The 114,967-nt window shown below is 70.5% G+C and carries 97 protein-coding genes, 1 tRNA gene and 2 pseudogenes (1 of these 100 cut by a window edge); 64 read left to right on the top strand and 36 right to left on the bottom strand.

Annotation, left to right across the window (positions count from 1 at the left end; genetic code table 11):
- The 6 genes from iolD to AC07DI_RS12185 form a co-directional block, all read left to right on the top strand.
- Positions 1-1,527, top strand: the 3' portion of a protein-coding gene (gene iolD, locus AC07DI_RS12210) for a 3D-(3,5/4)-trihydroxycyclohexane-1,2-dione acylhydrolase (decyclizing) (protein ID WP_478904111.1). Its footprint begins 363 nt before the window's first position; 1,527 of the gene's 1,890 nt are visible here — the last part of the coding sequence; the start codon falls outside the window, past its left edge; it ends in the stop codon at positions 1,525-1,527.
- 17 nt (positions 1,528-1,544) lie between these two features.
- Positions 1,545-3,056: a CoA-acylating methylmalonate-semialdehyde dehydrogenase gene (gene mmsA / locus AC07DI_RS12205; protein WP_478904109.1), complete on the top strand. Its 1,512-nt coding sequence runs from the start codon at positions 1,545-1,547 to the stop codon at positions 3,054-3,056.
- 117 nt (positions 3,057-3,173) lie between these two features.
- Positions 3,174-3,518, top strand: a complete 345-nt coding sequence (locus AC07DI_RS12200) for a 5-carboxymethyl-2-hydroxymuconate Delta-isomerase (protein WP_478904452.1) — start codon at positions 3,174-3,176, stop codon at positions 3,516-3,518.
- Positions 3,519-3,904: 386 nt separating this feature from the next.
- Positions 3,905-5,332, top strand: coding sequence for an APC family permease (locus AC07DI_RS12195; protein WP_478904108.1), 1,428 nt, complete (start codon positions 3,905-3,907; stop codon positions 5,330-5,332).
- Between the two features lie 144 nt (positions 5,333-5,476).
- Positions 5,477-8,134, top strand: coding sequence for an alpha/beta fold hydrolase (locus tag AC07DI_RS12190; protein ID WP_478904106.1), 2,658 nt, complete (start codon positions 5,477-5,479; stop codon positions 8,132-8,134).
- Entirely contained in the window at positions 8,131-8,997 is an 867-nt protein-coding gene (locus tag AC07DI_RS12185; protein ID WP_478904105.1) for an ABC transporter permease, read from the top strand. Before AC07DI_RS12190 ends, AC07DI_RS12185 begins: the two co-directional genes overlap by 4 nt.
- Before the next feature lie 15 nt (positions 8,998-9,012).
- On the opposite strand, the gene AC07DI_RS12180 is transcribed toward AC07DI_RS12185, so the two are convergent.
- The gene (locus AC07DI_RS12180) at positions 9,013-9,903 is read right to left on the bottom strand and encodes an NAD(P)-dependent oxidoreductase (RefSeq protein ID WP_478904104.1); all 891 of its coding nucleotides are present in this window, start codon (positions 9,901-9,903) and stop codon (positions 9,013-9,015) included.
- Positions 9,904-9,979: 76 nt separating this feature from the next.
- Between AC07DI_RS12180 and AC07DI_RS12175 the strand changes: the two genes are divergently transcribed.
- The gene (locus AC07DI_RS12175; RefSeq protein ID WP_384259299.1) at positions 9,980-10,327 is read left to right on the top strand and encodes a winged helix-turn-helix transcriptional regulator; all 348 of its coding nucleotides are present in this window, start codon (positions 9,980-9,982) and stop codon (positions 10,325-10,327) included.
- A 223-nt stretch (positions 10,328-10,550) separates the two neighbouring features.
- Here the strand turns inward: AC07DI_RS12175 and lacZ are convergent, their stop codons facing one another.
- From lacZ to AC07DI_RS12155, 4 genes are all read right to left on the bottom strand, one after another.
- Positions 10,551-13,769 carry a beta-galactosidase, LacZ type gene (gene lacZ, locus AC07DI_RS12170; protein WP_478904102.1) on the bottom strand — a complete coding sequence of 1,073 codons (3,219 nt, stop codon included), beginning with the start codon at positions 13,767-13,769 and terminating at the stop codon, positions 10,551-10,553.
- 109 nt (positions 13,770-13,878) lie between these two features.
- A complete protein-coding gene (locus tag AC07DI_RS12165) occupies positions 13,879-15,750 on the bottom strand; it encodes an arabinofuranosyltransferase AftB family protein (RefSeq protein ID WP_478904101.1) in 1,872 nt (623 codons plus the stop codon).
- A gap of 91 nt (positions 15,751-15,841) precedes the next feature.
- Positions 15,842-17,068, bottom strand: coding sequence for an acyl-CoA dehydrogenase family protein (locus AC07DI_RS12160; protein ID WP_478904099.1), 1,227 nt, complete (start codon positions 17,066-17,068; stop codon positions 15,842-15,844).
- Between the two features lie 10 nt (positions 17,069-17,078).
- Positions 17,079-17,549: an SCP2 sterol-binding domain-containing protein gene (locus AC07DI_RS12155; protein WP_478904098.1), complete on the bottom strand. Its 471-nt coding sequence runs from the start codon at positions 17,547-17,549 to the stop codon at positions 17,079-17,081.
- 117 nt (positions 17,550-17,666) lie between these two features.
- Between AC07DI_RS12155 and AC07DI_RS12150 the strand changes: the two genes are divergently transcribed.
- From AC07DI_RS12150 to AC07DI_RS12130, 5 genes are all read left to right on the top strand, one after another.
- Entirely contained in the window at positions 17,667-18,386 is a 720-nt protein-coding gene (locus AC07DI_RS12150; RefSeq protein WP_478904451.1) for a TetR/AcrR family transcriptional regulator, read from the top strand.
- Positions 18,387-18,481: 95 nt separating this feature from the next.
- A complete protein-coding gene (locus AC07DI_RS12145) occupies positions 18,482-20,404 on the top strand; it encodes an AMP-dependent synthetase/ligase (RefSeq protein ID WP_478904097.1) in 1,923 nt (640 codons plus the stop codon).
- A 337-nt stretch (positions 20,405-20,741) separates the two neighbouring features.
- Positions 20,742-21,182 carry a VOC family protein gene (locus tag AC07DI_RS12140; RefSeq protein ID WP_478904096.1) on the top strand — a complete coding sequence of 147 codons (441 nt, stop codon included), beginning with the start codon at positions 20,742-20,744 and terminating at the stop codon, positions 21,180-21,182.
- 56 nt (positions 21,183-21,238) lie between these two features.
- The gene (locus tag AC07DI_RS12135) at positions 21,239-22,018 is read left to right on the top strand and encodes an alpha/beta fold hydrolase (RefSeq protein WP_478904094.1); all 780 of its coding nucleotides are present in this window, start codon (positions 21,239-21,241) and stop codon (positions 22,016-22,018) included.
- 140 nt (positions 22,019-22,158) lie between these two features.
- Positions 22,159-22,719: a carboxymuconolactone decarboxylase family protein gene (locus AC07DI_RS12130; protein WP_478904092.1), complete on the top strand. Its 561-nt coding sequence runs from the start codon at positions 22,159-22,161 to the stop codon at positions 22,717-22,719.
- Between the two features lie 122 nt (positions 22,720-22,841).
- On the opposite strand, the pseudogene AC07DI_RS12125 reads toward AC07DI_RS12130, so the two are convergent.
- From AC07DI_RS12125 to AC07DI_RS12110, 4 genes and pseudogenes are all read right to left on the bottom strand, one after another.
- Positions 22,842-24,317 (bottom strand): annotated as a pseudogene (locus AC07DI_RS12125) (TerD family protein); the annotation flags it as partial.
- Positions 24,318-24,363: 46 nt separating this feature from the next.
- Positions 24,364-24,822: a PIN domain-containing protein gene (locus tag AC07DI_RS12120; protein ID WP_478904090.1), complete on the bottom strand. Its 459-nt coding sequence runs from the start codon at positions 24,820-24,822 to the stop codon at positions 24,364-24,366.
- Positions 24,812-25,081: a type II toxin-antitoxin system Phd/YefM family antitoxin gene (locus tag AC07DI_RS12115; protein ID WP_384259273.1), complete on the bottom strand. Its 270-nt coding sequence runs from the start codon at positions 25,079-25,081 to the stop codon at positions 24,812-24,814. The genes AC07DI_RS12120 and AC07DI_RS12115 overlap by 11 nt, the downstream gene beginning before the upstream one ends.
- Before the next feature lie 835 nt (positions 25,082-25,916).
- Positions 25,917-26,180: a hypothetical protein gene (locus tag AC07DI_RS12110; protein WP_478904089.1), complete on the bottom strand. Its 264-nt coding sequence runs from the start codon at positions 26,178-26,180 to the stop codon at positions 25,917-25,919.
- A gap of 188 nt (positions 26,181-26,368) precedes the next feature.
- Between AC07DI_RS12110 and AC07DI_RS12105 the strand changes: the two genes are divergently transcribed.
- Together AC07DI_RS12105 and AC07DI_RS12100 are read left to right on the top strand one after the other, a co-directional pair.
- Entirely contained in the window at positions 26,369-27,322 is a 954-nt protein-coding gene (locus tag AC07DI_RS12105; RefSeq protein WP_478904088.1) for a ParB/RepB/Spo0J family partition protein, read from the top strand.
- Entirely contained in the window at positions 27,319-27,921 is a 603-nt protein-coding gene (locus tag AC07DI_RS12100) for a hypothetical protein (RefSeq protein ID WP_478904086.1), read from the top strand. The genes AC07DI_RS12105 and AC07DI_RS12100 overlap by 4 nt, the downstream gene beginning before the upstream one ends.
- Before the next feature lie 92 nt (positions 27,922-28,013).
- Here AC07DI_RS12100 and AC07DI_RS12095 read toward each other — a convergent pair whose 3' ends face one another.
- Positions 28,014-29,237 (bottom strand): restriction endonuclease, encoded by a 1,224-nt coding sequence (locus tag AC07DI_RS12095; RefSeq protein WP_478904084.1) that lies wholly within the window; start codon positions 29,235-29,237, stop codon positions 28,014-28,016.
- Between the two features lie 118 nt (positions 29,238-29,355).
- Here AC07DI_RS12095 and AC07DI_RS12090 point away from each other — a divergent pair, with 118 nt between their 5' ends.
- The 5 genes from AC07DI_RS12090 to AC07DI_RS12070 all read left to right on the top strand — a co-directional run bounded on the left by AC07DI_RS12090 (position 29,356) and on the right by AC07DI_RS12070 (position 35,034).
- On the top strand, positions 29,356-30,588 hold the full coding sequence (locus tag AC07DI_RS12090; RefSeq protein WP_478904082.1) for a DNA cytosine methyltransferase: 1,233 nt from the start codon (positions 29,356-29,358) through the stop codon (positions 30,586-30,588).
- A 421-nt stretch (positions 30,589-31,009) separates the two neighbouring features.
- Positions 31,010-32,347 carry an AAA family ATPase gene (locus AC07DI_RS12085; RefSeq protein WP_478904080.1) on the top strand — a complete coding sequence of 446 codons (1,338 nt, stop codon included), beginning with the start codon at positions 31,010-31,012 and terminating at the stop codon, positions 32,345-32,347.
- Positions 32,344-33,264: a DUF4435 domain-containing protein gene (locus tag AC07DI_RS12080; protein ID WP_478904078.1), complete on the top strand. Its 921-nt coding sequence runs from the start codon at positions 32,344-32,346 to the stop codon at positions 33,262-33,264. The genes AC07DI_RS12085 and AC07DI_RS12080 overlap by 4 nt, the downstream gene beginning before the upstream one ends.
- 363 nt (positions 33,265-33,627) lie before the next feature.
- Positions 33,628-33,912: a flavoprotein gene (locus tag AC07DI_RS12075; RefSeq protein ID WP_478904077.1), complete on the top strand. Its 285-nt coding sequence runs from the start codon at positions 33,628-33,630 to the stop codon at positions 33,910-33,912.
- 297 nt (positions 33,913-34,209) lie between these two features.
- Entirely contained in the window at positions 34,210-35,034 is an 825-nt protein-coding gene (locus tag AC07DI_RS12070; protein WP_478904076.1) for an NUDIX domain-containing protein, read from the top strand.
- Here the strand turns inward: AC07DI_RS12070 and AC07DI_RS12065 are convergent.
- Entirely contained in the window at positions 34,987-35,994 is a 1,008-nt protein-coding gene (locus AC07DI_RS12065) for an XRE family transcriptional regulator (RefSeq protein ID WP_478904449.1), read from the bottom strand. The genes AC07DI_RS12070 and AC07DI_RS12065 overlap by 48 nt on opposite strands.
- Positions 35,995-36,760: 766 nt before the next feature.
- Here AC07DI_RS12065 and AC07DI_RS12060 point away from each other — a divergent pair.
- The 20 genes from AC07DI_RS12060 to AC07DI_RS11965 all read left to right on the top strand — a co-directional run bounded on the left by AC07DI_RS12060 (position 36,761) and on the right by AC07DI_RS11965 (position 50,582).
- On the top strand, positions 36,761-36,970 hold the full coding sequence (locus AC07DI_RS12060) for a hypothetical protein (RefSeq protein WP_478904074.1): 210 nt from the start codon (positions 36,761-36,763) through the stop codon (positions 36,968-36,970).
- A gap of 5 nt (positions 36,971-36,975) precedes the next feature.
- Positions 36,976-37,380 carry a hypothetical protein gene (locus AC07DI_RS12055; protein ID WP_478904073.1) on the top strand — a complete coding sequence of 135 codons (405 nt, stop codon included), beginning with the start codon at positions 36,976-36,978 and terminating at the stop codon, positions 37,378-37,380.
- Positions 37,381-37,537: 157 nt separating this feature from the next.
- The gene (locus AC07DI_RS12050) at positions 37,538-37,864 is read left to right on the top strand and encodes a hypothetical protein (protein WP_478904071.1); all 327 of its coding nucleotides are present in this window, start codon (positions 37,538-37,540) and stop codon (positions 37,862-37,864) included.
- A complete protein-coding gene (locus AC07DI_RS12045; protein ID WP_478904069.1) occupies positions 37,864-38,151 on the top strand; it encodes a DUF6303 family protein in 288 nt (95 codons plus the stop codon). Before AC07DI_RS12050 ends, AC07DI_RS12045 begins: the two co-directional genes overlap by 1 nt.
- The gene (locus tag AC07DI_RS12040; RefSeq protein ID WP_478904067.1) at positions 38,148-39,155 is read left to right on the top strand and encodes a DUF2637 domain-containing protein; all 1,008 of its coding nucleotides are present in this window, start codon (positions 38,148-38,150) and stop codon (positions 39,153-39,155) included. The genes AC07DI_RS12045 and AC07DI_RS12040 overlap by 4 nt, the downstream gene beginning before the upstream one ends.
- Positions 39,155-39,538 carry an RRQRL motif-containing zinc-binding protein gene (locus tag AC07DI_RS12035; protein ID WP_478904065.1) on the top strand — a complete coding sequence of 128 codons (384 nt, stop codon included), beginning with the start codon at positions 39,155-39,157 and terminating at the stop codon, positions 39,536-39,538. The genes AC07DI_RS12040 and AC07DI_RS12035 overlap by 1 nt, the downstream gene beginning before the upstream one ends.
- Before the next feature lie 21 nt (positions 39,539-39,559).
- On the top strand, positions 39,560-39,814 hold the full coding sequence (locus AC07DI_RS12030) for a hypothetical protein (RefSeq protein ID WP_478904064.1): 255 nt from the start codon (positions 39,560-39,562) through the stop codon (positions 39,812-39,814).
- Positions 39,815-39,857: 43 nt separating this feature from the next.
- Positions 39,858-40,370, top strand: a complete 513-nt coding sequence (locus AC07DI_RS12025; protein ID WP_478904062.1) for a hypothetical protein — start codon at positions 39,858-39,860, stop codon at positions 40,368-40,370.
- 18 nt (positions 40,371-40,388) lie between these two features.
- A complete protein-coding gene (traA, locus tag AC07DI_RS12020) occupies positions 40,389-40,931 on the top strand; it encodes a plasmid transfer protein TraA (protein ID WP_478904060.1) in 543 nt (180 codons plus the stop codon).
- Between the two features lie 58 nt (positions 40,932-40,989).
- Positions 40,990-42,954: a plasmid transfer protein TraB gene (traB, locus tag AC07DI_RS12015; RefSeq protein ID WP_478904447.1), complete on the top strand. Its 1,965-nt coding sequence runs from the start codon at positions 40,990-40,992 to the stop codon at positions 42,952-42,954.
- A 181-nt stretch (positions 42,955-43,135) separates the two neighbouring features.
- Positions 43,136-43,582 carry a hypothetical protein gene (locus AC07DI_RS12010; protein ID WP_478904058.1) on the top strand — a complete coding sequence of 149 codons (447 nt, stop codon included), beginning with the start codon at positions 43,136-43,138 and terminating at the stop codon, positions 43,580-43,582.
- A 23-nt stretch (positions 43,583-43,605) separates the two neighbouring features.
- Entirely contained in the window at positions 43,606-43,812 is a 207-nt protein-coding gene (locus AC07DI_RS12005; RefSeq protein WP_478904056.1) for a hypothetical protein, read from the top strand.
- Positions 43,809-44,186 carry a MazG-like family protein gene (locus AC07DI_RS12000; RefSeq protein ID WP_478904054.1) on the top strand — a complete coding sequence of 126 codons (378 nt, stop codon included), beginning with the start codon at positions 43,809-43,811 and terminating at the stop codon, positions 44,184-44,186. Before AC07DI_RS12005 ends, AC07DI_RS12000 begins: the two co-directional genes overlap by 4 nt.
- Positions 44,183-44,473, top strand: coding sequence for a hypothetical protein (locus AC07DI_RS11995; protein WP_478904052.1), 291 nt, complete (start codon positions 44,183-44,185; stop codon positions 44,471-44,473). The genes AC07DI_RS12000 and AC07DI_RS11995 overlap by 4 nt, the downstream gene beginning before the upstream one ends.
- A gap of 11 nt (positions 44,474-44,484) precedes the next feature.
- The gene (gene ssb, locus AC07DI_RS11990; protein WP_478904051.1) at positions 44,485-44,934 is read left to right on the top strand and encodes a single-stranded DNA-binding protein; all 450 of its coding nucleotides are present in this window, start codon (positions 44,485-44,487) and stop codon (positions 44,932-44,934) included.
- Between the two features lie 190 nt (positions 44,935-45,124).
- Complete coding sequence (locus AC07DI_RS11985; protein ID WP_478904049.1) at positions 45,125-46,306, top strand: DNA cytosine methyltransferase; 1,182 nt, start codon at positions 45,125-45,127, stop codon at positions 46,304-46,306.
- Positions 46,303-47,196 (top strand): bifunctional DNA primase/polymerase, encoded by an 894-nt coding sequence (locus tag AC07DI_RS11980; RefSeq protein ID WP_478904048.1) that lies wholly within the window; start codon positions 46,303-46,305, stop codon positions 47,194-47,196. Before AC07DI_RS11985 ends, AC07DI_RS11980 begins: the two co-directional genes overlap by 4 nt.
- A 367-nt stretch (positions 47,197-47,563) precedes the next feature.
- Positions 47,564-48,829: a DUF3631 domain-containing protein gene (locus AC07DI_RS11975; RefSeq protein ID WP_478904047.1), complete on the top strand. Its 1,266-nt coding sequence runs from the start codon at positions 47,564-47,566 to the stop codon at positions 48,827-48,829.
- Positions 48,830-49,002: 173 nt separating this feature from the next.
- Positions 49,003-49,188, top strand: coding sequence for a helix-turn-helix transcriptional regulator (locus AC07DI_RS11970; RefSeq protein ID WP_478904045.1), 186 nt, complete (start codon positions 49,003-49,005; stop codon positions 49,186-49,188).
- Positions 49,189-49,199: 11 nt separating this feature from the next.
- Entirely contained in the window at positions 49,200-50,582 is a 1,383-nt protein-coding gene (locus AC07DI_RS11965) for a tyrosine-type recombinase/integrase (protein WP_478904043.1), read from the top strand.
- Positions 50,583-50,787: 205 nt separating this feature from the next.
- Here AC07DI_RS11965 and AC07DI_RS11960 read toward each other — a convergent pair.
- Positions 50,788-50,860 (bottom strand) — tRNA-Arg (locus AC07DI_RS11960).
- Between the two features lie 308 nt (positions 50,861-51,168).
- Here AC07DI_RS11960 and AC07DI_RS11955 point away from each other — a divergent pair.
- The 8 genes from AC07DI_RS11955 to AC07DI_RS11920 all read left to right on the top strand — a co-directional run bounded on the left by AC07DI_RS11955 (position 51,169) and on the right by AC07DI_RS11920 (position 60,302).
- Positions 51,169-52,818, top strand: a complete 1,650-nt coding sequence (locus AC07DI_RS11955) for a dynamin family protein (RefSeq protein ID WP_478904041.1) — start codon at positions 51,169-51,171, stop codon at positions 52,816-52,818.
- Between the two features lie 5 nt (positions 52,819-52,823).
- Complete coding sequence (locus AC07DI_RS11950) at positions 52,824-54,662, top strand: YfjP family GTPase (protein ID WP_478904039.1); 1,839 nt, start codon at positions 52,824-52,826, stop codon at positions 54,660-54,662.
- Between the two features lie 201 nt (positions 54,663-54,863).
- Complete coding sequence (locus AC07DI_RS11945; RefSeq protein ID WP_384259266.1) at positions 54,864-55,307, top strand: single-stranded DNA-binding protein; 444 nt, start codon at positions 54,864-54,866, stop codon at positions 55,305-55,307.
- A gap of 360 nt (positions 55,308-55,667) precedes the next feature.
- On the top strand, positions 55,668-57,020 hold the full coding sequence (locus tag AC07DI_RS11940) for a Cys-Gln thioester bond-forming surface protein (protein WP_478904445.1): 1,353 nt from the start codon (positions 55,668-55,670) through the stop codon (positions 57,018-57,020).
- Positions 57,021-57,066: 46 nt separating this feature from the next.
- Positions 57,067-57,363 (top strand): hypothetical protein, encoded by a 297-nt coding sequence (locus AC07DI_RS11935; RefSeq protein WP_478904037.1) that lies wholly within the window; start codon positions 57,067-57,069, stop codon positions 57,361-57,363.
- A 134-nt stretch (positions 57,364-57,497) separates the two neighbouring features.
- Positions 57,498-59,162: an energy-dependent translational throttle protein EttA gene (gene ettA / locus AC07DI_RS11930; protein ID WP_478904035.1), complete on the top strand. Its 1,665-nt coding sequence runs from the start codon at positions 57,498-57,500 to the stop codon at positions 59,160-59,162.
- A gap of 7 nt (positions 59,163-59,169) precedes the next feature.
- Positions 59,170-59,619: an acyl-CoA thioesterase gene (locus AC07DI_RS11925; protein ID WP_384259259.1), complete on the top strand. Its 450-nt coding sequence runs from the start codon at positions 59,170-59,172 to the stop codon at positions 59,617-59,619.
- A complete protein-coding gene (locus AC07DI_RS11920; RefSeq protein WP_478904033.1) occupies positions 59,616-60,302 on the top strand; it encodes a DUF8185 domain-containing protein in 687 nt (228 codons plus the stop codon). Before AC07DI_RS11925 ends, AC07DI_RS11920 begins: the two co-directional genes overlap by 4 nt.
- 96 nt (positions 60,303-60,398) lie before the next feature.
- On the opposite strand, the gene AC07DI_RS11915 is transcribed toward AC07DI_RS11920, so the two are convergent.
- Positions 60,399-60,812 carry a globin gene (locus tag AC07DI_RS11915; protein ID WP_384259254.1) on the bottom strand — a complete coding sequence of 138 codons (414 nt, stop codon included), beginning with the start codon at positions 60,810-60,812 and terminating at the stop codon, positions 60,399-60,401.
- 114 nt (positions 60,813-60,926) lie between these two features.
- Here AC07DI_RS11915 and AC07DI_RS11910 point away from each other — a divergent pair, with 114 nt between their 5' ends.
- On the top strand, positions 60,927-61,913 hold the full coding sequence (locus AC07DI_RS11910) for a methyltransferase domain-containing protein (protein ID WP_478904031.1): 987 nt from the start codon (positions 60,927-60,929) through the stop codon (positions 61,911-61,913).
- Positions 61,914-61,934: 21 nt separating this feature from the next.
- Here the strand turns inward: AC07DI_RS11910 and AC07DI_RS11905 are convergent, their stop codons facing one another.
- From AC07DI_RS11905 to AC07DI_RS11840, 14 genes are all read right to left on the bottom strand, one after another.
- A complete protein-coding gene (locus AC07DI_RS11905; RefSeq protein WP_478904029.1) occupies positions 61,935-63,419 on the bottom strand; it encodes an FHA domain-containing protein in 1,485 nt (494 codons plus the stop codon).
- A gap of 92 nt (positions 63,420-63,511) precedes the next feature.
- Positions 63,512-64,858, bottom strand: a complete 1,347-nt coding sequence (locus AC07DI_RS11900; RefSeq protein WP_384259247.1) for a vWA domain-containing protein — start codon at positions 64,856-64,858, stop codon at positions 63,512-63,514.
- A 120-nt stretch (positions 64,859-64,978) separates the two neighbouring features.
- Complete coding sequence (locus AC07DI_RS11895) at positions 64,979-66,328, bottom strand: PP2C family protein-serine/threonine phosphatase (protein WP_478904027.1); 1,350 nt, start codon at positions 66,326-66,328, stop codon at positions 64,979-64,981.
- Positions 66,329-66,330: 2 nt separating this feature from the next.
- Entirely contained in the window at positions 66,331-68,931 is a 2,601-nt protein-coding gene (locus tag AC07DI_RS11890) for a serine/threonine-protein kinase (RefSeq protein ID WP_478904443.1), read from the bottom strand.
- A complete protein-coding gene (locus AC07DI_RS11885) occupies positions 68,925-70,247 on the bottom strand; it encodes a coiled-coil domain-containing protein (RefSeq protein WP_384259243.1) in 1,323 nt (440 codons plus the stop codon). Before AC07DI_RS11885 ends, AC07DI_RS11890 begins: the two co-directional genes overlap by 7 nt.
- A gap of 107 nt (positions 70,248-70,354) precedes the next feature.
- Entirely contained in the window at positions 70,355-71,353 is a 999-nt protein-coding gene (locus AC07DI_RS11880) for a glutamate ABC transporter substrate-binding protein (protein ID WP_478904026.1), read from the bottom strand.
- 32 nt (positions 71,354-71,385) lie between these two features.
- Positions 71,386-72,918 (bottom strand): hypothetical protein, encoded by a 1,533-nt coding sequence (locus AC07DI_RS11875; RefSeq protein ID WP_478904024.1) that lies wholly within the window; start codon positions 72,916-72,918, stop codon positions 71,386-71,388.
- A gap of 209 nt (positions 72,919-73,127) precedes the next feature.
- Positions 73,128-74,132, bottom strand: a complete 1,005-nt coding sequence (locus AC07DI_RS11870) for an N-acetylglucosamine kinase (RefSeq protein ID WP_478904022.1) — start codon at positions 74,130-74,132, stop codon at positions 73,128-73,130.
- A complete protein-coding gene (locus tag AC07DI_RS11865) occupies positions 74,123-75,388 on the bottom strand; it encodes a 6-phospho-beta-glucosidase (RefSeq protein ID WP_478904020.1) in 1,266 nt (421 codons plus the stop codon). Before AC07DI_RS11865 ends, AC07DI_RS11870 begins: the two co-directional genes overlap by 10 nt.
- Before the next feature lie 8 nt (positions 75,389-75,396).
- Positions 75,397-76,305, bottom strand: a complete 909-nt coding sequence (locus AC07DI_RS11860; protein ID WP_478904018.1) for a carbohydrate ABC transporter permease — start codon at positions 76,303-76,305, stop codon at positions 75,397-75,399.
- A gap of 6 nt (positions 76,306-76,311) precedes the next feature.
- On the bottom strand, positions 76,312-77,247 hold the full coding sequence (locus tag AC07DI_RS11855; protein ID WP_384259230.1) for a carbohydrate ABC transporter permease: 936 nt from the start codon (positions 77,245-77,247) through the stop codon (positions 76,312-76,314).
- 26 nt (positions 77,248-77,273) lie between these two features.
- Positions 77,274-78,614, bottom strand: a complete 1,341-nt coding sequence (locus AC07DI_RS11850; RefSeq protein WP_478904016.1) for an ABC transporter substrate-binding protein — start codon at positions 78,612-78,614, stop codon at positions 77,274-77,276.
- A gap of 74 nt (positions 78,615-78,688) precedes the next feature.
- A complete protein-coding gene (locus AC07DI_RS11845) occupies positions 78,689-79,870 on the bottom strand; it encodes an ROK family transcriptional regulator (RefSeq protein ID WP_384259226.1) in 1,182 nt (393 codons plus the stop codon).
- A 1,639-nt stretch (positions 79,871-81,509) separates the two neighbouring features.
- Positions 81,510-82,607 (bottom strand): mechanosensitive ion channel family protein, encoded by a 1,098-nt coding sequence (locus AC07DI_RS11840; RefSeq protein WP_478904015.1) that lies wholly within the window; start codon positions 82,605-82,607, stop codon positions 81,510-81,512.
- A 310-nt stretch (positions 82,608-82,917) separates the two neighbouring features.
- On the opposite strand from AC07DI_RS11840, the gene AC07DI_RS11835 reads away from it, so the two are divergent.
- The 4 genes from AC07DI_RS11835 (at position 82,918) to AC07DI_RS11820 (ending at position 86,378) form a co-directional block, all read left to right on the top strand.
- A complete protein-coding gene (locus tag AC07DI_RS11835) occupies positions 82,918-83,454 on the top strand; it encodes an HNH endonuclease (RefSeq protein WP_150184145.1) in 537 nt (178 codons plus the stop codon).
- 232 nt (positions 83,455-83,686) lie between these two features.
- Positions 83,687-83,923 carry a hypothetical protein gene (locus AC07DI_RS11830; RefSeq protein WP_384257392.1) on the top strand — a complete coding sequence of 79 codons (237 nt, stop codon included), beginning with the start codon at positions 83,687-83,689 and terminating at the stop codon, positions 83,921-83,923.
- Positions 83,923-86,118 carry a 4-alpha-glucanotransferase gene (malQ, locus tag AC07DI_RS11825; RefSeq protein WP_478904013.1) on the top strand — a complete coding sequence of 732 codons (2,196 nt, stop codon included), beginning with the start codon at positions 83,923-83,925 and terminating at the stop codon, positions 86,116-86,118. Before AC07DI_RS11830 ends, malQ begins: the two co-directional genes overlap by 1 nt.
- Positions 86,119-86,138: 20 nt before the next feature.
- Entirely contained in the window at positions 86,139-86,378 is a 240-nt protein-coding gene (locus tag AC07DI_RS11820; protein ID WP_384257397.1) for a hypothetical protein, read from the top strand.
- Positions 86,379-86,534: 156 nt separating this feature from the next.
- Here the strand turns inward: AC07DI_RS11820 and AC07DI_RS11815 are convergent, their stop codons facing one another.
- Complete coding sequence (locus AC07DI_RS11815) at positions 86,535-87,113, bottom strand: TetR/AcrR family transcriptional regulator (RefSeq protein WP_478904011.1); 579 nt, start codon at positions 87,111-87,113, stop codon at positions 86,535-86,537.
- A gap of 141 nt (positions 87,114-87,254) precedes the next feature.
- Here AC07DI_RS11815 and AC07DI_RS11810 point away from each other — a divergent pair, with 141 nt between their 5' ends.
- The 4 genes and pseudogenes from AC07DI_RS11810 to AC07DI_RS11795 all read left to right on the top strand — a co-directional run.
- Positions 87,255-88,739, top strand: coding sequence for an FAD-dependent monooxygenase (locus tag AC07DI_RS11810; protein WP_478904441.1), 1,485 nt, complete (start codon positions 87,255-87,257; stop codon positions 88,737-88,739).
- 150 nt (positions 88,740-88,889) lie between these two features.
- On the top strand, positions 88,890-89,816 hold the full coding sequence (locus AC07DI_RS11805) for a DMT family transporter (protein WP_478904010.1): 927 nt from the start codon (positions 88,890-88,892) through the stop codon (positions 89,814-89,816).
- A gap of 51 nt (positions 89,817-89,867) precedes the next feature.
- Complete coding sequence (locus AC07DI_RS11800) at positions 89,868-90,782, top strand: LysR family transcriptional regulator (RefSeq protein WP_384257404.1); 915 nt, start codon at positions 89,868-89,870, stop codon at positions 90,780-90,782.
- A 52-nt stretch (positions 90,783-90,834) separates the two neighbouring features.
- A pseudogene (locus AC07DI_RS11795) lies at positions 90,835-91,404 on the top strand (helix-turn-helix domain-containing protein); the annotation flags it as partial.
- Between the two features lie 63 nt (positions 91,405-91,467).
- On the opposite strand, the gene AC07DI_RS11790 reads toward AC07DI_RS11795, so the two are convergent.
- On the bottom strand, positions 91,468-92,070 hold the full coding sequence (locus AC07DI_RS11790; RefSeq protein WP_384257409.1) for a hypothetical protein: 603 nt from the start codon (positions 92,068-92,070) through the stop codon (positions 91,468-91,470).
- A 145-nt stretch (positions 92,071-92,215) separates the two neighbouring features.
- On the opposite strand from AC07DI_RS11790, the gene AC07DI_RS11785 reads away from it, so the two are divergent.
- Entirely contained in the window at positions 92,216-93,085 is an 870-nt protein-coding gene (locus tag AC07DI_RS11785) for a class I SAM-dependent methyltransferase (protein ID WP_478904008.1), read from the top strand.
- 95 nt (positions 93,086-93,180) lie between these two features.
- On the opposite strand, the gene pepN (AC07DI_RS11780) is transcribed toward AC07DI_RS11785, so the two are convergent.
- On the bottom strand, positions 93,181-95,748 hold the full coding sequence (gene pepN / locus AC07DI_RS11780) for an aminopeptidase N (protein WP_478904007.1): 2,568 nt from the start codon (positions 95,746-95,748) through the stop codon (positions 93,181-93,183).
- Between the two features lie 279 nt (positions 95,749-96,027).
- Between pepN (AC07DI_RS11780) and AC07DI_RS11775 the strand changes: the two genes are divergently transcribed.
- Positions 96,028-97,305, top strand: coding sequence for a flavin-dependent oxidoreductase (locus AC07DI_RS11775; protein ID WP_384257417.1), 1,278 nt, complete (start codon positions 96,028-96,030; stop codon positions 97,303-97,305).
- A gap of 95 nt (positions 97,306-97,400) precedes the next feature.
- Positions 97,401-97,958: a DUF1203 domain-containing protein gene (locus AC07DI_RS11770; RefSeq protein ID WP_478904005.1), complete on the top strand. Its 558-nt coding sequence runs from the start codon at positions 97,401-97,403 to the stop codon at positions 97,956-97,958.
- A 24-nt stretch (positions 97,959-97,982) separates the two neighbouring features.
- On the opposite strand, the gene AC07DI_RS11765 is transcribed toward AC07DI_RS11770, so the two are convergent.
- Positions 97,983-98,864 carry a LysR family transcriptional regulator gene (locus AC07DI_RS11765; RefSeq protein WP_384257422.1) on the bottom strand — a complete coding sequence of 294 codons (882 nt, stop codon included), beginning with the start codon at positions 98,862-98,864 and terminating at the stop codon, positions 97,983-97,985.
- Between the two features lie 119 nt (positions 98,865-98,983).
- Here AC07DI_RS11765 and AC07DI_RS11760 point away from each other — a divergent pair, with 119 nt between their 5' ends.
- Positions 98,984-100,183 carry an MFS transporter gene (locus tag AC07DI_RS11760; RefSeq protein WP_478904003.1) on the top strand — a complete coding sequence of 400 codons (1,200 nt, stop codon included), beginning with the start codon at positions 98,984-98,986 and terminating at the stop codon, positions 100,181-100,183.
- A gap of 57 nt (positions 100,184-100,240) precedes the next feature.
- On the opposite strand, the gene AC07DI_RS11755 is transcribed toward AC07DI_RS11760, so the two are convergent.
- Together AC07DI_RS11755 and AC07DI_RS11750 are read right to left on the bottom strand one after the other, a co-directional pair.
- Positions 100,241-101,257, bottom strand: a complete 1,017-nt coding sequence (locus AC07DI_RS11755; protein ID WP_384257428.1) for an aspartate-semialdehyde dehydrogenase — start codon at positions 101,255-101,257, stop codon at positions 100,241-100,243.
- Between the two features lie 247 nt (positions 101,258-101,504).
- The gene (locus AC07DI_RS11750; RefSeq protein ID WP_478904000.1) at positions 101,505-104,810 is read right to left on the bottom strand and encodes a S8 family serine peptidase; all 3,306 of its coding nucleotides are present in this window, start codon (positions 104,808-104,810) and stop codon (positions 101,505-101,507) included.
- A 304-nt stretch (positions 104,811-105,114) separates the two neighbouring features.
- Here AC07DI_RS11750 and AC07DI_RS11745 point away from each other — a divergent pair, with 304 nt between their 5' ends.
- The 3 genes from AC07DI_RS11745 to AC07DI_RS11735 all read left to right on the top strand — a co-directional run bounded on the left by AC07DI_RS11745 (position 105,115) and on the right by AC07DI_RS11735 (position 109,100).
- Positions 105,115-105,573, top strand: a complete 459-nt coding sequence (locus AC07DI_RS11745; protein ID WP_478903999.1) for an NUDIX hydrolase — start codon at positions 105,115-105,117, stop codon at positions 105,571-105,573.
- A gap of 257 nt (positions 105,574-105,830) precedes the next feature.
- The gene (locus AC07DI_RS11740; RefSeq protein WP_478903998.1) at positions 105,831-107,618 is read left to right on the top strand and encodes a TIGR03767 family metallophosphoesterase; all 1,788 of its coding nucleotides are present in this window, start codon (positions 105,831-105,833) and stop codon (positions 107,616-107,618) included.
- A gap of 315 nt (positions 107,619-107,933) precedes the next feature.
- Entirely contained in the window at positions 107,934-109,100 is a 1,167-nt protein-coding gene (locus AC07DI_RS11735; protein WP_478903996.1) for a serine hydrolase domain-containing protein, read from the top strand.
- 85 nt (positions 109,101-109,185) lie between these two features.
- Here the strand turns inward: AC07DI_RS11735 and AC07DI_RS11730 are convergent, their stop codons facing one another.
- A complete protein-coding gene (locus tag AC07DI_RS11730; RefSeq protein WP_478903994.1) occupies positions 109,186-110,229 on the bottom strand; it encodes a hypothetical protein in 1,044 nt (347 codons plus the stop codon).
- Positions 110,230-110,404: 175 nt separating this feature from the next.
- Positions 110,405-112,984, bottom strand: coding sequence for an aminopeptidase N (gene pepN, locus AC07DI_RS11725; RefSeq protein WP_384257445.1), 2,580 nt, complete (start codon positions 112,982-112,984; stop codon positions 110,405-110,407).
- Between the two features lie 245 nt (positions 112,985-113,229).
- Here pepN (AC07DI_RS11725) and AC07DI_RS11720 point away from each other — a divergent pair, with 245 nt between their 5' ends.
- Positions 113,230-113,871 (top strand): mycothiol-dependent nitroreductase Rv2466c family protein, encoded by a 642-nt coding sequence (locus tag AC07DI_RS11720; protein ID WP_478903992.1) that lies wholly within the window; start codon positions 113,230-113,232, stop codon positions 113,869-113,871.
- Between the two features lie 200 nt (positions 113,872-114,071).
- Here the strand turns inward: AC07DI_RS11720 and AC07DI_RS11715 are convergent, their stop codons facing one another.
- Positions 114,072-114,722: a superoxide dismutase gene (locus tag AC07DI_RS11715; RefSeq protein WP_365132273.1), complete on the bottom strand. Its 651-nt coding sequence runs from the start codon at positions 114,720-114,722 to the stop codon at positions 114,072-114,074.
- Positions 114,723-114,967 lie beyond the last annotated feature (245 nt).

Below are 114,967 nucleotides of genomic sequence, written 5' to 3'. Positions count from 1 at the left end.
GGCGACACCTTCGCGGCCCGGCCCGCCGACCCGGTCCTCCAGCAGCTCGAAGTCCCCTACGCCGGTGACGTGTCGGTCAACGACTGCCTGCGTCCCGTGTCGCGGTACTTCGACCGCGTGACCCGCCCCGAGGCGCTGATCCCCGCCGCGCTCGCGGCGATGCGCGTGCTCACCGACCCCGCGGAGACCGGCGCCGTCACCCTCGCGCTGCCGCAGGACGTGCAGGCCGAGGCGTACGACTGGCCTCGGGCGTTCTTCGCCGAGCGGGTGTGGGCCGTACGCAGGCCGGCCCCCGACCCGTGCGAGGTCGCCGCCGCCGCGGCCGCCGTGCGCGAGGCCAGGCGCCCCCTGATCGTCGCGGGCGGCGGCGTCCACCACAGCGCCGCGGAGGAGGCCCTGCGCGAGTTCGCCGAGGCCACCCGCATCCCCGTCGCGTCCACCCAGTCGGGCAAGGGCGCCCTGCGCCACGACCACCCCGCGGACGTCGGCGGCGTCGGCCACACCGGCACCGCCACCGCCGACGAACTGGCCCGCACCGCCGACCTGGTGATCGGCGTCGGCACCCGCTACAGCGACTTCACCACCGCGTCCGGCACCCTCTTCGAAGCGGCCGGGGTGCGCTTCCTCAACCTCAACATCGCGCCCTTCGACGGCCACAAGATGGCGGGCACCACCCTGATCGCCGACGCCCGCGCCGGTCTGGAGGCCCTCGCGCAGGCGCTGCGCGGCCACCGCGTCGAGCCCGCCTACACCGTCGAGTACGCGGACGACAAGGAGCGCTGGGAGCAGCGCGTGGACGCCGCGTTCCAGGCGGACGAGCCGGACGTGCGCCCCACCCAGACCCAAGTGCTCGGCCTGCTCGACGAGTTGGTGACCGACGAGGACATCGTCATCAACGCCGCCGGGTCGCTCCCCGGCGACCTGCACAAGCTGTGGCGGGCCCGCTCGCCCCGGCAGTACCACGTCGAGTACGGGTACTCCTGCATGGGATACGAGATTCCCGCCGCCATCGGCGTCGCCCTCGCCGCGCCCGAGCGGCCCGTGTGGGCGCTGGTCGGCGACGGCACGTACCTGATGAACCCCACGGAGATCGTCACGGCCGTCCAGGAGAACGTGCCCATCAAGGTCGTGATCCTGCAGAACCACGGATACGCCTCCATCGGTGGCCTCTCGGAGTCGGTGGGCGGCGAGCGGTTCGGCACCGCGTACCGCTTCCGGGCGCAGGACGGGACGTACACCGAGGGTCCGCTGCCCGTCGATCTCGCCGCGAACGCGGCCTCGCTCGGCATGCGGGTGCTTCGCGCCAAGACCGTGCGCGACCTGCGCGCGGCGCTGCGCGAGGCGCGCGGCGCAGACCGTCCCACATGTGTCTATGTGGAGACGGAAACGGCAGACACAGTGTCGGGCCCGCCCCCGGCACAGGCGTGGTGGGATGTGCCCGTGGCCGAGACGGCGACCCGGGTGTCCGCGGTCAAGGCCAGGGAAGAGTACGACCGGCACGTCGCTGCCCGACGCCGCCACCTGTGAGAGTAGGGATGCTTGTCATGACGAAGACCGTGAACCACTGGATCGGTGGGAAGGCCGTCGAGGGCGCGTCCGGAACCTACGGCCCGGTCACCGACCCGGCGACCGGCGCCGTCACGACGCAGGTCGCGTTCGCGTCGGTGGACGAGGTGGACGCCGCCGTCGCCGCCGCCCGCGAGGCCTTCGCGTCCTGGGGCACGTCCTCGCTCGCCAAGCGCACCGCGATCCTCTTCAAGTTCCGCGCGCTGCTCGACGCCAACCGCGACGCGATCGCCGAACTGATCGTCGCCGAGCACGGCAAGGTGCACTCCGACGCGCTCGGCGAGGTCGCCCGCGGCCTGGAGATCGTCGACCTGGCCTGCGGCATCACGGTCCAGCTGAAGGGCGAGCTGTCGACGGAGGTCGCCTCGCGCGTGGACGTGTCGTCCATCCGCCAGCCGCTGGGTGTCGTCGCGGGCATCACGCCGTTCAACTTCCCCGCCATGGTGCCGATGTGGATGTTCCCGCTGGCCATCGCGTGCGGCAACACCTTCGTGCTCAAGCCGAGCGAGAAGGACCCGTCCGCGTCGATGAAGATCGCCGAGCTGCTCGGCGAGGCCGGCCTGCCCGACGGCGTCTTCAATGTGGTGCACGGGGACAAGGTGGCCGTCGACCGCCTCCTTGAGCACCCGGACGTCGCGGCCGTCTCCTTCGTCGGCTCCACGCCCATCGCCCGGCACATCCACGCCACCGCCTCGGCCAACGGCAAGCGCGTGCAGGCGCTCGGCGGCGCCAAGAACCACATGCTGGTCCTGCCCGACGCGGACCTGGACGCCGCCGCCGACGCCGCCGTCTCCGCCGCCTACGGCTCCGCGGGCGAGCGCTGCATGGCGATCTCCGCCGTCGTCGCGGTCGGCGCCATCGGTGACGAGCTGGTCGCGAAGATCAAGGAGCGCGCCGAGAAGATCAAGATCGGCCCCGGCAGTGACCCGGCGTCCGAGATGGGCCCGCTCATCACCGCCGCCCACCGCGACAAGGTCGCCTCGTACGTCACGGGCGCCGCGGCCGAGGGCTGCGAGGTCGTCCTCGACGGCACCGGTTACACGGTGGAGGGACACCCCGAGTGCGCTGACGGCCACTGGATCGGCCTCTCCCTGCTCGACCGCGTCCCGACGACCGCCAAGGCCTACCGGGACGAGATCTTCGGCCCGGTCCTGTGCGTGCTGCGCGTCGACACGTACGACGAGGGCGTGGCGCTCATGAACGCCTCGCCGTTCGGCAACGGCACCGCGATCTTCACCCGGGACGGCGGCGCGGCCCGCCGCTTCCAGCTGGAGATCGAGGCGGGCATGGTCGGCGTGAACGTGCCGATCCCGGTGCCGGTGGGCTACCACTCCTTCGGTGGCTGGAAGGACTCGCTCTTCGGCGACCACCACATCTACGGCAACGACGGCACGCACTTCTACACCCGCGGCAAGGTCGTCACGACCCGCTGGCCGGACCCCTCGGACGCGCCGTCCGGCGTGGACCTCGGGTTCCCGCGCAACCACTGAGCCGCCCTTGCTCGGCTCCCGAAGCCCCCGGCCCGCCCTGGCCGGGGGCTTCGCCGTTGGTTCACCGTTCTACGAACCGTTCTACGATGTGTGTGCACTACATGAAAGGCCGTGAGCATGCCGCACATCGACATCGACTACGCCGACACCCTGTCCGGCGTACTGGATCTGCCCGCCCTGGTGGCGGAGCTGCACCCTCTGGTCGTGGAGCGGGTGGACTCGGTCGGGGTCGGCAAGACGTTCTGCCGCCCCTCGGCCGCCTTCGTGGACGGCAGGCCGGGCGCCCCCTTCGTGCACGTCGGCGTGGGGCTGCTGGCGGGGCGCGGGAGCGCCGTGAGGGCCGGGCTCTCCGACGACGTCCTCGCGCTGCTCGGCAAGCACCTCTCGGGGATCGAGGGGGCGACGTACTCGGTGGAGGTCCGCGACCTCGACCCCTCCTACCGGCTCCATCCGACGCACTGAGCGGAGCCGTCGCGTCACCGGTTGTGGAGCGGGGCCGTCCGGATTCCGGACGGCCTCGATTCTTTTTTGGCGCCGCTCTTGCGGTTCCCGTGCGCAGGGTGCAATTCGGGCAACGAATGCGCCTTCGTTCATACGCCTGCAATATCAAGGTCATATTCGACACAGGCATGTTCATTGCGGCCCCATGGAGCAAACTCTTGGGAAAGTGAGGCGACTTGGGGATCTTCGCGGCTGCGGATTCCGTAGGTAAATGACCGTTGACGTTCCGGTTGCCGCCGGGGTTCGATGACGCGCCGGGAGCCACCGAAACACCAGTTCAACAGCCTTCGGAGGCGATAGCGCTCCCGCCGTACTCCTGCCGCACGAGTCGATCGGAACCGCGCTCCATGACGGATACGCTTCGCCCGCTCAAGACCGCCGCCACCGAGGTGCCCCCGGCGCCGGTGGCCGTCCCGGGGGACCCCCAGAAGCTCAAGCGCTCCATCGGCGTCGTCGGCGGCACCCTCCTCACGCTGTCGTGCGTGACGCCCGCCTCCACGCTCTTCGTCGTCGTCCCCGACCTCTTCTCCTCGCTCGGCACGGCGACCGCCCTCACCATCGCCATCGGCTCACTGATCTGCGTCGGCGTCGCCTTCTGCTACTCGGAGCTCGGCACCCTCATCCCGAGCGCGGGCGGTGAGTACGCGATGGTCTCGACGATGGCGGGGCGCCTGGCCGGCTGGCTCGTCTTCGTCCTGTCCCTGCTCGTCGTGATGATCGTGCCGCCCGTGATCGCCATGGGCACAGCCGACTACCTGGCCCCGGTCATCCACCTCGACCCGTCCTACGCGGGCGCGGGCGTCATGATTCTCGCCACCCTCGCGGGCCTGCTCGACCTGCGCGCCAACGCGTGGATCACCGGCGTCTTCCTCGTCCTTGAGGTCATCGCGGCAGGAGTGGTGGCCGTCCTCGGCTTCACGCACGCCGAGCGGGGCGCGGGCAGCCTCACCGACCTCTCGGTGGCGGGCAGCGGACCGGGCGGCGTCGACACGGTCACCGCCATGCTGATCGTCTCCGGCCTCGCCATCGCCCTCTTCGTCACCCAGGGCTTCTCCACGGCCGTCTACCTCTCCGAGGAGCTGGAGAACCCGCGCCGCAACGTCGCCCGCACGGTCCTCGCCACGCTCGCCATCTCCACCGTGATCATCCTGGTCCCCGTCGTCGCGATCACCATGGGCGCCGACAGCCTCACCGCCCTCAGCGAGGGCGACATCAGCGCCATGGTGACGGGCTGGTCCAACTCGGCGGTCGGCACGTTCGTCAGCCTCTGCGTCGCCCTCGCGATCATCAACGCGGGCATCGTCATGGTCATCCAGAACTCCCGCGTCCTGTTCGCCTCGGCCCGCGACAAGGCGTGGCCCTCGCCGGTGAACAAGGGCCTGTCGAAGCTCGGCGCGTCCGGCGCGCCCTGGGTGGCCACGCTCCTCGTCGGCGTCCCCGGCGCGCTCCTGTGCTTCGTCAACCTGGACACGCTGTACGGCGTGACCGGCGTCTCCGTGACCAGCATGTACCTCCTCGTGGCGGTCGCCGCGCTGCTCGGGCGACGCGGCTCGCACGGGCACGGGTCGGCATGGCGGATGCCGCTGTGGCCCGCGGTGCCGGTGGTGCTGATCGCGGTCCTCGCGTACGTGCTGAGCCGGCAGGAGCCGACGTACCTGGTGTGGACCGGCGGCATCGTGGTGGCGGCGACGCTGTACTGGGCGTTCTACCTGCGCCCGCGGCGGGCGACGCGGTGGCTGGTGACCGTGCCGTCCGAGGGGGCGGACGGGGCCTGAGCCGCACCCGCGCACGCGGCCCGGCCGGCCGCCCGCGTACCACCGGCGCGGTACGCGGGCCGCGGAGTCTACTCCCCGGGGAGGCGGGCGGGTTCAGACCGGCGGCTGCCCCGGTTGCCGGAGCGCGCCCGTACCTTTGACGGCATGGATCTACGACTGCCCAGGCCAAGGTTTCCCGTGCCGCGCGGTCCGCGCAGGCTGACCGCCGCCGCGGCCGCCGTCGTGGTGCTCGCCGGCGTGGGCACCTGGTCGGCGGCGGCCTCGGACGACGCCCCGGCCGTGCACCGCGCGGACCGTGTGATCGACACCGGCGGCGCCCGCATCGACACCTCGTACTTCACGGCGGGCGACCGGAACACCAAGCGCCCCGCCGTCCTCATAGGCCACGGCTTCGGCGGCAGCAAGGACGACGTGCGCGAGCAGGCGGAGGACCTGGCCAAGGACGGGTACGCCGTACTGACCTGGTCCGCCCGCAGCTTCGGCAGGTCCACCGGCAAGATCGGGCTCAACGACCCCAAGGGCGAGGTCGCCGACGTCCGCAAGCTGATCGACTGGCTCGCCGCCCGCCCAGAAGTGCGGCTCGACAAGAAGGGCGACCCGCGCGTGGGCATGACCGGCGCCTCGTACGCGGGCGCGGTGTCGCTGCTCACCGCCGGGTACGACCGGCGGGTGGACGCGATCGCCCCGCAGATCACCTACTGGAACCTCGCGGACGCGCTGTTCCCCGACGGCGTCTTCAAGAAGTTGTGGGCCGGCCTCTTCGTCAACACCGGTGGCGGCTGCGACCGGTTCGAGAAGAAACTGTGCGAAATGTACGAGCGGGTCGCCGAGGCCGGGAAGCCGGACGCGGCGGCGCGCAGGATGCTCACCGAGCGCAGCCCCGTCGCCGTCGCCGACCGCATCAAGGTGCCGACGTACCTCGCCCAGGGCCAGACCGACTCGCTCTTCCCACTCACCCAGGGCGACGCCATCGCCAAGGGCATCCGCGCGAACCACGCGCCCGTCTCCGTCGACTGGATCGCGGGCGGCCACGACGGCGGCGACCGGGAGAAGAGCCGCGTGGAAGGGCGCGTCAACGACTGGTTCGACCGCTACCTCAAGGACGACAAGAACGCCGACACCGGCCCGGCGTTCCGGATCACCCGTACCGGCGGCCTCGACTCCACCGACGGCGCGGCCCGCAAGCGCGGCGCGAGCGGTGACGTGTACCCGGGTCTGGAGAGCGATCCGCGCACGGTGCGGCTGCGCGGGCGCGAGCAGAGCTTCGACAACCCGGCGGGCGCCAACCCGCCCGCCATCTCCGGGCTCCCCGGCGTCGGCGGCGGGCGCCTCTCCCAGTTCGCCTCGCTCGGCGTCGGCGTCTCCGTGGACTTCCCCGGCCAGCACGCGAAATTCGACTCGGCGCCGCTCGGCAAGGACCTGCGGATCACCGGATCCCCGACGGTCCGCGCGCACGTGAGGTCCACCACAGGCGAAGCGGTGCTGTTCGCCAAGGTGTACGACGTCGGTCCCGGCGGCAAGCAGCAGGTGCTGCCCTCGCAACTGGTCTCTCCCGTACGGGTGACGGGCGCGAAGCAGGGCAAGGACGTCGAACTGCGGATGCCCGCCGTCGACCACAAGGTCCAGAAGGGCCACAGCCTGCGCCTGGCCGTCGCCTCCACCGACCTCGGCTACGCGTCACCGGCCGCGCCCGCCAAGTACACCGTCTCCCTCAGGGGCGATCTGAAGGTGCCGACGGCGCCCGGTGTGGAGACCGCCGCCGCGCCGCTGCCCTCCTGGGTGTGGTGGCTGCCGGCCGCCGGCGCCGCGCTCGCCCTCGGCCTGCTCGTCACCGCGCGCCGCCGCACCACGGCGCCCGCGCCCGACCCGGACCTCGCCGAAGTGCCGCTCCGCATCACGGACTTGACCAAGCGGTACGCCAAGTCCGCCGACCGGTACGCCGTCCGCGACGTCTCCTTCACCGTCGAGAAGGGCCAGGTCCTCGGACTCCTGGGGCCGAACGGCGCGGGCAAGACGACCACCCTGCGCATGCTCATGGGCCTGATCAGGCCGGACGCGGGCGAGATCCGCGTCTTCGGCCGGGCGATCCGTCCCGGCGCTCCGGTCCTCTCCCGGGTCGGCGCGTTCGTCGAGGGCGCGGGCTTCCTGCCGCACCTCTCCGGCCGCGAGAACCTGGAGCTGTACTGGAAGGCGACCGGCCGCCCCGCCGAGGACGCCCACCTGGAGGAGGCCCTTGAGATCGCCGGGCTCGGCGACGCGCTGGCCCGCGCCGTACGGACGTACTCGCAGGGCATGCGGCAGCGCCTCGCCATCGCCCAGGCCATGCTCGGCCTGCCGGACCTGCTGATCCTCGACGAGCCGACCAACGGCCTCGACCCGCCGCAGATCCGCGAGATGCGTGAGGTGATGATCCGTTACGCGCGCGGCGGCCGCACCGTCATCGTCTCCAGCCACCTCCTCGCCGAGGTCGAGCAGTCCTGCACGCACCTGGTCGTCATGGACCGCGGCAGGCTCGTCCAGGCGGGCCCGGTGGCCGAGATCGTCGGCTCCGGAGACACCCTCCTCGTCGGCCTGGCGTCCGACATCCCGGACCCTCTCGTGGAGAAGATCGCCGCGCTGCCCGGCGTCGCGTCGGCGGTCCGCGCGGACGACGGCCTGCTGGTCCGCCTGGACGGCACGGAGCAGGCGAGCGCCGTACGCCTGCTGCCCGAACTGGTACGGCTCGACGTGCCGGTGGAGTCCATGGGGCCGCACCGCCGCCTCGAAGACGCGTTCCTGACCCTGATCGGAGGCACCGCATGAGCGCCCCCACCCTGGAGCGCCCGACCGCGCCCGGCTACCGCGCGGGGCGCACCCTGCCCCTGCGCGTCGAGGCGGTCCGCCAGCTGAAGCGGCGCCGCACGCTGGTGATGGGCGCCATCATGGCGCTCCTGCCGGTCGTCCTCGTCATCGCGTTCGCCGTCGCGGGCGGCTCGCCGGGCTCCCGCAACGGCAACGTGACGCTGATGGACACGGCCACGGCGTCCGGCGCGAACTACGCCGCGACCTGCCTGTTCGTCTCGGCGGGCTTCCTGCTCGTCATCCCCGTCGCACTCTTCTTCGGGGATACCGTCGCCTCGGAGGCGAGCTGGTCCTCGCTGCGCTACCTGCTCGCGGCGCCCGTGCCGAGGGCCCGGCTGCTCTGGTCCAAGCTGGCCGTCGCCCTCGGCCTGAGCGCCGCGGCGATGGTCCTGCTGCCGCTGGTCGCCCTCGTCATCGGCACGGTGGCGTACGGCTGGGGTCCCCTGGAGATCCCGACCGGCGGCGAGCTCCCGCCGGCCACGGCGGCCCAGCGCCTGCTGATCGTCGTCGCGTTCATCTTCGTTTCCCAACTGGTCACCGGTGGCCTGGCGTTCTGGCTCTCCACGAAGACGGACGCGCCACTCGGCGCGGTCGGCGGCGCGGTGGGCCTGACGATCGTCGGCAACGTCCTCGACGCGGTGACGGCGCTGGGTCACTGGCGCGACTTCCTCCCCGCGCACTGGCAGTTCGCCTGGGCCGACGCGATCCAGCCCCAACTGGAGTGGAACGGCATGATCCAGGGCTCGGCGGTCTCGGTGACGTACGCGATGGTGCTGTTCGCGCTGGCGTTCAGGGGGTTCGCCCGGAAGGACGTGGTGAGTTGAGGATGGTGCCGGTGGTCACTCGCTGCTGAGCAGGCCGACGGTGCCCGCCAGGCCCTCGTCGCCGTGGCCCTGGGCAACCCTGCGGCGCATCAGCTCCATATAGGGGGTGAGAAGCCGAGGATCGACCGACTGGTCCTGCGCCGTGGCCAGGAGTGTGTCGTTGGCCGCCGCCATCATGGCGAGGTTGGAAGTGACACCCTCGGTGTAGTCGCCGCTTTCCAGCTGGGCGGCCATGCCGTGGGCGGCTCCGGACATGGCGCCGAGCCATTGCGCGAGCAGTGTGGCGAACCGGATCCGGTCGAGTTCCTTCTCTGGGCCCACCAAGGCGAAGGCGTGGGTGATGCCTGCGAACATGCCGGTCATCGCGCTGAGCAAGGCGATGTCATGCAGCGCCGCGTGGCCGGGGTCCTCGCCGACGAACTTCACACCGGCGGGAGCCGACAGTGCCTCGCGGTGGCGTTCGAACAGCGCGTGGTCGCCGCTGTAGAAGATGTAGCCGCCGGTCTCCGGCCGGCCGATCATCGGAGGGATGGCCATGATCCCGCCGTCCAGGAAACGAGCGCCGCGCTCCTCGGCCCAGCGGGCGCGCTCCTGGGCCTGGGCGGGGGTGTTCGTGGTCAAGTTGACCACGTCCTTGCCGTTCAGGTCGGTGCCGTCCAGAACCTCGCCCACGGAGGCGTCGTCCAGCAGGCAGAGGACGACGGGACCGGTTGCCGAAGCGACCGCCTCGGCCGGGGTGGCCACCGTCCGGGCACCCTCTCCTGCCAGTGGTTCGGCCCTTTCCGGGGTGCGGTTCCAGACGGTCAGCGGGTGTCCCGCGGCCAGCCAGGCGCGGGCGAGCGCGGTGCCCATGTCGCCGAGGCCGAGGAGTGTGATGGGAGTCTTGGAAGTGCTGTGCGTGTCCATGCAGATCAGGCTCGTGCACGCCCAGACCATGATCAAGTACGCACTCTTTTGTGGGTGGTTACCTTAAGGTGAGTGGATGACCAGGCGGGACGCTTACGTGTGCGGCATCGACGCGGCGATCGACGTGGTCGGCGGCAAGTGGAAGGTGCTCATCCTGTGGGCGCTGGGGGAAGGGCCCTGCCGGTTCGGTGAGCTCAGGCGTGGCGTCCCCGGCGTCACCGAGAAGGTTCTCGCCTCGCACCTGCGGGAGTTGGAGGCCGATCGCATCATCCGCCGGGAGGAGGCGTTCGAGGGGGCGGTACGCCGCGTCACGTACGCCCTGACGCCGCTCGGCGTCTCCCTGAATGAGGCCTTGGGCCCCCTGGGCGCCTGGGGCAGGGAACACCTCCTCGGCGATCGGAGCGCGCACCACGAAGCGCTGTGACGGCGGCGTCCGCCCGCAGTTCGAGGCCGCCCACGCACTCGCCTCAGGTGCGGGACTTCATGCTGCGTATGAGGGCGGCGAGCTGTGCGGCCCGTATCGGGGTGGGGGACGGCGACCCCGGACCGCCGGAACCGCCCGCCGCGACGGCGCCCGCCCAGGGTCCAGGACCGGACGCATACGTATGGTGCGAGCTGACCGCCGCGTAACCGCACAAACGAACGCCCTACTGCGCCGCCCGCAGCCGATACGCGTACGTATACGTACGCCCCGCGTGCAACAGGTACCGCTCCAGTGGCGGCGCACCCCACGAGTCGTTGCCGCCCACGCCCATCTGGCGGTGATTGACCCCGAGGATCGTCTCCTCGCGCCGCTTCACCTCGTGCGGGTGGCGCGGTCCGTCCAGGTCGAACGGGGTGTGGTGCAGGGCGCTGACCTCAAGGAACGGCTCGTCGTCCGCGGGGTCGGCCAGTACCGACAGGCCGTCGCCGGACCGGGCGGCCAGCGTGACGCGGCGGACGTCGGTCATGTTGCCGGTCTGCTGCGGCCGTACGTACGGGGCGACCTGCTCGTCCACGGTGGAGCGGTAGCGCCCCACGAACGCGGCGGACTTGCGGTCCTGGTAGTTCTCGTGCGGCCCGCGCCCGTACCAGTCGAGCCGCTCGAAACCGGCGGGCACGGTCAGCAGCGCGCCCACCAGCGGGATGTCGGGGAGCCCGGCAGCCGCCTTCAGGGTGTGCCGGACCCGTATCCCGCCGTCGCCGCGCACCGTGAACACGGTGTTCCAGTCGGAGGACTTCGGTGCGGTCGGCAGCGTGGCGCTCACCTCGATGGTGACCTCACCCGGCGAGGGCTGAGCGGCCTCGATGCCGGTGATGTGCGCCTTGGCGCCCGCGTCCCGCCAGGTCGCGGCCTGCTCGTGGTACTTGCGGCCGATGTCGTTGTCCGTGGGCCCGCGCCAGAAGTTGGGCACGGGGCCCCCGGCGAGCAGCAGCCGCCCCTTCACCTTGTACGAGGAGAGCGTCCCGGTCGCCTTGGACAGGACGACCTCGACATCCCGGCCCGTGACCCGCACTTCCTTCTGGTTCTCCGTCAGTTCGAGGCGGGGGAGCGAGCCGGGTGAGGGGTCGGCCGGTGCCGGGGTGGGCCAGTCGAGTGCGAGCTGTTCGGCCGCGACGGTGTGCCCGGCCCCGGCCCAGTCGTTCTTCTCGCGGAGGACGAAGGCCAGGTTCAGCCAGTACTCGGCGCCGGGCGCGAGGCGCGCGGGCTTCTCGTACGGGATGCGTACGGTGCCCGATGCGCCGGGCGCCACGTCCGGCGCCGCCAGCGTCCCGTGCTGGATCTCCTCGCCGTCCCGGGTGACGCTCCACCGCAGCTCGTACGCGTCCAGACCGCTGAACAGCTGCTTGTTCCGCAGGCGCACGGAGCCCGAGCCGGATCCGAGGTCGTCCGGCGTGCAGGACACCGGCTGGTAGACCTTCTTGATCTCCATCAGCCCCGGGTGGACTTCGCGCGTCGACGCGACGAGGCCGTTGCAGCTGAAGTTGGAGTCCGTGGGGTATCCGGGCACCCAGTCGCCGCCGTACGACAGGTAGGAGTGGCGCCGGTCGCCGGGGATGGGCCGCCGGATGTTCTGGTCGACCCAGTCCCAGACGAAGCCGCCGTGCAGGTTCGGGTACTTCTCGAAGATCTCCCAGTACTCGGAGAGGTTGCCGTTGCTGTTGCCCATCGCGTGCGTGTACTCGCACAGCATGAACGGCTTGGGATCGCCCGATCTGCCGTACCTCTCGACGTCGGCCGGCTTCGTGTACATCTCGCTGTGCAGGTCGGCGACGGCGTTCATGCCCTCGTAGTGCACGGGCCGCGAGTCGTCGCGGGCGTGCACCCAGTCCGCCATGGCCTTGAAGTTGTCGCCCTGCCCCGCCTCGTTGCCGAGCGACCAGACGACGACGCACGGGTGGTTCTTGTCGCGCTCGACCATGGTCCGGATCCGGTCCACGCAGGCGTCGGTCCACTCGGGCAGCGACGCGGGCAGCCGGTCGCGCACGCCGTGCGTCTCCAGGTTCGTCTCGTCGATGACGTACAGGCCGTACTCGTCGCAGAGTTCGAGCCAGCGCGGATGGTTCGGGTAGTGCGAGGTGCGTACGGCATTGATGTTGTGCCGCTTCATCAGCAGGACGTCCTGGAGCATCACCGGCTCCGGGACGGCCTGCCCGTGGTCGGGGTGGGACTCGTGGCGGTTGGTGCCGCGGAACATCACGGACTTGCCGTTGACGGTGAACTTGCCTGAGCCGTACTCCACTTGACGGAAGCCGACCCGCGTCCGGTGGACGTCCACCGTCTTCCCCGAGCCGTCCCGCAGGGTGACCACGAGGGTGTAGAGGCTGGGCTGCTCGGCGGACCAGAGGGCGGGGCTCTTGACGGTGGTCCTGAGGGTGAGCGGCTCGCCGGGTTCGGGCTCACCGGTCAGCTTCGCGCTGGGCACCGGCCGCCCCTTCGCGTCGTGCAGCACGGCCTCGATCCGGAGCCGCCCCGACCCGCCCTTGCCGCCCCGGTCGCCGCCTCGGTCACCGCCCCGGTCGCGTACGACCGTCGTCACGGACAGGACCGCGTCCCGGTACGCCCCGTCGAGGTCGGTCCGTACCCCGAGGTCATGGATGTGCACCTCGGGCACCGAGTACACGTACACGTCGCGGAAGATCCCGGACAGGTCGATCATGTCCTGGTCCTCCAGCCAGCTGCCGTCGGACCACCGGTAGACCTCCACGGCGAGGGTGTTCCCGCCCGGCCGGAGGCGATCGGTGATGTCGAACTCCGCCGGCGTGTAGCTGTCCTCGCTGTAGCCGACCTTCTCGCCGTTGACCCAGACGAAAAAGGCCGACTTCACGCCCTGGAAGGAGATCAGCGTGCGGCGCCCGCGCCAGCCGCGCGGCACGGTGAAGGTGCGGCGGTAGGACCCGACGGGGTTGAAGTCCTTGGGGACATCGGGGAAGTCGGGCTTCTCGTACCCCTCCCACGGATACCTGATGTTGAGGTATATCGGCTCCGGATACCCCTCGATCTCCCAGTTGGAGGGCACGGGTATCCGGTCCCAGCCGCTCACGTCGTACGCGTCGGCCTCGAATCCGACCGGCCGCCGCTCCGGGTTGCGGGCCCAGTGGAAGGCCCAACGCCCGTTCAGCGAGCGGTAGTAGGGCGACTTGGTGAAGTCGCCGCGCAGGGCGTCGGCGGCGGAGGCGTACGGGACGAGCCGGGTGCGGGCCGGTTCTCTGTTGACCTGGAAGACGCTGGGGTCGGCGTTCCACTCGGGGGTCTTCGCCCCGCGGCGGCCGCCGCCACTCGCTGCGAAGGCCTGCTTCTGGGCGGCGAAGGCGGCCCACCCCGCAAGCGCGGTGCCGGTGACGAGGAAGGACCGGCGGCTCGGACGGCGGCTCGGACGACTCATGCGGCAACTCCGAACGTAAGGCAACAAGAACCGTCAGCATCCAACTCGACCGCTCAGGGCGCAAGAGCCCCGTACGCGCCGGGAACCGGTCCCCTCCGCAGCCGTCCCCTCACCCCCGCGGCCCGCACAACTTCCTCTCCGCCAGCACCGGATCGTTGGGAAAGCGGAACGACGTGCGCTCCACGGCCCCCGTCAGATTCCGCCAGAAACGCCCCGCCGTCATCGGCGCGTGCGTGGCCGCCCGCAGCTCCGCGAGCGGACCGCAACGCAGCGCCCGGCGCGCGGCCCCGACCCGGGCGGGGTCGAGCCCCCGGTCCACGGCGCCCCGACGCGTACCACGGTCGGCCACGATCCACTCGTCGGGCAACCGCTTGTCGTGGCCGACCCGCCCCCGGAAGGGCTCGGAGTGGGCGGCCAGCGGATAGGCGAGGCCGATCGGGTCGAGCGCGGCACCGTCCAGCGGGACGGCGGTGCCGTTGAGGCCGAGGGTGTTGTAGACGCCGGTGACGGACGGGGAGTTGGCGCGGATCGGTGCCCAGGCGATCAGGAGGGTGGGCTCGCCGGAGCGGGCGGCCTCGCGCACCGCGCGCAGGTAGTTGGCGTTGCCGGGGGAGCCTGCGAAGCGGTGGTGGAGGGGGTGCGGGGCGGCGTTCTGGCGTACGTACACGCCTCGTTCGTCCGCGACCCCGGCAGGACCGATCCTCCCCTCGTACGGAATACGCAGCGCGCTCGCGCACACCACGGCCCACACGCCGACCCCGACGGCGACGATGCCCCACACGCGGGTGAGGGGCACGAGGAAGACGGGCAGCAGCATCAGGAGCAGCCCCGGCAGGAACATCCGCCCGTGCATGAAGTCGCCGCCCACCTTGATGACGTACACCCAGCACAACAGCCCCGCGAGCACGGGAGCGAGCGCGGCGGGGAGCGTGGGAGCGCGCGGGGGAGCGGGTGGCGGAACGTTCATTCCGGTCCGGTCGGCGGCGGAGGCCGGGGCGGGGACTTGGGCGGGGGCCAGGACGGGGGCCAGTCCGCGGGCCACGGCACAGACGGCGATCGCAAGGAGCGGCAGCCACAGCGCGTACGGCTCCGTGAAGTCCCCGAGGTAGTCGAACCCCCGTTCCCACAGGCTCCGCGACGCCTCCTTGGTGACGCCGGGCAGCGGCACCAGATGCCCGTAGTAGCCCATGCGGAAGATCTCGTACGCGACGGGCAGCGCACCCGCGACCCCGGCCCCCGCGAGCACCCGGCGCCACGAAGGGCGGGCCGTCGCCCACTGCGCGGCGAGGAAGACCACCGACACCAGCGCGAGGTCGGGCCGGACGAGCGGACCGAGGCCGAGCAGCGCGCAGGTCGGCAGGGAGCGCGGGCGTGCCAGCAGCGCGAGCCAGGCCCCGGCGATCCAGCAGGTCGCGAGCCCCGTCTCCAGGCCGGACGTCGCGAAGTCCCAGACGGGCGGCAGCGCGAGCAGCACGAGCGCCCCGCACGGCGCGACGAAACCGCCCTCGCACGGCGCCACGGAACCGCCTCGGCTCGGCACTGCGAAACCGCCCCGGTACGGCGCCACGAAACCGCCCCCGCCCCACACCCGCAGGGCCCCCGCCCCGGCGAGCGCGAACCCGGCGGCGGTCAGCAGCAGCCCCCCGTACATCGCCACCGTCGCCACATCGAACCCCGGCGCCCCACCCACCACGAGCAGCCACTGCCACAGCGTGCCGGTGGACGACTCGGCGCGTTCCCCGGGGTTGAAGACGGGCCCGTTCCCCGCGAGGACCTGGCGGACGGTGCGTACGTAGATGTACCCGTCGTCGGACATCCACCGCCGCTGGAACCCGGCGAAGGCGATGACGAGAGCGGGCAGCAGACAGGCGGCGAGGCGCGCGTGCGCCCGCCATCGGCCGAATCTTCCGTCGGCCGCTCCCGGAGAGGCCCCGGCGACGGCTTCGGTACCACGGACGGATGAGTACGCAGAGGTCGTCATTACCCCTACATCGGCGCAGGTCAATGAGGCCTTGAGAGCCTTGGGTCAAAAGGGGAGCAGTCCCCGGTGCGAGGGGCACCGGCCCCCGCGGCTAGCGGATGTGCCGCCCCGAGATCGCCCGCGCGATCACGAGCCGCTGGATCTCGCTGGTCCCCTCGAAGATCGTGTAGATCTTCGCGTCCCGGTACATCCGCTCCACCGGATGCTCCCGGCTGTACCCCGCGCCGCCGAGCACCTGTACCGCCTTCTCACTCGCCGCCACCGCCAGTTCACCGGCGCGCAGCTTGGACATCGAGCCCTGGGCCGCGTCGAAGACCTTGTCGGTGCGAGCCATCCACGCGGCCTGCCAGATCAGCAGCCGCACCGCCTCGATCTCGGTCCGCAGGTCGGCGAGGGCGAACGCGATGGACTGGTTCTCGATGACGGGCCGCCCGAAGGCGACGCGCTCGCCCGCGTACTCCAGGGCGTACTCGTACGCGGCCCGTGCGATCCCGAGTGCCTGCGCGCCCACCGTGGGCCTGCTGACCTCGAACGTGGCCATGGCGGCCTGCCCCCGCCCCTGCCCCTCTCGGCCGTGACCACCCTCCCGCGCTCGCGCCAGCCGCGCGTCGAGCCGCTCCTTGCCGCCCAGCAGGCAGTGCCCCGGCACCCGCACGTCGTCCAGGAACACATCCGCGGTGTGCGAGGCGCGAAGCCCCAGCTTCCGGATCTTGCGGCCCCCTTCGAGTCCGCGCGTCCCCGGCGGCACGACGAACGCCGCCTGGCCCCGCACGCCGAGCGAGGAGTCGACGGACGCCACGACGACGTGGACGTTCGCGATGCCGCCGTTGGTGATCCACGCCTTCTGGCCGGTCAGCGTCCACTCGTCGCGCGCCGCGTCGTACGTCGCGCGCGTTCGCAGGGCGGACACGTCGGAACCGGCCTGGGGCTCGGAGACGCAGAACGCCGCGACCTCGGGCGCGTCCGCGTCCCCGAAGCACTGCGGCACCCACTCGGCCAGCTGGTCCGGCGTGCCCGCGGAGAAGATCCCGGCGACCGCGAGCGACGTGCCGAAGAGCGCCATCCCGATCCCCGCGTCACCCCAGAACAGCTCCTCGTTGGCGATCTGGAGGGAGAGCCCGGAGGGGTCCCCGAAGAGATCGGCCAGCGACTCGAAGCCGTAGAGCCCGATCCTCGCCGCCTCCTGGATGACGGGCCACGGGGTCTCCTCGCGCTCGTCCCACTCGGCGGCGGCGGGCCGCACCACTCCGGCCGCGAAGCCGTGCACCCACGCGCGCAGGTCCCGCTGTTCCTCGGTCGGTTCGAGGGAGAAGGCCATGGCGGGCTCCTCAGGCCTTGGGAATGTCGAAGTACCGGGTGAGCCCGGCCGCGAGGGCCACATCGCCCGCGATCCTGACCTTGCGCAGCATGAAGAGCGTAACGGGGCTGGCGTTCCCGGAGACGAGCTTGAGGAACTCGGGGTCGGCCATGATGAGCGTGACCCGCGGCTCGGCGTCCGAGCGGCCCTCGCGCACGACGCAGGTGCCGTCGGCGATCTCCGTCTCGTACACCGCGTCCTCGTTGCCACCGCTGCCCGTGATCTTCCAGCGGATGAGGGCCTTCAGCGAGCCCGCCGCGTCCGGCTTGAACTGCCGCTCCATACGCCCGAAGACCTCGTCGAGGACGCGGGTGCGCAGCGCGCCGTCGCGGGCGATCTCCGCGATCTCCTTGCCGGAGAGCCCCTTCACGAGCCGGGCGAACTCCTCGGGCGTGACACTGGCGAAGTCGAGGTCGGCGATCCTGCTGATGTCGTCCGCCACGGCAAGCTCCTTACTCTACGGTAAACTTACTAAAGAGTAAGGTAAGTCGGAGCCGGGAGGCTGACAAGGGTGGGTGGCAACTCGGAGGGGGCGCCCGAGCCGTCGGGGGCGCCGGAGATGCCGGGAGCGCCGGGGGCGCCCGGGGCGCAGGGGGTTCCGGCACCGCGCAGGCGCCGGGTGCCGCGCCGCGAGCGCGAGCGGCAGATCGTCGACGTGGCGGTGCGCGTCTTCGCCAAGCGTGGCTACCACGGCGCCTCGGTGGACGAGATCGCCGAACTCGCCGGAATCTCCAAGCCGATGGTCTACCTCTACCTCGAATCCAAGGAGGGCCTCTTCCTCGCCTGCCTGCGCCGCGAGGCGGACCGTTTGGTCGGCGCGTTCCAGGGCGCGGCGACGACGAGCGGCGCGGCGCCCGAACTCCGCCTGCACGACGGGCTTCTGGCGTTCTTCACCTTCGTCGCCGAGCACCGCGACAGCTGGGTGGTGCTGCACCGCCAGGCCTCGGAGCTGAGCGAGACGATCGCGGCGGCGGTCGCCGGAGCGCGGCGCGCGGTGATGGCGGAGGTGGCGGGGCTGGTGCGGGCGGGCATCGCGGAGAGCGGCCCCGACGCCAAACTCCGTGACGATGACGCGGACTTCGTGGCGCACGCTCTGGTGGGTGCGGCGGATTCGCTGACGGACTGGATGGCGGGCCACCCCGGCCAGTCTCCGGAGGGCGTGACCCTGCGCCTCATGAACATGGTGTGGGTGGGCATGGGCCGGGTCCTGGAGGGCGAGGCCTGGAGGCACGCGCCGGGCGGCGGCGAGGATGCCGACTCTTCCTGTCCGCCCCATTGAATTTTCCTTACGTGTCGGTAAGTTGACCCCCGAGTAAGTACGCGCCGATCGCCTGCACATCAGCTGGGAACGGGAAGCGAAGCCGGGGAGCCGTCATGGGCGTACGCAAGGATCTGAGAAGGGCGCGACGCCGCGGCGGCCTCGCCGACCGCGCCGAGACCGAACTCATCAGGGACGAACACGGCACCGTGCGCGAGGTCCGCACCGCCCCGCTCGTCCCCCGGGCCACCACCGGAAGCACCGCCGACATCCCCTTCACCAACGCCGCCGAAGCCCCCGACGCCGTCGTGCTGCGCCGCAAAGAGGGCGGCCGGTGGCTGCCCGTCACCGCCGCCGCCTTCGCGCGCGAGGTCACCGAGATCGCCAAGGGCCTCATCGCGGACGGCCTCGAACCCGGCGGCCGGGTCGCGCTGATGTCACGCACCCGCTACGAGTGGGCGGTCCTCGACTTCGCGATCTGGGCGGCGGGCGGCCAGACCGTGCCCGTCTACGCCACCTCGTCGGCCGAGCAGATCGAGTGGATCGTCCGGGACTCCGGCGCCCGCCTGCTCATCGCGGAGACCGCCGAGAACGCGGCGACGGCGGAGGAAGCCGTGGCCGGCCACGCCGACCCGCCGCGCGTACGCCACCTCGACGGAGGCGCCATGGCCGAACTGGCGGCGTTGGGAAGCGAGTTGTCCGAAGAGGAAGTGACCAAACGCAGGGCCGCGCTCTCCCCGAACTCACTCGCTACCATCTGCTACACCTCCGGCACCACGGGCCGCCCCAAAGGCTGCGTCCTCACCCACGGCAACCTCCACGCGGAGGCCGCCAACACCGTCGAACTCCTGCACCCCATCTTCAAGGAGATCACCGGGCAGACCGCCGGCACGCTCCTCTTCCTGCCGCTCGCCCACATCATGGGCCGCACCATCCAGATCGCCTGCATGCTCGCCCGCATAGAACTCGGCCACTGCCCGAGCATCAAGCCCGACGAACTCCGGCCGGAACTGCGCGCGTTCAGGCCGACGTTCGTCGTCGGCGTCCCGTACCTCTTCGAGAAGATCCACGACACCGGCCGGGCGACCGCGGAGAAGATCGGCCGCGGCGCCTCCTTCGACCGCGCGGAACGCGTAGCGGTGCGCTTCGGGGAGGCCTACCTCAACAAGTTCCTGGACAGCAGAGGCCCGGGCCCCTCCCTCGGCCTACGTGCCGGCTGGGCGCTGTACGAACTGCTCGTCTACCGCCGCATCCGCAAGGAGGTCGGCGGCCGCATGCGCTACGCGATCAGCGGCGGCTCGCCCCTGGACCGCGACCTCAACCTCTTCTTCTACGCCGCCGGAATCATCATCTACGAGGGGTACGGCCTGACGGAGACCTCGGCCGCCGCCACCATCATCCCGCCGCTCCGGCCGCGCCCCGGCACCGTCGGACTGCCCATACCCGGCACGGCCGTGCGCATCGCGGACGACGGGGAGGTACTGATCAAGGGCGGCATCGTCTTCAACTCGTACTGGAACAACCCGGCCGCGACGGACGCCGCCCTCACCGACGACTGGTTCGCCACCGGTGATCTCGGCGCGCTCGACGCCGACGGCTACCTCACCATCACCGGCCGCAAGAAGGACATCATCGTCACGTCCGGCGGCAAGAACGTCTCGCCCGCCGTCCTGGAGGACCGGCTGCGCAGCCGGGCGCCGGTCGGCCAGTGCATCGTCGTGGGGGACAACCGTTCGTACGTCGCCGCGCTGGTCACCCTCGACCCCGAGGCCGTCGACCACTGGCTCGCCGTACGCGGACGCCCCAAGGACACGCCGCTCGCGGACCTCGCCCGCGACCCGGAAATGACGGCAGCGGTCCAGAAGGCCGTGGACCACGCCAACTCGGCGGTGTCCAGGGCCGAGTCGATCCGCAGGTTCGCGATCGTCGGCGGCGAGTTCACCGAGGACAACGGCCTGCTCACCCCGTCCCTGAAGATCAAACGGCATGCGGTGAACGCCGCTTACGCGGCCGAGATCGAGGCGCTTTACGGGGAGTGAGGGTGAGGGGTGGGGCTGGTAGGAGGGGGCGGGCGGGGTGGGCGGTGGTGAAGCCGGTGGCGCCACCGGCTTCACCTGGTCAACTACCGGGCGGGACGCGAAGTTCCCGGCCGGGGCGAGGCGAGGCGCACTCTGCCGGGCCCGTCAGGCGACCGGAGCCCTCTGCCCCTGCCCCTCCCCTGCCCGAACCGCTATACGAGGTTCGGCATCCCGCGGATGTCGAGAACGCCACACTGGCTCCGTCCCAGGGGCAACAGCGGCCAAGATCGGCCGCGCAAGCAGGCGCAAAAGGGTGCAAAACTGCGCGAAAACGCGCCAGGAAGAAGGAGAAGCCATCATGGCGATTCAGCGGATGGACAACGTCGGCATCGTCGTCGAGGACCTGGACGCCGCCGTCGCGTTCTTCGTGGAACTCGGTATGGAGCTGGAGGGCAGGACGCAGGTCGAGGGCCTCGTGGCCGACCAGTGCACGGGACTCGACGGCGTCCGCTGCGACATCGCGATGGTCCGGACCCCGGACGGCCACAGCAGGCTCGAACTGGCGAAGTACCGCAGCCCCCGGGCGACCGGCGCAGGCCCGCGCAACCAGCCGCACAACATCCTGGGCACGCACCGCGTCATGTTCGCCGTCGACGACATCAAGGCCACCGTCACCCGCCTGATCCCGCACGGCGCCGAACTCCTCGGCGAGATCGCCCGCTTCGAGGACAGCTACCTGCTCTGCTACGTCCGCGGCCCGGAGGGCATCATCATCGGCCTGGCCGAGCAACTGCACTGAGAAGATACGGTGGCACTCTCGTCCCCCTCGTCGATCCGGAGTGCAGGGAGCAGACTGTGCGCAACGCCGCCGTGACGCCCGAGGGCGGCCAGATCCGCTGGGTCGAGCTGCCGGGACAGGAGCCGTCCCGCGTCTACGTCCACGGGCTGGGCGCCACGTCGCCGGCCTACTTCGCGGAGGTTGCGGTTCATCCTCTGCTCGGCGGACGCCGTTCGCTGCTGATCGACTTGCTCGGTCACGGCATCAGCGACCGGCCGACGGACTTCGACTACACCCTGGAGTCCCACGCCGACGCCCTCGCTGCGGCCCTGACCGGCGCGGGTGTCACGGGCGCCGAGCTGATCGCGCACAGCATGGGTGGCTCGGTGGCCATCGTCCTGGCAGCCCGGCACCCGGGGCTGGTCTCCCGCCTGGTCCTGGTCGACGCCAACCTCGACCCGATCCCGCCCGTACCCGGCGCCGTGGGCAGCAGCGGCATCGCCGCGTACTCCGAGGAGGAGTTCTTGGCGGGCGGCTGGGAAGAGGTGCGAGACCGGGCCGGTTCCCACTGGTGGTCCACGATGCGCCTGGCGGGCCGGGAAGCCCTGCATCGCAGCGCGGTGCACCTCACCCGCGGCACCGCCCCCACCATGCGTGAGCTTCTGCTGAACCTGAAGGTCCCCCGCACCTACTTGCTGCCCGAGGCCGACGGCCCGCTCCCGGGCGCCGATGCGCTCAGCGAAGCCGGGGTGGCCGTGGTCCCGGTCCCGGACTGCGGCCACAACATCATGCTGGACAACCCGGAAGGCTTCGCCCGCGCCGCCGCGGCGGCACTCTCGGACCCCAGCCTGCGATAGCGCTGGGGCGGCCCGTTGGGTGAGGTGGTAGCCCTCCGCCTGCAGGGCGAGCAGGCGGCGCTCCGGCTTCCGCGCCCACCCCTTGTGCTTCGGTATTCGAAGCGTCACACTGATTCGGAAACCGAAGCAGGAGGTGCCGCATGCCGCGCATCGAACCGCTCAATCCGCCCTATCCCGCCTCCATCGACCAGGCGCTTCGCCGGTGGATGCCCCCTGACGTGCCGTACGAGCCACTCGCACTGTTCCGAGTACTCCACCGCAACCCGGAACTAGCCTCACGAATGTTCTCCCTGGGCGCCGGACTGCTGGGCCATGGACTCCTCCCCGCCATCGACCGCGAGATCGTCATCGCCCGCGTGACCGCGCGTGCCGACTGTGCCTACGAATGGGGCGTGCACGCCGCGACTCTCGCCCAGCAGGCCGGACTTGGCCCGGAACAGTTACGGGCGACCACCGAAACCGATACGTCAGCCAGTGCCGCATGGCCGCCGCACCATGCGGCACTGATCGACGCAGTCGACGAACTGCACGACACGACCCAGCTCTCACAGACCGCCTGGGACGCCCTGAGCGTTCACTACGCGGACGCTCAGCTCATCGAACTCCTCGTACTGATCGGCTGGTACCGAACCATCAGCTACCTGGCCAACGGGCTCCTCCTGGAGGAGGAAACCTGGGCCACCCGATTCCCGAAGGCATGACCGAGCACCAAGTTGCCCGTGCCCATCAGGACCGCTTCGCCCGCCGGGGCAGGGCCGACGTACTCCGTGCGGAACTCCTCGCGCAGGCAACGGAGATCGTATTGAGCGAGTCACCGGACTGGTCAGTCGTCGATATCGACGCCGTACATTCGTGCGAGTTCACCGAGCCCGTGGTCGTAGCCCTGTCCGACGGCGCGGAAGCGCCAGACCGAGCCGCGGCGGTAGATCTCGGCGAGGAGCAGGGTGCGTTCGCTGGTGGCCGCGTCCATGGTGGCCTGTGCCAGTGCTGCGGCACTGCCGTCCGGCGCGGCAGCCACCTGGACCGCACCGACGTCGCCGAAGGTCGCGTCCCCGTCGATGGCGGCCGCGATGACGACTTTGCGTGAGGCGGGCGGGAGCGAAGCGAGGTCGATGGTGATGGCCTGTTCGGCGGGGCCGTCGGTGAGGAGTCGCACCGTGCCCGCGGGGTTCTCCGGGGCGCCGTAGAACACGAAGTCCTCGTCGAAGGTGACCTGATCGTCCCCGTCGAGCGCGAACGCGACGATGTCGATCTCGGAGAGGCCCTGTGGGGCCCAGCTCGCGGTGATGTGCCATGGGGACGCGGGAGCTCCGGACGGCGGTGCGGGCATGTCGATGACACCGCCGCGCGGCAGTACGTGCGGAGCGGGCGGCCTCGCCGTGGTCGGCGCCTTGCCGCCTGTTGCCCCATTTGGCCTACCCGTATCGGCAGTTGGGTCGCTGAGCCAGTGCTCGTCGTGCAGGGGGAGTCCCAGGTCCGCGATCCTGCGCCGCCGGCGGTCGTACTCGCCTCCGGCCAGGACGACGACGTCGGTGACGCTGCACGAGAGGTTGACGGCGGCGGAGCCGCCAAGATCGACGACGCGGGTACGGGCTGCGACCGCGTCGGCGTGCGTACCGCCCAGGACGAGCACCCGCTGCCCGGCCAGCGGCTTGTCCGCCGACTTGGGTGCTTCGGGCTCCGGCGGGCGGGGGGCCGGAACAACCGCCTCCGGCGCGGGAACAGCCTCCTCCGGCGCCGGGGCGGCGGCCTCCGGTGCGGGCGTCTGGTGGAGCGCCCCGGCCTGTACGTCGCCGAGCAACTGGAGGAAGGCGGGCTCGTCGATGACCGGCACGCCCTCGGCGGTGGCCCGCCGGGCCTTGGCCGACCCGGACGAGGAGTCGTTGGTGACCAGCGCGCTGGTGTGCCGACTGACCGAGGACACCATGTTCAGCCCGGCCGCGACCGACCGCGCCACCAGCTCCGCGCGCGAGGTCTCGGTCTCCCCGGTGATGGCTATCTTCATGCCCTGGAGGAGCGGGCCGCCGGGCCGCAGTCGTCCCGGATTGCGGTACGCGCAGGGCGTCTTCGGCGGCTTGGGCGAGAACTGCGAGTCCTGCCGCGGCGGGCAGGCCACCAATGGCAGCGGCAGGTCGAGCAGGGCCGCCTCCCGCAGCGTGGCGCGGAAGATCCCGGCAAGCACCCGGGTGTCGTCCAGCGCGTCGTGCGCCTGGGTCTGCGGTACGCCGTAGTGCGTGGCCAGCGTGCCCAGTTTCATGTCTTCAACCGGCAGGTCCACCTGCCGGTTGAGCGCGAGGGTGAACTGTTCGGCTCATCACGGGCCGAGCGGTCACTCATGTTCGGTGCTACCGGTCGTGCAGGATCTCGGGCCTGGTTACGGGCACGATGGTGATCAAGTCGTCGAGGCCCTTGAAGTCGTCGGGGTTGGTGGTGAAGAGGGGGAGCTCCTCGGCGGCTGCGGTGGCGGCGATCATCAGGTCGGCCACACGGCGACGGGGCTTGCGGCCTGCGGAGACGACGGCGGCGCAGATCCTGCCGTAGATTCGGGCCGCCTCCACGTCGAAGGGGATTGGATCGAATTCGTTCTCGGCGCGCTGCAGGACGTCCGTGCGGCGCGCCCGCTCGGCATGTTCGTCGTAGGCACTCTGCTCGTCGCTGCCGCGTACCTGATGGGGGCCCGCTGAGAGTTCCGCGAGGGTGATGGCACTGATGGCCATCTCGGCGGGCAACTCGTCGGTGTCGATCCACTTGCGCAGGATCATGATGTTGGTATCGAGCAGCCCCTGCTCGTGCTCAACGGGCATATGGGTCGTCCAACTCCTGCTCGACGAGGGCGTCCTGGTCGTCGCGGAAGGCGTCCGTGGAAATGTCAGGGGCGGTGCGTGACATGGCCGCGAACTCGGCACGGGGAACGAAGCGGCGACGGCGGCGGAGCGGGATCAGCTCGCCGAGAAGGTGTCCGTCGCGCGTGACGGTGAACGCCTGTCCTCCCTGGACGGCATCCATGATCTCTTTGGAGCGGGTGCGCAGATCGCGCTGAGTGATCTCCGGCTGCGCTGTCATGCTGTCCACGATAACGGAGGTGTGCTACCCGGTGCTACATCGTGTTTCGACCGTGGTCCGCCGACGAGGGACGTTGTCGCCATGGCGCGGGGTTTGTCGGCGCGAGCTTGGTCGGTCCCGCGATCGCGGCCAGGCGAAGGCGCTTGCTGTCGGAGCGATGTGCATCCGGACATGAAAGAGCCCCTCACGCGTTTCTGCAGGTGAGGGGCTGTTTGCGCCCCCGGCAGGACTCGAACCTGCGGCCAAGCGCTTAGAAGAGGCTGCTCTTCTTTCGGGCCATCAGAGCTATGACGTGCGGTTGAGCGGCGCACGGGGCGTCTCTATCTGACACATCACCGTGTATTCACCGGAAGAGTTCCTTCCACGACCCTGTCCTGCCTGAGGCAAACGAGGACGCTGGGGTTCAAGTTCACGGGCGCACTGGTGCGCGACACGAAACGAGCGGTGCCGCGTGTTCCCTGGGCGACCTCTAGGGGCTTACGGGTGTGCACGCTTTCTGCCGATTCGCGTGTGCGGAATGTTGCGCCGGACGAACCCGCCCGGAGAGCACTGCCCCCGGCGACTCGACACTTATCGACGCTTACAAGTGCGCCCCCGGGACGGTCTCATGAGTGCGGCTAGGCCTGTGACCTGGGAATACTAAATTTTGCAAAAGTCTCGTCCGGCGCTTACTCAGTCCCTATCGTCGTACGTATGACAGTTACGGCCCCTGCAGAGGCACACCTCACGATCGGCGACGCCATCAACGAGCGACTGAGCGCCGGCGTCTCCATGGTCGGCCGTGGCGGCCCAGCTGGGGATCACTCGTGTCTGGGCCTCCAAGCTCGCGTGGCTGTCACGAGCGATCACGCCGGCTGATCGAAAAGAGATCGGGGCCGAGATGCTTGGCCACCTCCGGATCACGCATCTGGAAGCCGTCGCAGGGCAGCAGGAACACCTTCGCGTTCCCTTGCTGATAGCGGCGGCAGAGGAGCGGCTGTCCGTACGGAGGCTCAGAGAGCGGGCAGCAGGGCTTCGGGGCAGCCGCCGTGTGGGCGAGCGGACCGGGAGTGAAGTAGATCGGTGCGGCGGTCCGGACGTGATGCAGCGAGCGGAACATGCCTTGGTGCGGTATGCCGGGATGCCGAAAGACCAACTGCTGCGGATTTACACCGGCAGCTCAGGACCGTACATCGCCGGTGTTATTCGGGCGTCCCAGCTGCTTGCGGAACGCATCACTCAAGAGGGTGGCGAGAACCTCACGCCGCCCAGCTGAGGAAATCCCAATCCATTTTGGAGAGTTTCATCATGGCTCTAGAAGCGATCGAGACCGGTCGACATGTCCCGCTCGGAGATATCGAGGAATCCCCCCAGAAGGTTCGTCGGGAAACAGTAGAGCAGCGCCTGGATGATCTGGCGAAGAGCATTAAGGAGCACGGACAGATTCATGCCGTGTCCCTTCTTCAGGACGATGATTCCCCCTCGGGGAAGCTCGAACTCATCAACGGGCACCGTCGCTATCAGGCAGCGCGGCGCGGAGGCCTGAAAACACTGCGGGCAAACATCTACCGTATCCCTTCCGGCCAGAAAAAGAACAAAGATCTGCTAATTCAGCAGCATCTGTACGCGGCGAATATGGCTGAGCCACTCATTCCTGTAGAGCGAGCGCGGATGTTCGAAGCCCTGATTCAGCAGTATGACATGACCGTCGAGCAGGTTGCAGCTTGCTTCGAAGGGGAAACAGCGCAGTCGGTGGCGGAAGCGATGAAGTACCTTGCCATCGATCAAGTAGTACTCGACGTGATCTCAGCCCACCCGGAAAAATTTTCCGAGGGGCACATCCGAGTTCTCGCGGAGTTCTCGTCGCCTGAGAAGCGTGCTTGGCGTATGAAGCCGGAGGAGCAACTTCGGGTGGCCCGGGAAGTGGCCGAGCAGGAGAACAAGCTCATCGTCGCAGACCCGCGGGAACTCGAAGCGCACGTCAAGAGCGTCGTAAAGTTGCGGCGCGACCAGGAGCGTGTCCGGAACGAAAAAATCAAGAAGGCTCAGGCCGATCCAGTCAAAGGTCTGTTCAGGTCCGTTGAAGCTGTAGAAAGTGCCGTGCGCAGTCTCCGTGAGGTCGACTTGCAGTCGATTAGTGAGATCGATGCCGGGGACAAGGGTGACGTCATTAAGCGCCTTTACGACGCTGTGCAGTCACTCGATGACTTCGCCAATGACCGGCTGCCTGCCCTTCCCACTTCTCGGAAGAAGAGCCAGTGAGTGAGACGCAAGGGGAGGTCGTCGCGAGCACTCCAAGACGTCGCCTGCAAGTTAACCCAGATGCTCTTCGTCTCGTTCCGGCGGAAAAGCGCGATTTCTGGGAAAAGCTTGCGGAAGATGTAGAGATCAACACTGCAAGCCAGTTCCGCAAGCGATGGACTGTGCTCGCCACACTCACAGTAATTCTCGCTATGCCGGAAGAAACGTATGAGGAGGTCGCACGCGCTCTTAACCGCTCGCCTGGGGCTGTCCGCTATCGACGTCAAGCTATGATCCACTTGTTGCGCGACGAGCATTCCGCAATAGACCGTGTCGAGGCTTATAGGAGTGACCCAAAAAAGTACCACAAGTACAGCGACTATGCCCAAGTTGCTGACGCACTTGAAAAACTAGGGTATTTCGAACTGCCCGTCCGTGAACAATTTTCTCTCGCTGTTCCCTTGGGGCAGCCAAATAGCAGCTGGCGTGGCGATGGCTCTTCTGCGGCACTCACCCAGCGACGAAAAAGGGACGGGCTGCTTAAAGAAGAGGTGCACCGATTGCTCGATGAGGCCCGGTCGCACGCACCCGTCTCCGGGAGGCTGCCAGGGGAGAAATAGTCTTTGAGCTGTAGAGGAAATGCCTATGGGCTGCAGATTGGTGGCGTCTTGGTGGGGTTCGTTAAATTCAAACCTTCGGGAAACTTGCGCCGCTAAATTTGACCATTTCCATTGGGGAAATTCTGGTCCAGCCAACCCTGAACGGAATTGGTGGTTGTGTGGCCGTGCTGCCGCAGCACGTCCACGATGTCCCTGCCGCTGATGAGAGCGATTGGGTGGCCGTCTTCGTGCACCTCTTCCTGGACCTGCTTGTGGAAGTAGGAAGTGGTCACGAGAACGCCGAAGTTGCGGTGCCGGATGCGGGAGATGAGGCGGGAGACCTCCCTGACTCCTACGGACGTGGTCGCCGCATAGCACTTGGCTTCGAGGGCGAAGTCGATGCTGATGGTGTTGGCGGCCGGGCCGAGGATGTACTGGCCCACAGCGTCGCGGCCGCCGTCGCGGCTAGGACGGGTGACGTCACAGGCTCCGGTCCGCGGTGCGACCAGGCGCCAGATGGCGACCGCGCAGGCCTCGAAGTCGCTTTCCCGGCCGCGGAAGTGCTCCCGGATGGCTTCCAGGATGGCCTGGCCGTCACGGGTGTCCGGCAGCTGATTGTCCTTCGAGCGAATGACGGTCGTCGCGGGCGCGAGCAGAGGCGTGTAGGCGCGGCCCTTAACCCACCGGCTCCAGGATGGCGGGCAGTTGCCGTGCAGGGGGTTACCACCGTCGAGGATGTGCTGGATCCAGCTGCGGCTGATGCGGGCGTGGTCGAGCACGGTGAAGCGGGCCCGGTAATTCTGGAAGCGCTCGCCGGATGTGGAGCGCCAGATGGCGGCTAGTTCGTCATCCGGGGACAGCGCGGGCCCGCCGGGGGCGAGCAGGCCGCGGAACCGCACCGAACGCCCGGAGCCGCCTGCCTTCTCGAAGAGCAGGAAGGGCGGAACGCCGTTGCGTCGGTCTGTCTCACTGCCGTGTGAGGCTTCGAAGGCGTCGCGCAGCAGGACGTTGCCCCCGCGAGAGGTGCCGTGCAGATCCTGGCCGGGCCGCTTGTTGTCCCCGTAGTAGGTGAACGTGCCGGTCTCCATGTCCAGATGATCAGGCCAGTCCACGTCCGCCCCGGTGGTGTAGAGCACTGCCAGGCGGACGCTCTTCTTAGCGGGGGAGCCCCTGTAGCGGAAGCCGCCTTGGTTGCCTACGCCCTTGATCAGTCGGGCGATGGGGTCATCGCCGGAGTTGCCGTTGGCCCCGCCGGCGTACAGGGCGTCCACGACCAGGTCAGCGGTGGTCAGGTCGGCAAAGGCGATGTGTGGTTCGGGGGCGGCAGGCAGAGTCATGCCAGTACGTCTAGCACGCCGCACTGACACGACGGCCTGCACGCCCGGGGGGCGGATGCCTGAGCAACATCCCTGCTGCACAGGACCGTTGTCAGTGCTGCTCCTTATGATCCAGCGTATGACGCTTGGCGACCACGCATCCCAGTCCGGACCGGCACCGTTCACGGTGATGGACCTGTTCGCAGGCTGCGGGGGCTTCACCGAAGGCTTCCGCTCGTGTACGGACGGACTGGACCCCAGGCTGCCCCGATTCCGGTCCGTCGCAGCCGTCGAGCACGACAAGGCCCCAGCAGCCACCTACAGGGTCAACCACAACCCGGACTCCCTTTTCATCGGTGACATCACCAAGTTTGACCCCGGAGAGTTCATAGGCCGTGTGGACGTGATCGCAGGTGGCCCTCCTTGCCAGGGCTTCTCCGCGCTGGGCCACGGAGGCCGTGATGACGAGCGCAACACGATGTGGGAGCAGTACCTGCGGATCGTGCAGGCCGTCAGGCCCAGGGTGTTCATCATGGAAAACGTCGACCGGTTTTCCAACAGCCCGGAGCACGCGCTCATGCAAGCTGAGATCCGGCCTGATGGGCTGCTGAGCGACTACGAGCTCTGCACCGGTGTCCTCAACGCAGCGGACTATGGAGTGCCCCAGCGGCGCAGGCGCACCATCGTCATCGGTACGCGCACGGACTTGGGGGAGCCCATCAAGCACCCGCAGCCCACGCACGCCCAAAAGCCGAACATGCTCAAGGAAATGGTCCTGTTCGGAGGCGAGCCCGTTCTCGGCTCCTGGGTCACCGTGGAAGAGATCTTCTACAGATCAGCGAAACTGCCGATTGCGGGCACGCAGCTTCCCGACGACCGGGGCATCAGTGTCAGTGGCGAGACAGTTCCAGGCCCGTACCTCACTCCTGAGCTGCACATTGGGCGCAAGCCGGAGCCCCTGTCGCTCGCCCGGTACAGAGCCATCCCGCCCGGTGGTAACCGCCGAGACCTTACCGGCAAGTACGCCGACTACGACCCGCGCTTGTATTTGGGCACTGAGAGCTGGGACAGGCACACGAGGGGCAGCGGGGACGTGATGGGACGTCTCCATATCGACCGGCCCTCGGTCACCATCCGGACGGAGTTCTACAAGCCCGAGAAGGGCCGCTACCTCCACCCCACCGAGCACCGCCCCATCACGCACTACGAAGCTGCCCTCATCCAGGGCTTCCCTGACAGCTACCGCTGGTGCGGATCGAAGATCGAAATAGCTCGCCAGATTGGCAACGCCGTACCCGTCGGACTTGGGCGAGCCCTGGCCGGCGCAATCCACCAGCGCCTCACGGCCGAGACGTACAGCGCGGCAGCGTAGACGAGGTTCATGACTTCAGGCCGGAGGAGCCCCCTCTCCGAACGGTGCGCAGGCCGGAGACGGGGCTCCTACATGCAGAGACGCCAGCATCCGAAGGCCGAATCGGCAGATTTACAGTCCCGACATCCATTTGCCGCTTCTGTGCTGCTGACCTGCGTCGATACCCAGCGACTGTCTCCGCAGACAGTTCGCCGTCCACGTCTCGTCCACATCAGGCGCACCGCGGGACTTGCCCGGCGCTGTCAGCCCCAGGCGTTAAGCACCGCGCCAGCACCGCCCGAAACGATGCCGTGCACAGCTCCCATGAACGAAGGCTCTGCTCCATACTGAGCGCCGAGGCGTAGTGACAAAGAGTAGCTTGACCAACAACAACCGCCCGGCTCAAGTGGAGCCGCACACAACAGTGGGGCAGGAATAGACCATGCAGGAGTCGCGTCGTCTTGATGGCGCACAGAAAAATATCGCCATCACGAAAGTGTCAGTCGAAGGACTCTTCGGTCGATACGACTACGAGCTGGATTTTGATTCCAGCCTCGCAATCCTTTACGGAGACAACGGCACGGGCAAGACCACCATCCTGCAAATGATCCATAATCTACTGTCTCCTGAACCTGGACGGGGACACAAGACAGTTGTGGCTAGGACGAGTTTCAAAAATTTCCGCATTGATTTTTCCAATGGATTCACTGTCCAAGCGAAGCGCAAGGCGGCGAGCGCTGGAAGCTACGAGCTCTTTCTTGCACTCCCAGACGAGACGTCTCATCGAGCGGCATTCATCGTGAACGATAAGGGTGCCGTTCCTCACCGCGGTACAGCCAAAACTGACGCCCAGGAAAAACTGGTCAGAATGATCGCGCACGCGATCCCCCTCAGGTCGTACTATCTGTCAGACGACAGGACCCTTAATAGTGATTTCGTCCAAGAAGACGAGGAGAGCGAGAAAGAGGCGACACTTTCTCGCTATCGATACCTTGCCGAAGTGGAACTCGCCAGAGAAGGGCGCGATAATCCTACGAGGTATCCACAACTGAAACCTGCCATGGCGCGCGTCTCCCATTGGGCTCGCCAGCAGGCCCTCCAAGGGGCTAGCGAAGGCTCGGCTAGCGCGAATAGCATCTACGCCGAGGTGGTGAAGCATCTGGCCTTCACGCCCCGTACATCAACTCCCGATGACGACGGATCGACGTCTCGACAGCAACTGCTGCACATGATCGAAATTAATGGACGGAGAAGCGCGGACCAATCTCGATTTGGCCTACATCCCGCTGTTGACACTGAAGCCTTGCTACGTGATCTCCCGGAAGTGCGTGACGCAGACTTCCCGTTGGTGTCGGGAATTCTAAAGCCCTATCTCGATGGCACGGCTGCACGCTTGGACGCCCTCGAACCGACACACCGCGTCCTTTCCTTCTTCGTCAACACCCTAAACCAATTCTTCAGGGAGAAGTTCGTTAAGTTCGACATAAAGAGCGGGCTCACCATTTTCACAGACGATGAGCAGTCGCTGGCTCCAGAAGCTCTCTCCTCGGGAGAGAGCCAGCTACTGACCCTGTTCTGCAACATCATCTCAGCCCGCGAAAGTCCGACCATCTTCGTCATCGACGAACCAGAAATCTCGCTAAACGTTAAATGGCAACGCTCGCTGGTGGACTCCCTGCTAGGGTGCGCGAAAGATAGCGAAATTCAGCTGATCCTCGCTAGTCACTCGATTGAACTACTGGCAGCTCATCGCGAGCAAGTTGTCAAACTCAAGGGATGAACGAGGAATTAATGACAGATTCCATCCCCCGTCGCCGCATTCATGAGTTCGCGGCGCTGTACGAGTTCGAGCCCCAATTAGTCGACTTCTTCGTTGAAGGTAGGACCGACCGGGTTCTTATCGAGCACGTTCTCGACGGCAGCGAGGAGCACGTGCGAGTTTGGGAGGTCGGGGACGTCGACATTCCGTCTTCCCTAGTCTCGCAAGTTGGTGAATTGGTCGGCGCAAGAGGGAGGGTTGTAGCGCTCGCGAATGAACTTGAAAGGATACTCGACAATACGGACATGCAGCATTCCGTCCTCTGTATTATTGACGCCGACTTTGATCACCTTTTGGGCCGCGTGACACGGCCCTCTCGATTTCTTGCCAAAACAGATTTCTCTTGTCTTGAATCCTACTGCTGGAACTTGAAAGTCCTTCGCAAGTATCTGCGGCTCTCTCTGCACAATGCGATTCCACTTAGAGTCGAAGACTTTATGTCTAAGGTAGAGTCGGCAATGCGAGAGGTCTACCTGATCCGGCTCGCCGCCACTTCACTCTCATTGAGCCTTTCCTACATCGATCCAGCGAACTGCTGCGGCGACCCGAAAAAGGGCGGCAATTTCGATCGTGAAAAGTACCTCGACAAGCTATTGAACAAGAATTCCGCAGCAGGGGACAGAAGAGAGATCGAGGAGAGCGTGGAGTTTTTTCGCGAATCCCTCCCTGAAGATGCCCGCCACTTTGTGCACGGGCATGACCTTTGCAAGCTGATATCGTGGATCATTAAACCGTACATCCGGGATCGCAACCTCGTGGCCGAGGAGGTAATTTCGCGATCGTTAGCATGCTGCATCGAACGGGGCGACTTAACCGACTACCCCCTATTCACCCGAATCGGTAAACTGGCTGCTAATTCCACACAGAACTCGCCCTAAAGGTTTCGCGCCCTTAAAAGTTTAAGGCTTGGAGTTGAGGGGCGTGGCGCCTTACACGCCTGTCCGCTCCCACAGTGGGCGCCGTCAACTCACGCTTTCGCATCCTTCTTCTGGGTTTACATCCGTGGATTACTGTCCTCCGAATCGATCCGCACAGGGCTTGTCGAACCGGCGATGGACCGTGGGGTGGCAGACGGCTGTGACGCTGACGCCCATGGCGGGAACCTGGCTACGGCTGAATGGCGAGGCCGAGCGGCTAGAGAAGCTGACCGGTCTCCCTGTCCGCGACGAACCGCGTCTCCTTGCGAGGCTCGACCGTACCCGGCCGTTGATTGCTACGTCGTGGCTCCAGCGTCAGCCAACATGGTCGCGAAGCTCGCGAGCGGCCTCATGGACAATCAAGCCCTAACGCAGGTGGGCGAGGCCATCGGGACCATCGGGCTACCGGTCGTTGTCTTCCCGCGCGTGAACGCGGCGCATGCGCGCCACCCCGCGTGGCGCCGCCACATCGAAGCCTTGCGCCAAGCCGGTGTGCAACTCGTCTACGGACCTGACGTATGGCCGCTGTACGAGCCGCGAGAAGCGCCATCGGGGCGAGAGCTCCCGTGGGATGCGGTGCTGGACTCCGTGGACGAGGCCACGCGGTGACAAGCCGTCGACGCCCTTGACGTGCAAGGTAAGAGGACCGGACAGTCCACACAAGATCGACCGTCGACGCCCTTGACGTGCAAGGTAAGAGGACCGGACAGTCCACACAAGATCGACCGTCGGCGCCCGGCGTGACCAGGTACTTTGCCGACCGCGGACGGAGGGGTACCAACCCCAGCCCATATGTCGTCCTGATCTTGAACTCTCCGGGGTCCCATCCCGTCTACGACTGGAGGCACCGTGCCCCTCTCCCAGTACGCTGGTGTGCACCACCTGAGAACGGAGAGTGCTCCACGGATGGGACCGAAGTCGACGAAGGCTTACAAGAAGATCCTTGCTCGGATCGCCTCTGGCGAGTATCCCGCCGGCGAGAAGATCCCCTCGGAACGGAAGCTCGAAGAAGACGAAGAGCTGGACATCCGCCGTACCGCCCTTCGCCAAGTGCTGGCCCGACTCGTGTCCGAGGGCGCGTTGGAGGTCTATGGCCGGAGTTCCTATCGGGTGCCGGGGGGTGTGAGCGTCAAGGCGCCTGAGGGCTTGGAGCCGTGGCGCATCCACGGTGAGCGGGACCTCTACGACAACCGTTGGGTCAAGCTCCAACTCTGGGACGTGGAGCCGCCCGGCCTGAAGCGCTTCGAGCATCACGTGGTGAAGTTGCATCACGTGGCCGTCACCGCGGTTCTGGACGACCAGGACCGCGTCTTGATGATGTGGCGGTATCGCTTCGTCCCGCAGCAGTGGGGCTGGGAGCTGCCGGGCGGCATCGTGGACGACGGAGAGGACCCTGAGGCCACGGCACTTCGGGAAGTCGAAGAAGAGACCGGCTGGCGACCGGAGAAAGTGGAGCACGTCGTCACCTATCAGCCCATGGTGGGCATGGTCGATTCGCCCCACGAGATTTTCATAGGCCGCAACCCAGAACAGGTCGGCTCCCCGACGGACCTGGAAGAGGCCGGACACATCGAGTGGGTTCCGCTCGCGGACATTCCAGGCCTGATGGCCCGTGGCGAACTAATGGGATCCGGCACCCTCGTTGCCCTGCTCCACATCCTGTCGAACCGCGGTCGGCCGGGGCTACAGCCGAGCGCTGAGGAGGTCGACGCGGCGACGCTGCCTCACTGAGCCTGTGCGGCTGGCCAGCAGTCGCGCTTGCCTCAGGTGGGTATTGGCGTCGTCGTACTCCGCTCGCACCAAGTGAGCCTGCGCGAGATCGGTGTGGAGCCCGCCTTTCGCGCGGACGAAGGTTGGGTCCACGGCCTCCAAGGCGTCGTACAGGCTGGTCACTGCCTCACTGTCGCCCAGTAGGGCAAGGACATTGCCTCGCCATCGAGTGAGGTGCGCGCCATTCAGGAAGATGCTCAGCATGTCCGGGTCTCGGTCCCCGGATCCGGACGGAATGCTGGCCCCGGCCGCATCGAGCGCTCGTCGGCAGTCATCAGACAACCCGGCGTGGGCGCACATCTCGGCTTCAGCCGCGTACAGCCATGCTCTGAGACGGGGGGACCCGTCCCGGGCAAGGGTCCGTTGAGCTTCGCGGACCAACTCGACCCCGAGGGACGGCCGGCCAGCCTCGCACAGTACGTACGCCTGCTCCGCCATCGCGTGAGCGAGGTACATCGGAGCCTCAGCGTCGCGCGCAGCCCGTTTTGCGAGCTCGTAATGACGCCAGGCGCGTTCGACTGCCCCGGAGTCAATCGCCTGCCATGCCGCCAGAGTTGACGCCCCCGCGAGCGCGAGCGCCACGGGACGACGCGCGCTGGGGAGCACAGTGAAATTCAACGCGTCTTCCAGGGCGGAGAGGTGCCCCGCCATCTGATCTACGAGACCAGACGCGCCCATCTGGCGATCCATGGTCCGCAGTAACTCCGTCTGGTCGTTGAACGCCTTCACCATGGATTCGCTGACGCCGCCTGCCGAGTCGATCCGGCTCAGAAGGTCGTCGTACCCGTCGACGGATGGTGCCACTACCGCAAGCGGGGCGCCCCGCAACTCCGCATCCGTGGCGCCGAGAAGTTGCCGGAGGATCACTGCATAGCGGTCCGAGATGGTGCGCTTCCCGTTCTCCCACTCGGACACGTACACGCGCAAACTCGCGGTCGACGCAACGTCGGTGACGCGCTGCCGGGCGTACTGCTCGATCTCGCGAACCAACCGCTCCTGAGACCAGCCCTGCGCCGTTCGCGCGCTCCGAAGTCCTGTGCTCACAGGCCACCGTCCGGCAATAGGTCCATGCACTGACCTTCCCAGGATGCCTTACATCGCCGCAGGTCAACAGGGGTTAACAGGACGGAAGTTAAGGCCTGTTGGCTACCGGACTCCCCACCTCGAACGGTCTTCTAGAGATGCACCGGGGAGGCCAAGCGCGGCACCAACCAACGCTAGCCCTTGACTCTGGTGCGCACCAGATGCTTCTCTACTGGTGCGCACCAGATGGCGGCTTCACTTCCGCTCCACGGTGCGCAAGGCAGAGGGCGGGGACGCTGCAATCCCGCTAAAGGCCAGAAATCAGGGCTTAGGCCTGACTGGCGAGGTGGCCCGGTGACCGCGAGCAACGGCCGGAGAGTGGGGACTTGATCCCCCTTGCAGTGCGTATCCCCTGTTCAGCCGTCTGAAGGAGTGGAAGTGAATCGACGAAAGCGATGGGCGCAGCCGTGATTTGACCGGCATGGCGGCGCCGTTCCATCCCCGGTCCGCAAGCCCGAGGGCTGCGGCCAACCGGTCGCCTTCTACCGACGCGCGGCGGATAGCGCCGCGCCGGTTGCTCGCCCCGCCCGTCCGGACGCTTTGCGGAGCGGCCCGTACGAACGGGGTTGAGAGGAACCGGATCCGAGATCGTTGGGAGTTCACCATGCTTGAGATGCCCTACCCGCAACAGCGCATCCTCGTACGCGCTGCTCAGCGCGAGGACCACAAGGTGTCGACGAAGAACGCCGACGCGCTGATGAGCCTGTACGCGTCTGACCTGGTCGACCGGCAGACACTCACCGCCTCAGGGCTCGCGCTTGCGCGGTCCCTGACGAAGGCGGAGCCCACCCGTCGCAGCGTGCGGGAGGGCTGAACCGCATGGCCGCACATGCCGGCATGCGGCGTTGGACTGGCCGCATGCGGACCTCGGTACTTCGCACTGGTCTGGTCCGGCCCGCGGAATTCTCTTCGTGGGCCGATGCACGCCGCTACCACGAGCGGCACGGGCGGGACCGCCGGACGCTGGCAGAGCTTCGGGCCTCCATCCCCGAGCAGGGAATCTTGAAACCGCTGCTCCTGGGTGTCCGTGAGCGGGACGGCTTCGTATTCGTCTTCGAGGGACACCACCGGGCCGTCATCGCCCTGGAAGTGCGCGCGCCCAGCTTCCCGTTCCAGTGGTTCCGCGACCCGGACATTCACACCGTGAAGTGCGAACCCTTCCCGTTCCACCGCCTGGGATTCCAGCCCGCGCAGCGGCGCGCGGGAGCACAACCGCGCCATTGAACGACGTAGCCCTGTGCTGCCCAGACGCCCCCGAGCCGGTTTGGCCGGGGGCGGTGGGGAGTTTGGGGAGTTCCCCCATCTCCAACGGCGGGCGGCCCCGGTGCTCGAACACCGGGGCCGCTGTTTGGGCCGTTCCCGTCTGAGAGGAGCACGACCCATGAAGTGCATCGTTGCTGGCCATACCGCTGTTACCGCAGCCGAGTTCGCGGAGCTGGCCTTGGGCTTCACCGAGCGTTCGGCGGGGTTCGATGTAGAGCTGTTCATCGGCACGGCCACGGAATCCGAGCAGGACCGCGCGGCCCGCCTGGACGTGGCACGCGACGTGCTCGCGGAACTGCGGGAGGTCGACCCGACCGCCGCCGCGTACGCCAGGGAGCTGCTGAAGGTGAGCGACCTGCCGAAGCGCGCGCCGCGGCCCCGCCGATCCCGCAAGGGCCGTCGACCGGCCGCCTGCCGCGGGCAGGGCCTGGCGGTGGCGGCGTGATGCCACGGGAGTTCACCGCGCAGATGTCCATGCACGCCAGCCGGTGGCGCCTGTACGTGGTGCTGCTGAACACCACCGACCCGTGGCCGGAGTACAGCTTTGACCGTTCCGCGCCGGTGCCGACGTTCACGGAACGCACGCAGGCGCTCAGTGCGCTCGGCTTCGAGCCGGTTGTGGGCGCTGAGTGGGAGTGGACCGAGTACAGCGAAACCCTCGACGACCCCGCCTCGCCGGTCCATCTGATCGCTGACGTACGGGTGTGTTCACGGGCGGGGGTGGAGGCGTGAACAGTGTTCAGATCCGTTCAGCCGAGCGTGCGCTGTCCGTTGGCACGTGGCTGATCGTCGCGGGCGCGATGCTCTACTCGATCCTCACCGTCACCCCCCTCGCTGCCGAGCACACGGCTGACGAGTGGGACTGGACGGCGCCCATCCTGCCGCTCGTGGTGGATGCCGCGGTGGTCATCGTGGTCCGCCTCGATGCGGTGCTCGCCCGGCTCGGGGGGCACGGCGGCCGGTGGCCGATCGCCCTGCGCTGGATGACCGGCTGCATGACGCTGGCCTTGAACGTCGCGGACTCCGCGCTGAACAAGGACCTGGTGGGCGTGGCCGTGCACGCGGTCGCACCGCTACTTCTGATCGTTACCGCGGAATCCGGGCTCGCCTACCGGCGCGCTATCACTGCTGCGGTGGCCGCGCTGCAGGAGCGCCAGCAGGCAGACCAAGCAGCACGGGAGAAAGCGGCTGTGGAGCGCCGTGAAACGGCCGCGCGGCTGGCCCGTGAGGAGCGTGAGCACGCCGCGATGTTGGCGCGTGAACAGCGTGAACACGAAGCCCAGTTGGTCCGCGAGCAGGCCGAGCGCGAGGAGCGTGTGCGCCGCGAGGAACGTGAACGGGCCCAGGTCCGCGAGATGGCCGAGCGGGCCGAGCGTGAACGCGCTGAACGCGAGCGTGAACGGCTCGACCGTGAGCGTGAACGCCGTGAGCGCGAGGAAGCCGAGCGAGCCGCGCGTGAGCGGGCCGAGCGGTTGGAGCGTGAACGCCGTGAACAGGCCGAGCGCATGGCGCGGGCCGAGCGTGAACGTGCCGCGCTGCTCGCCGCGGGTCCTGCCATAGAGAAGGTTCCCGAGGATCGGGCCCGCGCGACGGTGCAGGCCTCCTTCGAGGCGGGGCTGCCGGTGCGCTCGGCCGCGGAGCTGTGCGGCTGGTCGGTCGGCTGGGTCGCCACCCGCTACCAGCAACTGCGCGACGCAGGCCACCCGTCCTTCGAGACTGACGGGGCGCTGGTCTGATGCCCGCGGCCTACAGCAAGTGCTACGACCCCACCGGCGCCCGCTACGGCATCCCGACCTACCCCTGGCACTACGCTCCGGCCGGTCTGGCCACCCGCCGGCAGCTTCGCGCGCAGGGGCTGCGGCCGGGCGGTCAGCCGATCGCCGCGCAGGCCATGCTGCGCCACCGCGGCCGTAAGTCCGGCGCGAAGGTCGCGTTCCTCTACCGCATCGATCTTGCGAAGCCGGTTCGGCCGATGACGTCGCGTCGGTGCGGTGCGCTTGCGCTGGCGATGCTCGCCCGGCGCACCTGCCCCATCTGCGGCGTGATCTACAGCTACTGCCTGCCGACGTCGCTCGGCATGTGCGTGCTGTGCGCTGACGCGCAGCGTGCCGCCGCCTGACCCTTCCACCTGGAGGTTCACGTGCACATCCAGACCCAGAGCCCGGCCGCATGGCCCGAGGGCGTCACCACCCGCTACCTCACGCTGGCCGCGGAACTCCTGCACGACCGGGAACTGACCGTGGACATCGTCACCGCGGACGGCTGGTCGACCGCGACCTGCCGGGGCTGCGACGACGGGAACGACAACAACGCGATCTACGCGTACTCGGTCAAGCGCTGGGCACAGAAGCACGCCGCGCAGTGCCGCGCCCTGCCCCGACCCACCGTCGCCTGACCCGCACAGCACCCACCCACTTCCGCACGCGAGGAGATTCGCTGTGTCCAGCCGTACCCGCTCCCGCACGCGCACCGCGAAGGTGTCCGCCGGGGCCACCACCGTCCGCATACCGCGCCAACGCGGCCGGCGCCGCTCTGCTCAGCCGTTCATCGTGGTCGTGCCCGACCGCCCGTCCCTGTCCCGTGAAGCGGCCGGCTTCCTGGGGCGCCTGCTGTGGGAGTACCGCCGCGCGCTCGCTCCGCTTGGCCTGGCGGTGCTGGCGCTGCCCGTCACGGCCGTGCTGCACGCGCTGGCCTGGTGGTCGGGGCTGCTGCTCGCCCCGCTCGCCGCTGGCCCGCTGACGTGGCTGCTCATCACCCAGCGCCGCCGCCCCGCGGCCGATCGCGGCGTGCTGGGCTGGCGTATCGGCCTGGCGCTGCTCGCCACCGCCGCCACCGCGTGGGGGGCGCTCGCGGCGGCCTTCGGGCCGCTTGCGGGCCCGCTGGATCTGATCTGGCTGCTCACCCTGATCGCCGCACAGACCGCCTGGCTCATCGTCCGCCGCTCGCACTGACCTTGAGGAGATTGCCTGATGGCACGCAACACCAACGGCCAGCGCCAGGCGCGGCCGGTGAATGACCCCAAGACCGGCAAGTTCGCCAAGGCCGGCGCCGCCGCCGGCGGCTTCGTCGGCGCGATGGGCGGCTCATTTGTCCCGCCCGTCAACGTCACGGTGAACAACAACAAGAACGTGCGCCGCAACGGCAACCGCTCCAACAACCAATCTCTGCTGCCCTCGCCGGAGTTCACCTCCCCGGCGCAGGTGCGCAACTACTGCAACACCCTGCGCGCCGCCGGCGTGACGCTCTCCATCGAGGTGGCGATGGGTGCGGAGATCCTCAAGGGCGTGCTGGCCGCGGTGCCGGACCCCGAGGGCCGCGCGTTCGGCTCCCGCATCCGCGCGGCGAAGGTGGCCCGCAAGGTGAACAAGGCCGCCGACAACCTGAAATCCGCGGCCAAGAACGCCGCCGCCGCGTACTCGACCTTCCAGCAGCAGTACGAGGAAGAGATGAATCGGGTGCGCCACCGCGCCCGCAAGCCGCAGCAGCCGGTCATGAACTGGGCCCAGCAGTAAGGAGGCAGCACTCGTGACGAAGCGTAGAGACAACGACCAGCACGACCTCCTTCAGCTGATGGAAGCCCAGCGGGGCAACGCGGACGGTGGCGGCCTGGGCGACTACCTGCTGCACCGCGCCAAGCCGCACATCCCGCCGTGGCTGGGGGTGGGAGGCGTCGGCCTGGCCGGTGTCCTGGGTCATCTGCGGTGGGAGGAGAGCACGCCGGCCGCGGTCGGCCTCACCCTGACGTCGGTGGCGCTGTCCGGTGGCGCCTGGTTGATCGGGAAGACGACCAGCAAGCAGCGCCGTATCCACACGTCCCTGACGACCGCGCTGGGGTCGGCGTGGCTGACGGCCGCGTGCCTGGCCGGACCCGCCGCCGGGCCGCTCGATGACCTCTACCTGATGGGCGGACCTGCGGTCGCCCTGTCGTGGAACGTGCGCATGCTCATGCGCCACAACCCCGACAGCTCCGGAGACGGGACGGACGCCGGCCTGTTGGAGAAAGTCGGCCTGGCAGGCACGAAGCTGGGAGCGGCCAAGGTCGAACCGAACCGCGTCACCGTCCCCTACGCCCTCCCCGCAGGCGAAGCGACCAACGACGACATGGCCAAGGCCCTGCCCCACCTCGCCGGTGCGCTGGACGTACCGCCCAACGCGGTCCGCCAGCAGCGGAACCCCGAATCGGCCCGCCGCGGCCAACTGGTGATCGTGCCCACCGACATGCTCAAACAGGTCACCTGGTACCCCGGCCCGTCCACGCCGGGCGGGTCGATCGCGGAGCCGCTGGTCATCGGCATGTATGACGACGGCACCCCGCTCCTGCTCACGCTGCCGCAGGCCATCCACCTGCTCATCATGGGCCAGACCGGAGCAGGCAAGACCGAAGGCGCCCTCGACATCCTCTCGGAGATTTTGACCCGCTGTGACGTGGCGGTGTGGCTGTCCGACCACGTCAAGAAGGGCCAGGACCTGGGGGAGATCTTCCCCGCCTGCGACTGGGTGGCCACCACCCCGCAGGACACCGAAATCATGATCGAGGCCGTCAAGGCCGCCATCCCGGCGCGCACCGCCTGGCTCGGAGCGCACGGCTACCGCTCCTGGTGCCCGGAGGCGGCCAAGGAGCAGAAGGACCCGGCGCACTCCTGCCGCAAGGACCGGCAGGCGTGCGGCTGTGCGGGCATGGCCTACCTGGTCTCCTGGTTCGAGGAGGCCGCCAACACCCTCGCGCGGCTGGACGACGACGTGTTCACCACGATCGCCCAGGAAGCCCGCTCGGCCGGTATCTCGCTGATCATCTCGATGCAGCGGGCCAGCGGCTACCAGATCAGCACCGACACGCGGGCCTCCCTGCCTGCCTCGCTGTGCTTCGGCGTGGATGAGCGGGACGCCTCCTTCGCGCTGCCGGAGGAGGTGCTCGATGCGGGCGCCAATCCCGGCGCGTGGAAGAACCGCAAGCCCGGCTACTGCTACCTGGTGGCCGCAGGGATCGAGGAAGAGCTGTACGCGAATCCGGCCCGCACCTTCCGCAATGACCCGGTGACTCTGGAATGGGTCGACCGCGAGTTCGCCGGGATCCGTATGGCCATCGACGACGTGACCGCCCTCGCGGCGGCCGGCGTCGCCGGGCGCGCCTACACCGACCGCACCCGCCCGGAAGACCGGGCGCACGCCCCGGAGGAGGACGAGATGGACGACGAACACAGTCCCGATGTCGACCCCGAGGACCAGGACATCGACCCCGAGCAAGAGCTCCCGGCCAACCAGCCGGGCGACGAGACCCCGCTGTTCGGGCAGGAGCAGGGCCGCAAGCCCGCCCCGGAGGAGGCTCGCCGGCTGTTCGCCGACGCGCTCGCGCAGTTCGAGTCCGAGGGGCGCATGGTCGTGGGCCCCAAGGACTTCACCGAGTGGTGCGACGCCCACCATCTCTCGCGCTCCTGGGTGTCCCTGCGGCTGAAGGACGCCGCGCTGGAAGGTCGTCTGGAGATGACGAATCAGACCGGCCGGTGGCGCATCGTGCCCGCCCTGGCGGCGGCGTAACACCCCGTAACGCGTTACGGCCGCCTAACACCCAAACCCCTAGGCAGGCGCGGTGTTACGCACTCCTCACACCACGCCGTAACGCCTCCTAACGCTGCCTCACACCTGATCGTCACACCCCGATCCCGCGAGCCCCACGCCACACCCGGCGTGGGGCTCGCGGCCATCTAAGGGAGACCTCATGGACCACTTGGAGCGGCCCGCGGCCGTCGAAGTCCACCACCCCCTACCGATCACGCCCGCCGCCCCGCATACGGCGCCGCTGGTGCCGGTGCAGCCGGGCACGGGGCCTGCGGTGCAGTCGATCGTCCTGCCCGACGGTCGCGTCGCCACCGGCTACACCCTCACCCCCACCGCGCCCGCCCCGCTCGCGCGACCGGTGGTGAGCCGGACTGCGGTGAACATCGCGCTTGGAGGCATCGGCTTCGCCGCGGTCTGTGGCGGCCTGCTCCTGCTCACCGGATTCATCGCCGCGCTCGCCGCCTTCGTCCAGCAACTGATCATCCTGGCCGCGGTCATCTTCGGCGGCTGGATCGCCGTGCAGATCTTCGGCGCTAGCGGATCGGGCGGGGGGACGACGGTCAACATCCGCAAGGCCGTCATCAAACGCAACCACTTCCACGGCTGAATCCACCGCGAAGGAGTAGCGCCATGACCTGCCGCTACTGCACCGGACACCACCCCACCCGCATCGACGCCTACCCCGCCGGCAACCCCCGCGCCTCCCTGGTCGCCGCACACCGCGCCACCGAAGCACGCCAGGAGGCCCCCGGCCTGGTCCACATCCACTACGACCAGACCACCGACACCTTCGCAGTCATCCGCACCGACACCCTCACCAAGGAGGCCCGTACGTGAGCTCTGCCCTGTGGCCCGTCGTGGCCCGCATCACCGCCGCACTGGATGCGGCCAACGCCCGCGACGAACACGAAGTCGCCATGCGCCTGCTCAAGGTCAGCGAGGAAGCCGGGGAAGTGGCAGCCGCCTACATCGGCGCCACCGGCCAAAACCCCCGCAAGGGCACGACCCACACCCACCACGACGTCGCCCAGGAACTGGCCGACGTCATCATCGCCGCCGCCGTGGCCCTGCACTCGATCACCAACCAGGCCCCCGCGGTCCTGGACGCCAAGCTCCACGCCGCCGCCCGCCGTCTGGCTCTGCCGCCGAAGGGAGACCCCACGTGGACGATCTCGCATGGCCCCAACGACCCGAGCGGGACCGCCCAGTGACCTACCAAGCTCGCTGCCTGATCTGCCGCACCGGCATCGAGTGGATCAACTGTCCGACCGGTGGCTGGTGGGCCCACGACGTGCACCCGGACGACAACCACGACGCCATCCCTATCCCCAGCTCCGACAGCCCCCTGGGTGCCGCAGTGGGCCGGGTGGGCGCTGCGTTGGAGATCGAGGCCGACCACGAGCGGGCCGCACAGCTCTACGCGCTGTTGATCTGCCTGTCCGCCGCGGAGTTCGAGTTCACCGACGGCGCCGCCTTGGTGCCCGTCATCACCAACTGAAGGAGAACAGCATGTCGTTCGGAGAGGCCCCGGTCACCGTCATCGGCAACCTGACCGCCGACCCCGAAATCAAGTTCACCCCGTCCGGTGCCGCGCTGGCCAAGTTCACCATCGCCTCCACCCCGCGCGTCTACGACCGCGAGACGAACCAGTGGAAGGACGGCACCTCCACGTTCTTCCGCTGCGTCGCCTGGCGCTCCCTGGCCGAACACATCGCCGACTCCCTGGCCAAGGGTGCCCGCGTGGTGGCCTTTGGCCGTATCCGCCAGCACAACTGGCAGACCCTGGAGGGCGAGAACCGCTCGATGCTCGCGCTGGAAATCGACGAGATCGGCGCCTCGCTGCGCTTCACCACCATCGCCATCAACGCCAAACAGCCCGCCGCTGGCGCGTCCGCCGACGCGTGGGCCACCGATCACCCTTCGGGCGACGCGAAGTTCAGCGAGCAGCCCCCGTTCTAGCGACGCCAAGGGCGGCCCCCTCGTCTCGCCAAAGTCGCGGGGCCGCCCTTGTCACCCAGCACCTTCAACAGGACTGGAGACATCCAGCATGACCGAACTAACTGACATCCGGCGAGTACCGGTCGTGTCCCAGCCCCCCAGGGTTGTGCACGCGCTCTCGACGAAAAGCGCGAGCAGCGCAGGTAGCCGCGTGTTCCTCAATGACATCGTGGAACTGTTCCGTGGACCTGGTGGCTGGGCAGAGGGCCTACGCATGCTCGGCCTGGCCGACATCGGCCTGGAGCGGGACACAGCGGCGTGCCAGACCGCGCACGCCGCCGGCCACGCGACCATTCAGACCGACGTAGCTGCCTACCCGACCGGCCCGTTCAAGGACCACATCAGCGGGCTCATCGCGTCGCCGCCCTGCCAGGCCTGGTCCCGCGCCGGGAAGCGCGGCGGCCTCGCCGATCAGGCGCTCGTGCACCAGGTCGTTCACGACCTCGCCCATGGCCGCGACACCCGCGCCGAGTTCCTTGCCCAGTGCAAGGACGAGCGCTCCCTGCTCGCCGCAGAGCCGATGCGCTGGCTGTACGACCTGCGCCCCGAGTGGGTGTGCCTTGAGGAAGTCCCCGACGTCCTCCCGCTGTACCAGCAGTACGCCAGAATCCTCCGCGGCTGGGGCTACAGCGTCTGGGCCGGCATCCTCAACGCCGCTGACTACGGCGTCCCGCAGACGAGGCGCCGCGCCATCCTCATCGCCTCCCGAGCCCGCAAGGTCACCGCACCCGCGCCGACGCACGCCCGAGCGCCGGAGACGGATCTGTTCGGCGAGTGCCTTCAGGGGTGGGTGTCCATGTCCGACGCCCTCGGCTGGGGCGCAACCGATCGTGTTGCGCCCACGGTCACCGCCGGCGGCGGCAAGACGGGCGGAGCCGAGCCGTTCCCGTCGCAGGCCCGGCAGACGCTCCTCGATGCGCAAGGCCGCGGCGCCTGGGTGCTGCACACCAACCGCAACCAGCAGCCCGACGGAAGCCGCCAGACCACCGACCCGCACGGTGCACCTGCCCCAGCGTTCACGGCCAAGGCCGGGGGCCAGTGGGTGCTGAAACGTCCAGCGACCACAGTCTGCGCCACCGACCGAATAAGCCCGCCGGGGCACCGAAACCGTGACGCCGGGGGCGAGTCCCAGTTCGCCAGCCCCGACACTGTCCGCATCACCGTCGCTGAGGCCGCCGTCCTGCAATCCTTCCGCCCGGACTACCCCTTCCAGGGCACGAAGACCAAGCAGTTCGAGCAGGTCGGCAACGCCGTCCCGCCACTGCTCGCCACACACATCGTCTCTGTGCCCACTGGCATCCCTGTCCGCCCGACCCGGGGGGCGCCTGCATGAGCGAGCACCTGATGCGTACCGCGATGGACGCCGCCGCGCGAGGCTGGCCTGTCCACCCGCTGCGCCCCGGCGCCAAGGGCTCGGCCCTGCATGGCGAACGCGCCTGCACCGGCCGCGGTCCCTGCACGAACGGGCACGTGAAGTGGGAGCAGCGGGCCACCACCGACCCCGAGCGTATCCGCCGTACCTGGCAGACCGGTGCGTTCAACGTCGGTATCGCCACCGGCCCCGCTCACCTCCTGGTCGTCGATCTCGACACCCCCAAGGGGAAGGACGGTTCGGACGCGCCTTGCGGCGCGACGAACTTCCAAGCGCTCTGCGAGCGCGCCGACACCCCGTGGCCTGCCACCTACACGGTGCGGACCCCCAGCGGCGGACTCCACCTGTACTTCCACACCGCGACCCGTCTGCCGAGTACGGCGGGGACCCTCGCCCCCCGCATCGACACCCGCGCCTGGGGCGGTAACATCGTCGCCGCCGGAAGCCACACCCCGCAGGGCACGTACGCGGTCGACGTCGACCGCCCGGCCGCGGAGTTGCCCGACTGGCTGCACAGCCTCGTGTGCGCACCGGCCACGCCTCCCAGGACGGTCCGGCCAGCCCCGCTGCTGATTCCAGGTGGCACCACCCGCCGTGCTGCGGTGGCCCTGGAACGCGAGACGGACACGGTCCGGCAAGCACCGGAGGGGAAACGGCACAAACTCCTGCTCACCCGCACGATCGCCATGGGGCGCTTTGTCGTCTGGGGTGAGATCACCCAAGGCGTGGTCGAGGAGGCTTTTGGGGCGGCGGGCGAGGCGGCGGGACTGTCGACGGCCGAGTGCCGGGCGACGATCCGCGATGCCCTGGCCTACTCCGCCCGAACGTGCCGCGCTCGGGAGACAGCATGAACCACATCCCGCCTCGCCCGCAGCCCAAATGCCTCGCTCGCATAACCAATCAACACGATCTCGCGGACAGCGCCGCAGTTCCGGGTCGGGTGCGCGGCCGAAAGGACGTCGCCCGTCAGGGCGTCCTTTCAGCCCTTCCCGCCCAACAGCACCCCAGCAGCCCGCCTGCCGGTGATGGCCGCTATCCCGTGGCCTGGCTCCACATCCGCGCGCCCCGCGGCGCCACCCCCACCGCCACCTCCACGTGCCTGTGCGGACGGGACCGGAGCGCCGTTGCACGGCGCAAGGTGCTCGCCCTCATCGAGGACCACACCGCCCACCGCGATCAATGCCCGCTCCGTACTTTCCAGGAAGGGAGGAACGCCGCATGACCAGCACCCCCGAGACCGCGCCGCCCATCGACGGCGCGGCCCTGCTCGATGAGGTCGAAGCGTTCCACCGCCGTTTCAACGTTTTTCCCACCGAACACGCCTACGTCGCCGTGACGTTGTGGGACGCGCACGCCCATCTGATGGACGCGCTCGACGGCACCGCCCGCATCGCCTTCCTGAGCCCCGAACCCGGCTCGGGGAAGTCCCGCGCACTGGAGATCATCGAGACACTCACGCCGCGCGCGGCGACCACCGTCAACGCCTCTGCCAACGCGTTGTTCCGCCTCGTCTCCGCAGACGAAGGCACCCCCACGCTCCTATTCGACGAGATCGACACCGTGTTCGGCCCGAAGGCCGGCGGGAACGAAGAGGTCCGCGGGTTCCTCAACTCCGGCTACCGGCGCGGCGCGAAATCCCTGCGCTGCATCGGGGACGGCTCTGACCAGAAGGCAGGGTTCTTCCCCTCGTTCTGCGCGGTCGCCATGGCTGGTCTCGGCTCGCTGCCGGACACGATCCTGACCCGTTCCGTCATCATCCGGATGCGCAAGAAGGCGCCCAACGAGACCTGCGAGTCCTACCGGCGTCGCGTCCACGAGAAGCAGGGCCACGCCCTGCGCGACCAGTTGGCCGACTGGACCGCCACTCTGCATGAGCAGGTGGCTGAGGCGTGGCCGGAGATGCCCGAGGGGGTCGTCGACCGTCCTGCGGACGTATGGGAGCCGCTGCTCGCGGTCGCGGATGCGGCCGGTGGGCACTGGCCCGAGCGGGGGCGCGCCGCGTGCCTTGCCCTCATCAAGGCCGCGAGCGCAGGCGACGAAGCCTCCCTCGGCGTCCGGCTGTTGACCGACCTCCGCGACCGCGTGTTCTGCGGCGTGGACCGGATGCCCACCGCCGCCATTCTCGAAGTCCTGCTCAAGCTCGACGACTCCCCATGGGACGACATGAGCGAGGACGGGCACAGCCTCAAACCGCTCACTGCCCGACGGCTCTCCAAGCTCCTGAGCCAGTACGTGCGGCCCGACAACACCCCGATCAAGCCCCGCGGGATTCGTGTCGGCAGCGGCACCCCCAAGGGTTACTACGCCGATGACTTGAGCGACGCGTGGACCCGCTACTGCCCTCCGGACCCTGGAAAGTCCGCAACGTCCGCCACAGCCGCAACATCGCAGGTCAGCGAGGGTGAATCTGTGGCGGAAAGCCCGTCTGAGAGCCGCCACACGCTCGCGGAAACCGACACGCGAACCCTCCGCAGCGTCGGCTGACCAGCCACACCTCGTAGGTGCCGCGAGGCCCGCGCCTCGCGGCACCTATCCGCAACAGAAACAGATCCGCCACGCGTTTACCCCCGCTGACCTGCAATGTTGCGGCGTGGCGGATGTTGCGGATTCCCCAGAGACCCTAACGCGTTGACCCACCTCGCCATGGAGGCCAGCCAATGCCTAGCCCCAACGGGACCCGAGCGATGCTCACGCTTCCCGAGGTCTGCAAGGAACTGAACGTCTCACGCTCAACCTTCTACGACTGGCGCCAAAAGGGCCGCGCGCCCCGCTGTATCAAGCTCCCGAACGGCGACCTGCGCGTGCGCCGGAATGACCTGGATAACTGGCTTAACGACCTTTAGGACGCTGACTGATGGAGACGACGTACAACGTCAAGGTCTGGAAGATCGCGGTGTACAAGGGCGCGAGAGGTACGACGTACACCGTCCGTTGGGCTCTGGACGGAACGGAGCACCGGGCACCATTCGGGACGCGGGCCCTCGCGGACGCATTCCGCTCAGAACTCGTCAGTGCTACCCGCCGTGGCGAGGCGTTCAGCCTCGCCACGGGGCGCCCTGTCTCGCACCAGACAGGCGCGCGCGGAGTGAACTGGTACGACTTCGCCGTGCAGTTCTGCGATGCCCAGTGGCGCCGCACCTCCGGGAACAGCCGAAAGAACGTGTCCAAAGCCCTGATGGCAACGACCATCGCGCTGTTGCGTACGCCGGCCAGCCCCTTCAAGGCAGTCGACGTCCGTACCGCGTTGCGGGAGTTCGCGTTCAACACGAGGCGGCGCGAGCAGGCGCCGCCGGACGTTGCGGTGATCCTCAAATGGATCGAGCGCAACACCCTGACGATGGCCGCGTGGGAGGACCCCGCCAAGGTCGATGAAGTACTCCGCGAGCTATCCATCAGGCTCGATGGAGCGTCGGCCGCCGCCAGCTCCATCAAGCGCACCCGGCGCATCCTGAACGTGGCGATGGAGTACGCCGTCACACACCGGGTTCTTGGCTCGAATCCGCTCCCCAAGGGCCGAGGGACCGCCCCCAAGACGTCGTCCGCGGTCGACAAGCGGTCCCTGCTCAACGCCCTGCAAGCGGCACGCCTTCTTGGCTGGGTCCGGCGTCGCCCTCGCGGTGGCGCGCGGCTGCACGCCTTCTTCGCCACGATGTACTACGCCGGGCCGCGCCCGGAGGAGGTCGTAGCGATGCGGGTGGTGGACGTCCATCTGCCTGGCCAGGACGCCGAAGATCAGTGGAGTGAACTCGTGTTCCACACTGCTCAGCCGGAGGTCGGCAAGAACTGGACCGACACCGGAGCGATCCACGAGAAGCGAGGCTTGAAGGGACGGGCCGCGGACGACACCCGGATCGTTCCGGGGCATCCGTCGCTCACGAAGATTCTTCGCGAGCACATCAAAGCCCAGAAGCTGAAGCCGGGGGACCTGCTGTTTCCGGGGGAGAAGGGCGAGATGCTCGCCGGATCGGTCATCCGCCGCGCCTGGCGAACCGCACGGGCCAAGGTCCTCACGCCCGAGGAATTCGCTTCGCCGCTGGGGAAGCGCGTGTACGACCTGCGGCATACCTGCCTCACGAACTGGCTCAACGACGGAGTGCCGACCGCGCAGGTCGCGGAGTGGGCGGGCAACAGCGTTCCTGTGCTGCTCGCCATCTACACCCGGTGCGTGTCGGGTCAGCTCACCGACCTCAAGAAGCGGATCGAGGCGAGGGGAGACCTTCCGGAGATCCCCTCGTGAGGCCGCCGGCGCCCTCGGAGAACTTCCCCGCGTATTCACCGTGGCCACCCGCAGAAACCCGGTGACAGCCGGACAGCGCCGGACCCTCCCGCGATCGTCTGGGGGTGGTCCGGCGCTTGCGTGTCCGCTTTCCGGAGCCCGTGGTGTGCCCCTGACCAGCAAAAAGGCCCTCCCGGAGAGGAGGGCCGAACACGGACGGACTGTGCGCCCCCGGCAGGACTCGAACCTGCGGCCAAGCGCTTAGAAGGCGCCTGCTCTATCCACTGAGCTACGGGGGCCGGGTGTGGCCGGTGGCATGGAGCCCGGATGTGGGGGAGATCCGTGACCTTGCCGGGGACAAGGATAGGGCTCCCGGGTCCCTGCCCCTGGTGCTTCGCCTCCGCGCCGCGATGTGGAGGTTCGGTGAAGCGATCCTGATAATCGCAGGCAGGTGCGAATCTCGCATCGCTTTTGGCGTCTCGCGCCCCGGGTGTTGTGCACTCGTTATGCCTGCGCCCCAGTCGCCCCTTCCATCCCCTGTGTCCGATCGGCGCGCAGGGACCGTCATATGCTTCAGAAAGCCGCCAAAATTGGGCATTCTTCGCATGTGGTGACCTTGGACGTACGGCCTCAATTGCTTGACGCACTCTCCGCCCTGCGCGAGCGTGTCGCCGCCGCACGCTTTCCGCTCCCCCTGCCGGGGGCGCCACGCGCGCGTGCCAACCGGGACGAGTTGCTGGCACAGCTCGATGACTATCTGGTGCCCCGCCTCAGGGCGCCCGAAGCGCCCCTTCTCGCCGTCGTCGGCGGATCCACCGGCGCCGGCAAGTCCACCCTCGTGAACTCACTCGTGGGGCAGCAGGTCAGCGAGGCGGGCGTGCTGCGGCCCACCACGCGTACGCCGGTGCTCGTCTGCCATCCGGAGGATCACCACTGGTTCTCGGGGATGCGCGTACTGCCCGACCTCACGCGCGTGTGGGTGCCCCGGCCGGAGCCGTCGGAGGGCGGTGAGGACGACGGCAGGAACGACGACGCGGACGTGCACGCCCTTGTCGACGAGGAGGAGCGCGCCCTGCGGATCGAGATCGCGCAGAGCCTGCCCCGCGGGCTCGCCCTCCTCGACGCGCCCGACATCGACTCGCTCATCGCCGAGAACCGCGTACTGGCCGCCGAGCTGATCGCCGCCGCCGACATCTGGGTGATGGTCACCACCGCCTCGCGGTACGCCGACGCCGTGCCCTGGCATCTGCTCCGCACCGCCAAGGAGCACGACGCCACCCTCGTCACCGTCCTCGACCGCGTCCCCCACCAAGTGGTGACAGAGGTGTCACGGCAGTACGGGGCGCTGCTCACGAAGGCAGGCCTCGGCGACGTACCGCGCTTCACCGTGCCCGAACTGCCCGAGTCCGCGGGCGGCGGCGGGCTGCTCCCCGCCACCGCCGTGGCCCCGCTGCGCGCCTGGCTCACCCAACGCGTCCAGGAACCGGCGGCCCGCAGCGAGGCCGTCGCCCGCACCGCCAAGGGCGCCCTCGCCTCCCTCGACACCCGGATGCCGGAACTCGCGGGTGCCGTCGCCGCCCAGTACGCGGCCGCACTGCGGCTCACCTCCGCCGTCGACGAGGCGTACGAACACGAGCACGCGCGCGTACGGGGGCGGTTGCGGGCCGGAGGCGTGCTCGCAGGGGACGCCCTGAAGCGCTGGCGCAGCTACCCGCTCGACTGCGGCGCCGGCGAACTCCTCGACGCCATCGCCGAGAGCCTGGAAGCCCTGCTGCTCTGCGCCGTCACCGCCGCCGACGAGCGCATCGACGAGGCCTGGCGGCACGAACCCGCCGCCGGGGCCCCCGGCCTCACCGGCCGCGACCCGGAGGCGGAGAGCGCCGAGCACCGCATCGGGATGGCCGTCCGCAGATGGCGGCGCGTCCTGGAGGAGTACGCCGAGGACGAGGTGCGCGGGATCGAGCGGGTGGACAAGAACGCGCTGCCCGACCCCGAGGTCGTCGCCGCGCTGCTCGCCACCGCCCTGCTCGGCGGGCGCCGGGCACGTTCCGCCGGGGAGAGCCTCGCGGAACGGATCGGCGCGCAGAGCGCGGTCCGGCTGCGCGACCGGGGCTCACGCCTGCTGGCCGAGTACCTGGAGAAGGTCCTCACCGTCGAGCGGGAGCGGCGCCTCGCACCCCTGTACGCCCTTGAGGTGCACCCCGAACCCCAGGCCGAGCTGATCGCCGCCCTGTCCGTACTGCAGAAGGAGAGGTGACCACGGTGACCGCCCTCACTGACCGCCCCGACCACACCGATCGCACCGACCACGGTGACCACAGTGACGGAAGTGAGCCCGACGGCGGGGACCGCGAGTGTCCCGGCGGCCGTGCCGAACGGGCCTGGGACGACGGCCTGATCGCGCGGCGCGTCGCGGGCGGGGCCCGTCCCGCGGGCCCGGACGCCGACACCGGCGTGCGCTCGTACACCCGCTCAGGCAGCCCCGGATCGCCCACCTCTTATGAGGGGCCCCTGCGCGTACGACTCGACGCACTGCGCGAACTCGTCGGGCTCTCCCGCACCCGCGTCGACAGCGGCACGCTCGCCGAGGCCGGCCGCGTCCTCGACGAGGCCGCCGCCCGGCGCAGGCTCTCCGACCGGCACACCGTGGTCGCCGTCGCGGGAGCCACCGGCAGCGGCAAATCGACGCTCTTCAACTCCCTCGCGGGTGTGATGATCTCCGACACCGGCGTGCGCAGGCCCACGACCGCCGCCCCCATCGGATGCAGCTGGACCGACGGCGCCGCGGGCCTCCTCGACCGGCTCGGGATCCCGGGACGGCTGCGCCGCAGGCCACTCCAGGGGCCCGGCACCGACGAACTCCAGGGCCTCGTACTGATCGATCTGCCCGACCACGACTCGGCGGTCGGCGAGCACCGTGAGCACGTCGACCGGATTCTGGCCCTCGTCGACGCCGTCATCTGGGTCGTCGACCCGGAGAAGTACGCCGACGCGATGCTCCACGAGCGCTACCTGCGCCCCATGGCCGGGCACGCGGAGGTCACCTTCGTCGTCCTCAACCAGATCGACCGGCTCCCCGGGGACGCCGCCGACCAGGTCCTGGACGACCTGCGGCGGCTCCTCGATGAGGACGGCGTCGCGCTCGGCGAACACGGCGAACCGGGCGCCACGGTCCTGGCGGTCTCCGCGCTGACCGGCGAGGGCGTCGGAGAACTGCGCGAGGCGCTCGGCCAGTTCACCCAGGAGAGGGGCGCCGCGGCCCGCCGGATCGCCGCGGACCTGGACGCCGCCGCGGACCGGCTGCGTCCGGTGTACGTCGCCGAGGGGCACACGGGCCGCAACCGCGGACGGATCGGACTCAGCGAGGAGGCGCGCGAGGAGTTCGCCGACCGCCTCGCGGACGCCGTGGGCGCGGCGGCGGCCGGGGACGCGGCCGAACGGGCCTGGCGCAGGAACGCGGGCAAGGCGTGCGGCGACCCCTGGCTCAAACTGTGGCGCTGGTACGAGGCCCAGCGCTCCCCGCAGGGCTTCCCTGCGTCGGCCGCGCTGGCTCCCGTGGACGAGGAGGCGACGGCTCGCCAGCGCGTGGAGCACGCCGTGCGCACGGTGGCCGACGAGGCGGCTTCGGGGCTGCCGGTGCCCTGGGGGCAGGCCGTGCGGGAGGCCGCGGTGCGCGGTGCCAAGGGGCTGCCGGAGGTGCTCGACGAGCTGGCGGTGACGGTGGGCGTGCCGGCCGGGCGACCGCCGCGGCCCGGCTGGTGGCCGGCCGCCGTCCTCACCCAGGCGGCGATGACGTTGCTCCAGGTCGTGGGCGGGCTCTGGCTGGTGGCGCAGATCATCGGCGTGGCCACGCCGAACCTGGGTGTGCCGGTGCTGCTGATGCTGGCGGGCATCGTGGGCGGCCCGTGCGTGGAGTGGACGAGCCGCCTCGCGGCCCGGGGGCCCGCGCGCCGGTACGGGGCCGAGGCGGAACGGCGACTGCGGGAGGCGGCCGCCGGGTGCGGGCGGGCGCGGGTCCTCGATCCGGTGGCGGCGGAGCTGCTGCGCTATCGGGAGGTCAGGGAGCAGTACGTGCGGGTGACGGGGGTGCCGGTGGGGTGAAGGGGGTGCCGGTGGGGTGAGGAGATGAGTTCCCCAGAGCCTCCCCCGGCCGCCCGGAGACCCTTTCGAGTGACGGAGATTTCCACAACCCGGCGGTGGTCCACAGGGCTCGGCGGGATCGGCGCGGCCGGTGCAGTCTGAGAACGCAGCCGCGGAGTGCGCGGCGGCAACAGCGCAGACGAAGCGGGGGAGTGGATCGACATGAACGAAACCTTGGTGACGGTGGTGGGCAATGTCGCGACGACGCCGGTGTACCGGGAGTTGCCTTCGGGGCCGGTGGCGCGGTTCCGACTGGCGGTGACCGCGCGGTACTTCGACGCGGCGAAGAACGCGTGGAACGACGGGCACACCAATTTCTTCACGGTCTGGGCCTGGCGGGCGCTCGGCACGAACGTGCAGGGCTCGGTGTCCGTGGGTGAACCGGTCATCGTGCAGGGCCGGTTGAAGGTGCGCGACGAGGAGCGAGGTGGGCAGCACTGGACGTCGGCGGACATCGAGGCGCTGACCATCGGACACGATCTGTCGCGCGGTACGGCGGCGTTCCGGCGGGTGGCCAAGGGCAATCCCGCGCTGACGGCGCCGACGGCGGAACGGGAGGAGGAGATCACCGACGCGAGGAAGAAGGAGCCGGTGCCCGTGGGGTGACGTGCCGTCAGGAGGACTCCGTCTGGCGGCGACCGTTGTGCGGCATATCGGTGAATGAAGCCGGTTGATTTGTCGATAAGCCCAGCTCGGGGCGGCTATTGGGGATAACGATTCCGAGTCGGATCCGCCGCCCGATGGGATGGGTGAGGCTCGTGATCCGCTGTTTCCTTAGGATGCCGGACGTAGCTCACGGGGCAGTCGGCAGGTGAGGCCACGCAGGTGGCCGATGATCCTGCCCCACTCAGTCTGCTGGCGGGACCACCCCCCAACGTTGTGAACGGGTCCCGCCCGGAGGGGAATCCAGTGTTTTCTGCGTTGTCCATACGTAGCCGAGGCGTCGCGCGCCTCGCCGCAGTGACCATGGCGGCGGGGCTGGCCGTGGCGGGCGGAATGACCGCCGCCACCGCGGCCGCGGCGACAGCGGCGCCACAGCACCAGGGCGGCGCGACCGCGACGCTGGGCGGGCTGCGGACGTACGACCAGGCCGTCATCCGGGACAACGGCAGCTCGCAGCAGGTGCCCGCGGGCCTCTTCGAGATGTCGGTGGAGGGCGGCGGGACCCTGCAGACGTACTGCGTCGACATCCTCAACCCCACGCAGAAGGACGCCAAGTACCAGGAGACCCCGTGGAGCGGCACCTCGCTGAACGCCAACCGTGACGCGGGCAAGATCCGCTGGATCCTGCAGCACTCCTATCCGCAGGTGAACGATCTCGCGGCGCTGGCCAGGAAGGCGGGCGTGCGCTCGCTCACCGCACAGACCGCCGCGGCCGGCACCCAGGTGGCGATCTGGCGCTACTCCGACCACGTCAAGGTCGATGCCGTCGACCCGCAGGCCGAGAAGCTCGCCGACTACCTGCACCGGAGCGCGCGCGACAGCGCGGAGCCGAAGGCCTCGCTGACCCTCGACCCGCCCGCCGTGTCGGGGCGCGCGGGGGAGCGCGTCGGCCCGGTGACCGTGCGGACCGACGCCGATTCGGTGACGGTGACCCCGCCCGCCGACTCCGAGGCGAGCGGCGTGAAGGTCGTCGGCAAGAACGGCAAGACCGTGAAGTCGGCGCGCGACGGCAGCCGCCTCTACTTCGACGTGCCGAAGGACGCCCCGGACGGATCGGCCGCGCTCTCCCTCCAGGCGTCCACCACCGTCCCGGTGGGCCGCGCCTTCGCGTCCGAGACCAGGAGCCAGACGCAGATCCTCGCGGGCTCCAGCGAGTCGACGGTCTCGGCGACGGCGACGGCCGACTGGGCCGACAAGGGAGCCGTACCGGCGCTCTCGGCGGAGAAGAACTGCGCGAAGAGCGGCGTGGACATCACCGCGACGAACAAGGGCGACGAGCCGTTCACGTTCCGGCTGATGGGCTTCGAGTACACCATCAATGCGGGCGCGTCACAGACGGTGACGATACCGCTGCAGGAGGACCAGCCCTACGACTTCACGATCACGGGCCCGAACGGCTTCGAGAAGCGCTTCAAGGGCGTCCTCGACTGCCGCACCGAGGGCGCGGCGATCGAGAACAAGGCGCAGCCCGCCTCCCAGCCCAGCCCCGCCTCGGCAGGCGGCACCTCGGGCGGCGGCGACCTGGCCGAAACGGGCAGCTCCAGCAACACGCCCCTGATCGCCACGATCGCGGTGGGCTTCGTCGTACTCGGCGGCGCGGCGGTCTTCCTCGTCCGCAAGAGGGGTGACTCGACGGAGACGTCAACAAAGGAGTGAGCGGGAGGCGCGGCCGGGCGGCGCGGTCATGGAGTGGATATCGCCGGTGAGTACGCTGCTCGGCGCGGTCATCGGAGTGGGTTCCACGCTGATCGCCGACCGCATCAGCTGGCGCAGGGAGCGTGCCGGCCAGAGCCTCGACGTGCGCAGGCAGCTCTACGCCGACTACACCGCCGCGCTCTCGCGCATGCGGACCGCGCTCAATGAGTGCGTGCAGGCAGACATCCCTGCGGAGGAGCGTGGGATGCTGTGGATGCGTCGTCGGCAGAGGGGTGCGGGCCCGCCCCGGGGCCGGTTGTGGGCCGGTGGAGGACGACTGGCGATGGCCACCGATGACCAATGACGACAGGTACCGGTCACGGGTCCAACCGCTCCGCCCCAGGTCAGGGCCCTCGACTATACGGGTTTCCCCCGGGGGGTGGCCGTCAGGCAAGATGGGGTGTATCTGCCCACTCACTGATTGCCGGACGGTTTCTCTTGGCTGAGTACATCTACACCATGCGCAAGACGCGCAAGGCGCACGGCGACAAGGTGATCCTCGACGATGTCACCTTGAGCTTCCTTCCTGGCGCGAAGATCGGTGTCGTGGGCCCCAACGGCGCCGGTAAGTCCACGGTGCTGAAGATCATGGCCGGGCTTGAGCAGCCGTCCAACGGCGACGCGTTCCTCTCGCCCGGGTTCAGCGTCGGCATCCTCATGCAGGAGCCGCAGCTCGACGAGTCGAAGACCGTTCTGGAGAACGTCCAGGACGGCGCCGCCGAGATCATGGGCAAGCTCAAGCGCTTCAACGAGGTCGCCGAGCTCATGGCGACCGACTACTCGGACGCGCTCATGGAGGAGATGGGCAAGCTCCAGGAGGACCTGGACCACGCCAACGCGTGGGACCTCGACGCCCAGCTCGAGCAGGCCATGGACGCGCTCGGCTGCCCGCCCGGCGACTGGCCCGTCACCACCCTCTCCGGTGGTGAGAAGCGCCGCGTGGCCCTCTGCAAGCTCCTCATCGAGGCGCCCGACCTGCTCCTCCTCGACGAGCCCACCAACCACCTCGACGCCGAGTCGGTGAACTGGCTGGAGCAGCACCTCTCCCAGTACGCCGGTGCCGTCGTGGCGGTCACCCACGACCGGTACTTCCTGGACAACGTCGCGCAGTGGATCCTCGAGCTCGACCGCGGCCGCGCCCACCCGTACGAGGGCAACTACTCCACGTACCTGGAGAAGAAGGCCACGCGTCTCAAGGTCGAGGGCCAGAAGGACGCCAAGCGCGCCAAGCGGCTCAAGGAAGAGCTCGAGTGGGTGCGGTCCAACGCCAAGGGGCGGCAGGCCAAGTCCAAGGCACGCCTCGCGCGCTACGAGGAGATGGCCGCCGAGGCGGACAAGATGCGGAAGCTGGACTTCGAGGAGATCCAGATCCCGCCGGGCCCGCGGCTCGGTTCGATCGTCGTCGAGGTCGAGCACCTTTCGAAGGCCTTCGGCGACAAGGTCCTCGTCGACGACCTCAGCTTCTCGCTGCCGCGCAACGGCATCGTCGGCATCATCGGTCCGAACGGCGCGGGCAAGACCACGCTGTTCAAGATGATCCAGGGCCTTGAGCAGCCGGACTCCGGCACCATCAAGGTCGGCGACACGGTCAAGGTCTCCTACGTCGACCAGGGCCGCGCCAACATCGACCCGAAGAAGACGCTGTGGGCCGTCGTCTCCGACGAGCTCGACTACATCAATGTCGGCCAGGTCGAGATGCCCTCGCGGGCGTACGTCTCCGCCTTCGGGTTCAAGGGCCCGGACCAGCAGAAGCCGGCCGGCGTGCTCTCCGGTGGTGAGCGCAACCGCCTCAACCTGGCGCTGACCCTCAAGGAGGGCGGCAACCTGCTCCTCCTCGACGAACCGACCAACGACCTCGACGTCGAGACCCTGTCGTCGCTCGAGAACGCGCTGCTCGAGTTCCCCGGCGCGGCCGTGGTCATCTCCCACGACCGGTGGTTCCTCGACCGGGTCGCCACGCACATCCTCGCCTACGAGGGTGACTCCAAGTGGTACTGGTTCGAGGGCAACTTCGAGTCGTACGAGAAGAACAAGATCGAGCGTCTCGGCGCGGACGCGGCCCGTCCGCACCGTGCCACCTACAAGAAGCTCACGCGAGGCTGAGGCGGCCGTGGCTCGACACATATACCAATGCCCGCTCCGCTGGTCGGACATGGACGCCTTCGGGCACGTCAACAACGTCGTCTTCCTGCGGTACCTGGAAGAGGCGCGCATCGACTTCATGTTCCGGCTCGCGCCCGGTGACGGCTCGCCGTCGTTCTCCGGCGGGTCGGTCGTGGCCCGCCACGAGATCGACTACGTACGGCCGTTGGTGCACCGGCACGAGCCGGTCACCGTCGAGTCGTGGGTGACGAAGATCGGTGCGGCGTCGCTGACCATCGCGTACGAGATCAAGGACGCGGACCAGGTGTATGTGCGGGCCTCGACCGTGGTCGTGCCCTTCGACCTGGAGGCGCAGCGACCGCGGCGGATCTCGGCCGAGGAGCGCTCGTTCCTCGAGGAGTACGTGGACGACAGCGCCGGTGGCGTCGGAGGCGGCTCGGGGGCGCTTGCCGCATGACCGCGCGGCTGCACTTCGCGGATGCCGGGGAGGCGGCGGACCTCGCCGCCTTCCTGGCCCGGCTGATCCACTACGACAAGGCGGCCGCGGTACGGCTGCAGGCCGCCGGGGACACGCTCGCCGTGTTCGGGCGGCCGCCGTCGTTCGAGGTGCTGGTCGTCCGCACGGCGCGGCTCGCCAAGCCGTACGAACACGGGCTCGACGCCACGCTCGACGTCACCGTCTCCGCCGGTGAACTCCTGGAGCGCGTCGGCGCGTCGGCGGAGTCCGTGGAGACGGCCGGGGTCGCCGAGGTCCCGGGCGCCGTCACCGGACCGCCGTGGGCGGGCGTGCTGCCGCCGCGGGGCGGCTGGCGGCCGGAGCCGGGGCTTCCGGCTCCGGAGGTGATGCGGGCCCTGGTGCGGGCGGCCGTCGCCGAATTCCGTTCCCGCGTAGAGGAGTTGCCCGCCGAACGGCGGGTGCGGGCCGAGCTCGACCGGGTGGGCCGGGAGATCTGGTCGAGGACCGTCGGCGACACGGGGCTGCCGGTGCGGGCCGCACACGCGGCACAGTCGCTCGGCTTCCTGCGCGGCGACGACCTGACGCTGCTGTCGTCGGGGGCGTGGCTGCGGCTGCGCACGGCGTACGGGTCCGTCGTGGTACGCCGCGCCGGCGTCGGAGGGCTCAGCGTCACCCCTGCGTGAGTGGCCGCCCCTCCCCGAGGACGGGGGCTGTCCCCGGAGAGGGCTCGCCGTCACCCCGCCGACCCCCGTGGGGCAGAGCCCCCGGGGGAGCGGGGCTCAGCCCTCGGAGTTGACCATGGAAGCCGCCGCGTACGTCAGGTAGTTCCACAGCGTGCGCTCGTGCTCCTCGGAGAGACCGAGCTGGTCGACCGCCGCGCGCATGTGCTTCAGCCAGGCGTCGTGCGCGGCCCTGTCGACCGTGAACGGCGCGTGCCGCATGCGCAGACGGGGGTGGCCGCGGTTGTCGCTGTACGTGCGGGGGCCGCCCCAGTACTGCATGAGGAAGAGCGCGAGGCGCTCCTCGGCCGGGCCCAAGTCCTCCTCCGGGTACATCGGCCGCAGCAGCGGGTCCTCCGCGACCCCCTGGTAGAAGAGGTGCACCAGGCGCCGGAAGGTCTCCTCGCCGCCGACCTGTTCGTAGTAGGTCTGCTCCTGAAGCGTGCCGCGCGGAATCTCTGTCACGCGTTCCATGGTCTCAGACGGGGCGGCCGAGTACGGAAGGCTTAGGACCACCCCCGGCTCCGTCCGGCGCGCGGCCGGGTTCCGCCACTCGCATCGTGGCCGTCGGCGCAGCACAGTGGACACATGGAACCCGATCCTGTCCTCCTCTCCGAGGCCCGGGCCGCCCTCCTGCGCGAGATCGAGGCGAGCGGGGTGTGGCGGGACGACCTCGGCTGGCGGGCGGCGTTCGAGGCCGTCCCGCGGCACCTGTTCGTGCCCTACTTCTACGTGGGCACGGGCGGCGGCTACGAGCGCCTGTGGGGCGAGGACCCCGACGAAGGGCGCCGCGCCCGCTGGCTGCGCGGCTGCTACACGGACGCCCCGCTGGCGACCCGGGTGCGCGACGGTGACCTGCTCTCCTCCAGCAGCCAGCCGTCCCTGATGGCGAAGATGCTCAGCGAACTGCATATGGGGGACGTGGGGGATGTACGACGCGACGGCGTCGGCTGCGACGTGCTGGAGATCGGTGCCGGTTCCGGCTACAATGCCGCGCTGCTCGCCCACCGGCTCGGTGACGACCACGTGACCACCGTCGACCTGGACCCCGAGATCACGGAGTCCGCGAGGCAGCACCTGGCAGCCGCCGGGTACCGTCCGGCGGTGGTCACCGGCGACGGCGCGGCCGGCTGCCCCGGGCGCGCGCCCTACGACCGGATCATCGCCACCTGCACCCTGACCTCGGTGCCCAGGGCCTGGCTCGCCCAGTGCCGCCCCGGCGCCCGCATCCTCGCGCCGCTGGCCACCGGGCTGATCGCGCTGACCGTGCGGGACGCGGAGCACGCCGAGGGGCGCTTCCTGCACACGCCCGCCTACTTCGTACCGCTGCGCGGCGGGGACGTACGGGCCTCGTACGGGCAGAACACCGGCGGGCTCCCGCGCAGGGTCCTCCAGAACGAGCTCTTCCGCTTCCTTCTCGAGCTGACTTCCACAACCCTCGATCCGCACGAAGCGCTCGCGCTGTGGCAGCGCGAGGGGCAGCCGGTGCGCGAGCGCTTCGGGGTCACGGTGAGCGGACCGTACGAATGGGCCTGGCTCGACGACCCCGAAGGGCCGTACGTCTGGCCCCTGTGAACGGGCCAAGGCCGAGCGGGCTCAGTCGCGGCGGACCGTGATCGTCGTCCAGGCGCCCACGTGCACCTGGTCGCCGTCCTGGAGCGGGACGGGGACGAAGGGCTGGATGGGCTCCTCGCCGCCGTTGACCGTGGTGCCGTTGGTCGAGTTCTGGTCGACGACCGCCCAGGTGCCGTCCGGCTGCTGGACCAGGACCGCGTGCTGGTGCGATACGCCCGGGTCCTCCGGCGGCACCGAAAGGTCGATGTCCGGGGTGTCGCCGGTGGAGTGCCGGCGGCGGCCGATCGTGAGCTGGTTGCCGGACAGCGGGCGCTGCTGCTCGGGCGAGTACGCGGGCAGGTTCAGGCCCGACGCCTCGGGACCGCTGCGCTGCATCATCGCCATGAAGTACTCGCGGTCGGGACCGATGGTCGCCGTCCACGTACCCGGGCCCTGTGGGGCCTGGGGTGCCTGGGGTGCCTGGGGCGGTTGCGGGGCCTGGGGCGCCTGCTGCTGCTCGGCGCCCTGCTGGAACGGCTCCGACTGCTGGAACGGCTCCGGCTGCTGGGGCTGCTCCGGCTGCCGGAACGTGTCCGGCTGCTGGAAGATGTCCGACCGGCGGAAGGGCTCGGGCTGCTGGAACGGCTGGTGCGGGGCCGGGGCGGGGGCGGAAGCCGACGGCGCGGACGTGGGTGGTGAGATCACCCAGTCGTCGTCTCCGCCACCGAAGGACGGGCCGGGCGGTGGGGGCGGCGGGCCCTGCGGGGCGCCCGGCCCCTGCGGGAACGCGGGCGGCGCGGGCGGACCCGGCTGCTGGAAGGCCTGCGGTGCGCCGGGGGGCGCCTGGCCGGGCCGACCTTGTGGACCGGGGCCTTGCGGACCGGGGCCCTGCGGGCCGGACTGGCCGGGACCCTGCGGACCGGACTGGCCCTGCTGCCCAGGACCACCCTGCTGTCCAGGACCGCCCTGCTGACCAGGGCCACCCTGCTGCCCCGGACCCTGCTGGCCGCCGCCGTTGCCGAACGGCGGGATCGGCTCGGCGGGGCGGTTCATCTGCGAGGGGCGCGAGCCCTGGTACTCGTATCCCGGCGGAGGCGGCTGGAACTGCTGCCCGGGGTTCGGACCCGGCGGCATGCCGGGGCCGTGACCGGGACCCCGCCCAGGACCGGGGCCGCCCTGCGTGCCCGGCAGCGGCGGGTTCGGCGCGGCCGGGGTGTACGACGTCGCCGTGTTCGTCAGGAAGTTCCAGCGGCACTCCTCGCAGAACGGCGCGTTCGCCTCGCGGGGGGTGCGGCACTGCGGGCAGAGCTGGCCCTCGGGGGCCGGGTCCGGCACGGCGGCCAGGTGCGGGCGTCCCGGCGCGGGCTGCGGGAAGCCGGGGTCCTGGCCGGGCGGCGGCGGGGGATAGCCGTACCCGGCGGGGGGCGGCGGCGGGGGAGGCGGCGGTACGGCACCGGCCATGCGGTGACCGCAGACCTCGCACCAGTCGTCGGAACCCGACTGGTGTCCGTTCGGGCAGGTCGGCATGTCGGCGCTTCCCCCTCTCCTTCTCCGGCCCGAGGGCCGTACATCGCTGTCGGTCGGATCAGCTGTGGCGCGAACGGCGCGTGCGCGCCGCGCTACTGCTTCTTCACGCGAACGGTCTTCGTCGACCGGGTCTCGAGTGTCATCTCGTCGGCCTCGGCGACCTTCGCCTTCAATCGAACAGTACCTGCCGCGGCATCCACGACGTCCACCACCTTCGAAAGCAGTTTCGCCGTATCGGCGTTGCCCGAGGCCCCGGCGAGCTGGACCGCGCGGCCGAGCTTCGCCGTCGCGCCGTCGACATCTCCCGATTTGCGGGCGTCGAGGCCCTGCTGGATGACTTGTGCCAGTTCCGCCTGGCCCGTGTAGTGTGCGACCTGCGGATTGATCGAGGTGGAGACCGTCATGTCGTCCGTCCACACCGCCCGCACCAGGCCCTGCGACAGCGTCCGCGCGCTTCCGTCCTCCTGCGGCACGATCAGTGAGACGCGGGCCGCGAGCATCTCCTGGCCCAGTTCGGCGCCCGGCACCTGTACACAGATGTGGTAGTCGCGGGACTCGTCGCCCCAGGACCCCGTGGGGTAGTCCCCGGCGCGCGGGCCCGCCTCCGTGCGGCGCTCGGTCAACTCCTCGACCGTGGGCGCCACTTGCTTCACGAACTTGATCTCCACGCCCACCGGCGTCCACAAGCGCAGGCTGACGTCGGCGACCTCCTTGCCCATCGCCGTCTCCATCATCGAGGTGAAGTCGGCGGCGAGCCCGGCCGGGTCGGCGACGATGTCGGCGGTGCCGAGCAGCGCGGAGGCGATCCCTGTGACTTCCTTCACCTCCCAGTCCGTGCCGACGCCACGGGCGTCGCAGGTGAAGCGGCCCGCGCAGGAGTCGAGGGCGGCCTTCAGGTCGTCCGGCGCCTCGTGTTCGTTGCGGCCGTCGGTGAGCAGGATGCCGTGCCGGATGGTGACGTCGGCGGAGGCGAGGAGGCGGTCGGCCAGGCGCAGCCAGGTGCCGATGGCCGTGCCGCCGCCCGCGCTCAGTCCGCGCAGCGCCTGCTTGGCCTGGTGGCGGGTCTGCGCGCTCGCCACCGCGAGGCGCCCGGCGCCCGGATAGACCTCCTTGGCGACGTGCGTGCCGCCGATCACCGCGAAGTGCGTGCCGTCGCGCAGGGCGTCGATCGCGGCGGCCGTGGCGTCCCGCGCGCCGCGCATCTTCGTCGGCGGGTAGTCCATCGATCCTGAGCAGTCGACCATGACCGCCACGGCGGCGTCCGGGCCCTGCCCCGCCGAGTACAGGTGCGGGGCGCGCACCGCGGACCCGATCGTTCCGCCGCCGGTCGAGGTGACCGTGGCGATCGCGTTGACCTCCCGGCCGCCTTCCGGGAGGTACTCGTTCTGGTAGACGTCCACAGAGAACTGCGGCACGTTCGACTTCGAGAAGTTGGCCATGGAACTGCTCCCCCTCAGATCCTGAAGACTCAGTACCTGAAAACTCAGATCCTGAAAACCTCACACCGCACGAACCGGCACGGCCCCCCGCCCGGTTCCAGGCCGATCCCACGCCCGGCCCTAGGCCGATCCTGCCCCTTGCGGCACGAACGGGAACGGGACGACGGCCACTGTTACGTTGTCGTGGCCCCCGCCGTCCAACGCGTGGCCGACCAGGACCTGGGCGCTGTGCAGCGGCCGGTCCGCGGCGTCCGCGGGCACCGCGTCGGCCATCTCCTCGACGGCCTCCGCGTAGTTCCACAGCCCGTCCGTGCACACCACCACTACACCCGCACGGTCCGGTTTGAAGGAAGCGGTGTGCGGCTCCAGTTCGTACGCGTCGGCGCCGAGCCAGCCCGTGATGGCGTGCGCGCGCTCGTCTGCGTACGCCTCGGCCTCGTTCATCAGACCCGCGGCGACCATCTGCGCGGCCCACGAGTCGTCCTCGGTGAGCCGGACGGTGGGGCCGCCGCGGTCGTCGGGGACCCAGTAGGCGCGGCTGTCGCCGACCCAGCCGACGACGAGCAGGCCGCCGGCGACGACCGAGCCGACCAGGGTGCAGGCCGGGGCGTTCTGGTGGGGGCTGTGCTCGCGGGCCGAAGCGGGCTCGTCGGCAAGCGCGTTGACGGCCTCGGACGCCGCGAGGATCGCGTCGTGCATGGCCTGCTGCGGATGGAGGCCGCGCGGCAGCGCATCGAGGAGCGAGGCGTTGGCGGCGCGGGACGCGGCGAGCGAGGCCTCGTCCGGGCGGGTCGCGGAGGAGACGCCGTCGCAGACGATCGCGACGACGGCGGGGGAGCCGTCGGGCAGCGCCGCCGTGGAGATCGCGAAGGCGTCCTCGTTGCGGTGGTGGCGCAGGCCGCGGTCGCTGACCGCGGCGACCACGTCGAGTTCCTGCTCCATGTGGTCGCGCTCGCGCGGCTGGGCGTGCCCGCAGTTCTCGCAGTACCCGTCCGGGTCCACCCGGCCCGAACGGCAGGCGACGCAGAGCTTGGTGCCCGCGGCGGGCGTGGCGTCGGGGGCGGTCGCAAGGGGAGCGGTCGCAGGGGGAGCGGTCGCAGGGGGAGCGGTCGCGTCGGGGGCGGGCAAGGGGTACTCGTCCGGCTCGGCGTCGGGACCCGGCTCCCCGGCGTTCGCGGCAGCCGCCGCGGCCGCGGGGGTTCCTGACAGCGCGTCGCCCGCCGAGTCCGTGCCCGGCAGGTCGGTTGGCAGATGGGCCGGTACCGGCCGGTCGGAGCTGTCCGCGTCCGGGGCGACGGGCCACCCGGCGGCGGGCGCGGGCCCGTCGGCCGGCACCGAGCCGTTCGGCGAGGCCGTCGGCCGCGGTGGCACCGCCGACAGGTCGAACCCGCACGCACCGCAATACAGGTCGCCCGACTCCAGCGGCTCCTCACAGCTGGGGCAGGCGGACAGCTGGGGCATCTGCGACATACTCACACCCACGTCCGGGGGCGGAAACGGTTGGCCCGTTCCACCAGTTCGATCCTCTCCTCGCCACCCTGTGCGAGCCGGGCCAGTGTCCGGTACGCACGCTCCAGACCGAACCGGAGCCCGCGCTCGTCCAGGTCACTGCCGAGCAGTACGGTCCCCGTCCCGGTGGTGGCCGGTGGCGCGGACGCGTGACCAGAGTGACTACCGGAGAGTACCCAGTCGAGCGCCGTCCCCAGAACCTCGGTCGACAGGCGCTCCCTGCGCACCGCGTCGAGGCCGAACCCCGCGAGCGCCTCGATCTGCCCCGCCGCGGCCGTCAGATCGTCCAGGAACGCGGTGCCCCGCGAGAGCGCCGGCCCGCCCGCCATGCGCTGCCGCAGTCGTGCCCGCACCGCCGCGACCCGGGCCGCCGTGTAGTGGATGGACGACTCCGGCACCGACTCCAGCGTGCGTACGGCGCCGGTCCTGTCCCCGGCGGCGAGCCGCACGCGGGCCAGGCCGAACGCCGCGCTCACATAGCTCGGGTCGGTGGCCCACACCAGGCGGTAGTACTCGGCGGCGTTGTCCAGCTGGCCGAGGACCTCCGCGCACACGCCGAGCGCGAGCTTCGGCGCGGGCTCACCGGGGAACGCGTCGTAGACCGCGTCGAAGGACAGCGCCGCGACCTCGAAGTCGCCGGTCGCGAGGGCGGCCACGCCCCGGTACCAGACCACCCGCCAGTCGTCCGGATGCTCGAACTCCAGATCGGCGATGGCCTGGGCGGCGGGCGCCAGTTCGCCCATGGCCAGGCGGGCGCGCAGGCCGTGCAGCCGCAGCTCGAGGGAGTCGGCGGGCGCCGCCCGCAGCGCGGTGATCAGCTCGGCGGGCGCGGACGCGATGAGGCCGGCCAGGAACCCGGCGTTCGGGTCGCCCGGGTCCACGAGCGGCACGGGCAGGGCGAGCGCCGTGGTGACCGCGTCGACCGCACGGACGATTCCCGGCCCTGACCCGGTGCCGTCCGGGCCTGCCGCGCCCGCCGGGCCAACCTGGCCCGCGGCGGGCGGCAGGGCCCTGCCGTTGCCGGCGGCGGACGGCTCGGGGCGCGCCCCGAGGACGGACACCTCCCCGGTCAGCTCCGCGAACAGTTCGGTGTCCGGCACCTTCACCTCGGGCCCGAACAGCGTGGAGAGCGCGGGCCGCGGCCGTCCCGTCTGGAGCGCCACGACCTCCCGCAGCACACCGGTGAGCTGCTCGGCCATCTCCTGCGCGGTGGCGAAGCGGCGGGCCGGGTCCGGGTCGGTGGCCCGCACGAGGAGCCGGTAGAACGACTCGTACGTACGGAAGACCTCGATGTTGTCCGGGTCGGGCAGGGAGTCCACGAAGACGTTCGTATAGCCCTGGAAGTCGAAGGTCAGGACCGCGAGCGTGCGCGCCACCGTGTAGAGGTCGGAGGCAACCGAGGGGCCCGTCTCGGCGACTTCGGGGGCCTGGTAGCCGACGGTGCCGTAGATCGCGGACTCGTCGTCGTCCATCCGGCGGACCGCGCCCATGTCGATGAGCTTGAGCTGGCCCTCGGTCTGGATGGCGTTGTCGACCTTGAAGTCGCAGTACAGGAGGTTGCGGCTGTGCAGGTGCCCGAGGGCTTCCAGGGCCTCGATGCCGTACGCGCACGCCTGCTCGACCGGCAGCGGATCGCGCTTGCCCTGGGCGGTGCGGCGGCCGTTGGCGATCTCCTTCAGGGACTTGCCGCCCACGTACTCCATGACGATGTAGCCGTCCATGGAGCCGGTGCGCTGGTCGAGGTGTTCGACGAAGTTGTAGATCCGCACGATGTTGGAGTGTTCGATCTCGGCGAGGAAGCGGCGCTCGGAGATCGCGGCGGCCATCGCGTCCTGGTCACCGGTGTCGAGCAGGCCCTTGAGGACCACCCAGCGGTCGGAGACGGCGCGGTCGATGGCGAGGTAGACCCAGCCGAGGCCGCCGTGCGCCAGACAGCCCACGACCTCGTACTGGCCGTGCACGATGTCACCGGCGCCCAGCTTCGGCACGAAGGAGTAGGGGTGGCCGCACTTGGTGCAGAACCCCTCGGTCCGGCCGGGCCGGTCGCCGCGCGCACGCCCCACCGGCGCCCCGCAGTCCGAGCGCGAGCAGAACCGCTTCCGCTCGGGCACCTCGGGGTTCTCCTGCACCGCGCCGCGCGGGTCGGGACGCGGCACGTCGGGGACCGTGACCAGGCCGACGCCCAGCCGCCCGCGGGCCGAGGACGAGGCGGCCGAGCCCGAGCTGCGCACCGACACCGACCGGGACGTCGAACCGCCGGACAGCGAACGGGACAGCCGCCCCGACACCGACCTGCGCGACGACTGCGAGCGCGACGAGCGCGACGACGAGCGGGACGAGCGGGACGAGTGCGACGCCGAGCGGGACGAGGAACGGGCGCCGGAACTCCCCGAGCCCCGCGACCCCTTGCCGCCACCGGTGATCCCGGTCGGCGGCGAGCTCACCATGCCGTTGGGCGCGACGACCGGCGCGAGACCGCAGGTGTCGCAGTACAGCTCGCCGCCGCCCACGTCCTCGTACGACCCCGTGCACTCGGGCCGCTGGCACTCCTGCTGACTCACGATTCCCCCGTCCGGTCGGTCGGCCCGCCGCCCTGCTGCGGGACCCTCGGCGCGAGCGCCTCGGCGGCGGCCTGCTGGTAGCGCAGGACCGCCTGCTCCGCCACGCGGAGATCGCAGGGCGCGCTCCACAGCATCCGGCGCGCCGCGTCGTACCGCTCGATCAGGAACGGGTCCTCGGCGTGACCGAGCCGTGCCACCTTCGCCTTGTACGCGTCGAGGCGTCCGCGCAGCTCCGCGCGGACCGCGAGCGGGGCCGTGACGGCGGTCAACGACTCGCGGGCGCGCAGCAGTTCGTCCTCCGCCTTCTCCTCGAGGGACTCCAGGAGCGGCGAGAGCCGGTGCCACTGCCCGAACCTGCGGTACTCGGCGGCGGCCGCCAGCTGTTCCTGGAGCGCGGTCGGCGGGCCGCTGACCGCGGGCACCTCGGAGGCGGCGATCTTCGCGAGGACCTCGCCGCGGGCGCTCCTGGCCTCGGCGAGGGTGCGGTCCGCGCGCGAGAGCACGTCGCGCAGCCTGCCGAGGCGGGCCTCCGCGTCCTGGCGGACGGTGAGCACCGCCTCGATCTCGCGGCGCACCTCCTCAAGGGCGCGCGCCTCGCGGTCGTAGCGCTCGGTGTGCGGGCGTCCGCCGCCCGGCGCCGAACTGCCCTCCGCGCGCTGCCAGAACGCCAGCGGGTCGGAGACCACCTGCTCGCGCAGCGCGGTCAGGGCCCGGGTGATGCGCTCCAGGTCGTCGCCCGACGGGTGCTCTCCCGGACGTACTCCGACGGAGTGCGCGAGCTGGCGGGTGCGGGCCAGTTCGGCGGCGAGCAGGTCGATGCGGGCGGGCAGCGCGGACCAGACCGCGTCGGCGGCGACGACCATGTCCAGGGAGTGCGCGTACAGCTCGTTCATCCGGGCGACGAGCTCTTCGAGCGTGAACCGTTCGGTGAGCTTGGCCGGGTTGGTGATCGAGGGGGAGGTGGCGGACGCGGTGGCGCCCGCGACGGTCACGGACTCGCCGCGCAGCAGCTCCGTCAGCTCGGCGAGGTCGTCGCGGCTGGGCCAGCGTCTGCGCTCGCGGACCTCGCGTGCGGTGCGCAGGGCGCCGGCATAGGCGTCGAAGTAGGCCCAGAGCAGCGTGATCCGGCCCTCCGTGGCCGCCCAGCGCTCCTCGGTGACGCCGGTCAGCCGGGCGCCTTCGAGGAGCCGGCGGCCCGCGTGGTCCTGGAGGGCGAGGAGCGAGGTCTCGATCGCCTCGTGCTCGGCGTCGAGGCGCGCCAGCGCACGGTCCACCTCATCCCGGTCCATCACCGGACCGGGGGGTCCCGCGACGCTCATCGATCACCTCTCCGCTCTGTGTTGCCGTGAGTCCTCGGTCGTGAGTCCCCAGTCGTTGCGCTCTGGTGTAACTCTCCAGTGGTACCAGCTCGGTTGTCGGATCCGGGTCAGTCGCGGTACTCCGGGGCGGGCGGGGACGCCGACCTGCCGAGGGCGTCCTTCAGCCAGTGGTCGTAGGACTTCTTCCAGCCGCCGTTCTTGCGGTAGTCGTCGAGGACCTTGTTGACCCGGCGGATCAGGTCGTCGGAGCCCTTCTTCATCGCCACGGCGTAGTGCTCCGTGGTGAACGGCTCCTCGCCCTTGAGCTCGACCGTCGGGTCCTGCGCGGCCTGGCCCGCGGCGAGCGCGCTGTCGGTCACCACGGCGTCCACCTCACCGAGCTGGAGCCGCACCAGGCAGTCGAGCTGGTTGGGGACCGTGGTGGAGATGTCGGCGCCGTAGCTCTTCTTCTTGAGCTCCTCCTCGGCGATGGAGCCGGACGCGGAGCAGATCTTCTTGCCCGCGAGGGAGGGACCGTAGCCCTTGATGCCTTCGGCCTTCCGCGGCGCGAGCACCTGCTGGCCGGTCTCGAAGTAGCCGGTGGAGAAGTCCACGTCCTCCAGGCGCTTGCAATTGACCGTCATGGTGCGGACGACCATGTCGACCTGGCCGCTCCGGATCGCCGGGATGCGCTGGTTGGTGGGGATGGCGCGGAACACGATGGCGTCGCGGTCGCCGAAGATCTCCTCGGCGATCCGGTGCGCGAGGTCGATGTCGAAGCCCTCCAGCTTGCCGCCGGGCTTGTTCGGGTCGCGGTAGCCCCAGCGGTAGCTGTTCTGGTCGACGCCGACGATGAGCTTCTTGACCTCGCGGTTCTTGATCTTGTCGATCGTCGGGCCGTCGTCGGGCGAGGGGCGCAGGCTCCGGTCGTTGCAGTCGTCGGCGCCGGCCCGCGCGGGGGCCGCCACCGTGGTGGCCGGGCCGCCGCGTTCCGCGCCACCGCCCCCGCCCGCGCCCCACTGCGGAAGTACCAGGACGAGTGTTCCCGTCAGGGCGCAGGCAAGGCCCATCGCGCCCGTACCGCCCCAGCCGCGCAGTCTGCCGGCCGTGCCGCGTCGCGTCCGCATCCTCTGCGCGCCCCCTCTCACCTCTGGATCGCTCACCGGTACTCCGAAAGCCTGCGGCCGATGCCGAGCACGGCGCCCGCCGCGGCGAGGACCGCGAGGACGGCGGCGCCGACCGGAAGTCCGCTCATGGCGCCCCGGCCGTCCCGTGCCGCCCGCCGGAAATCGCGCTGCTCGAAGGCGAGCGCCCGGTCCAGAGCCGCGTCGACGTTGTCGAAGCACTCGCCGGTCGGCTCGGCCTTCTTGTCTTCCTTGTTGCCGATAACCCTGTTGAGCGCGCCCTGGTAGTCACCGGCGTCGTCGCTGGCGCGCGCCACCTTGTGCCGGTCCTTCCAGACGCCCACGTTCTCCGCGGCCTCGACGACCGGGCTCTCGCCGCCGGTGCCGCGGGCGAGGTCCGCCGCCCTGCCGAGCAGGCCGCTCCTGTCGTCGCCCAGCTGCTTCATCTGCGCGCGGTAGGCGACGTCGAACTTGTCCTGCGGCTCGCCCGCCACCTCGGTGGTCTCGGCGCCGCGGCTGACCAGTGTGAGGTTCTCGTTGCCACGGGCCTTCAGGGAGCTGATGCGCGCGTCGTTCAGGACGTTCAGGGATCGCACGCCGTTGTCGTACGAGTCGCTGAGGCCGGAGCGGGCGACGGTGTGGCCGACGACGAGCCAGAGCAGGACGACCGTGGCGGCGGCCGTGGCGGCGAGGAGGCCGTGGTTGAACACCCGGTTGGTGCGGCGGTAGTTGCGGTGCTGGGCCCAGCCCAGCGCGGCGAGCGCGAGGACGCCGAGGGCGATGGCGAACCAGGGGTAGGGCTCGGCCTTGTCGTAGTCGGAGCTCAGCCGGGCGTTCTCCGCCTTGTAGAGCTTCTCGGCGGCCGGAAGCATCTGCGTCTGCATCTTGTCGTTCGCGTACCGCAGGTAGGCGCCGCCGAGCGGCAGGCCCTGGCGGTTGTTGGCGCGGGCGCGCTCGATCAGGCCGGTGTACTGGGGCAGGAGCTTGTTCAGCTCGCCGACGGAGGCCGCCGAGGACGAGCCCGAGCCCGCGTTCGACGCGGCCTTCGCCAGCTTCGCCGAGGCCCTGTCGATGTCGCGCTCGTACCGGGCGCGGACGTCGGCGGGCTCCTGGCCGCCCGCGAGGAAGCCGCTGGACGCCGCGGTGTTGGCGTCGGCCAGTGAGCGGTAGATGGCGGCGGCGTCGGCGCTCAGCGGCTGGCTGCGGTGCAGCACGTCGTCCGCGGCGGCCGAGCGGTCCGTCATCTGCCAGGTGGTGACCGCGCCGAACGCGACGACGAGCAGGGCGAGTACGGCGCCGATGATGCGCAGCCTGCCCGGTTCCGTGGTCGCGGCCGCACGCAGCCGGTCGACACCCTCCGACCAGGCGGTGCGGCGCCCGGCGGGGGCGGTCTGTGGGGCCTGCCCCGGCGGCGCGGCCGGGGAGCCCGGCGCCTGCGGTGGCACGGCGGGTATCGCCGGAGCGGCCTGTCCGGACGCCTGCCCCGGCAGTCCCGGAGCCGCTCCGGGCGGACCCGGTGGACCGGGCGGACCCGGCGGCGCCGCGCTGCCGTTCGGCGGATGTGTCACCTTGACCTCGACCTCCCCCTCGGTCTCCGGACGGTTGCCCCCGCCCGGCGCGCGTGGCGCCGGAAGGAGTGTTCGGCCGCAAGTATTGCCGCAGGGACTGACATCCGCACAGGGCTTGTCTCGATCTTGTTCGGATCCCTGCATATGTACACGGAATTGAGGGGAGTTCGGTTCCCGTCGGCGCGCAACCCGCGCCGGCGGGGACCCGGTCAGCCGCCGCTCCCGGCGCGCGCGCCGCTCTCGTACTGCTCCCGCACGCGCGCGTGCACCCGCGTCGGTGCCCCCACCTGGTCGAGGCCGAGGAGGGCCGCGCCGAGCACGGGACGCGCGACGACCACCTGGGGCGCCGCCTTGGGTGCCCGCTCGGCCAGCAAAGCCCTGACCCGGCCGTCGAGTTGAGGGTGTCGTGCGGCGAGTATGCTGCCGCCGAGGAGTACCGGCGCCTCCTCGTCGAGCAGGCCGAGGCGGTCCAGGGCCACGGTCGCCATGGCCACCACCTCGTCCGCCATCCGGTCCACGAGGGAGCGCGCCACGGCGTCACCGGCCGCCGCGGTGGCGAACAGGACCGGCGTCAGCTCGTGCCGCCGTACCGGCGCGAGGTGCCGCAGGTGCAGCGCCTCGATCAGCGCGTACATGGACGGCAGGCCGAAGTGCGCGGGCAGCGCCTCGCGCAGCGCCGTCGCGGCGCCCCGGCCGTCCTCGGCGCGCGCCGCGTGCCACAGCGCCTCCTCGGCGAGGGCGCCGCCCCCGCCCCAGTCGCCGGAGATGCGGCCGATGGCGGGGAAGCGGGCGGTGCGCCCGTCCGGCAGCATCCCGACGCAGTTGATGCCCGCCCCGCACACCACGGCGACCCCGCGCGGCTCGGCGTCCTCCAGGAGTCCGGCCCGCAGGATGGCGAAGGTGTCGTTGCGCACGTCGACCGAGGAGCCCCAGGCACGCTGCCGCAGCGCCTGTGCCAACTCCCGCTCCTCCACGGGCAGGTCGGCGTTGGCGAGGCAGGCGGACACATGTCCCACGGTGTCGGTGCCGGCCTCGGCGAGCGCCCGCGTCACCGCCTCCGCGAGCACGTCCACCGCGGTCTCGACGCCCACGATCGGCGGCTGGAACCCGCCGCCGCGGGCCGCGCCGACGACCGTGCCGTCGGCCGCGACCACCGCGACGTCGGTCTTGCTGTTGCCCGCGTCGATCGCGAGCACACTCGTGCCTACGCCCACGCCAGGTGCTCCCGGTTGTGCGCGAGAAGGCTGTCGGTGAGCTGTTCCGCGTACGCGTACTGGCCGACCAGCGGGTGCGCGAGCAGCGCCTTGAAGACGCGGTCGCGGCCACCCTGCAGGGCGGCCTGCAGGGCGAGGTCCTCGTACCCGGTGACGTGCGCGATCAGCCCGGCGTACAGCGGGTCGAGCTCCGGCACGGCCAGCGGCCTCGCGCCCTTGCCGTCGACCGTGGCCTGCACCTCGATGACCGCGTCGTCGGGCAGGAACGGCAGCGTGCCGTTGTTGACGGTGTTCACCACCTGGTAGGGGCTGCCGCCGTTGCCGAGCAGCGAGGCCGCGAGGTCCACGGCCGCCTCCGAGTAGAAGGCGCCGCCGCGCCTGGCGAGCAGCTCCGGCTTCTCGTCCAGCGCCGGGTCGCCGTACATCTCCAGCAACTCCCGCTCCATCGCCGCTACTTCGGCGGCGCGTGACGGCTTGGTCCGCAGCTCATCGACGACGGCGTCGTGCTGGTAGTAGTAGCGCAGGTAGTACGAGGGCACGACGCCGAGCCGGTCGACGATCTCGCGCGGCATGTGCAGGTCCGCGGCGACCGCGTCCCCGTGCTCGGCGAGCAGCCCGGGCAGGATGTCGTCGCCGCCGGGGCCCCCGAGGCGTACGCCCGTCTCCCACGTGAGGTGGTTGAGGCCGACGTGGTCCAGATGGACCTGACCCGGCGCCACGTCGAGCAGCTTGGCGAACTTCCGCTGGAAGCCGATCGCCACGTTGCAGAGCCCGACGGCCTTGTGCCCGGCCTGGAGCAGCGCCCTGGTCACGATGCCGACGGGGTTGGTGAAGTCGATGATCCAGGCGTTCGGGTTGGTGCGCCGGACGCGGTCGGCGATGTCGAGGACGACGGGGACGGTGCGCAGGGCCTTCGCGAGGCCGCCCGCGCCGGTCGTCTCCTGGCCGACGCAGCCGCACTCCAGGGGCCAGGTCTCGTCCTGCTGGCGTGCCGCCTGCCCGCCGACCCGCAGCTGGAGCAGGACGGCGTCGGCGTCGGCGACACCGGCGTCCACGTCGGACGTGGTGACGATGCGGCCCGAGTGCCCCTGCTTGGCGAAGATGCGCCGCGCGAGGCCGCCCACGAGGTCGAGGCGGTCGGCGGCCGGGTCCACGAGGACCAGCTCCTCGATCGGCAGCGTGTCCCTCAACCGCGCGAATCCGTCGATCAGTTCGGGTGTGTAGGTCGACCCTCCGCCGACCACTGCGAGCTTCATTTCGGTTCTCAGCCCTTTACTCCGGTGAGGGTGACGCCTTCGACGAAGGCCTTCTGTGCGAAGAAGAAGATGACGATGACGGGCGCCATGACGAGCAGCGTCGCGGCCATGGTCAAGTTCCAGTTGACGTTGTGGGCGCTCTTGAACGACTCCAGGCCGTAGCTGAGCGTCCAGGCGCCGGGGTTCTGGGCCGCGTAGATCTGCGGCCCGAAGTAGTCGTTCCAGCAGTAGAAGAACTGGAAGAGCGCGATGGCGGCGATGCCCGGCTTGGCCATCGGCACCACGATCTTGACGAGCGTACGGAACTCGCCGCAGCCGTCCACCTTCGCCGACTCGATGTACTCCTTGGGGATGGTGAGGAGGAACTGCCGGAGCAGGAAGATCGAGTACGCGTCGCCGAACGCCATCGGGATGATCAGCGGCCACAGCGTGCCCGACAGATGGAACTGCTGCGCCCACACCAGGTACATCGGGATCACGATGACCTGCGGCGGAAGCATCATCGTGGAGATGACGAGCAGCATCGCGGCGCGCCGGCCGCGGAAGCGGAACTTGGCGAGCGCGTACGCCACGGGGATCGCCGAGCAGACCGTGAAGAGGGTGCCGAGACCCGCGTACAGGAGCGAGTTGCGCCACCAGTCGAGGAACCCGGGGGTCTCGAACACCGCCTTGTAGTTCGACCAGTGCCATGAGTCGGGCCACAGGTCGCCGCTCATCGCCTGCGAGTCGCTCATCACCGACGTCAGGAAGACGAAGACGAAGGGCAGGACGAAGAGCAGCGCGACGGCTATCGCGACGCTGTGCACGGCGATCCAGTGCAGGGCGCGCTTGCGGCGGGCCCGGGCGGCGGCGGGGCCGCGCTGCTTGGGGGCGGTCCGTTCGTGAGTCGCAGGCGCGGGGAGAGTCGTAGTCGTCATGAGTCCTCAGTCCTCCGCCGCGAGCAGTCCGGAGCGCTTGCGCATCAGGAGCATCGTCACGGCCATGGCGATGGCGAAGAGTACGAGCGAGAGCACGCACGCGGCGCCGGTGTTGAAGTTCTGGAAGCCCATCTGGTAGACGAGCTGGGGGACCGTGAGGGTCGAGTGCTCGGGGTAGCCTGGCTGGATCACGGAGCCGGGGCCGATGTTGACGCCGGAGGCGACCTTCCCGGCGACCAGGGCCTGCGTGTAGTACTGCATGGTCTGCACGACGCCCGTGACCACCGCGAACATCACGATCGGCGTGATCGCGGGCCAGGTGACGTAGCGGAACTTGGCGAACGCGCCGGCGCCGTCCAGGTCCGCGGCCTCGTACTGCTCCTTCGGTACGTCGAGCAGCGCGGCCATGAAGATCACCATCAGGTCGCCGATGCCCCACAGGGAGAGCAGTACCAGCGAGGGCTTGGCGGTGTCCGGGTCGTTGAACCAGTTGGGCCCGGAGATGCCGACCGTGTCCAGGATCTCGTTGACCGGGCCCGTGCCCGGGTTGAGCAGGAAGACGAAGGCGACGGTGGCGGCCACCGGCGGCGCCAGGTACGGGATGTAGAAGGCGGTGCGGAAGAACCCGACACCCGTCTTGATCTTCGTGATGAGCAGCCCGAGCGAGAGCCCGAAGACCACGCGCAGCGCCACCATGATCACGACGAGCCAGAGCGTGTTCCACAGGGCGGGCCCGAAGAGCGGCATCTGCTCGAACACGTACCGCCAGTTCCTGAGGCCCACGAAGGTGGGCTCCTTGATCTGGTTGTAGTGCATGAACGAGAAGTAGACGGTGGCGATCAGCGGATACGCGAAGAAGACGCTGAAGCCGACCAGCCAGGGGGAGAGGAAACCGAGCGTGCGCAGTCTGCGGCGCGCGGGAGGGGAGAGGGTGATTGCCATAGCGGGGTCCTCGGCTCTTCGGCTCTTCAGCTCTTCGACTGGAGGGTGTCGGCGTCGATCTGCTCGTCCAGCTTCTTCAGGCCCTTGCGCAGATCGCCCACGCGTCCGGCCTCGACGGAGTACGCGAAGTCCATGAGCGAGACGACGTAGGCGCCGCCGTTGACGGAGGGCGGCAGGGCCTTGCTGTGCTTGTTCTCCAGGATGTCGAAGAAGGTCCGGAAGGTCGGATCGGCGTCCAGGTCGGGCGACTTGAGCGCCGCGAACGTGGAGGGCACGTTGTGGATGGCGTTCGCGAAGTCGACGACCTGCTTGGTGTCCGCGGTCAGGAACCTCACCAGCTCCCACGCGGCGTTCTGGTGCTTGCTGCTGTGCGCGATCCCGGCGACGGTGCCGGTGATGAAGCCGCGCCCGTACGTATCGGCCCGGTCGTCGGGGACGGGCAGCGGGGCCACGCCCCAGTCGAACTTCGCCTTGGCGTCCTTCAGCATCAGGCCGCGCCACTCGCCGTCGAGGTGCATGGCGACCTTGCCGGTCAGGAAGGCGTTCTGGCTGGACATCTCGTCACCGAACGTCATCCGGAACCGCTCCAGGTCGTCGAAGCCGCCCTGCGCCTCGGCGAGCCGGTGAGCGGTCTTGAAGAACTGGTACGAGGCGGGCTCCTCGGCGAGCCGTGAGTCGCCCTTCGCGTCGAAGTACCTGGGCCCCCACTGGGCGAAGAGGCGGTCCGGGCTGTTCTGGTAGAAGCGGAAGTTGGGCAGGAAGCCGACCTGTTCGTACGAGTTCTTGCCGCTGCGGACGGTCAGCTTCTTGCTGACCTTCTCGAACTCGGACATGGTGCGGGGCGGCCGCTCGATGCCCGCCTTCCTGTAGGCGTCCTTGTTGTAGTACATCCCGTAGGCGTCGGCGAGCAGCGGCAGGGCGCACTGGTTGCCCCGGTAACTGGTGTAGTCGAGCAGCGTCTTGGGGAAGACCTTCTCCTTGACGAGGCCGGTCTTCTTCATGAACGGATCGAGGTCCGTCCACATCCCGGACTCGCAGTACTGGCCGACGTTGTTGGTGGTGAACGACGACACCACGTCGGGGGCCTTGCCGCCGCCCGCGCGCAGGGCCTGGTTGACGGTCGCGTCGGAGACGTTCCCGGTGGCCTTGACCTTGATGTTCGGGTGCAGCTTCTCGAACCGGTCGATGCTGTCGTCGACGGCCTTGACCTCGCCGGGCGTCGACCAGCCGTGCCAGAACTTCAGGGTGACCGGCTTGGTCGGGTCGTCGTTCGCGCTGCCGACGCTCGGGTTGGCGCAGCCGGAGAGCAACAGGCCGGCTGCGGCGAGCGCCGCGGACGCGCAGGTGGGCATGCGCCATCGCGGCATGGCGGACTTCCTTTACGGGGAGGGGAGTGCGGGGAGGGGAGTGCGGGGAGAGGAGTGGGAAGGGGCGGGAGGGCTCAGGCCGTGTCGAAGACCTGGTCGCGGGCCTGGGTGAGGGCCGAACGCAGGGCGCCGGTGAGGATCGGGTCGCCGTCGAGTTCACTGATGCGGATCTGCGGGCGGGGCAGGGCGAGTCCGGTCAGCTCCTCCTCGACCCTGACGCGCAGCTTGTCGCCGCCCGCCTGGGCCACGGAGCCGGAGAGCACGACGAGTTCGGGGTCGACGACGGCGACGACCGCGGCGATGCCGGTGGCGATACGCCGGGCCACCTCGCCGAGCGCGGCATCGTCGGCCAGCACCTCCGCGAGCGTCGCGCCGCCGCCGGTGAGGTTGCGCACGACGTACGCGGAGACGAGGCTCTCGAAGCCGCCGTCGCCGCCGCCCTGCGAGGCGCCGCGCAGCAGCGGGGCGCCGGGCAGCGGCATGTAGCCGATCTCGCCCGCGCCGCCGGTCGCGCCGCGCAGCAGGGTGCCGCCGAGCACGATGGCGGCGCCGACGCCTTCGTCGAGCCAGGTCAGCACGTAGTTGTCGAAGTCCTGGGCGGCGCCCTCGTACTGCTCGGCGACGGCGGCCAGATTCACGTCGTTCTCGATGTCGACGGGCGTGCCGAGCACCGCGGCGAGGTCGTCGCGCAGGGTGCGGGAGTGCCAGCCGGGCAGGTGCGGGGCGTAGCGCAGCTGGCCGGTGTGCGGGTCGATGGCGCCGGGGGTGCCGATCACGGCGGCCCGCAGGTCCTCGTGCCCGAGCCCCGCCTGCCGCAGCGCGCCGTCGACGGCCTCCGCGACGAGCTGGGCGGTGCGGTGGCGCACGTCCTCGGCGACGGCGTCGGCCTCCACGCGCTTCTGGGCGAGGACGGTGCCGGTGATGTCGGCGATGAGGGCGGTGATGCCGGTCGGGTCGGCGGAGAGCGCGGCGACGTGGCCCGCGCCGGGGTCGATCTCGTACAGCAGGGCGTTCGGTCCCGGGCGACCACTGAGGCTGCCGGTGGTGTGCACGAGCCCGGCGGCTTCGAGCCGTCCGAGGAGTTGCGAGGTGGTGGGCTTCGAGAGGCCGGTGAGCTCGCCGATGCGGGTGCGGGTGAGGGGGCCGTGGGCGACCAGGAGGTCGAGTACGGCGCGGTCGTTCATGGCGCGCAGGACGCGGGGAGTGCCGGGGGTACCAGGGGTACCCGGGGATCCCGGGGTGCTGCCTGCTCCCATGACGCCACCTGCCTCTCGGCTACCCGTACGGTAGCGGTCCCCGCTAACTGTTAGGAAACTTTCCAATTCGTGAGGACCGTACGGCTGGCGTGAAGAGGGCGTCAATAGCGGACGCCGTCCCGGCAACCAAGTCGTTACCTGTGGGGGTCGGCGTTGCACGCTGTGCGTCAGCCTTTGGTGGGCCGGTGCCTTTTTCGGTGGGCGGGGGCGTCCGGGGTTTTGCGGAGTGTGGCGGTTCCGGGCCGGGAGTAAAGGGCGCTCCGCTGCGCTGCGCGTCGGCTGCGCCGATGTCCCTTCGGGCCACCCTTGACTCCCGTCCCTCCACCGCACGTTGACTGTGACCCGGACGCCCAGGGGTGGGGCCGCCGGGGGGCGTGGGATGGGTCATTCCCTTTGCCTGCCGGGTGCGGCCCGGCCCAACGCGAGCCGACGTCACGGTCGGGGCGCGGCTGCCCCAGCGGCCTCGCCGCTCGGGCCATCCCCTTGCGCTGCCGGGTGCGGCCCGGCCCATCGTGGGCGGACGCCAGGGTCGCGCTCGGTCAGACCATTCATCGCCGGGCGGTCGCCTGCCGCTCCGGGGCACCTACTTTGGGAAAGTTGCGAATGGAGTCGCCGCGCGCCCCCTCTTCACTCCCAATGCGCCGCCCCGGATGGGAGTCTGCCGAGGCGCACGAGGCGGCGCGCGGGGCGTGGCAGGGGGGCGCGCGATGGACCGCTTCGCAACTTAGCGAAAGTTGATGCCGCCCCCCCTCGGGCGATAGGTCGCGTATCCGAGCCGGGCGGGGCGTGCGGGGCGTGACAGGGGGGCGCGGGTCGGATCGCTTCACAACTTTCCCAAAGTAGGTGCCGGACCGGGCAGCGACCCGGTCGATCGGTTGGTCGAGCCGTGACTGGGTCGGTGATTCTCGATGGGCCGGGCCCGCACTCGGCCGCGAAGGCTGATGGCCCGAGCGGCGACGCCGGGGACCCGGCCGAGCCGGGAACGTAGCCTCGACTCGCGTTCGGCCGGTTCGCACCCGGCAGCGAGAGGGGATGACCCAAGCGGCGACGCCGCAGGGGCAGCCGAGCCCGGACCGTGACGTCGGCTCGCGTTGGACCGGGCCGCACCCGGCAGCGCAAAGGGATGGCCCAAGCGGCGATGCCGCCTGGCCGACCCAGCCGGGGCTGTAGCGTGCGCTCGCGTTGAGCCGGTTCGCACCCGGCAGTGAGAGGGGATGACCCAAGCGGCGACGCCGCTGGGGCAGCCGAGCCGGGACCGTAGCGTGCGCTCGCGTTGGGCCGGGCCGCACCCGGCAGCGCGAGGGGATGGCCCGAGCGGCGAGGCCGCTGGGGCAGCCGCGCCCCGACCGTGACGTCGGCTCGCGTTGGGCCGGGCCGCACCCGGCAGGCAAAGGGGATGACCCATCCCACGCCCCCCGGCGGCCCCACCCCTGGGCGTCCGGGTCACAGTCAACGTGCGGAGGAGGGACGGGAGTCAAGGGTGGCCCGAAGGGACATCGGCGCAGCCGACGCGACCGCAGGGAGCGCCCTTTACTGCCGGCCCGGAACCGCCACACTCCGCAAAACCCCGGACGCCCCCGCCCACCGAAAAAGGCACCGGCCACGGAAGCACAGGGAGCAGGGGCGAAGCGAAGACCCGCTACTTCGACATGTTCGGCTGAGCCGGCGGTATCGGAGACGCCGCAAGTGACTGCGGGGAGGTCGCGGAGGCGTACGCGGAGGGCGCCGCGACCCCAGCCGCCGGATCCGGGGCGTCGTCATCGGCCGGCTGGAGCGGAACGCCGCCCACGATGCGGATGCCCGCCTCGTCGAAGGCCCGCTTGATGCGCCAGCGCAGCTCCCGCTCGACGCCCAGAGCAACGCCCGGCATCGTCTTGGCGGAAACGCTGAGCACCATCGAGTCGAGCAGCACGCTGTCCAGGCCGAGGATCTCCACCGGGCCCCACAGCCGCTCGTTCCACGGCTCGTCCTTGGCCATGGTCTCGCCGACCGCCGCGAGCGTCGCCCGCACCTTGTCCAGGTCCTCGTCGGGGCGGACCGTCACGTCGACGCGCGCCGTGGACCAGCCCTGGGAGAGGTTGCCTATGCGCTTGACCTCGCCGTTGCGGACGTACCAGATCGCGCCGTTCTCGCCGCGCAGCTTGGTGACGCGCAGGCCGACCTCGATGACCTCGCCGGAGGCCACGCCCGCGTCGATGGAGTCACCGACGCCGTACTGGTCCTCAAGGATCATGAAGACGCCGGAGAGGAAGTCCGTGACGAGGTTGCGCGCGCCGAAGCCGATCGCGACGCCCGCCACACCGGCGGAGGCGAGCAGCGGCGCCAGGTTGATGTCGAAGGTGCCGAGGATCATGAGCCCGGCGGTGCCGAGGATCAGGAACGAGGCCACCGAGCGCAGGACCGAGCCGATCGCCTGCGAGCGCTGGCGGCGGCGCTCGACGTTCACCAGGAGGCCGCCGAGGGCCGTGCCGTCGACGGCCTGCGCCGTGCGGTTCATGCGGTCGATCAGCTTGGTTATGGCGCGGCGCACCAGAACCCGCAGGACGAGGGCTATCGCGACGATGAGCACGATGCGCAGGCCGATACCGAGCCACGTGGACCAGTTCTGCTCGACCCAGCTCGCCGCGTTCGTGGCGCTCTCCTGAGCGTCCTCGAGCGTGGGCGGCTTCGTCGTCGGCTTCGGTGTCGGCTTGTCGTCCGGGTCCGTTCCGGCGGCCGAAAGGACGGACAAGAGCACTGCGGGTACCTCCAGGTATCGCGACCTGCCCGGGGAGGAAAACGACTCGACGGAGACGAACCGGGGGAACCGGGCAGACCCACCACACTAACGGGGCATCGTGTGCGGACCGTTGTCGTGTGCGAGGGAGAGACCGGGCTCACCTGGGGAGGAGCCGGATGATGTCCCGGTACCGCGCCCGTTGTGGTCGAAAACACTTCAAGGCCGTTACGGGGACATGCTGGCGCTACGACCAGGCATGAGGGGAGACTGACAGCCAGATCGTCCCGGCGCGAGCCACGCGCCGCCGGCGTACAAGGAGGCATCCGCCGTGCCGCATGTCTTGGTCCTCAACGCGTCGTACGAGCCCCTCGGCGTCGTACCGCTCCGCCGCGCGCTCGTCCTCGTCCTGGAGAACAAGGCTCTCTGCCTCGAGGAATCCGGCGCCTTCATGCACAGCGCAACGCGCACCGTCCCCGCACCCAGCGTGGTCCGCCTCAAGCGGTTCGTCCGGGTCCCCTACCGCGGCCCCGTCCCGCTGACCAGGCGGGCGCTGTTCGCCCGCGACGGCGGCCGGTGCATGTACTGCGGTGGCGTCGCAACCAGCGTCGACCACGTCATCCCCAAGAGCCGAGGCGGCCAGCACGCCTGGGACAACGTGGTGGCCTCGTGCCGCCGCTGCAACCACGTCAAGGCCGACCGGCACCTCATGGAGCTGGGCTGGAGGCTGCGGCACAAACCCGCGCCGCCCTCGGGCCTCGCGTGGCGCATCATCGGGACCGGACACAGGGATCCGCGCTGGCTGCCGTACTTGCAGCCGTTCGGCGCGGACGACGCGATGGCCCGGATCGACGGCATATCCGCCTAGCTCTCGATCCGGGCCTCTTCGTACGCGGAGACCGTCCTGCGGCACCTGGAGATCTTCCCGAGGGGATCGGGCGTCGCAGACGGTTTCTCCGGGCTTCGCCCACCCCCGGAGAAACACCTCCCGCGACAGGGAACCTTATGTGACCCAGGACACGTTGAGGCAACGTATACGTCTGCGACCCCGCGCATTGGGTAGGGCTGCCGAGACCTGCCCCCTGACAAGGAGCTCCCACGTGGCCGCTTCCGCCAGCCTTCTGCTCTCCGCACTCTCCAAACAGGTCTCCCACCCCGACTCGGGCCTCGACGGCTCCTGCTCCTGCGGCTGCGTCGAGCCGCCCCTCACCAGCGAGCCCCCGCTCGCCGACACCGCGCCGCTGACCAGCGAGCCGCCCCTCGCCGCCGCCGCCCCGCTGACGAGCGAGCCCACCTCCGCGGGCATGGCCTCGGGCCTGGACTTCATGGGGGTCTGATGACCCTTTCCCGGCTGGCCGCCTCGTACGGAGTGGCCACCTCCTACTCCCCGTCCCCCGGGCGCACCGTCCCGGCCGCCGACGCCGCGGTGATCGCCGCGCTCGCCGCGCTGGACGTGGACGCGAGCACCCCGGAAGCGGTCGGGTCGGCCCTGGCCGCGCGCGAGGCGGAACTGTCCGGGCGCCTGCTGCCACCGACGGTGGTGACCTGGACGGACGAGCCCCCGGCCGAGCCGGACGGCCCCACCGCCGCGCGGACCCCCACGGACCGGGCCGCACCCCTCGCCGACCTGCCGCCCGGGTCACACGTACGGGTGGAGTGGGAGGGCGGGGGCACCGAGGAGTGGGAGGCGGGGGTGTCGACCGGTGGGGGTCCCCGGACCCCGATGCCGCACGGCGTGCACCGGATGCGCGTGCGCGGTCCCGACGGGCGCGAGGCGCATACCCACCTCATCGTCGCCCCCCGCCGGGTCAAGACCCCCGACGGCCGCTCGCACGGCCTGCTCGTCCAGCTGTACTCCCTGTTGTCCCGCCGCTCCTGGGGCATGGGCGACCTCGGTGACCTCGCCGAGCTCGCCACCTGGTCCGGCCGCGACCTGGGCACCGGCTTCGTCCAGGTCAACCCGCTCCACGCCGCCGTGCCCAACCCGCCCCACGGCCCCGGCAGCGACCCCTCGCCGTACCGCCCCTCGTCCCGCCGCTTCCCCGACCCCGTGCACCTGCGCGTCGAGGCGGTGCCGGAGTTCGCGTATCTGCGGGGCGAGGCCCGCGACCGGGTCGACGAGCTGGGCCGCCGGGCCGCCCGGCTGCGCGAAGCGGTCCTCGACGAGGGCGGGCTGATCGACCGCGACGCCGTCTGGGCCCTCAAGCGCGAAGCCCTCGAACTGCTCCACGAAGTGCCCCTCGGCCCCGGCCGCCGCGCCGCCTACAGCGCCTTCCTCGCCGAACAGGGCGCCGCCCTGGACGACCACGCCACCTGGTCCGCCCTCGCCGAGGCCTACGGCCCCGACTGGCACTCCTGGCCCGCCGCCCTGCGCGACCCGTCCTCGCCGGGCACGGCCCGCGCCCGGCGCGAGCTGATGGACCGCGTCGACTTCCACAGCCGCCTCGCCTGGCTCACCGACACCCAGCTGGCCGCCGCCCAGCGCGCCGCGCGCGAGGCAGGCATGGGCATCGGCCTCGTCCACGACCTCGCGGTCGGCGTGCACCCCGGCGGCGCCGACGCCTGGGCCCAGCAGCGGCATTTCGCCCCGCGGATGAGCGTCGGGGCCCCGCCGGACGCCTTCAACGCGCGCGGCCAGGACTGGGGTCTGCCGCCCTGGCGCCCCGACCGCCTCGCCGAGTCCGGCTACGCGCCCTACCGAACCCTCCTGCGCGGACTCCTGCGGAACGCGGGCGCGCTCCGCATCGACCACGTCATGGGCCTGTTCCGGCTCTGGTGGGTCCCGCAGGGCCGTGAGCCCACCGAGGGGACGTACGTCCATTACGACGCCGAGGCGATGCTCGCCGTCCTCGCCCTGGAAGCGCGCCGCGCGGACGCCCTCGTCATCGGCGAGGACCTCGGCACCGTCGAGCCGGGCGTCCGCGAGACCCTGCGCGAGCACGGCGTGCTCGGCACCTCGGTCCTCTGGTTCGAGCGGGACTGGACGAGCGCGGACGGGGGCGAGGGCACCGGGCGCCCGCTGGCCCCCGCCGACTGGCGCGCCGACTGCGTGGCCACCGCCACCACGCACGACCTGCCGCCGACCGCCGCCCGCCTCACCGGCGAGCACGTCCAACTCCGGTATGACCTGGGCCTGTTGACCCGCCCGCTGACCGAGGAGCGGTCCGCGGCAGCCGCCGACGTACGGGAGTGGCTCGGGCTGCTCTCCCGGCTCGGCATGCTGCCCGGCGGCATGGGCTGCGAGGAGGACGAGATCCGCGCCGTGCACCGCTTCCTGCTGGCCACCCCGGCCCGCATGATCGGCGTCTGGCTCCCGGACGCCGTCGGCGACCGCCGCCCGCAGAACCTCCCCGGCACCTGGGACCAGTACCCCAACTGGCGGCTGCCCGTCGCCGACGCCACCGGACGCCCCGTCACCCTGGAGGAACTCGCCGCATCCCCGCGCCTGCACGGGCTCATGGCCGTGTTCCGGGAAGTGGCGGTGCGGGGCGAAGGCGCCCGTACGGCACCCCCGGGCGCGCACCCCGTTTAGGAGTTCGCTACGTTGGCACCGTGGACAAGAAGAACGCACTGCGCGCCGGCGCCCTGGCCTCCGGCACGACGCTGATGATGCTGCTCATGTCGTCCCCCGCCCTCGCGGTCGTGCGTGACGACGGTGACGACCCGGGCCCTGGCCTGAGCGTCATCGACACGCTCGGCCTCTATGTCGCCGCGCCCATCGTGCTGTTCCTGGTGATCGCGGGCCTCGTGATGGTCGGCGACAAGTCCCGCAAGCAGCAGAAGCAGGGCTGACGCAGGGCTGACATAGGCCTTACGTAGGTCTGTCGCAGGGCCGAGGGCGCCCTTCGGCGACGTAACCCCGTATCGCGCGTACCACGCGTACCGGATACGGGCGTCGCCGAAGGGCGCCCTCGGCGTGCTCCCACTCATGCGCCCCCTCGCTCGCGCTCACGGCTTCTCGGCCGTCAGATAGCGCTGGAGCGTCGGCGCCAGCCAGTCCGTGACCTCCTCGCGCGTCAGCGCGGCCGACGGCGGGAACCGCAGGACGTAGCGGGTCAGGGCGAGCCCCAGTATCTGGGCGGCGCAGAGCGCGGCCCGCGCCGGTGCCTCGGCCGGATCGGGGCAGACCTCCCGCGCGACCGGCAGCATCTGCTCCTCGAAGACGCCCCGCATGCGCTCGGCCCCCGCCTGATTGGTGATGCCCACCCGGAGCAGCGCGGTGAGCACCTCGCCGCCCTCCCAGACGGCGAGGAAATGCGTCACGAGCACCCGTCCGACCTCGTCACGCGGCACCCGGGTGAAGTCCGGAAGGCGCAGGTCGACGGAGGTCGCGGCGGCGAAGAGGCCCTCCTTGTTGCCGTAGTAGCGCATCACCATCGACGGGTCGATGCGGGCGTCCTTGGCGATGGCGCGGATCGTGGCGCGTTCGTACCCGTCCGCGGCGAACCGCTCGCGGGCCGCGGCGAGGATGCCGGCGCGGGTGGCGTCGGAGCGGCGGCCCGCCGCGTCCGCAGGTCTTTCGGTCATGTCAACAAACGTAGGCCAACAGGCGTTGACAGTCCATGGCCGCGGTCCTACGTTGGCCAACAAGCGTTGACCAACAGGTGTTGGCATCAGGAGGCAGCCATGAACGGTACGACCGGCAACATGGGCGACACGACCGGGAACATGGGCGACAGGACCGGAAGCGCGGGCGACACGGGCGCCACCGGAGACGCGGGCGAGGCCACCGCCACCACCGTCGCGGTCGTCGGCGCCGGGCCCACCGGGCTGCTCCTCGCCGGGGACCTGGCCGCCGCGGGCGTCCCCGTCACGCTCGTCGAGAAGCGGGAGCACGGCATCAGCAACCTGTCGCGCGCCATGGTCCTGCACGCCCGCACCCTGGAGCAGCTGGACGCCAGGGGCCTCGCCGACGAGCTCGAGGCCAAGGGCGAGCCGCTCGACAGGCTGCGCCTCTTCGGCCGCCTCTCGCTCGACCTCGCACGGCTGCCCTCCCGCTTCCGGCACGTCCTCGTCCTCCCGCAGTACGAGGTCGAGCGGGCCCTCGAGCGGCGCGCGGTCGACGCGGGGGTGCGCTTCTCGTACGCGAGCGAGGTGAGCGGACTCACCCAGGACGCGGACGGCGTGACGCTCGTACTGCGTGGCCCCGGCGGCGAGTCGGGCTCTCTGCGCGCCGCCTACGTGGTCGGCGCCGACGGGCTGCGCAGCAAGGTGCGCGAGGCGGTCGGGCTGCCCTTCCCCGGCAGGTCCGTCATCCGCTCGCTCGTCCTCGCCGACGTCAGGCTCGCCGAGCGGCCGCAGGCGCTGCTCACCGTCAACGCCGTCGGCGACGCCTTCGCCTTCATCGCGCCCTTCGCCGACGGCTACCACCGCGTCATCGGCTGGGACCGCCGCCGCGACGTCCCCGACAGCGAGCCCCTCGGCCTCGACGAGGTCAAGAAGATTGTCCGGCAGGCGCTCGGCCGCGACTTCGGCATGCACGACGCCCGCTGGATGTCCCGCTTCCACAGCGACGAACGGCAGGCGCCCGCCTACCGGGTGGGCCGCGTCTTCCTCGCCGGGGACGCCGCGCACGTCCACTCCCCGGCGGGCGGCCAGGGCATGAACACCGGCCTTCAGGACGCCGCGAACCTGAGCTGGAAACTGGCCGCGGCCGTCGAAGGGCGTGCGCCGCAGGGGCTGCTGGACAGCTACCAGGCCGAGCGGCATCCGGTCGGCAAGGCGGTGCTCCGCAGCAGCGGCGGCATCGTCAGGATGGCGATGGCCAAGCGGCCCTGGGCGCGTGCGGCGCGCGCCGCGGTCGCCACCGCCGTGAACAGCGTGCCCGCGGTGCGCAGGAAGGCGGTCGGCCAGGTCACCGGCGTCGGCATCGCCTACCCGGCCCCGAAGGGCGCCCACCGCCTCGTCGGCCGCCGCGCCCCCGACATCGCACTCAAGGAGGGAAGGCTCCACGAGCTCCTGCGCGCGGGCGAGTTCGTCCTCGTCGCCCCGGTGGGCGAGGGCTTCGCGACGGGCCGCGCCGTACCGGCCCACTGGTCGAGCGACCGCCGCACGACGCTCCTGGTGCGCCCCGACGGATACGTGGCGTGGGCGGCGGACGACGCGGGGGCGGGGGCGGTGGCGGAGGCGCTGGGGGAGTGGGGAGTGGGCTGAGGCGGGCGGGGCGCCGAATCGTTCGCTTCAGCTTAAAAGATGCAGCTGAAAGATTCGATGGACCTGATGGGTTCCCGAGTGTCACGGTGGTCCCGCGAACATCACCCAGACGCCCCCGCCACTCCGGGGGAGAGAGGTAAGGGATACCCCGTGGCACTCCTCGACCGGACCCCCGTCCCCACCGCGCCGACCGCTCACCCGGCCGCGCGCCCCATCGGCGTCGGCCTCGCCCTCGCGGCCCTCGCCACCGTCGTCTGGTCGGGCAGCTTCGTCACCTCGCGGGCCCTGCACGACAGCGTGCCGCCCGTCCAGCACGCGTTCTGGCGCTGGATCATCGCCGTCGCCGCGGTCGCGCCGTTCGCGGCGCGGCAGACCTGGCGGCAGCGGAAGCTGCTCCGGCGGCACCTCAAGTTCCTGCTGCTCGCCTCGCTCCTCGGCGTGACCGTCTACAACACCCTGGTGAATCAGGCCGCCATGACGACCACCGCGGGGAACATGGGCATGATCATGGCCGCCTCGCCGGTCCTGATGGCGGTCTGCGAACGGCTCGGCGGGACAAGGCTCGGCGCGCGCCGCGCGTTCGGCATGTGCGTCGCCTGCGCCGGGGTCCTCCTGCTGGTCAGCAGGGGCTCGCTCGCCATGGACTTCGCGGGCGGCGATCTGTGGATCATCGCGGGCGCGCTCTCCTTCGGCTCGTACAGCGCGCTGCTCAAGCGCAAGCCCGCGGAGATCGGCGGACTCCCCTTCCTCCTCTCGACGTTCGTGCTCGGCGCGCTGATGCTGCTGCCGGTCTTCGCGGTCAGCTACGCCGTCCAGGGCGGCTTCGAGCCCACCGTCGGCACGGTCTCGCCGCTCCTCTACGTCGGCGTGGTGTCGTCGGCGGTCGCCTTCTTCGCCTGGAACAAGGCGATATCGATCATCGGCGCGGCCCGCGCCGGGGTCGTCTACTACCTCCAGCCGGTCTGCGTCGCCCTGCTCTCCTTCGCGCTCCTCGGCGAGGCGATGGGGTGGCTCCAGGTGCTGTGCATGGGCCTGATCCTGGGCGGGGTCGTGCTGGGCGCGGCCCGCGCGAAGTAGGGGGCACGGCCGGTGGGTTCTCCGCTGCTGACCAGTCGGTACGTTGGCCTCATGAGCGAGTGGGACATCAAGAAGCTGCAGATCCTGCGCACGTTGAGCGAACGGGGCACCGTGACGGCGACGGCGCAGACGCTGCGGATGACGCCGTCGGCCGTCTCCCAGCAGCTGTCCAACCTCGCCAGACAGTTGGGCGTACCGCTCCTGGAGGCGCACGGGCGGCGGGTCCGCCTCACCGACGCCGCCCACCTGGTGCTGCGCCACACAGAAGCCGTCTTCGCCCAACTCGAGCGGGCCGACGCCGAGTTGGCCGCGTACGCGCAGGGTGAGGCGGGGGAGGTGCGGGTCGGGGCGTTCTCGACGGCGGTGCCCGCGCTGGTCGTGCCCGCGGTCCTGGCGCTGCGCGATGCGGCGCCCGGCATCTCCGTACGAGTGCGGGAGACCGAGGCGGCACAGGCGTACGAACTCCTCGCGGCCGGGGAGGTGGACATCGCCCTCTCCCTGGCCGTCCAGGCGCCCGCCGCGGGCGACGCCGACACCCGCTTCACCCGGGAGTCGCTGCTCGCCGACCCGCTGGACGTGGCGCTGCCCGGCGACCATCCGCTCGCTTCGGCCGAGGGGCTGCGGCTCGCGGACCTGGCGGGCGAACCGTGGATCTTCGGGGGCAGCGGCCCCTGGTCGGAGATCACGCGGGCGGCCTGCGAGGGCGCCGGTTTCGCGCCGGAGCAGGCGCACTCGGCGTCCGGCTGGACGGCGATCCTCGCGATGGTGGAGGCGGGGATGGGCGTGGCCCTGGTGCCCCGTCTCGCGGCGGTGCGGCGGGACGGCGTGGTGATGGCGGAGCTGGCCGCGGACCGCCCGCGCCGGCACGTGATCGCGGCGGTACGGCGGGGTGCGGCCTCCGGGGCAGCGGTGGCGCGGGTCCTGACGTCACTGCGGGACGCGGTGCCGGAGCGGTCGCGGGCGTAGCGGCACGGTCTTCGCCAGGCCCGCTTTGCCGAGCGGGCATACGCTGATGCTTATGACGCAAGACGCGAACGACGGCGAACTGGACAGCCTGGTACGCAGACGGATCCGCGCCCTGCGGGTGGCGCAGGGCTGGTCGCTCGAGGAGCTGGCCGTCCGCGCAAGGATCAGCCAGTCCACGCTCAGCCGCATCGAGAACGGCCGGCGCAGGCTCGCCCTCGACCAGCTGGTCACGCTCGCCCGCGCACTGGACACGTCGCTCGACCAACTGGTCGAAACGGGCGCCGACGACGTCGTCTCCAGCCCCGTCATCGACGCCGCCCACACCCGTATGCACTGGTCGGTGAAGGCGGACCCCGGAACGAGCGTCATCCGGCAGCGCATGACGGAGCCGCCGCCTGACAACCCCGCCCGCATGCGCGCGCACCCGGGCCACGAGTGGTTCGTCGTCCTGTCCGGCACGGCCACCCTGCTGCTCGGCAACCGCCGCTTCCGCATCGAGACGAACCAGTCCGCCGAGTTCCCCACGATGCTGCCGCACGCGATCGGCGCGGAGGGCGGACCGTGCGAACTCCTCGGCATCTTCGACCGCGACGCACGCAGGGGCCACCAGCGCGGCGAGGAAGGCACCCGGGACTGGGGCAGGACTGGGGCAGGACTGGGGCAGGACCAGGGCCTGCCCGGCGGGTCAGGGCAGCAGGAAGGCCGCGGCCGTCGCCGCACCGAGGAACGCGCCGGCCACGGTCTGGCCGACGGTGTGGTACGTCAGCGCCACCCGCGACCAGCACACCGCGAGCGTGAGCAGGTAGGCCAGCGACCACCAGGGCGAGTGCACGACGGCGAGCAGCGCGGGGACCGCGGAGGCGACCGCGGAGTCCACGCTGATCTTCCAGACCGTGTTCACGGCCAGCAGGACGACGGTCATCGCCCACAGGGCGAGCATGGCGACCAGGATGCCGGCCGGGGCGTGGCCGAGGACCATGACGAGCGATCCGATACCGATGGACGCGAGGATCACCAGGAAGATCGGGCCGCGCTTCGTGCGGTCCACGACGTGGCGGTCGCCCCAGGTGCCCCGCTTGCGCTCCCACTCGATGTACCCGGCGGGGACGAGCCCGGCGCACAGCGCGCCGAGGGCGCCCCACGGAAGACCCGTCCAGTCGCCCGCCGCCGCCAGACCGATGCCGAGCATGCCGACGAGGAGAACGTTGCGGGGCTGGAGCATGTCGGTGACGGCACGAGCGATCGCGGTGGGCTCCCGTCCCCCACGGGAGGAGTTGATCAACAACATGAGGAGCGACTGTACAGGCCGGCGCGCGGGCCACTTCGCCGCCTCATGCCCGCGGCTTGCGCGTTCGGCAGCGTAACGGGCCATCGTCTTGCGCATCCCGGCACGGGACGGGCTTCGGGCCACCCGCCGCCCTAGCGTGGACCGCATGACGCACCCCGCCCCGCACCCCCACACCTCCGACGCCGACGCCGACCAGGTGGACATTCTCGACCTGGACGCGGACGTCGTGGCCCAGCACATCGCGTCCATCACCGGATGGCTGCCGGTCACCGAAGCCCCGGGCCACATCGTGGATCTGGGAAGCGGCACCGGTACCGGCACGCTCGCCCTCCTGGACCGCTTCCCCGACGCGTACGTCACCGCAGTCGACGCCTCGGCCACGCACCTGGCCCGCCTGCGGGAGAAGGCGCGAGCACGCGGTGTGGACGACCGCGTCCGGACCGTTCTGGCCGATCTCGACACCGACTGGCCCGAGCTCGACACCGCATGGCCCGGCCTCGGCGCGCCCGGCCTCGTCTGGGCATCCGCCTCGATGCACCACATGGCCGACCCGGAGCGCACCCTGCGCCAGGTGCGCGGCTCGCTCGCGCCCGGCGGCCTGTTCGCCGTCGTCGAGCTGGCGGGCTTCCCCCGCTTCCTGCCCGAGGACGCCCCGGAGGAGGCGCCCGGTCTCGAAGAGCGCTGCCACGCGGCGAGCGACAGCCACCACGCCACGCACGTGCCGCATCGCGGCGCGGACTGGGGCCCCATGCTCACGGCGGCCGGATTCACCGTCGAGGACGAGCGTACGATCACCGTCGACATCAGGAACTCCCGCTCGCGGACGGTGGCCCGGTACGCCCTGGAGAGCCTGCGACGCATCCGCGACACGGCAGCCGCCACGCTCTCCCCGGCCGACCTCACCGCACTGGACCGCCTGCTGGACCCCGAAAGCCCCCACAGCATCGTGCACCGCACCGACCTCACGGTCCGCACGGAACGCAGAGTCTGGGCGGCTCGCGCATCGGCGAGCTGAGTAGGGGCCACCAGCCCCTACTCAGCGCTGCGTCGCGGGGCAACGGGCGGGCGGGTGGAAGAACAAACCTCCCCGGTCCCCCCGCCCGGCGAGGGCTACACGTCGGCGTCCCGAGCCCGAAGCGCCCTCTCCACCCCCGCCCGCGACTCCGTGATCAGCCGGCGCAGCGCCGCGGACGGCTCCGCCGAGGCGAGCCACGCGTCCGTGGCGTCCAGCGTGGCCCGGGAGATCTGGAGCGACGGGTAGAGGCCCGTGGCGATCTGCTGGGCCATCTCGTGCGAGCGGGAGTCCCACGCGCCCTTGACCGCCGCGAAGAACTTCTCCGCGTAGGGGGCGAGGAGTTCGCGCTGGTCGGTCTGGACGAAGCCGTCGATCACGGCCTCCTGGATCGCGTTCGGCAGGGTGTCGGACTCGACGACCGAGGCCCAGGCCGCGGCCTTCGCCTCCGCGGTGGGCAGCGCCGCCCGCGCGGACGCCGCGTGCCGCTCGCCCGCCGCGGTCCTGTCCCGCTCCAGCTCCGCCGCGATGCCCGCCTCGTCGAGCCGGCCGGTCGCCGCGAGCCGGGCCACGAACGCCCAGCGGAGCTCCGTGTCGACCGCGAGGCCGTCCACCGACTCCGAGCCGTCGAGCAGCCGCTCCAGGAGGGCGAGGTCGGAGTCGGTGCGGGCCGTCGCGGCGAAGGCGCGGGCCCACGCCAGCTGGTGGTCGCTGCCCGGCTCGGCGGCCCGCAGGTGGGACAGGGTGGCCTCGGTCCAGCGGGTCAGCGCCGCCTCGCGGCCCGCCGGAGCCGCGTACAGCTCCAGGGAGAGCTTCACCTGGCGGTGCAGCGACTGCACGACGCCGATGTCGGACTCCTTGCCGATGCCGGAAAGGACGAGGTTCAGGTACTCCCGGGTCGGGAGTTCCGCGTCGCGCGTCATGTCCCACGCCGACGCCCAGCACAGGGCGCGCGGCAGCGACGCGTCGAAGTCGCCGATGTGGTCCGTGACGAACGCCAGCGACTCGCTGTCCAGGCGGACCTTCGCGTACGACAGGTCGTCGTCGTTGAGGAGGATCACGGCCGGGCGGCGCTTGCCCACCAGCGCGTCGACGGCGGTCAGTTCGCCGTCGACGTCCAGCTCGACGCGGTCCGTGCGCAGCAGCTTGCCGGAGGCCTCGTCCAGGTCGTAGAGGCCGATCGCGATCCGGTGCGGACGGAGCGTCGGCTCGCCTTGCGCGCCCTCGGGGAGCGCGGGCGCCTCCTGCTTGACGGCGAAGGACGTGATGACCCCGGACGTGTCGACGTCCACGACCGGACGCAGGACGTTGATGCCCGCCGTCTCCAGCCACTTCTTCGACCACGTCTTCAGGTCGCGGCCGCTGGTCTCCTCAAGGGCGCCGAGCAGGTCGGACAGGCGCGTGTTGCCGAACGCGTGCCGCTTGAAGTACGCCTGCACACCCTGGAAGAACTCGTCCTCGCCGACGTACGCGACGAGCTGCTTGAGGACGCTCGCGCCCTTCGCGTACGTGATGCCGTCGAAGTTGACCAGGACGTCGTCCAGGTCACGGATGTCGGCCATGATCGGGTGCGTGGAGGGCAGCTGGTCCTGGCGGTACGCCCACGTCTTCATGGAGTTGGCGAACGTGGTCCAGGAGTGCGGCCACTTGGACCCCGGCGCGTACGCCTGGCAGGCGGCCTCGGCGTAGGTGGCGAACGACTCGTTCAGCCACAGGTCGTTCCACCACTCCATGGTGACCAGGTCGCCGAACCACATGTGGGCCAGCTCGTGCAGGATCGTCGCGGCCCGCACCTCGTAGGCGGCGTCCGTGACCTTCGAACGGAACACGTACTGGTCGCGGATGGTCACCGCGCCCGCGTTCTCCATCGCGCCCGCGTTGAACTCCGGCACGAAGAGCTGGTCGTACTTGGCGAAGGGGTACGCGTAGTCGAACTTCTCCTGGAACCAGTCGAAGCCCTGCCGCGTCACCTCGAAGATCGCGTCCGCGTCGAGGAACTCGGCGAGCGAGGGGCGGCAGTAGATGCCGAGCGGCACGGACTGGCCGCCGGGACCCTCGTAGGAGGAGTGCACCGAGTGGTACGGGCCGGCGATCAGCGCCGTCACGTACGTGGACATGCGGGGCGTCGGCTCGAAGGACCAGACGTCGTCCTTCGGCTCGGGCGTGGGCGAGTTGGAGATCACCGTCCAGCCGCTCGGCGCCTTCACGGTGAACCGGAACGTCGCCTTCAGGTCCGGCTGCTCGAACGAGGCGAAGACGCGCCGGGCGTCCGGCACCTCGAACTGCGTGTACAGGTACGCCTGCTGGTCGACGGGGTCGACGAAACGGTGCAGGCCCTCACCGGTGTTGGTGTACTCGCAGTCGGCGACGACCCGCAGCTCGTTGCGGCCCTCCCGCAGGTGCGTCAGCGCGATCCGCGAGTCACGGAAGACCGAGGCCACGTCCAGCGCGTGGCCGTTCAGGACGGCCTCGTGGACCGCGGGGGCCACCAGGTCGACGAAGGTCTCGGCGCCCGCCTCCGCGGAGTCGAAGCGCACCGTGGTCACGGACCGGTAGGTGCCGTCCTCCTGCGCGCCGGAAAGGTCGAGATCGACCTCGTACGAGTCAACGGTGAGCAGCTTCGCCCGCTGCTGCGCCTCTTCGCGGGTCAGATTGGTGCCGGGCACGCGGTCATCTCCTCGGGTACGACGTGTGGTCCTTCTTGGCACGACGCGTCGGGGGTCGGTGGGTGCGACTTGTGGTGTTTCCGGCCATCCTTCCATGCGGCTGCGGATGGCCGCCGGGCCCATTGTTCTCCCGCTGCCGTGCGGCTACGCTCCGCGCGTTCGCACCGCTCCGCCCCGGCCACCGACCACGGCCCCGCGGACGGTCAGGGACCACAGGGGGATGCCGGAGATGCTGGGGATCGAGAGGCCGGTCACCACCGGCCCGTACGCGCGGCGGCCATGACCGACGTACTCGTGGCGGGCGCGGGCATCGGCGGACTCACCGCCGCGCTCAGCCTGCACGCCGCGGGCATCGACGTCCGCGTCGTGGACACTGCGGCGCAGCTGCGCCCCGTCGGCGTCGGCATCAACCTTCTGCCGCACGCGGTGCGGGAGTTGACCGAACTCGGGCTCGGCGGCGAGCTCGCGGCGACCGCCGTCGCCCCCGACGCGATGGTCCACTTCGACCGGCACGGCAACCGCATCTGGGCCGAGCCGCGCGGCCTCGCCCTCGGCTACCACTGGCCGCAGTACTCCATCCACCGCGGCGCGCTCCAGCTCATCCTGCTCGACGCGGTCCGCGACCGGCTCGGCGACCACGCGGTGCGCACCGGCACGGCGTTCGTCCGTCTCGCCGAGCGGGAGGGCGGCGCGCTGCGGGTGATCCTGCGGGACATGGGGCGGGCCAGGGAGTACGCCGTACGGGTGCGGGCCCTGGTCGGTGCCGACGGGCTGCACTCGACGGTGCGGGCCATGCTGCACCCCGGCGAGGGGCCGCCGCTGTGGAACGGCATCCGGATGTGGCGCGGCACCACCGACTGGCATCCCGTGCTCGGCGGCAGGACCGTCGCGGTGGCGGGCAGCAACGCCACCGCCAAACTCGTCGTCTACCCCATCTCGCGGCGGGCCCAGGAGCGCGGCAGGGACCTGCTCAACTGGGTGGCGGAGGTGCGGCTGCCTTCGGCGCACCACCACGGCATGGCGGGGCCCGCCGACTGGAACCGCTCCGGACGCCTCTCCGACGTCCTGCCGCACTACGCGGGCTGGCGCATCGGCGACCTCGACGTCCCCGCGCTGTTCGCCGCCACGCGGCACATCCTGGAGTACCCGATGGTCGACAGGGACCCGCTTCCGTGGTGGGGCCGCGGTCCGGTCACCCTGCTCGGCGACGCGGCGCACCCGATGTACCCGGTGGGGTCGAACGGCGGCTCCCAGGCGATCCTCGACGCCCGCGTGCTCGCCCGCTGCCTCGCCCACACCGCGCCGGACCGGGAGGCGGGGGTGCGGGCGTACGAGGAGGTGCGGCGGGAGGCGGCCAACGCGGTCGTCCTCGCCAACCGCACGATGCCGGCCGACCGCATCCTCCAGGCGGTCGCCGTGCGCGCCCCGGACGGCTTCGACCGCATCGAGGACGTACTGACACCGCAGGAGCTCGCGGAGCTGCACGCGGCGTACCGCAGAACGACGGGCGCGGACGTGGCGGAACTGAACGGGCGGGGGTCGTGGGGGGTGGGGTGAGGCGCCGGGCCGACACCCCGCGCACGCACCCTGATCCCCAGCTCCACGTCCGAATACCGCCAGCTCGTCCCTCGCCCACGCGCGAGGCTCGACCCATGACCACCACGCAAACGCACACGACCATCCCGGACACATCCGCCCCGCACGCGCCCACCACCTACACCCCGCGCCCCATCACCCCCACCGTCCTCGCGCAGCTCCGGGACACCGACGACGCCGGGCGGCCCTGCGTCCCGTACATCGACCAGGAGGGTGGCAGCCCGCTCCGCTGCTGCCTGCGGCCCATCGCACCCGGCGAGCGCGTCGCCCTCGTCTCGTACGCGCCGCTGCGCCGCTGGGCCGCCGAGACCGGCGCCACCCCCGGCGCCTACGACGAGCAGGGGCCCGTCTTCATCCACGCCGACCCGTGCGAGGGGCCGAAGGGCGAGCGCGCGGGCTACCCCTTCTCCCGCGCCGGGGCGCTGCGGACGCTGCGCCGCTACGACGCGCGGGGGCACATCGTCGGGGGCCGCCTGCTGGAGATCCCCGAGAACGAGGAGCAGGGCTTCGACGCCGCGTTCGCCGAGGCCTTCGCCGACCCGCGGGTCGCCCTCGTACACGTCCGCGCCGTGGAGTACGGCTGCTTCCACTTCGAGGTGCGCAGGAACGGCTGACCCGGGCTCCGACCTCAGGAACCGCTAGGACGCGTCCTGGCCCGCCCCCACCGCCCGCGCGAACTCCCGTACCCGCTCCGTCTCCCCGTCCCGGTGCCACACCATCCCGAGCACCGAGTCCGGCAGCCCGTCGACCGGCACGAAGACCACGTCCTTGCGGCCGTGGTACTCCGCCGTCGGGCCGCACAGCAGCATCACGCCCCGGTCCGCCGCCACCAGGCTCAGTCCCTCCTGGAGCGTGCGGACCGCCGGTGCGGGGGCATCCGAAGGGGCGTGCGCCGCGCGCCAGTACGCGGGCGCGGGCTCCGCCGCCGCGATCAGCGGGATGCGGGTCACCTCCGCCGCCGTGAGCGAGGCCCGCCCCGCGAACGCGTGCCGCACCGACACGGCGACGGTCTGCCGCTCGCTGGAGAAGACCGGGCCGAGGACCAGGTCAGGCTCGGCGACGGGGAGCAGCACGATCGCCGCGTCCACCCCACCGGCGCGCACCGCGCCGAACGGGTCGGAGAACGGGATCTCCACGATCTCCGTGTCACAGGCCGGGTACCGCTCCTGGAAGGCCTCGACGGCGCACATCAGCCGGTCGTCGGCGGTGCCCTGGAAGCCGACCCGCAGCGTGCCCTCGACCCCGCGCGCCGCCGTCCGGGCCCGCTCGACCACCGACGCCAACTCCCGGTAGGCGGGCCGGAGTTCGGCTGCGAAGCGTTCCCCAAGGGTGGTCAGGGCGACTCGGCGGCTCGTACGCTCCACCAGGCGCGCGCCGATCCGCCGCTCCAGGGCCGCGAGCAGCTGGCTGACGCGGCTCTGCGAGACGTACAGCCGTTCGCCCGCCCGCCCGAAATGCAGCTCTTCGGCGAGCACCAGGAAGCACTCCAGCTCCCGGATCTCCAGCCCGTTCCCGCTCATGACGCGCGGTCTCTCTTCCCTGATCGTCCCGCCGGCCTTCCCGGTCGATGAATCCGGCTCATACAAGGATGAGATCTTCCGCGTTGTTCCCGTGCGGGCGCCCCCACAGGGTGGAAGCCATGTCACAGAGCACTCATATCCCCACCAGACCCAACGTGTTGCCGCGCCGGCGGGGCCGCGTCGCCGTCCTCGCGGTCGCCGCCGCCACCTTCTCGGTCGTCACCACGGAGATGCTCCCCGTCGGACTCCTCACCTCCGTCGGCTCCGGCCTGCACGTCTCGGACGGCACCGCGGGCCTCGCCGTCACCCTGCCCGGCGTCGTCGCCGGGCTCGCCGCCCCGCTGCTGCCCGTCGCGGCCCGCCGCGCAGACCGGCGTACGGTCCTCGCCCTGCTGATGGCGCTGCTCGCCGCGGCCAACGTGGCCTCCGCGCTCGCGCCCGCCTTCGGCGTCCTGCTCGCCGCGCGCGTCCTGGTGGGCGTCTGCATCGGCGGGGTCTGGGCCATCGCGGCGGGCCTCGGTGCGCGGCTGGTCCGCGAGGAGAACGCGGGACGTGCCACCGCGGTCATCTTCAGCGGGATCGCGGTGGCCTCCGTGCTCGGCGTCCCCGCGGGGACGCTCCTGGGCGAACTGGCGGGCTGGCGCTGGGGGTTCGCGGCCCTCGCCGTGCTCGCCCTCGCCGTCGCGGGGCTGCTCCGCACGGCCCTGCCGCCGCTCCCCGCGCACGAGGGGCTCGGCTTCGGCGCGTTCCCCGGCCTCCTGCGCATCGGCCGGCTGCGGGCCGGGCTCCTCGCCGTCACCCTCCTGGTCACCGGCCACTTCGCCGCGTACACCTACATACGCCCCGTCCTGGAACGGGTGCCCGGCATCGGCGCGGGCCTGATCAGCGTGCTGCTCCTCGCCTACGGGACGGCCGGCATCGTCGGCAACTTCGCGGGCGGCGCCGTGGCGGTCCGCACCCCGCGCAGGGCGCTGCTCGCCATCTGCTCCGGGCTCGCCGCCGTCGTGCTGCTCATGGTGCCCGCGGGCGCCTCGCCCGTCGCGACGGTGGCGCTGCTCGTGGCGTGGGGCCTGGCGTACGGCGGGGTCTCGGTCTCCGCGCAGAACTGGGTGATGGCCGCGGCCCCGCACGCCCGTGAGGCGGCCTCCGCGCTCTTCGCCGGGGTGTTCAACGTCGCGATCGCGCTGGGCGCCTTCGCCGGAGGGCGGGTCGCGGACGGCCACGGGGCGGGCGCCGTGCTGTGGCTGGGCGGCGGGTTCGCGGGGCTCGCGCTGGTGGCGGTGGCGTGCGCGAAGGGGGCGGCCACCGGTGAAAGGTGACCGCCCCCGACTGCGTACGACCGTCCCCCGACCGCGTACGGACGGGAAAGGCCGGGCTCAGCCCTTGAGCTCCGCGGCGACCAGCTCCGCGATCTGCACGGCGTTCAGCGCCGCGCCCTTGCGGAGGTTGTCGTCGGAGATGAAGAACGCCAGGCCGTTCTCGACCGTCTCGTCCTTGCGGATGCGGCCCACGAACGCGTCGTCCTTGCCCGCGGCGACCAGCGGCGTCGGCACCTCGGTGACGACGACGCCCTCGGCACCCCGAAGGATCTCGGTGGCGCGCTCGGGGCTCAGCGGCCGCGCGAAGCGGGCGTTGACCTGGAGCGAGTGGCCGGTGAAGACGGGGACACGCACACAGGTGCCCGAGACCTTCAGCTCCGGGATCTCCAGGATCTTGCGGGACTCGTGGCGGAGCTTCTGCTCCTCGTCGGTCTCGTTCAGGCCGTCGTCGACGATGGAGCCGGCCATCGGCAGGACGTTGTACGCGATCGGCGCGACGTACTTGTCGGGCTCGGGGAACTCGGCGGCCGAGCCGTCGTGGGTCAGCTTCGGAGCGTCCTCGCCAACCTTCTTGACCTGCTCGAACAGCTCGTCCACACCGGCGAGGCCGGACCCGGACACCGCCTGGTAGGTGGCGACGACCAGCGCTTCGAGGCCCGCCTCGGCGTGCAGCGGCCGCAGGACCGGCATCGCGGCCATCGTCGTGCAGTTCGGGTTGGCGATGATGCCCTTGGGGCGGTCCTTGATCGCGTGCGGGTTCACCTCGGAGACGACCAGGGGCACCTCGGGGTGGCGGCGCCAGGCCGAGGAGTTGTCGATCACGACGGCGCCCTGGGAGGCGACCTTCTCGGCGAGGGCCTTCGAGGTGGCCCCGCCCGCCGAGAACAGCACGATGTCCAGGCCGGTGTAGTCGGCCGTGGAGGCGTCCTCGACGGTCACACCGTCGATGACCGTGCCGGCGCTGCGGGCCGAGGCGAACAGACGCAGCTCCTCGGCCGGGAACTTCCGCTCGGCGAGGATCTTGCGCATGACCGTGCCGACCTGACCGGTGGCTCCGACGATTCCGACCTTCACAGGGATGTCCTCCGTTAGTGCGTGCGGCCTCGTGACCTCGGCCGGTCTGTGGGGGGTGGTTCCATGATGCGTCTCTCCAGTGCCGCGTTGTCCAATCCATTGTCCGAGGTGCGGGACGCCACATTTCGCCGGGCCCGTCGCGAACGTTCCGGGCGCCCCGGGCGTCCTGGGGGAAACGCGGGGAGGGGAAACGGAAAATCGCCGGACGGGCTCGAGTGAGCCCGTCCGGCGATCGAGGAGGACACCGTTACGGTGTGACCTTCTCCACCTTCACGCTGCCGCTGCCGGCCACCGTGCCGCCCGCGTTGAGCAGGGACACCTCGCCGAACAGCTCACGGCCGTCGGCGGCCGGGGTCTTGGCCTCGACCTTGGCGTCGACCTGCGCCGACTCGCCGTTGGCGAGCTTGAGGACCGCCGCGTCGTCGACCGTGACCCGGCCGAGCGCGTCCGAGAAGAAGACGTCCCGGTAGTCGTACGCGGTCGTGCCGGACGGCACCGAGTAGCCCGTCACCTCGATCGTGTACGTACCGGCGGCCGGCTTCGTCAGGCTGACCGACTCCTCCGAGTCGCCCTCCGCCGACGAACCGACGACGACGCCGTCCTTCTTGACCGCCAGGTCCAGGTCGGCCGCGACGTCCGCGGTCGAGCCGATGGCGACGTCGAGCCGCTCGGCACCGGCGGGCACGACGACCTCGGTGGTCTGCGTCTGACCCTGCTTGATGCTGGGCCGCGCCGACTTGGCCGAGCCCAGCGAGCCGCCCTTGAGCTTGCCGTCGACGGCCGCGAAGTTGTTCGTGACCTTCCAGGAGACGGGCGCCGGCGTGCCGACCTTCGCCTCGGGCAGGGTTTGCACGGCCGGGTCGAAGGCGACGCCGAGCGCGGCGACGTTCAGCCGGTAGGGGTTGTCGAGCATCGGCGACGTACGGCGCGACTCGACCTCGATCTCCCAGACACCGGCCTGCGGGTCCGCGTACGCACGCAGGTCCGGGCGGCAGGTGTTGGCCGGGTTCTCGTAGTTCGGGTAGCAGACGACCGACGAGGTGGAGTCGACCGGGACGCCGTAGGGGTGGATCGCGATGAAGCGGGTCTGGCTCTTGTCCTTCAGACCGCCGAGGGAGACCTCGAGGGACTTGGCGCCCTTGGGGACCGTCACGAAGTAGGACTCGGTGCTGTTGCGCTGCGTCGAGCTCCTCTCCGAGAAGGTGTACGACGGCTTGGCGAGCGGCGTCGAGACGACGACCGTCGACATGATCTGCTGGTCGATGCCCGCGGTGCGCTGGTCGTCGACGGTGAGGATCGCGCTGTGCAGCCCGGCCGACCTGGGCTCCGCCTGCACCTTGACGGTGACCGGCTTGTTCAGCCGCAGTGTCACCTTGTCGCTGCCGAGCAGCGTGAAGGTGCGCTCGTGGTTGTTGATGAGGTCCAGCTCGTGGCTGATGCCGCGGTCCGGGCCCGAGGTGCGGGTGATCGTCACGTCGTACGTCCGCTTCTGGCCGGTCTGCAGGCCGCCCTCACGGTCGTAGATGCCGGTGCCGGGCTTCTTCAGCTCCTGGTCCAGGGCGGTGTCGACGGGCGCCTGCACCGTGTACGCGTACGCCTTCGCGCCGTCCTTGATGGCGTCCCAGGCCTCCACGACGTCGATCCGTCCGGTGCCCTGCGCGTACGCCTGCTCACCGGGGATGCGGGTCGCGGTCGAGGTCAGCGCGGTGCGCAGCTTCGCCGGGGTCAGGCCGATGTGCTCGCGCTTGGCGGCGGAGAGCAGCAGCGCCGAGGCGCCCGCGGCCTGCGGGGACGCCATGGAGGTGCCCTGCAGCATCGAGTAGCCGGCCGGGAGCTTGTAGCCCGCCTCGGCGACCGGGGAGCCCGGCAGCCAGGTCTGGGTGGTGTTGATGGCGGAGCCGGGCGCCGAGATGATCGGCGCGAAGCCGCCGTCCTCGCGCGGGCCGCGCGAGGAGAAGGGCATCATCGCGTACTTGGTCTCCACGCGGGAGCCGTAGTTGGCCGCCCAGGTCGCCTTGGAGATGGCCGCGCCGACCGAGATGACCTTGTCGGCCAGACCGGGGTCGCCGATGGTGTTGGCGCCGGGGCCGCTGTTGCCCGCGGAGATCACCAGCTGCACGCCGTAGGTGTCGATGAGGCGCTTGTAGAGCTCGGCGCGCGCGTTGTTGCCGTCGTTGAGGGCGGGCAGGCCGCCGATCGACATGTTCACGATGTCGACGCCGCGCTTGGTGACGAGGTCGATCATGCCCTCGGTCAGCGCGACGTTGGTGCAGCCGCCGCTCCAGGTGCAGGCGCGCGAGGAGACCAGCTTGGCGCCGGGGGCGGCGCCGTTCATCTTGCCGCCGAACAGGCCGTTGGCCGCGGTGATGCCCGCGACGTGCGTGCCGTGCTCGGACTCGATGACGCCGATGTTGACGAAGTCGGCCTTCTTGCCGACCCAGTCGCCGCCGTACGGGTCGGTCGGCACGTTCTTGCGGATCTCGACGACGAACGGGACGCGCTCGACGACGTCGGTCGCCGGGTCGTCCTTGCCGAAGTAGGCGACCTGGTGGCCGTCCTTGTACGGCTTCATCGGCTTGTCGTCGGTGAAGTCGTGGTTGTCGTTCAGGTCGACGCGGACGGTGCCCTTCGCCGGGTCGTACAGGACGCCCCAGCTGTCGGTGGTGTCGCCGTCGCGGTTGAGGTCGCCCTTGGCGTCGCCGCCCGCGGTGACCGACTCGCGGAAGCGGTTGACCTGGAAGGAGCCCGCCGGGGCCTTCCACGACTCGCCGTCCCAGGTGAAGACGGGGCCGGTGACCGGGTTGGTCATCCGGCGCCAGGTGCCGTCCGCGTCCACGATCGGGTCGGTCGCCGTCACCCAGTCGGTGATCTTGCGCTCGCCGGTGGAGGTCTTCTCCAGCGCGGGGTGGCCGAGGTCGACGCCGGAGTCGAGGATGCCGATGGTGGTGCCGCGGCCGTCCGCCTTCGGGTGCTTCTTCACGAAGTCGACGGCGCCCGTCTCGAAGGACGGGTTGTACGGGTTCTTCGCCGGGGTGCTCTTGTCCGGGCCCGGGTAGGTGCCGCGCGCGCCGGCCTTCGCGCCCTTGGCGCGGTCGGCGGCGGGGGTCGGGTCGTCCAGCTTGATCTCGTGGCGCAGATCGATGGCGTGCACCGACGACAGCTTCGCGGCCGCCTTGATCGCGGCATCGGCCTTGGCGGTCGGCACGGTCGCGCGGACGTAGCCGAGCTTGTCGTAGGTGCGGCCCACGGAGCCGCCCTTGACGGCGTCGAGCTGGCCCGCGACCTGCTCGGTGGCGCCGGGCGCGGTGGCGACCATCATCGTGACGGTCTTCTCGCCGCCCGCCTCGGCGTCGGCGAGCAGTTCGGCGTCGGCGGGACCGAGCTTGCCGGCCGCGGACTTGGGGGCCGGGGTCGGGGTGGGCGCGTCGTCCGCCGCGAAGGCGATGGGCGCGGCCCCGGTCGCGCAGAGCGCGGCGGTGATACCGGCGGCTATCGCGAGGCGGACTGATTCTCGTGAGGCCGTGCGTCTCGCGCTGGAACTGGATCTGGGCATCGGCATCCCTGTGCGTGAAGGTCGAAAAGGAGGGTCGGTTTGGTCCCGGGTTTCGGAAGGGTCCGGAAATCGGGACCTGATGACCGCTCACCCTTACGTAAGTGACAGCTGTTTGGGGATAGTTGTCCGAGCTGTGATCAGGGCGTGACGCAATCTCGCCATGCGCCATCGTGGACAAGGGTGTGTATAGCGGGACTTGTCACATGAGAGCGCCCTCGCGAGGTGCGCGCGGAACTTCGCGTTCAGCCACGGCGGACCCGCAGATCAGGGGGCGGGCAGCCAACGAACCGCCTAGCGTCGGTTCGTGCACAAAGAACTCCGGGTGGCGGCCTACGCCGTATGCGTACGCGACGGCCAGGTCCTGCTGGCCCGCTGGGTCGCGGGCGACGGCAGCAGACGCTGGACGCTCCCCGGCGGCGGCATGGAGCACGGTGAGGACCCGTACGACACCGTGATCCGGGAGGCCGACGAGGAGACCGGATACGTCGTCGAGCCGGTCGCGCTCCTCGGCGTCGACTCGCTGCGCCGCCGCTACCCGCGACGGCTCGGCGCCGTCGCCGACTTCCACGGAGTGCGGATCGTGTACGAGGGGCGGGTCACCGGCGGCACCCTGCGCAACGAGACCGACGGGTCCACGGACCTCGCCGCCTGGCACCCCCTGGAGTCCGTGCCGGACCTGGACCGCGTCGCGCTCGTCGACATCGGCCTGGGCCTCTGGCGCGCCCGGCCCGCCGACGGCCACGCCACGGGCCTGGCCCCCTGACCCCGTGCACGGCCTTCCCTTCCCCGGAAGGTGAACACGGAGTGACCGCCTCCTCTCCACCCGGAGAGGGGTGCGTGACCGCGCAGGGTACCGGGTGATCCACGTACCGTGATCTGCGCCGCCCGTTGCGTCCTCGTTCACGCGCAGGCCATCCCCGCTGCCAACGATCCAGGGAGAGCGGGCAGTTCGCAGGCCGCAGTCAGGCCCGGGCCGCCCGCGACCACTGCCGCCGCGTTCGCACCCGGGGAGACCGCGCCATGCCGCGCATACGCTCTGTCGCCACCGCAACCGCCACCACCGCGGCATCCGCCGTGGCCGGACTCGACCGCCGCGCGTTCCTCGCCGCCACCGGAGCGGTCACCCTCTCCGCGGGCCTCGGCTACGCTCTCGGGCCCGGCGCGGGCTCCGGCAACGCCGCGCCCGCGGGGCAGGCCGCCGTCCCGCACTCCCGGCCCGCGCCCGCCGCGCCCCTCATGCCGTACGAGGGCAACACCACCCTGCTCACCGTCGCCGCCCCGCGGGGCTCCACCGGCTACCGGCGGCTCGGCGACGGGCCCGCCTGGCGACGTGTCGTCCGCGGTGACCTCGCGGCGGCCAAGGCGGGCCGCGAGGGCCGGCGGACCGCGCTCGCCGCCTTCGTGCAGTTCACGGACCTGCATCTGGTGGACGTGCAACACCCGCTGCGTTACGAGTACTTGCGCGCCCAGACCGCGAGCGCCTGGCGGCCGCACGAGTCCCTCTCGGTGGCGGGCGCCGTCGCCCTGGTCGAGCGGGTCAACGCCCTGCGCGGCGCGCCCGCCACCGGCGCGCCCCTGCACTGCGTCGTGACGACCGGCGACAACACCGACAACAACTCCCGCTCCGAACTCGACTGGTTCCTCAAGGTGATGAGCGGCGGCCGCATCACCCCCAACACCGGCGACCCGCGCCGCTACGAAGGCGTACAGGACAGCGGCCTCGCGCTCTACTGGCACCCGGACGCCGCCCTGCGCGACGCCGACAAACGGCTCGGCTTCCCGCATCTGCACGGCTTCCTCGACGCCGCGATCCGCGAGGTCAACAGCCCCGGCCTCGGCCTGCCCTGGTATTCCACGGTCGGCAACCACGACGCCCTGCCCGGCGGCTGCTGGGCGCCCCGTGACCCCTTCTTCGCCGACTTCGCCGTGGGCGGGCGCAAGCTGATGTCCCTGGACGAGACGCGCGGAGCCGCCCTGTGGAAGGCGGTCAAGAAGGGCCACGACCCCAAGGGCGGGCAGTTCAAGGAACTCCTCAAGAGCGAGGCGCGGCGCATGCGGACCGTCACGCCGGACGCGTCACGCGCGCCCTTCACCCCCGCCGAGTACCTGCGGGCCCACCTCGACCCCGCCCACAAGGGGCCAGGGCCCGTCGGCCACGGCTACACCCAGGAGAACCTCGCCACCACCACGCAGTACTACTCCTTCCGCATCAGCGACGACGTGCTCGGCATCAGCCTGGACACCACCGACCCCGGCGGCCACTACGAGGGCTCGCTGGGCAGCGCCCAACTGCGCTGGCTGGAGAGCGAGCTGAGCGCCAACGAGCGGCGCGCGGGCGGACCGTCGTACGTCGTCGTCCTCAGCCACCACACCAGCAAGTCCATGCGCAACCTCCGCCACGACCCGGCACGGCCCGGCGAGGCCCGGCACGGCGGCGACGAGATCGTCTCGCTGCTCGGCCGGTTCCCCTCCGTCCTCGCCTGGGTCAACGGCCACAGCCACAAGAACGCCATCACCCCGCACCGCACCCCGCACGGCTCCTTCTGGGAGGTCTCCACCGCCTCGCACGTCGACTTCCCGCAGCTCGCGCGGGTGGTGGAGCTCACCGACAACCACGACGGCACGATCTCCGTCTTCACCACCCTCATCGAATCCGCGGCCCCGCACCGCACGGACTTCACCGACCTCTCCCAGACCGGCCTCGCCGCGCTCTACCGCGAACTGTCCTTCAACGCGCCGGGCGCGAGGACCACGCTGAGCGGCGGGGCGGGCGACCGGAACACGGAACTGGTGCTCCGCAAGGGCTGAGAGCCTGTCTTTGAACCCCCGCCTGCGCAGCGGCGCCCGGCACGCACGCTCGGCGCACGGAGCCCCAGGACAGGTGGCTCCGCCACATGACCTGGGACTCCGCACACCGATCGCACGCACCGAACACCGCTGCGCCCGCGCTTCGCGCGGACGACGGGGGTTCAAAGACAGGCTCTGAGGCGCCACAAGGCGCCCCGCCGATGATCGGCTGAATCCCGCTCAACCCTCGCATCGGCCGTCAACCTTCGCGAACGCCACCCGGTCCCCTCCATCGACCGCGATCGACGACGAAATCGACGTCAAAGGGGACAGCACATGCCGGTACGCAGAGGTGCGAGCAGGACGGTGCGCAGAAGGGCGATGGGCGCGGCGGCGTTGCTGGCCGCCACGCTGACGGCGGGCGCGCTCGCCGCCCCGGCCGTGGCGGCCTCGCCGGGGGACGGGCACGAGGAGACCAGGCGGGCGCTGGACGGGATCGTCAAGGAGGGGGTGCCCGGAGTGACCGCCCAGGTGCGGGACAAGTACGGGCCCTGGAACGCGGCTTCGGGCCTCGGCGACCTGAAGCGGGGGACGCCGCGCGGCGAGCACGACCGCTTCCGCGTCGGCAGCATCACCAAGACGTTCGTGGCGACGGTGCTGCTGCAGTTGCAGGGCGAGGGACGCATCGACCTCGACGACACGGTGGGCCAGTGGCTGCCGGGCGTCGTCGAGGGGCACGGGCACGACGGGGACAGGATCACGGTCCGCCAGCTCCTCAACCACACCAGCGGCATCGCCGAGTACTCCGAGGACGAGGAGTTCGTGCGGAAGATCTTCACCAAGGGCTTCTTCGAGCACCGCTACGACACCTGGACGCCCGGCCGGCTGGTGAAGCTCGCCATGCGCCACAAGCCGGTCTTCGAGCCCGGCACGAGCTGGAGCTACTCCAACACCAACTACATCGTCGCCGGCATGATCATCAAGAAGGTGACGGGCAACGCGTACGCCGACGAGATCGAGCGGCGCGTCATCAAACCCCTCCACCTGAAGTCCACCACCGTCCCCGGCACCCGCCCCACCGTGCCCCGGCCCAGCTCCCGCGGCTACGGCAAGCTCCCCGGGGACCCCGAGGCGAAGGTGTACGACGTGACGGAGCTCAACCCGTCCCTCGCGGGCTCGGCGGGCGAAATCATCTCCGACTCGGCGGACCTGAACCGCTTCTACTCGGCGCTGCTCGGCGGCAGGATCCTGCCCAAGGCGCAGCTCGCCGAGATGAAGACGACGGTCGCCCACGAGGGGAGCACCAGCAGGTACGGGCTCGGCATCGCCGAGCTGAAGCTGCCCTGCAACAGCACGATCTGGGGCCACGACGGCGGCATCCACGGCTCGTCGTCCCTGGCGGTGACCTCCCCGGACGGCCGCCACTCGCTGGCGCTCAACATCAACGGCGACTGGGCGGGCGACGCGGACCCGGTGGTGAAGGCGGAGTTCTGCGGCAAGTGACGTGTCCCTTCTATGGGGGGGCGCCTCCGCGCCCCCCGTCCGCCCCCTTCCACACACGCGGCCCCGCACGCGTCACGCACCCGTGCTACCTGGGCAGTACGACCACATACGCCGCCGGATCCCGGTCGGCCGACGCCATCAGCGCCGTACGCACCACAGCGGCCTGCTGCTCCAGGGTGTCCCTGAGCTTCCTCGGGGTGATGTGGACGACGGTGATGCCCAGCCGCTCCAGGTGCTCGCGCTTGCGGACGTACTCCGACCAGAGGGCGCCCTCGTCCTGGCGCGGGGCCCGCGTGTCCAGCTCGACGGCGACGGCGTGGTCGGGCCAGTAGGCGTCGACACCGCCCAGGTGCGGGCCGCCGGGCAGCCGCAGGTCGACGTTCCACAGCGGGTGGGGCAGGCCGTACTCGGCGACCATCCGGTACAGCCGGTCCTCGGCGATGGCCCGTCCCTCTGCCAGCAGGGAGTCGACGGCGTCCACGACGTGCGGACGGGTGAGCAGCCGCGCCTCGTTCAACTCCCGCACGACCGCGGCGGGTTCGCAGTGGCCGCCGCGCACCGCCTCGGTGAGCAGCCGCCGCACGGCGCCCGCGTCGGTGAGCCGCGCCACGGCGTCGGCGAGGGCGCGCGGCACCGGCGCCACCGGAACGCCCGTGATCTGCTGCGGGGTCGGCATCGCGGGACTGCGCACGAGCCGGGCGAAACCGACGGAGCGCAGCCGGCGGGTGCGGGGTACCAGGACGTCGATGTGGTCCAGGGAGAGCAGCGGCGGAGCGGACGAGAAGCGGTGCAGGGTCAGGGCGGCGAGCCCCGTGATCACCGCGTCGGCGTACGGGGCGTGCGCCTCGCCCGCGCGGGGCTGGGCGGGCACGGACTTGGCGGTACGGGCCGGCGGGCGCCCCGCGTAGAGCAGCGCGCCGTGCAGCCGTTCCTCGCTGGTCGGCGGACCCGGGTGCAACAGGTAGACGCCGGGCAGCAGTTGCTGCCAGGGGCCGCCGGGCCGGCAGTGGGCACCGGCGTCCGCGACGGAGACGCCGTGCTCGGCGAGCTGGGCGGTGCTCAGGACGCGGAGCTGGGCGTCGGCGAGGTGCTTGAGGGGGAGCGGGAAGACCGGGGTGTCGTGGTTCATGACCCGGTCGTTCCCGCCCCCGACCGCCTCGCTAACCGCTGTTACACGCCCGTCGACAAACCAGGACAAGCTCGCCCTAAAGCACGGACGTTCGACTGCCGATGAGCACCTGCGCGAAGGGGAGAGGGTGGGCCCTTACCTGGCCGGTGAGGACCCGCCACCCGCCCTCCCATGCCTAGGCCACCTCGGCCCCCGCATCGCACGCCTGTGCCCGCAGCGACCGCGCCAGGTCGTCCCGCGCCTCAAGGACGAGGCGGCGCAGGGCCGGCGCACCGGACTCGTGCGTGGTCAGCCACTCGTCCGCCGCCGCCAGCGTCGCCTCGTCGCCCTGGAGGTGCGGGAAGAGGCCCCGCACCACGTCCATGCCGATCTGGATGGACCGCTCGGCCCACACCCGCTCGATCGCCGCGAAGTACTTGGCGGCGTACGGCGCCACCAGCTCCCGCTGCGACGGCCGCGCGAACCCGGAGATCGTCGCCTCGACCAGCGCGTTGGAGAGCGCGTCCGACTCCACCACGGCGGCCCACGCCTGCGCCTTGACCGCCGCCGAGGGGCGCGAGGCCAGACACCGCACCTGGTGCCGCTTGCCGGAAGCCGTGTCGTCGCGGGCCAGCTCGGCCGCGAGGACGTCCTCGCCCGCGACACCGTGCGAGGCCAGCGGGCTCAGGAACGCCCAGCGCAGCTCCTGGTCGACCTCAAGGCCGTCGATCCTGGCCGTGCCCGCGAGGAGGCCCTGGAGCAGCTGGAGATCGGCCGCCGACGACGCCACCGCGGCGAAGAAGCGCGCCCAGGTCAGCTGGTGCTGGCTGCCGGGCTCGGCCAGCCGCAGCTCCCGCAGAGCGCCTTCGGCGAGGTCCCGGCCGCCCTGCTCACGCCAGGCCGGGGCGGCGTAGTGCGTGAGGGCGGAGTCGGCCCAGGTGTGCAGCATCTGCAGCACGCCGATGTCGCTCTCGCGCCCGGCGAAGCGGAGCACCAGGCCGATGAAGTCACGGGCGGGCATCAGCCCGTCCCGCGTGAGGTTCCAGAGGGAGGACCAGCACAGGGCGCGGGCCAGCGGGTCGGTGATGTCACCGAGGTGGTTCCGCAGCGTGGCCAGGGAGTTGTCGTCGAAACGGATCTTGCAGTACGTCAGGTCGTCGTCGTTGACCAGGACCAGCTCGGGCGCCGCCTCACCGGCCAGCTCGGCCACGACCGTGCGTGGCCCGTGGACGTCGGTCTCCGCGCGTGCGTACCGCTCCAGGTCACCGCCTGCCGTCCTGCGGTACAGGCCCACGGCCACCCGGTGCGGACGCAGCTCGGGATGGGACTCGGCGGCCTCCTGGAGGACCGAGAGCTCGGTGATCCGGCCCTCCGCGTTCAGGATGACCTGCGGGGTGAGGGAGTTGACGCCCGCCGTCTGCAGCCAGGACCGCGACCAGGACGCCATGTCGCGCCCGGAGGTCTCCTCCAGGACCGAGAGCAGGTCGCCGAGGACCGTGTTGCCGTACGCGTGCCGCTTGAAGTAGCGCCGGGCGCCCTCCAGGAACGCGTCACGGCCGACGTACGCGACGAGTTGCTTCAGTACGCTCGCCCCCTTCGCGTACGTGATCCCGTCGAAGTTGAGCTTGGCGTCCTCCAGGTCGCGGATGTCGGCCGTGACGGGGTGGGTGGAGGGCAGCTGGTCGGCGCGGTAGGCCCAGGCCTTGCGGTTGTTGGCGAAGGTGATCCAGCCGTCGGTGAAGCGGGTGGCCTCCACCATCGAGAAGGAGCCCATGAAGTCGGCGAAGGACTCCTTGAGCCACAGGTCGTCCCACCACCGCATGGTGACCAGGTCGCCGAACCACATGTGGGCCATCTCGTGCAGGATCACGTTGGCCCGGCGCTCGTACGACGCCCGGGTCACCTTGCCGCGGAAGATGAACTCCTCGCGGAAGGTCACCAGGCCCGGGTTCTCCATCGCGCCCAGGTTGTACTCCGGGACGAACGCCTGGTCGTACTTCCCGAAGGGGTAGGGGTAGTCGAAGTTGTCGTGGAAGAAGTCCAGGCCCTGCTTGGTGACGAGGAAGACGTCGTCGGCGTCGAAGTGCGGGGCTAGGCCCTTGCGGCACATGGCGCCCAGCGGGATCTCCAGGCGCGTACCGTCTTCGAGGACGCGCTCGTAGGAATCCGTCACGTAGTGGTAGGGCCCGGCCACGACCGCCGTGATGTATGTCGAGATCGGCTTCGTCTCGGCGAACCTCCAGACGCCGTCCGTCAGTTCACCCACCCCGTTGGACCACACGGTCCACCCCTCGGGCGCCTGCACCTGGAAGCGGTAGGGCGCCTTGAGGTCGGGCTGCTCGAAGTTGGCGAAGACGCGGCGGGAGTCCGCAGGCTCGTACTGCGTGTAGAGGTAGACCTCGCCGTCCTCGGGGTCGACGAAGCGGTGCATGCCCTCACCGGTGCGGCTGTAGGCGCACTGGGCGTCCACCACCAGTTCGTTCTCCTCGGCCAGCTCCTCCAGGGTGATCCTGGTGCCGTCGAAGACCTCGGAGGGGTCCAGGTCCTTGCCGTTGAGCGAGAGGGCCGTGACACTCGGCGCGATCAGGTCCACGAAGGTCGCGGCGCCCGGCTCGGCGCTGCGGAACCGGATCGTCGTGACCGAGCGGAACGTGCGCGGCTCCTGACCGCTCTCGCCGACCGCCGAACGCAGGTCGAGGAAGACCTCGTATCCGTCGACGGAGAGCAGCGCGGCCCTCTCGCGGGCCTCGTCGCGGGACAGATTCTCACCGGGCACGGGCGGCACTCCCTTGTGACTCGCATGGCTGTGTGATTCGCATGGCTGTGTGGCTTGCGTGGCTGTGTGGCTTGCGTGGCTGTGGGACTTGCGTGGTGTGGCTCCGCGTGACGCACATGACCCGCGTCACTCGTACGAATGTCTACGATCCTCGCATGTGCGCTCCGCGGCCGACATCCGGGAATGCCCCGACGCACCACCGACGTTTCCCCGGCCAGATGCGAACGGATTCCCTAGGGAGAGACATGTCCGAGAACGGCAGCAAGACCCCCGTCGACTTCTGGTTCGACCCGCTGTGCCCCTGGGCCTGGATGACGTCGCGCTGGATGCTCGAGGTCGAGAAGGTCCGCGACGTGGAGGTCCGCTGGCACGTGATGAGCCTCGCCGTCCTGAACGAGGACAAGCTCGACCAGCTGCCCGACGAGTACCGCGAGATGCTGGAGACGAAGGCCTGGGGCCCGGTACGCGTCGTCATCGCCGCCCAGCAGGAGCACGGCGAGGAGATCACCGGAGCCCTCTACACCGCGCTCGGCACCCGCTTCCACAACCGGGGCGAGGGCGCCACCCGCGAGGCCGTCATCGGTGCCCTGGAGGACGTCGGCCTGCCCGCCGGGCTCGTCGAGCACATGGACTCGGACGCGTACGACGCGCAGCTGCGCGCCTCCCACAAGGAGGGCATCGACAAGGTCGGCCAGGAGGTCGGCACGCCGGTCATCGCCGTTCCCGGTGCCGACGGCGGACAGGTCGCCTTCTTCGGACCCGTCGTGACCCCGGCGCCCAAGGGCGAGGCCGCGGCGCGGCTCTGGGACGGCACGCTGCTCGTGGCCTCCACCCCGGGCTTCTACGAGATCAAGCGCACCCGGACCGAGGGCCCCAACTTCGAGTGAGTCCACAGGTTCCGAAGGACTCGAAGGCCCCGAAGGACCTTTAACGCCGGAAAGACCCGAAGCGCCCGAAAGGCCCCCGTGAGTCACGTCCTCACGGGGGCCTTTCCTCTATCCGCCTGCCTCGGCGAAGGTTGAGAAGACGATCACGAGGCAGGACGTCCGGCGGTCGTCGCCGGGGGAAGCTCGGCGACGACCGCGGCTCAGGGAGCCAGCAGCAGGCTGTTGACCCGCTCCTTGGCGGCGGCGTAGCGCTTGGCCACGTCCTGCCAGTTGACGACCTGCCACATGGCCTCGATGAAGTCGACCTTCTGGTTCTTGTACTGCAGGTAGAAGGCGTGCTCCCAGGCGTCGAAGACGAGGATCGGCGTGGAGCCCTGGCCGATGTTGCCCTGGTGGTCGTAGACCTGCTCGACGATGAGGCGGTTGCTGAGCGGCTCGTAGGCGAGCACGCCCCAGCCCGAACCCTGCGTCGTCGCCGAGGCCTTGGTCAGCTGGGCCTTGAACTTGGCGAAGGAGCCGAAGGACTCGGTGATGGCGTCCGCCAGGTCACCGACACCGTCGGCGGCCAGCGGCTCGCCGCCACCGCCGTCCTTGGGGCTGTTCATGTTGTGCCAGTAAATGCTGTGCAGGATGTGGCCGGAGAGGTGGAAGGCCAGGTTCTTCTCCAGGCCGTTGATGGCGCCCCAGGTCTCCTTGTCGCGAGCCTCCTCCAGCTGCTCAAGGGTGTCGTTCGCGCCCTTCACGTACGCCGCGTGGTGCTTGTCGTGGTGCAGCTCGATGATCTGCGGGTTGATGACGGGTTCGAGCGCCGCGTAGTCGTACGGAAGTTCTGGAAGCGTGTAAATGGCCATAGTCCGAGCCCTCCGACTGCTGCTCTGCTGTGGTGCGCTGTTGTGTTGCTCAACTTATTGCAAGTCTTTCGCAAGTGCAGGCTAACAGCAGGAGACCCGCGAAGTTGATCAGCCCTTCGTCCTAGGGGGCGTCTTCAAAGATCGTCTTGTGTGATGGATCATGTTTGCCGTGGTGCGCCGTCATGAACTCTCCGATGATGAATGGGCCGTGCTGTCGCGGCTGTTACCCGAGTCCGGGGTAGCCG

It is taken from the genome of Streptomyces sp. NPDC044106, assembly GCF_056433985.1.
Note: the sequence above shows the minus strand (reverse complement) of the source record. Positions and strands in the feature narration are given on the sequence as shown.

Excerpts from the sequence above, each read along its gene's own strand:
- AC07DI_RS12175 (WP_384259299.1), top strand. The coding sequence starts at position 9,980 with ATGACCAGGCGGGACGCTTACGTGTGCGGCATCGACGCGGCGATCGAC.
- AC07DI_RS11975 (WP_478904047.1), top strand. The coding sequence starts at position 47,564 with ATGACCAGCACCCCCGAGACCGCGCCGCCCATCGACGGCGCGGCCCTG.
- AC07DI_RS11800 (WP_384257404.1), top strand. The coding sequence starts at position 89,868 with ATGAGCGAGTGGGACATCAAGAAGCTGCAGATCCTGCGCACGTTGAGC.
- AC07DI_RS12105 (WP_478904088.1), top strand. The coding sequence starts at position 26,369 with ATGGCTCTAGAAGCGATCGAGACCGGTCGACATGTCCCGCTCGGAGAT.
- AC07DI_RS11765 (WP_384257422.1), bottom strand. The coding sequence starts at position 98,864 with ATGAGCGGGAACGGGCTGGAGATCCGGGAGCTGGAGTGCTTCCTGGTG.
- AC07DI_RS12075 (WP_478904077.1), top strand. The coding sequence starts at position 33,628 with ATGGTCGCGAAGCTCGCGAGCGGCCTCATGGACAATCAAGCCCTAACG.
- AC07DI_RS11815 (WP_478904011.1), bottom strand. The coding sequence starts at position 87,113 with ATGACCGAAAGACCTGCGGACGCGGCGGGCCGCCGCTCCGACGCCACC.
- AC07DI_RS12090 (WP_478904082.1), top strand. The coding sequence starts at position 29,356 with ATGACGCTTGGCGACCACGCATCCCAGTCCGGACCGGCACCGTTCACG.
- AC07DI_RS12060 (WP_478904074.1), top strand. The coding sequence starts at position 36,761 with ATGCTTGAGATGCCCTACCCGCAACAGCGCATCCTCGTACGCGCTGCT.
- AC07DI_RS11790 (WP_384257409.1), bottom strand. The coding sequence starts at position 92,070 with ATGTTGTTGATCAACTCCTCCCGTGGGGGACGGGAGCCCACCGCGATC.
- AC07DI_RS12160 (WP_478904099.1), bottom strand. The coding sequence starts at position 17,068 with ATGGCCTTCTCCCTCGAACCGACCGAGGAACAGCGGGACCTGCGCGCG.
- AC07DI_RS11810 (WP_478904441.1), top strand. The coding sequence starts at position 87,255 with ATGGGCGACAGGACCGGAAGCGCGGGCGACACGGGCGCCACCGGAGAC.
- AC07DI_RS11715 (WP_365132273.1), bottom strand. The coding sequence starts at position 114,722 with ATGGCCATTTACACGCTTCCAGAACTTCCGTACGACTACGCGGCGCTC.
- AC07DI_RS12140 (WP_478904096.1), top strand. The coding sequence starts at position 20,742 with ATGGCGATTCAGCGGATGGACAACGTCGGCATCGTCGTCGAGGACCTG.
- AC07DI_RS12200 (WP_478904452.1), top strand. The coding sequence starts at position 3,174 with ATGCCGCACATCGACATCGACTACGCCGACACCCTGTCCGGCGTACTG.
- ssb (WP_478904051.1), top strand. The coding sequence starts at position 44,485 with ATGTCGTTCGGAGAGGCCCCGGTCACCGTCATCGGCAACCTGACCGCC.
- AC07DI_RS12150 (WP_478904451.1), top strand. The coding sequence starts at position 17,667 with ATGCCGGGAGCGCCGGGGGCGCCCGGGGCGCAGGGGGTTCCGGCACCG.
- AC07DI_RS12195 (WP_478904108.1), top strand. The coding sequence starts at position 3,905 with ATGACGGATACGCTTCGCCCGCTCAAGACCGCCGCCACCGAGGTGCCC.
- lacZ (WP_478904102.1), bottom strand. The coding sequence starts at position 13,769 with ATGAGTCGTCCGAGCCGCCGTCCGAGCCGCCGGTCCTTCCTCGTCACC.
- AC07DI_RS12110 (WP_478904089.1), bottom strand. The coding sequence starts at position 26,180 with ATGTTCCGCTCGCTGCATCACGTCCGGACCGCCGCACCGATCTACTTC.
- AC07DI_RS11920 (WP_478904033.1), top strand. The coding sequence starts at position 59,616 with ATGACCGCGCGGCTGCACTTCGCGGATGCCGGGGAGGCGGCGGACCTC.
- AC07DI_RS12115 (WP_384259273.1), bottom strand. The coding sequence starts at position 25,081 with ATGACAGCGCAGCCGGAGATCACTCAGCGCGATCTGCGCACCCGCTCC.
- AC07DI_RS11980 (WP_478904048.1), top strand. The coding sequence starts at position 46,303 with ATGAGCGAGCACCTGATGCGTACCGCGATGGACGCCGCCGCGCGAGGC.
- AC07DI_RS12035 (WP_478904065.1), top strand. The coding sequence starts at position 39,155 with ATGCCCGCGGCCTACAGCAAGTGCTACGACCCCACCGGCGCCCGCTAC.
- AC07DI_RS11740 (WP_478903998.1), top strand. The coding sequence starts at position 105,831 with ATGCCGCGCATACGCTCTGTCGCCACCGCAACCGCCACCACCGCGGCA.
- AC07DI_RS11910 (WP_478904031.1), top strand. The coding sequence starts at position 60,927 with ATGGAACCCGATCCTGTCCTCCTCTCCGAGGCCCGGGCCGCCCTCCTG.
- AC07DI_RS12050 (WP_478904071.1), top strand. The coding sequence starts at position 37,538 with ATGAAGTGCATCGTTGCTGGCCATACCGCTGTTACCGCAGCCGAGTTC.
- AC07DI_RS12055 (WP_478904073.1), top strand. The coding sequence starts at position 36,976 with ATGGCCGCACATGCCGGCATGCGGCGTTGGACTGGCCGCATGCGGACC.
- AC07DI_RS11850 (WP_478904016.1), bottom strand. The coding sequence starts at position 78,614 with ATGCCGCGATGGCGCATGCCCACCTGCGCGTCCGCGGCGCTCGCCGCA.
- AC07DI_RS12165 (WP_478904101.1), bottom strand. The coding sequence starts at position 15,750 with ATGACGACCTCTGCGTACTCATCCGTCCGTGGTACCGAAGCCGTCGCC.
- AC07DI_RS11885 (WP_384259243.1), bottom strand. The coding sequence starts at position 70,247 with ATGAGCGTCGCGGGACCCCCCGGTCCGGTGATGGACCGGGATGAGGTG.
- AC07DI_RS11775 (WP_384257417.1), top strand. The coding sequence starts at position 96,028 with ATGACCGACGTACTCGTGGCGGGCGCGGGCATCGGCGGACTCACCGCC.
- AC07DI_RS11750 (WP_478904000.1), bottom strand. The coding sequence starts at position 104,810 with ATGCCCAGATCCAGTTCCAGCGCGAGACGCACGGCCTCACGAGAATCA.
- traB (WP_478904447.1), top strand. The coding sequence starts at position 40,990 with ATGGAAGCCCAGCGGGGCAACGCGGACGGTGGCGGCCTGGGCGACTAC.
- mmsA (WP_478904109.1), top strand. The coding sequence starts at position 1,545 with ATGACGAAGACCGTGAACCACTGGATCGGTGGGAAGGCCGTCGAGGGC.
- AC07DI_RS11720 (WP_478903992.1), top strand. The coding sequence starts at position 113,230 with ATGTCCGAGAACGGCAGCAAGACCCCCGTCGACTTCTGGTTCGACCCG.
- AC07DI_RS11760 (WP_478904003.1), top strand. The coding sequence starts at position 98,984 with ATGTCACAGAGCACTCATATCCCCACCAGACCCAACGTGTTGCCGCGC.
- AC07DI_RS12145 (WP_478904097.1), top strand. The coding sequence starts at position 18,482 with ATGGGCGTACGCAAGGATCTGAGAAGGGCGCGACGCCGCGGCGGCCTC.
- AC07DI_RS11730 (WP_478903994.1), bottom strand. The coding sequence starts at position 110,229 with ATGAACCACGACACCCCGGTCTTCCCGCTCCCCCTCAAGCACCTCGCC.
- AC07DI_RS11860 (WP_478904018.1), bottom strand. The coding sequence starts at position 76,305 with ATGACGACTACGACTCTCCCCGCGCCTGCGACTCACGAACGGACCGCC.
- AC07DI_RS11785 (WP_478904008.1), top strand. The coding sequence starts at position 92,216 with ATGACGCACCCCGCCCCGCACCCCCACACCTCCGACGCCGACGCCGAC.
- AC07DI_RS12010 (WP_478904058.1), top strand. The coding sequence starts at position 43,136 with ATGGACCACTTGGAGCGGCCCGCGGCCGTCGAAGTCCACCACCCCCTA.
- AC07DI_RS12120 (WP_478904090.1), bottom strand. The coding sequence starts at position 24,822 with ATGCCCGTTGAGCACGAGCAGGGGCTGCTCGATACCAACATCATGATC.
- AC07DI_RS12045 (WP_478904069.1), top strand. The coding sequence starts at position 37,864 with ATGCCACGGGAGTTCACCGCGCAGATGTCCATGCACGCCAGCCGGTGG.
- AC07DI_RS11965 (WP_478904043.1), top strand. The coding sequence starts at position 49,200 with ATGGAGACGACGTACAACGTCAAGGTCTGGAAGATCGCGGTGTACAAG.
- AC07DI_RS12080 (WP_478904078.1), top strand. The coding sequence starts at position 32,344 with ATGAACGAGGAATTAATGACAGATTCCATCCCCCGTCGCCGCATTCAT.
- AC07DI_RS11895 (WP_478904027.1), bottom strand. The coding sequence starts at position 66,328 with ATGTCGCAGATGCCCCAGCTGTCCGCCTGCCCCAGCTGTGAGGAGCCG.
- AC07DI_RS11905 (WP_478904029.1), bottom strand. The coding sequence starts at position 63,419 with ATGCCGACCTGCCCGAACGGACACCAGTCGGGTTCCGACGACTGGTGC.
- AC07DI_RS12095 (WP_478904084.1), bottom strand. The coding sequence starts at position 29,237 with ATGACTCTGCCTGCCGCCCCCGAACCACACATCGCCTTTGCCGACCTG.
- AC07DI_RS11880 (WP_478904026.1), bottom strand. The coding sequence starts at position 71,353 with ATGCGGACGCGACGCGGCACGGCCGGCAGACTGCGCGGCTGGGGCGGT.
- AC07DI_RS12130 (WP_478904092.1), top strand. The coding sequence starts at position 22,159 with ATGCCGCGCATCGAACCGCTCAATCCGCCCTATCCCGCCTCCATCGAC.
- traA (WP_478904060.1), top strand. The coding sequence starts at position 40,389 with ATGGCACGCAACACCAACGGCCAGCGCCAGGCGCGGCCGGTGAATGAC.
- AC07DI_RS12190 (WP_478904106.1), top strand. The coding sequence starts at position 5,477 with ATGGATCTACGACTGCCCAGGCCAAGGTTTCCCGTGCCGCGCGGTCCG.
- AC07DI_RS11970 (WP_478904045.1), top strand. The coding sequence starts at position 49,003 with ATGCCTAGCCCCAACGGGACCCGAGCGATGCTCACGCTTCCCGAGGTC.
- AC07DI_RS11915 (WP_384259254.1), bottom strand. The coding sequence starts at position 60,812 with ATGGAACGCGTGACAGAGATTCCGCGCGGCACGCTTCAGGAGCAGACC.
- AC07DI_RS11855 (WP_384259230.1), bottom strand. The coding sequence starts at position 77,247 with ATGGCAATCACCCTCTCCCCTCCCGCGCGCCGCAGACTGCGCACGCTC.
- AC07DI_RS11945 (WP_384259266.1), top strand. The coding sequence starts at position 54,864 with ATGAACGAAACCTTGGTGACGGTGGTGGGCAATGTCGCGACGACGCCG.
- AC07DI_RS12185 (WP_478904105.1), top strand. The coding sequence starts at position 8,131 with ATGAGCGCCCCCACCCTGGAGCGCCCGACCGCGCCCGGCTACCGCGCG.
- AC07DI_RS11900 (WP_384259247.1), bottom strand. The coding sequence starts at position 64,858 with ATGGCCAACTTCTCGAAGTCGAACGTGCCGCAGTTCTCTGTGGACGTC.
- AC07DI_RS12070 (WP_478904076.1), top strand. The coding sequence starts at position 34,210 with ATGGGACCGAAGTCGACGAAGGCTTACAAGAAGATCCTTGCTCGGATC.
- AC07DI_RS11735 (WP_478903996.1), top strand. The coding sequence starts at position 107,934 with ATGCCGGTACGCAGAGGTGCGAGCAGGACGGTGCGCAGAAGGGCGATG.
- AC07DI_RS12005 (WP_478904056.1), top strand. The coding sequence starts at position 43,606 with ATGACCTGCCGCTACTGCACCGGACACCACCCCACCCGCATCGACGCC.
- AC07DI_RS11770 (WP_478904005.1), top strand. The coding sequence starts at position 97,401 with ATGACCACCACGCAAACGCACACGACCATCCCGGACACATCCGCCCCG.
- AC07DI_RS12085 (WP_478904080.1), top strand. The coding sequence starts at position 31,010 with ATGCAGGAGTCGCGTCGTCTTGATGGCGCACAGAAAAATATCGCCATC.
- AC07DI_RS11865 (WP_478904020.1), bottom strand. The coding sequence starts at position 75,388 with ATGAAGCTCGCAGTGGTCGGCGGAGGGTCGACCTACACACCCGAACTG.
- AC07DI_RS11940 (WP_478904445.1), top strand. The coding sequence starts at position 55,668 with ATGGCGGCGGGGCTGGCCGTGGCGGGCGGAATGACCGCCGCCACCGCG.
- malQ (WP_478904013.1), top strand. The coding sequence starts at position 83,923 with ATGACCCTTTCCCGGCTGGCCGCCTCGTACGGAGTGGCCACCTCCTAC.
- AC07DI_RS11845 (WP_384259226.1), bottom strand. The coding sequence starts at position 79,870 with ATGGGAGCAGGCAGCACCCCGGGATCCCCGGGTACCCCTGGTACCCCC.
- AC07DI_RS12180 (WP_478904104.1), bottom strand. The coding sequence starts at position 9,903 with ATGGACACGCACAGCACTTCCAAGACTCCCATCACACTCCTCGGCCTC.